Source organism: Propionispira arboris (genome assembly GCF_900109225.1).
Classification (GTDB): domain Bacteria; phylum Bacillota; class Negativicutes; order Selenomonadales; family Selenomonadaceae; genus Propionispira; species Propionispira arboris.
Genome location: NZ_FNZK01000017.1, coordinates 1 through 115,343, shown reverse-complemented (window position 1 = coordinate 115,343; position 115,343 = coordinate 1). Strand labels below are relative to the sequence as shown.

General features: G+C 38.4%; 120 protein-coding genes, 2 pseudogenes and 2 riboswitches (1 of these 124 running past the window's edge). Of the genes and pseudogenes, 111 read left to right on the top strand and 11 right to left on the bottom strand.

Annotated elements, in window-relative coordinates:
- The 31 genes and pseudogenes from BMY14_RS20645 to BMY14_RS15435 form a co-directional block, all read left to right on the top strand.
- Positions 1 to 32: part of a hypothetical protein coding region (locus tag BMY14_RS20645; RefSeq protein WP_218144915.1), annotated on the top strand (this coding region is incomplete at its 5' end). The annotated region extends 613 nt beyond the left edge of the window; the window shows 32 of its 645 annotated nt.
- A gap of 673 nt (positions 33 to 705) precedes the next feature.
- Positions 706 to 909 (top strand): annotated as a pseudogene (locus tag BMY14_RS15580) (methyl-accepting chemotaxis protein); the annotation flags it as partial.
- 214 nt (positions 910 to 1,123) lie between these two features.
- A complete protein-coding gene (locus BMY14_RS15575) occupies positions 1,124 to 2,071 on the top strand; it encodes a permease (RefSeq protein ID WP_091833782.1) in 948 nt (315 codons plus the stop codon).
- A 58-nt stretch (positions 2,072 to 2,129) separates the two neighbouring features.
- Entirely contained in the window at positions 2,130 to 2,453 is a 324-nt protein-coding gene (locus BMY14_RS15570) for an ArsR/SmtB family transcription factor (protein ID WP_245741442.1), read from the top strand.
- Positions 2,454 to 2,479: 26 nt separating this feature from the next.
- Complete coding sequence (locus tag BMY14_RS15565; RefSeq protein ID WP_091833776.1) at positions 2,480 to 2,710, top strand: thioredoxin family protein; 231 nt, start codon at positions 2,480 to 2,482, stop codon at positions 2,708 to 2,710.
- A 215-nt stretch (positions 2,711 to 2,925) separates the two neighbouring features.
- A complete protein-coding gene (locus BMY14_RS15560; RefSeq protein WP_091833770.1) occupies positions 2,926 to 3,663 on the top strand; it encodes an ABC transporter ATP-binding protein in 738 nt (245 codons plus the stop codon).
- Positions 3,660 to 4,577: a SufB/SufD family protein gene (locus BMY14_RS15555; RefSeq protein ID WP_091833767.1), complete on the top strand. Its 918-nt coding sequence runs from the start codon at positions 3,660 to 3,662 to the stop codon at positions 4,575 to 4,577. The genes BMY14_RS15560 and BMY14_RS15555 overlap by 4 nt, the downstream gene beginning before the upstream one ends.
- A gap of 149 nt (positions 4,578 to 4,726) precedes the next feature.
- Positions 4,727 to 4,927 (top strand): hypothetical protein, encoded by a 201-nt coding sequence (locus BMY14_RS15550; RefSeq protein WP_091833764.1) that lies wholly within the window; start codon positions 4,727 to 4,729, stop codon positions 4,925 to 4,927.
- An 86-nt stretch (positions 4,928 to 5,013) separates the two neighbouring features.
- A complete protein-coding gene (locus tag BMY14_RS15545) occupies positions 5,014 to 5,427 on the top strand; it encodes a DUF134 domain-containing protein (protein ID WP_091833761.1) in 414 nt (137 codons plus the stop codon).
- Positions 5,402 to 5,773 carry a NifB/NifX family molybdenum-iron cluster-binding protein gene (locus tag BMY14_RS15540; protein ID WP_091833758.1) on the top strand — a complete coding sequence of 124 codons (372 nt, stop codon included), beginning with the start codon at positions 5,402 to 5,404 and terminating at the stop codon, positions 5,771 to 5,773. The genes BMY14_RS15545 and BMY14_RS15540 overlap by 26 nt, the downstream gene beginning before the upstream one ends.
- Position 5,774: 1 nt before the next feature.
- A complete protein-coding gene (locus BMY14_RS15535) occupies positions 5,775 to 6,632 on the top strand; it encodes a nucleotide-binding protein (RefSeq protein ID WP_091833755.1) in 858 nt (285 codons plus the stop codon).
- Positions 6,610 to 7,467, top strand: coding sequence for an ATP-binding protein (locus BMY14_RS15530; protein WP_091833752.1), 858 nt, complete (start codon positions 6,610 to 6,612; stop codon positions 7,465 to 7,467). Before BMY14_RS15535 ends, BMY14_RS15530 begins: the two co-directional genes overlap by 23 nt.
- 15 nt (positions 7,468 to 7,482) lie before the next feature.
- Complete coding sequence (locus BMY14_RS15525; protein WP_091833750.1) at positions 7,483 to 8,307, top strand: MBL fold metallo-hydrolase; 825 nt, start codon at positions 7,483 to 7,485, stop codon at positions 8,305 to 8,307.
- Between the two features lie 19 nt (positions 8,308 to 8,326).
- Positions 8,327 to 9,169, top strand: coding sequence for an Mrp/NBP35 family ATP-binding protein (locus BMY14_RS15520; protein ID WP_091833747.1), 843 nt, complete (start codon positions 8,327 to 8,329; stop codon positions 9,167 to 9,169).
- A complete protein-coding gene (locus BMY14_RS20910) occupies positions 9,166 to 9,690 on the top strand; it encodes a NifB/NifX family molybdenum-iron cluster-binding protein (RefSeq protein WP_091833744.1) in 525 nt (174 codons plus the stop codon). Before BMY14_RS15520 ends, BMY14_RS20910 begins: the two co-directional genes overlap by 4 nt.
- A 171-nt stretch (positions 9,691 to 9,861) precedes the next feature.
- A complete protein-coding gene (locus tag BMY14_RS15510) occupies positions 9,862 to 10,158 on the top strand; it encodes a DUF134 domain-containing protein (protein ID WP_091833741.1) in 297 nt (98 codons plus the stop codon).
- A gap of 50 nt (positions 10,159 to 10,208) precedes the next feature.
- On the top strand, positions 10,209 to 11,099 hold the full coding sequence (locus BMY14_RS15505; protein WP_091833738.1) for a phenylacetate--CoA ligase family protein: 891 nt from the start codon (positions 10,209 to 10,211) through the stop codon (positions 11,097 to 11,099).
- 86 nt (positions 11,100 to 11,185) lie between these two features.
- Entirely contained in the window at positions 11,186 to 11,560 is a 375-nt protein-coding gene (locus BMY14_RS15500) for a C-GCAxxG-C-C family (seleno)protein (protein ID WP_091833736.1), read from the top strand.
- 146 nt (positions 11,561 to 11,706) lie between these two features.
- Positions 11,707 to 11,991 carry an ArsR/SmtB family transcription factor gene (locus BMY14_RS15495; protein ID WP_091833734.1) on the top strand — a complete coding sequence of 95 codons (285 nt, stop codon included), beginning with the start codon at positions 11,707 to 11,709 and terminating at the stop codon, positions 11,989 to 11,991.
- 52 nt (positions 11,992 to 12,043) lie between these two features.
- A complete protein-coding gene (locus BMY14_RS15490; RefSeq protein ID WP_091833731.1) occupies positions 12,044 to 14,500 on the top strand; it encodes a DsrE/DsrF/DrsH-like family protein in 2,457 nt (818 codons plus the stop codon).
- Positions 14,501 to 14,521: 21 nt separating this feature from the next.
- Positions 14,522 to 14,836 (top strand): thioredoxin, encoded by a 315-nt coding sequence (gene trxA / locus BMY14_RS15485; protein WP_091833728.1) that lies wholly within the window; start codon positions 14,522 to 14,524, stop codon positions 14,834 to 14,836.
- 21 nt (positions 14,837 to 14,857) lie between these two features.
- Positions 14,858 to 15,043 carry a 4Fe-4S binding protein gene (locus tag BMY14_RS15480; protein ID WP_091833725.1) on the top strand — a complete coding sequence of 62 codons (186 nt, stop codon included), beginning with the start codon at positions 14,858 to 14,860 and terminating at the stop codon, positions 15,041 to 15,043.
- A 260-nt stretch (positions 15,044 to 15,303) separates the two neighbouring features.
- On the top strand, positions 15,304 to 15,732 hold the full coding sequence (locus tag BMY14_RS15475) for a universal stress protein (RefSeq protein WP_091833723.1): 429 nt from the start codon (positions 15,304 to 15,306) through the stop codon (positions 15,730 to 15,732).
- 27 nt (positions 15,733 to 15,759) lie between these two features.
- Positions 15,760 to 16,701, top strand: a complete 942-nt coding sequence (locus BMY14_RS15470; RefSeq protein WP_091833720.1) for a malate dehydrogenase — start codon at positions 15,760 to 15,762, stop codon at positions 16,699 to 16,701.
- Between the two features lie 328 nt (positions 16,702 to 17,029).
- On the top strand, positions 17,030 to 18,265 hold the full coding sequence (locus tag BMY14_RS15465) for a chloride channel protein (RefSeq protein WP_091833717.1): 1,236 nt from the start codon (positions 17,030 to 17,032) through the stop codon (positions 18,263 to 18,265).
- Between the two features lie 114 nt (positions 18,266 to 18,379).
- Entirely contained in the window at positions 18,380 to 18,955 is a 576-nt protein-coding gene (locus BMY14_RS15460) for a TetR/AcrR family transcriptional regulator (protein WP_091833714.1), read from the top strand.
- 68 nt (positions 18,956 to 19,023) lie between these two features.
- Complete coding sequence (locus BMY14_RS15455; protein ID WP_245741440.1) at positions 19,024 to 19,503, top strand: TlpA family protein disulfide reductase; 480 nt, start codon at positions 19,024 to 19,026, stop codon at positions 19,501 to 19,503.
- 8 nt (positions 19,504 to 19,511) lie between these two features.
- Positions 19,512 to 20,210: a cytochrome c biogenesis CcdA family protein gene (locus BMY14_RS15450; protein WP_091833708.1), complete on the top strand. Its 699-nt coding sequence runs from the start codon at positions 19,512 to 19,514 to the stop codon at positions 20,208 to 20,210.
- A gap of 53 nt (positions 20,211 to 20,263) precedes the next feature.
- Positions 20,264 to 20,788 (top strand): TlpA family protein disulfide reductase, encoded by a 525-nt coding sequence (locus tag BMY14_RS15445; RefSeq protein ID WP_091833705.1) that lies wholly within the window; start codon positions 20,264 to 20,266, stop codon positions 20,786 to 20,788.
- A 139-nt stretch (positions 20,789 to 20,927) separates the two neighbouring features.
- Positions 20,928 to 21,284, top strand: a complete 357-nt coding sequence (locus tag BMY14_RS15440; protein WP_091833702.1) for a DsrE family protein — start codon at positions 20,928 to 20,930, stop codon at positions 21,282 to 21,284.
- A 231-nt stretch (positions 21,285 to 21,515) separates the two neighbouring features.
- Positions 21,516 to 22,706, top strand: a complete 1,191-nt coding sequence (locus tag BMY14_RS15435) for a glycoside hydrolase family 3 N-terminal domain-containing protein (RefSeq protein ID WP_091833699.1) — start codon at positions 21,516 to 21,518, stop codon at positions 22,704 to 22,706.
- 91 nt (positions 22,707 to 22,797) lie between these two features.
- On the opposite strand, the gene BMY14_RS15430 is transcribed toward BMY14_RS15435, so the two are convergent.
- Both BMY14_RS15430 and BMY14_RS15425 read right to left on the bottom strand, forming a co-directional pair.
- Entirely contained in the window at positions 22,798 to 23,205 is a 408-nt protein-coding gene (locus BMY14_RS15430; RefSeq protein WP_091833696.1) for a ferritin family protein, read from the bottom strand.
- Positions 23,206 to 23,243: 38 nt separating this feature from the next.
- Positions 23,244 to 23,594 carry a hypothetical protein gene (locus BMY14_RS15425; protein ID WP_091833693.1) on the bottom strand — a complete coding sequence of 117 codons (351 nt, stop codon included), beginning with the start codon at positions 23,592 to 23,594 and terminating at the stop codon, positions 23,244 to 23,246.
- A 183-nt stretch (positions 23,595 to 23,777) separates the two neighbouring features.
- Between BMY14_RS15425 and BMY14_RS15420 the strand changes: the two genes are divergently transcribed.
- The 12 genes from BMY14_RS15420 (at position 23,778) to BMY14_RS15365 (ending at position 40,185) form a co-directional block, all read left to right on the top strand.
- Positions 23,778 to 24,302 (top strand): hypothetical protein, encoded by a 525-nt coding sequence (locus tag BMY14_RS15420; RefSeq protein ID WP_091833690.1) that lies wholly within the window; start codon positions 23,778 to 23,780, stop codon positions 24,300 to 24,302.
- Between the two features lie 245 nt (positions 24,303 to 24,547).
- On the top strand, positions 24,548 to 24,994 hold the full coding sequence (locus BMY14_RS15415) for a MarR family winged helix-turn-helix transcriptional regulator (RefSeq protein WP_091833687.1): 447 nt from the start codon (positions 24,548 to 24,550) through the stop codon (positions 24,992 to 24,994).
- Between the two features lie 29 nt (positions 24,995 to 25,023).
- Positions 25,024 to 26,379 carry an MFS transporter gene (locus BMY14_RS15410; protein WP_091833684.1) on the top strand — a complete coding sequence of 452 codons (1,356 nt, stop codon included), beginning with the start codon at positions 25,024 to 25,026 and terminating at the stop codon, positions 26,377 to 26,379.
- A gap of 212 nt (positions 26,380 to 26,591) precedes the next feature.
- Positions 26,592 to 27,728 (top strand): NADH:flavin oxidoreductase, encoded by a 1,137-nt coding sequence (locus BMY14_RS15405; RefSeq protein ID WP_091833681.1) that lies wholly within the window; start codon positions 26,592 to 26,594, stop codon positions 27,726 to 27,728.
- 156 nt (positions 27,729 to 27,884) lie between these two features.
- Complete coding sequence (locus tag BMY14_RS15400) at positions 27,885 to 28,574, top strand: ABC transporter ATP-binding protein (protein ID WP_091833678.1); 690 nt, start codon at positions 27,885 to 27,887, stop codon at positions 28,572 to 28,574.
- Positions 28,571 to 29,320, top strand: a complete 750-nt coding sequence (locus BMY14_RS15395) for an ABC transporter permease (protein ID WP_091833675.1) — start codon at positions 28,571 to 28,573, stop codon at positions 29,318 to 29,320. The genes BMY14_RS15400 and BMY14_RS15395 overlap by 4 nt, the downstream gene beginning before the upstream one ends.
- Before the next feature lie 56 nt (positions 29,321 to 29,376).
- Positions 29,377 to 31,398, top strand: a complete 2,022-nt coding sequence (locus BMY14_RS15390; protein WP_091833672.1) for a methyl-accepting chemotaxis protein — start codon at positions 29,377 to 29,379, stop codon at positions 31,396 to 31,398.
- A gap of 322 nt (positions 31,399 to 31,720) precedes the next feature.
- Positions 31,721 to 33,184: a DASS family sodium-coupled anion symporter gene (locus tag BMY14_RS15385; RefSeq protein ID WP_091833669.1), complete on the top strand. Its 1,464-nt coding sequence runs from the start codon at positions 31,721 to 31,723 to the stop codon at positions 33,182 to 33,184.
- A 375-nt stretch (positions 33,185 to 33,559) separates the two neighbouring features.
- Positions 33,560 to 35,020 (top strand): tagaturonate reductase, encoded by a 1,461-nt coding sequence (locus BMY14_RS15380; RefSeq protein WP_091833666.1) that lies wholly within the window; start codon positions 33,560 to 33,562, stop codon positions 35,018 to 35,020.
- A 76-nt stretch (positions 35,021 to 35,096) separates the two neighbouring features.
- The gene (gene uxaC, locus BMY14_RS15375) at positions 35,097 to 36,500 is read left to right on the top strand and encodes a glucuronate isomerase (RefSeq protein WP_091833663.1); all 1,404 of its coding nucleotides are present in this window, start codon (positions 35,097 to 35,099) and stop codon (positions 36,498 to 36,500) included.
- Between the two features lie 247 nt (positions 36,501 to 36,747).
- Positions 36,748 to 38,193 carry a glycoside-pentoside-hexuronide (GPH):cation symporter gene (locus BMY14_RS15370; RefSeq protein ID WP_091833660.1) on the top strand — a complete coding sequence of 482 codons (1,446 nt, stop codon included), beginning with the start codon at positions 36,748 to 36,750 and terminating at the stop codon, positions 38,191 to 38,193.
- Between the two features lie 507 nt (positions 38,194 to 38,700).
- Positions 38,701 to 40,185, top strand: coding sequence for a flagellar assembly protein A (locus BMY14_RS15365; protein ID WP_091833657.1), 1,485 nt, complete (start codon positions 38,701 to 38,703; stop codon positions 40,183 to 40,185).
- Between the two features lie 65 nt (positions 40,186 to 40,250).
- On the opposite strand, the gene BMY14_RS15360 is transcribed toward BMY14_RS15365, so the two are convergent.
- Positions 40,251 to 40,898, bottom strand: coding sequence for a prepilin peptidase (locus tag BMY14_RS15360; protein ID WP_019553786.1), 648 nt, complete (start codon positions 40,896 to 40,898; stop codon positions 40,251 to 40,253).
- A gap of 537 nt (positions 40,899 to 41,435) precedes the next feature.
- Positions 41,436 to 41,520, top strand: a riboswitch (cyclic di-GMP riboswitch).
- A gap of 118 nt (positions 41,521 to 41,638) precedes the next feature.
- Here BMY14_RS15360 and cpaB point away from each other — a divergent pair.
- The 10 genes from cpaB (at position 41,639) to BMY14_RS15310 (ending at position 50,250) form a co-directional block, all read left to right on the top strand.
- Positions 41,639 to 42,598, top strand: a complete 960-nt coding sequence (gene cpaB, locus BMY14_RS15355) for a Flp pilus assembly protein CpaB (RefSeq protein ID WP_019553787.1) — start codon at positions 41,639 to 41,641, stop codon at positions 42,596 to 42,598.
- A 14-nt stretch (positions 42,599 to 42,612) separates the two neighbouring features.
- Positions 42,613 to 43,860, top strand: a complete 1,248-nt coding sequence (locus tag BMY14_RS15350; RefSeq protein ID WP_019553788.1) for a type II and III secretion system protein family protein — start codon at positions 42,613 to 42,615, stop codon at positions 43,858 to 43,860.
- A 2-nt stretch (positions 43,861 to 43,862) separates the two neighbouring features.
- Complete coding sequence (locus tag BMY14_RS15345; protein WP_019553789.1) at positions 43,863 to 44,717, top strand: CpaE/TadZ family protein; 855 nt, start codon at positions 43,863 to 43,865, stop codon at positions 44,715 to 44,717.
- Between the two features lie 23 nt (positions 44,718 to 44,740).
- Positions 44,741 to 45,862, top strand: coding sequence for a CpaE/TadZ family protein (locus BMY14_RS15340; RefSeq protein WP_019553790.1), 1,122 nt, complete (start codon positions 44,741 to 44,743; stop codon positions 45,860 to 45,862).
- A 2-nt stretch (positions 45,863 to 45,864) separates the two neighbouring features.
- Entirely contained in the window at positions 45,865 to 46,824 is a 960-nt protein-coding gene (locus BMY14_RS15335; protein WP_019553791.1) for a type II secretion system F family protein, read from the top strand.
- 48 nt (positions 46,825 to 46,872) lie between these two features.
- On the top strand, positions 46,873 to 47,076 hold the full coding sequence (locus tag BMY14_RS15330) for a hypothetical protein (RefSeq protein WP_019553792.1): 204 nt from the start codon (positions 46,873 to 46,875) through the stop codon (positions 47,074 to 47,076).
- A 70-nt stretch (positions 47,077 to 47,146) separates the two neighbouring features.
- A complete protein-coding gene (locus BMY14_RS15325; RefSeq protein WP_091833655.1) occupies positions 47,147 to 47,560 on the top strand; it encodes a TadE/TadG family type IV pilus assembly protein in 414 nt (137 codons plus the stop codon).
- 2 nt (positions 47,561 to 47,562) lie between these two features.
- Positions 47,563 to 48,954: a TadA family conjugal transfer-associated ATPase gene (locus tag BMY14_RS15320; RefSeq protein ID WP_091833650.1), complete on the top strand. Its 1,392-nt coding sequence runs from the start codon at positions 47,563 to 47,565 to the stop codon at positions 48,952 to 48,954.
- The gene (locus BMY14_RS15315; RefSeq protein ID WP_245741438.1) at positions 48,935 to 49,903 is read left to right on the top strand and encodes a type II secretion system F family protein; all 969 of its coding nucleotides are present in this window, start codon (positions 48,935 to 48,937) and stop codon (positions 49,901 to 49,903) included. The genes BMY14_RS15320 and BMY14_RS15315 overlap by 20 nt, the downstream gene beginning before the upstream one ends.
- Positions 49,900 to 50,250 carry a DUF192 domain-containing protein gene (locus tag BMY14_RS15310; RefSeq protein ID WP_091833644.1) on the top strand — a complete coding sequence of 117 codons (351 nt, stop codon included), beginning with the start codon at positions 49,900 to 49,902 and terminating at the stop codon, positions 50,248 to 50,250. Before BMY14_RS15315 ends, BMY14_RS15310 begins: the two co-directional genes overlap by 4 nt.
- A 32-nt stretch (positions 50,251 to 50,282) precedes the next feature.
- Here the strand turns inward: BMY14_RS15310 and BMY14_RS15305 are convergent, their stop codons facing one another.
- A complete protein-coding gene (locus BMY14_RS15305) occupies positions 50,283 to 51,512 on the bottom strand; it encodes a pilus assembly protein TadG-related protein (RefSeq protein ID WP_019553797.1) in 1,230 nt (409 codons plus the stop codon).
- Positions 51,513 to 51,881: 369 nt separating this feature from the next.
- Here BMY14_RS15305 and BMY14_RS15300 point away from each other — a divergent pair, with 369 nt between their 5' ends.
- From BMY14_RS15300 to BMY14_RS15265, 8 genes are all read left to right on the top strand, one after another.
- Positions 51,882 to 52,613, top strand: a complete 732-nt coding sequence (locus BMY14_RS15300) for an amino acid ABC transporter ATP-binding protein (protein ID WP_019553798.1) — start codon at positions 51,882 to 51,884, stop codon at positions 52,611 to 52,613.
- 27 nt (positions 52,614 to 52,640) lie between these two features.
- Positions 52,641 to 53,459 carry a transporter substrate-binding domain-containing protein gene (locus BMY14_RS15295; RefSeq protein WP_091833641.1) on the top strand — a complete coding sequence of 273 codons (819 nt, stop codon included), beginning with the start codon at positions 52,641 to 52,643 and terminating at the stop codon, positions 53,457 to 53,459.
- Positions 53,460 to 54,131, top strand: a complete 672-nt coding sequence (locus BMY14_RS15290; RefSeq protein ID WP_091833638.1) for an amino acid ABC transporter permease — start codon at positions 53,460 to 53,462, stop codon at positions 54,129 to 54,131. It begins immediately after the preceding gene.
- The gene (locus BMY14_RS15285) at positions 54,128 to 54,772 is read left to right on the top strand and encodes an amino acid ABC transporter permease (RefSeq protein WP_091833635.1); all 645 of its coding nucleotides are present in this window, start codon (positions 54,128 to 54,130) and stop codon (positions 54,770 to 54,772) included. The genes BMY14_RS15290 and BMY14_RS15285 overlap by 4 nt, the downstream gene beginning before the upstream one ends.
- Positions 54,773 to 55,075: 303 nt before the next feature.
- Positions 55,076 to 56,083 (top strand): glycoside hydrolase family 130 protein, encoded by a 1,008-nt coding sequence (locus tag BMY14_RS15280; RefSeq protein WP_019553802.1) that lies wholly within the window; start codon positions 55,076 to 55,078, stop codon positions 56,081 to 56,083.
- A gap of 55 nt (positions 56,084 to 56,138) precedes the next feature.
- The gene (locus BMY14_RS15275) at positions 56,139 to 57,398 is read left to right on the top strand and encodes a glycosyltransferase family 4 protein (RefSeq protein WP_091833632.1); all 1,260 of its coding nucleotides are present in this window, start codon (positions 56,139 to 56,141) and stop codon (positions 57,396 to 57,398) included.
- On the top strand, positions 57,395 to 58,474 hold the full coding sequence (locus BMY14_RS15270; protein WP_091833629.1) for a glycosyltransferase: 1,080 nt from the start codon (positions 57,395 to 57,397) through the stop codon (positions 58,472 to 58,474). Before BMY14_RS15275 ends, BMY14_RS15270 begins: the two co-directional genes overlap by 4 nt.
- A 41-nt stretch (positions 58,475 to 58,515) precedes the next feature.
- The gene (locus BMY14_RS15265; protein ID WP_091833626.1) at positions 58,516 to 59,523 is read left to right on the top strand and encodes a glycosyltransferase family 4 protein; all 1,008 of its coding nucleotides are present in this window, start codon (positions 58,516 to 58,518) and stop codon (positions 59,521 to 59,523) included.
- 172 nt (positions 59,524 to 59,695) lie between these two features.
- Here the strand turns inward: BMY14_RS15265 and BMY14_RS15260 are convergent, their stop codons facing one another.
- Together BMY14_RS15260 and BMY14_RS15255 are read right to left on the bottom strand one after the other, a co-directional pair.
- On the bottom strand, positions 59,696 to 60,958 hold the full coding sequence (locus BMY14_RS15260) for an aminotransferase class I/II-fold pyridoxal phosphate-dependent enzyme (RefSeq protein WP_091833623.1): 1,263 nt from the start codon (positions 60,956 to 60,958) through the stop codon (positions 59,696 to 59,698).
- 35 nt (positions 60,959 to 60,993) lie between these two features.
- Positions 60,994 to 61,320 carry a DMT family transporter gene (locus BMY14_RS15255; protein ID WP_091833620.1) on the bottom strand — a complete coding sequence of 109 codons (327 nt, stop codon included), beginning with the start codon at positions 61,318 to 61,320 and terminating at the stop codon, positions 60,994 to 60,996.
- Positions 61,321 to 61,556: 236 nt separating this feature from the next.
- Between BMY14_RS15255 and BMY14_RS20750 the strand changes: the two genes are divergently transcribed.
- Positions 61,557 to 62,267, top strand: a complete 711-nt coding sequence (locus BMY14_RS20750; protein ID WP_218144914.1) for an IS3 family transposase — start codon at positions 61,557 to 61,559, stop codon at positions 62,265 to 62,267.
- Here the strand turns inward: BMY14_RS20750 and BMY14_RS20745 are convergent.
- Entirely contained in the window at positions 62,238 to 62,642 is a 405-nt protein-coding gene (locus BMY14_RS20745) for a hypothetical protein (RefSeq protein ID WP_218144913.1), read from the bottom strand. The genes BMY14_RS20750 and BMY14_RS20745 overlap by 30 nt on opposite strands.
- Between BMY14_RS20745 and BMY14_RS21220 the strand changes: the two genes are divergently transcribed.
- The 20 genes from BMY14_RS21220 to BMY14_RS20640 all read left to right on the top strand — a co-directional run bounded on the left by BMY14_RS21220 (position 62,562) and on the right by BMY14_RS20640 (position 77,964).
- The gene (locus BMY14_RS21220; protein WP_218144916.1) at positions 62,562 to 62,771 is read left to right on the top strand and encodes a hypothetical protein; all 210 of its coding nucleotides are present in this window, start codon (positions 62,562 to 62,564) and stop codon (positions 62,769 to 62,771) included. The genes BMY14_RS20745 and BMY14_RS21220 overlap by 81 nt on opposite strands.
- 430 nt (positions 62,772 to 63,201) lie before the next feature.
- On the top strand, positions 63,202 to 63,639 hold the full coding sequence (locus tag BMY14_RS15245; protein WP_091833619.1) for a PaaI family thioesterase: 438 nt from the start codon (positions 63,202 to 63,204) through the stop codon (positions 63,637 to 63,639).
- 38 nt (positions 63,640 to 63,677) lie between these two features.
- The gene (locus tag BMY14_RS15240; protein ID WP_091833616.1) at positions 63,678 to 64,103 is read left to right on the top strand and encodes a HutP family protein; all 426 of its coding nucleotides are present in this window, start codon (positions 63,678 to 63,680) and stop codon (positions 64,101 to 64,103) included.
- 267 nt (positions 64,104 to 64,370) lie between these two features.
- The gene (locus BMY14_RS21065) at positions 64,371 to 64,505 is read left to right on the top strand and encodes a hypothetical protein (protein WP_281246457.1); all 135 of its coding nucleotides are present in this window, start codon (positions 64,371 to 64,373) and stop codon (positions 64,503 to 64,505) included.
- Between the two features lies 1 nt (position 64,506).
- Positions 64,507 to 65,715, top strand: coding sequence for a Na+-transporting malonate decarboxylase, carboxybiotin decarboxylase subunit (gene madB / locus BMY14_RS15235; RefSeq protein ID WP_091833613.1), 1,209 nt, complete (start codon positions 64,507 to 64,509; stop codon positions 65,713 to 65,715).
- 20 nt (positions 65,716 to 65,735) lie between these two features.
- Complete coding sequence (locus tag BMY14_RS15230) at positions 65,736 to 66,518, top strand: biotin--[acetyl-CoA-carboxylase] ligase (protein WP_091833611.1); 783 nt, start codon at positions 65,736 to 65,738, stop codon at positions 66,516 to 66,518.
- 188 nt (positions 66,519 to 66,706) lie between these two features.
- Positions 66,707 to 68,380: a malonate decarboxylase subunit alpha gene (gene mdcA, locus BMY14_RS15225; RefSeq protein ID WP_091833608.1), complete on the top strand. Its 1,674-nt coding sequence runs from the start codon at positions 66,707 to 66,709 to the stop codon at positions 68,378 to 68,380.
- A 25-nt stretch (positions 68,381 to 68,405) separates the two neighbouring features.
- Positions 68,406 to 68,735, top strand: a complete 330-nt coding sequence (mdcC, locus tag BMY14_RS15220) for a malonate decarboxylase acyl carrier protein (RefSeq protein ID WP_091833605.1) — start codon at positions 68,406 to 68,408, stop codon at positions 68,733 to 68,735.
- A complete protein-coding gene (locus tag BMY14_RS15215) occupies positions 68,735 to 69,694 on the top strand; it encodes a biotin-independent malonate decarboxylase subunit beta (RefSeq protein ID WP_091833602.1) in 960 nt (319 codons plus the stop codon). Before mdcC ends, BMY14_RS15215 begins: the two co-directional genes overlap by 1 nt.
- A gap of 15 nt (positions 69,695 to 69,709) precedes the next feature.
- Positions 69,710 to 70,600 carry a biotin-independent malonate decarboxylase subunit gamma gene (mdcE, locus tag BMY14_RS15210; protein ID WP_091833600.1) on the top strand — a complete coding sequence of 297 codons (891 nt, stop codon included), beginning with the start codon at positions 69,710 to 69,712 and terminating at the stop codon, positions 70,598 to 70,600.
- A 15-nt stretch (positions 70,601 to 70,615) separates the two neighbouring features.
- The gene (locus BMY14_RS15205) at positions 70,616 to 71,719 is read left to right on the top strand and encodes an AMP-binding protein (protein ID WP_091833597.1); all 1,104 of its coding nucleotides are present in this window, start codon (positions 70,616 to 70,618) and stop codon (positions 71,717 to 71,719) included.
- Complete coding sequence (mdcG, locus tag BMY14_RS15200; protein WP_091833594.1) at positions 71,701 to 72,393, top strand: malonate decarboxylase holo-[acyl-carrier-protein] synthase; 693 nt, start codon at positions 71,701 to 71,703, stop codon at positions 72,391 to 72,393. Before BMY14_RS15205 ends, mdcG begins: the two co-directional genes overlap by 19 nt.
- Before the next feature lie 18 nt (positions 72,394 to 72,411).
- Entirely contained in the window at positions 72,412 to 72,621 is a 210-nt protein-coding gene (locus BMY14_RS15195; RefSeq protein WP_091833592.1) for an acyl-CoA carboxylase biotin carboxyl carrier protein subunit, read from the top strand.
- 40 nt (positions 72,622 to 72,661) lie between these two features.
- Positions 72,662 to 72,871 carry an acyl-CoA carboxylase biotin carboxyl carrier protein subunit gene (locus tag BMY14_RS15190; protein ID WP_091833589.1) on the top strand — a complete coding sequence of 70 codons (210 nt, stop codon included), beginning with the start codon at positions 72,662 to 72,664 and terminating at the stop codon, positions 72,869 to 72,871.
- A gap of 156 nt (positions 72,872 to 73,027) precedes the next feature.
- Positions 73,028 to 73,387: a malonate transporter subunit MadL gene (madL, locus tag BMY14_RS15185; protein ID WP_091833587.1), complete on the top strand. Its 360-nt coding sequence runs from the start codon at positions 73,028 to 73,030 to the stop codon at positions 73,385 to 73,387.
- Positions 73,388 to 73,507: 120 nt separating this feature from the next.
- Positions 73,508 to 74,275: a malonate transporter subunit MadM gene (madM, locus tag BMY14_RS15180; RefSeq protein ID WP_091833585.1), complete on the top strand. Its 768-nt coding sequence runs from the start codon at positions 73,508 to 73,510 to the stop codon at positions 74,273 to 74,275.
- A gap of 69 nt (positions 74,276 to 74,344) precedes the next feature.
- Positions 74,345 to 75,217 (top strand): triphosphoribosyl-dephospho-CoA synthase, encoded by an 873-nt coding sequence (locus BMY14_RS15175; protein WP_091833582.1) that lies wholly within the window; start codon positions 74,345 to 74,347, stop codon positions 75,215 to 75,217.
- 114 nt (positions 75,218 to 75,331) lie between these two features.
- Complete coding sequence (locus BMY14_RS15170; protein ID WP_091833579.1) at positions 75,332 to 77,110, top strand: methyl-accepting chemotaxis protein; 1,779 nt, start codon at positions 75,332 to 75,334, stop codon at positions 77,108 to 77,110.
- A gap of 287 nt (positions 77,111 to 77,397) precedes the next feature.
- Positions 77,398 to 77,610 (top strand): transposase, encoded by a 213-nt coding sequence (locus BMY14_RS15165; RefSeq protein ID WP_091833577.1) that lies wholly within the window; start codon positions 77,398 to 77,400, stop codon positions 77,608 to 77,610.
- A 108-nt stretch (positions 77,611 to 77,718) separates the two neighbouring features.
- A complete protein-coding gene (locus tag BMY14_RS20640) occupies positions 77,719 to 77,964 on the top strand; it encodes a hypothetical protein (RefSeq protein WP_177177621.1) in 246 nt (81 codons plus the stop codon).
- Positions 77,965 to 78,130: 166 nt separating this feature from the next.
- Here the strand turns inward: BMY14_RS20640 and BMY14_RS15155 are convergent, their stop codons facing one another.
- Entirely contained in the window at positions 78,131 to 79,975 is a 1,845-nt protein-coding gene (locus BMY14_RS15155) for an APC family permease (RefSeq protein ID WP_091833573.1), read from the bottom strand.
- Between the two features lie 112 nt (positions 79,976 to 80,087).
- Positions 80,088 to 80,229: riboswitch (cyclic di-AMP (ydaO/yuaA leader) on the bottom strand.
- 204 nt (positions 80,230 to 80,433) lie between these two features.
- Between BMY14_RS15155 and BMY14_RS15150 the strand changes: the two genes are divergently transcribed.
- From BMY14_RS15150 to BMY14_RS15135, 4 genes are all read left to right on the top strand, one after another.
- A complete protein-coding gene (locus BMY14_RS15150; RefSeq protein ID WP_091833570.1) occupies positions 80,434 to 80,865 on the top strand; it encodes a MarR family winged helix-turn-helix transcriptional regulator in 432 nt (143 codons plus the stop codon).
- 80 nt (positions 80,866 to 80,945) lie between these two features.
- Complete coding sequence (locus BMY14_RS15145) at positions 80,946 to 81,512, top strand: hypothetical protein (protein WP_091833567.1); 567 nt, start codon at positions 80,946 to 80,948, stop codon at positions 81,510 to 81,512.
- 23 nt (positions 81,513 to 81,535) lie between these two features.
- Complete coding sequence (locus tag BMY14_RS15140) at positions 81,536 to 82,645, top strand: Acg family FMN-binding oxidoreductase (protein ID WP_091833564.1); 1,110 nt, start codon at positions 81,536 to 81,538, stop codon at positions 82,643 to 82,645.
- A gap of 287 nt (positions 82,646 to 82,932) precedes the next feature.
- Positions 82,933 to 84,819, top strand: a complete 1,887-nt coding sequence (locus tag BMY14_RS15135; protein ID WP_091833561.1) for a sensor domain-containing diguanylate cyclase — start codon at positions 82,933 to 82,935, stop codon at positions 84,817 to 84,819.
- Positions 84,820 to 85,077: 258 nt separating this feature from the next.
- Here the strand turns inward: BMY14_RS15135 and BMY14_RS15130 are convergent, their stop codons facing one another.
- Positions 85,078 to 85,311, bottom strand: a complete 234-nt coding sequence (locus tag BMY14_RS15130; protein ID WP_091833558.1) for a helix-turn-helix domain-containing protein — start codon at positions 85,309 to 85,311, stop codon at positions 85,078 to 85,080.
- 195 nt (positions 85,312 to 85,506) lie between these two features.
- Here BMY14_RS15130 and BMY14_RS15125 point away from each other — a divergent pair, with 195 nt between their 5' ends.
- Positions 85,507 to 87,222 carry a methyl-accepting chemotaxis protein gene (locus BMY14_RS15125; RefSeq protein WP_091833555.1) on the top strand — a complete coding sequence of 572 codons (1,716 nt, stop codon included), beginning with the start codon at positions 85,507 to 85,509 and terminating at the stop codon, positions 87,220 to 87,222.
- Positions 87,223 to 87,415: 193 nt separating this feature from the next.
- On the opposite strand, the gene BMY14_RS15120 is transcribed toward BMY14_RS15125, so the two are convergent.
- Positions 87,416 to 87,757 (bottom strand): helix-turn-helix domain-containing protein, encoded by a 342-nt coding sequence (locus BMY14_RS15120; protein ID WP_091833552.1) that lies wholly within the window; start codon positions 87,755 to 87,757, stop codon positions 87,416 to 87,418.
- 220 nt (positions 87,758 to 87,977) lie between these two features.
- Between BMY14_RS15120 and BMY14_RS15115 the strand changes: the two genes are divergently transcribed.
- Both BMY14_RS15115 and BMY14_RS15110 read left to right on the top strand, forming a co-directional pair.
- A complete protein-coding gene (locus tag BMY14_RS15115) occupies positions 87,978 to 89,027 on the top strand; it encodes a PocR ligand-binding domain-containing protein (RefSeq protein ID WP_091833549.1) in 1,050 nt (349 codons plus the stop codon).
- A gap of 22 nt (positions 89,028 to 89,049) precedes the next feature.
- On the top strand, positions 89,050 to 89,520 hold the full coding sequence (locus BMY14_RS15110) for a chemotaxis protein CheW (RefSeq protein WP_091833546.1): 471 nt from the start codon (positions 89,050 to 89,052) through the stop codon (positions 89,518 to 89,520).
- A 238-nt stretch (positions 89,521 to 89,758) separates the two neighbouring features.
- On the opposite strand, the gene BMY14_RS15105 is transcribed toward BMY14_RS15110, so the two are convergent.
- On the bottom strand, positions 89,759 to 91,132 hold the full coding sequence (locus BMY14_RS15105) for a deoxyribodipyrimidine photo-lyase (RefSeq protein ID WP_091833543.1): 1,374 nt from the start codon (positions 91,130 to 91,132) through the stop codon (positions 89,759 to 89,761).
- A gap of 860 nt (positions 91,133 to 91,992) precedes the next feature.
- Here BMY14_RS15105 and chvE point away from each other — a divergent pair.
- From chvE to BMY14_RS14990, 22 genes and pseudogenes are all read left to right on the top strand, one after another.
- Complete coding sequence (chvE, locus tag BMY14_RS15095; protein WP_091833537.1) at positions 91,993 to 93,096, top strand: multiple monosaccharide ABC transporter substrate-binding protein; 1,104 nt, start codon at positions 91,993 to 91,995, stop codon at positions 93,094 to 93,096.
- 87 nt (positions 93,097 to 93,183) lie between these two features.
- A complete protein-coding gene (mmsA, locus tag BMY14_RS15090; RefSeq protein ID WP_091833535.1) occupies positions 93,184 to 94,731 on the top strand; it encodes a multiple monosaccharide ABC transporter ATP-binding protein in 1,548 nt (515 codons plus the stop codon).
- Positions 94,732 to 94,735: 4 nt separating this feature from the next.
- Positions 94,736 to 95,923 (top strand): multiple monosaccharide ABC transporter permease, encoded by a 1,188-nt coding sequence (gene mmsB / locus BMY14_RS15085; RefSeq protein ID WP_218144912.1) that lies wholly within the window; start codon positions 94,736 to 94,738, stop codon positions 95,921 to 95,923.
- Positions 95,924 to 96,061: 138 nt separating this feature from the next.
- Entirely contained in the window at positions 96,062 to 96,301 is a 240-nt protein-coding gene (locus tag BMY14_RS15080; protein WP_091833532.1) for a hypothetical protein, read from the top strand.
- Between the two features lie 92 nt (positions 96,302 to 96,393).
- Positions 96,394 to 97,479, top strand: a complete 1,086-nt coding sequence (locus BMY14_RS15075) for a GntR family transcriptional regulator (RefSeq protein WP_091833529.1) — start codon at positions 96,394 to 96,396, stop codon at positions 97,477 to 97,479.
- Between the two features lie 134 nt (positions 97,480 to 97,613).
- Positions 97,614 to 99,071, top strand: a complete 1,458-nt coding sequence (locus BMY14_RS15070) for a DEAD/DEAH box helicase (RefSeq protein WP_091833526.1) — start codon at positions 97,614 to 97,616, stop codon at positions 99,069 to 99,071.
- A 49-nt stretch (positions 99,072 to 99,120) separates the two neighbouring features.
- Positions 99,121 to 100,275, top strand: a complete 1,155-nt coding sequence (locus BMY14_RS15065) for a polynucleotide adenylyltransferase (RefSeq protein WP_091833523.1) — start codon at positions 99,121 to 99,123, stop codon at positions 100,273 to 100,275.
- Positions 100,276 to 100,385: 110 nt separating this feature from the next.
- Positions 100,386 to 102,140: an ABC transporter ATP-binding protein gene (locus tag BMY14_RS15060; protein ID WP_091833520.1), complete on the top strand. Its 1,755-nt coding sequence runs from the start codon at positions 100,386 to 100,388 to the stop codon at positions 102,138 to 102,140.
- A gap of 311 nt (positions 102,141 to 102,451) precedes the next feature.
- Positions 102,452 to 102,710 (top strand): annotated as a pseudogene (gene tnpA, locus BMY14_RS20905) (IS200/IS605 family transposase); the annotation flags it as partial.
- A 574-nt stretch (positions 102,711 to 103,284) separates the two neighbouring features.
- Entirely contained in the window at positions 103,285 to 103,914 is a 630-nt protein-coding gene (locus tag BMY14_RS15050) for a hypothetical protein (protein ID WP_091833517.1), read from the top strand.
- Positions 103,914 to 105,491, top strand: coding sequence for a hypothetical protein (locus BMY14_RS15045; RefSeq protein WP_091833514.1), 1,578 nt, complete (start codon positions 103,914 to 103,916; stop codon positions 105,489 to 105,491). Before BMY14_RS15050 ends, BMY14_RS15045 begins: the two co-directional genes overlap by 1 nt.
- On the top strand, positions 105,488 to 106,084 hold the full coding sequence (locus BMY14_RS15040; RefSeq protein ID WP_091833511.1) for a hypothetical protein: 597 nt from the start codon (positions 105,488 to 105,490) through the stop codon (positions 106,082 to 106,084). The genes BMY14_RS15045 and BMY14_RS15040 overlap by 4 nt, the downstream gene beginning before the upstream one ends.
- Before the next feature lie 67 nt (positions 106,085 to 106,151).
- Positions 106,152 to 106,676 carry a hypothetical protein gene (locus BMY14_RS15035; RefSeq protein ID WP_091833509.1) on the top strand — a complete coding sequence of 175 codons (525 nt, stop codon included), beginning with the start codon at positions 106,152 to 106,154 and terminating at the stop codon, positions 106,674 to 106,676.
- A 91-nt stretch (positions 106,677 to 106,767) separates the two neighbouring features.
- The gene (locus tag BMY14_RS15030) at positions 106,768 to 107,844 is read left to right on the top strand and encodes a DUF4280 domain-containing protein (protein ID WP_091833506.1); all 1,077 of its coding nucleotides are present in this window, start codon (positions 106,768 to 106,770) and stop codon (positions 107,842 to 107,844) included.
- Positions 107,845 to 108,036: 192 nt separating this feature from the next.
- Positions 108,037 to 108,696, top strand: a complete 660-nt coding sequence (locus BMY14_RS15025; protein ID WP_091833503.1) for a hypothetical protein — start codon at positions 108,037 to 108,039, stop codon at positions 108,694 to 108,696.
- A gap of 96 nt (positions 108,697 to 108,792) precedes the next feature.
- Entirely contained in the window at positions 108,793 to 109,443 is a 651-nt protein-coding gene (locus BMY14_RS15020) for a hypothetical protein (RefSeq protein ID WP_091833500.1), read from the top strand.
- A gap of 95 nt (positions 109,444 to 109,538) precedes the next feature.
- Positions 109,539 to 110,198 (top strand): hypothetical protein, encoded by a 660-nt coding sequence (locus BMY14_RS15015; RefSeq protein ID WP_091833497.1) that lies wholly within the window; start codon positions 109,539 to 109,541, stop codon positions 110,196 to 110,198.
- Positions 110,199 to 110,202: 4 nt separating this feature from the next.
- On the top strand, positions 110,203 to 111,606 hold the full coding sequence (locus tag BMY14_RS15010) for a contractile injection system protein, VgrG/Pvc8 family (protein WP_091833494.1): 1,404 nt from the start codon (positions 110,203 to 110,205) through the stop codon (positions 111,604 to 111,606).
- A gap of 188 nt (positions 111,607 to 111,794) precedes the next feature.
- Positions 111,795 to 111,980, top strand: coding sequence for a hypothetical protein (locus tag BMY14_RS15005; protein ID WP_091833491.1), 186 nt, complete (start codon positions 111,795 to 111,797; stop codon positions 111,978 to 111,980).
- Between the two features lie 271 nt (positions 111,981 to 112,251).
- On the top strand, positions 112,252 to 113,937 hold the full coding sequence (locus BMY14_RS15000) for a hypothetical protein (RefSeq protein ID WP_091833490.1): 1,686 nt from the start codon (positions 112,252 to 112,254) through the stop codon (positions 113,935 to 113,937).
- Between the two features lie 5 nt (positions 113,938 to 113,942).
- The gene (locus BMY14_RS14995; protein WP_143063184.1) at positions 113,943 to 114,263 is read left to right on the top strand and encodes a hypothetical protein; all 321 of its coding nucleotides are present in this window, start codon (positions 113,943 to 113,945) and stop codon (positions 114,261 to 114,263) included.
- Positions 114,264 to 114,371: 108 nt separating this feature from the next.
- The gene (locus BMY14_RS14990) at positions 114,372 to 114,809 is read left to right on the top strand and encodes a hypothetical protein (RefSeq protein WP_091833486.1); all 438 of its coding nucleotides are present in this window, start codon (positions 114,372 to 114,374) and stop codon (positions 114,807 to 114,809) included.
- Positions 114,810 to 115,343 lie beyond the last annotated feature (534 nt).

Sequence of the window (115,343 nt, the reverse complement as noted above, 5' to 3'; positions counted from 1 at the left end):
AATTTTTAAAGCGGATACATGGAATTTCATAAAATTAGAAAGTTTATCGTAAAGATCAAATAGCTTTCGGGTTGTTTGGTCTTTTTTTGTTATCTGGAGTTTTTTGGATCGATACTAAAAATTGTTCGAATAAATGAAGCTTCTGACAAAAATCATTTAAGAAGGGGGAACTGGAATCAGTCGATTATAAACGGGTGCCAAGAGTATCATCTACCAGAATCGGAATTCATTGAGATTGGTGATAGCTTTCGGGTGAAGATTTTCCGGAAACTAGAAAGTGGCTAGAAAGTGGCCTGAAAAAATTTAGTGTCAGCGATGTAACGGCATTTTTGACGCTTACCGTCAAAATTAGAGTGAAAACTAAACTTGAGTAAGCACAAGTCTCTGCTAATTAGCAGGAGATCCACCTGTTAAGTGAAGTTTAGTATCCCCGATTTTTTGTTAATAAAAAAAAATTCAGGGGGAATATCGAAATAAAAAACTATGGACAATAATTTACCAGACAAAACAGAAAATTCTAATTATATGGAGCTGATTTATTTTTGGTGCAAATAGTGATGGTAATTGTCTATTTTGTTCATAAAAAAAATGGATGATCAAATGAATAAAAAATAGCGACAATATAAAGAAAGAGTGTGACTTATGGAACTTTTTGGTAAGTTAAATCAGATGAGAATGGGCGGGCGCAGCTCGCTTTTATCGTTTGAAATGGCTTCGGGGAGTCAGCAAATAGTCGTGTCGACCAAAGCTATTGATGATATTAGTAAGGCCACAGCAGCGCAGACTCAAACCGTATCGGCGGCTACTGAAGAACAATCGGCAACAATGGAAGAGATTGCTGCGTCTAGTCAGATGCTGGCTAAGCTGGCAGCAGAATTGACGATGGCGGTTCACAAATTCAAAATATAGTTATATCGTGTAAGAATGGATGGGCAGGGATATGCATTATATCGCCTGTCCATATTTTATCTTGTGCTTTTTGCTGTTATATATTATAATATGATAATAATATAATATATTAAAAAAGAGTACACGGTGTGGCATTTTAATATATTTGCTATAACAGTATATTTTGATGAGTGAAGTTCGATAAGAATAGTTTAAATTTACGGAGGTATTCATAATGTTACAAGAATTTGCGGACCTGTTAGTCTATGAATGGTTAGGTTTGCTCCCTGGCACTACGATGGGGGATGCGGTTAATTTTTTTGTCTATGACAGTATAAAAATATTTTTAATGTTGATTGTCATTATTTTTGGTGTATCCATCTTGCGATCCTATTTTCCGGCAGAACGTACGAAAAAGATATTGAGTCATAAAAGAGAATTTTATGGGAATATTATGGCGGCATTACTTGGGACAGTCACGCCATTTTGTTCTTGTTCGGCGGTGCCGGTATTTATTGGTTTTATTGAATCAGGAGTACCACTAGGTATTACGTTTTCTTTCTTAATTGCCTCGCCAATGGTTAACGAAGTGGCGGTTATTATGCTTTGGGGCTTGTTAGGCTGGAAGATCACAGCAATTTATATATCGTCGGGTCTTGTTATTGCCATTATTGGTGGGTATCTTATTGGCAAATTTAAATTGGAACATTTAGTGCAAGATTATGTCTATGAAATGAAAGTTGGCGATACGGAAATTATCGAACAATCTTTTGTGGAAAGGTTACAATATGCACGTTCTTATACAAAGGAAATAGTAAAGAAAATATGGATGTATGTCATAATTGCTATTGCCCTTGGCGGTTTTATACATGGTTATGCACCAGAGGATTTTTTAACACAGTATGCTGGCAAAGATAATATATGGGCTGTACCGATGGCTGTATTAATTGGTGTACCGCTTTATTCGAATGCAGCAGGTGTAATTCCAATTGTTACAGCGCTGATTCAAAAAGGTATGAGTTTGGGGACTGCATTAGCTTTTATGATGGCAGTGACAGCATTGAGCTTTCCGGAAATGATTATTCTCCGTAATGTTCTAAAACCAAAATTGATTGCAATTTTCATAGCAATTTTAACCATATCTATTATCTTTACAGGATATCTTTTTAATATTATAATTTAATTATATTATCAAATACAGGAAAATATTTGGTAGAAAGCAAAACATGGGGGATGATATTGTGGCAGAAGATATCGTGAACAAGCTGACGGCGGAACTATTTAAAACAATAGGGCATCCCGTACGTATAAAAATTTTGCATCTCTTACGGGGCGGAGAACGATGCGTGTGTGAAATGATTGAAGAAATTGATATCGAACAGTCAAATTTTTCACAGCATCTAGGGATTTTAAAAAAACAAGGTTTGTTAGATTCACGAAAAGAGGGACAGCGGGTAATTTATTGGATTGCCTATCCATCCGTTATGCAGTTGATTGATGCAGCGGAACAAACGCTGAGTGATCAAATTGCTCATAGTCAGGGTTTACTGAAGTTTTTAAAATAAAATTAATAATATTGGAGGAACGTCATATGAAAATTGAAATTTTAGGAATGGGATGTCAAAAATGTAAGGCACTCGATTTGGCTGCGAAACAGGCAGTTCAGGAACTAGGGCTTGAGGCTGATTTTGATAAAGTCGAAGATATTAAAAAAATCATGAAATATGGTGTAATGATTACCCCGGCATTGGTGATTGATGGTGTTGTTAAAGCTAGTGGCAAAGTGCTCAGCAAAGATGATATTAAGGCTATGTTGAAATAAAAGATATAGGACAAAGTACATCATTGCTATATATTTTGATGGAATCTATATAGAATAAGGGATTGGCAAAATCAATTTGCTGATCCCTTATTTATGATCCGTAATGGATGAGCAGGGATCTTCAAGAATTCTTATTTGAAAAATAATGAAATTCGAAGTATAGTAAAATAAGATTTTATATAAATTCGATAAAATTTTATTGGGGAGACAAAATAATGCTGGAATTAAAGAATATTTGTTTTGAGGTTTTGCAAGAAGGTAAAGTAAAGCAGATCTTATCTGGAATTAATTTAAAATTGCAGGATGAAAAATTCACTGTGATTACTGGTCCAAACGGAAGTGGAAAATCAACTTTAGCAAAGATTATTATTGGAATAGAAAAACCAACCAGTGGGGAAATTTTTTTTAATGGTATTAATATTACAAATTTTAGTATTACAGAACGCGCGCAGGCTGGAATGAGTTTTGCATTTCAACAACCTGTTCGATTTAAAGGGATCACAGTGCGGGATTTGATTCAACTGGCAGCCGGGCGTTGTTGTGATGAACAAAAATTGTGTTCTTATTTGCTGGAAGTAGGGTTATGTGCAAGGGATTATATGGAGCGGGAAGTGGATGCATCCCTATCGGGGGGAGAATTAAAACGTATAGAAATTGCCACGATTATTGCAAAGCAAAATACGAAACTAGCTGTATTTGATGAACCAGAAGCGGGTATAGATTTGTGGAGCTTTCATAAATTAATTCGTGTATTTGAAAAAATGCATAAAGCAAAAAAACGAGCAATTCTCATTATTTCACATCAGGAGCGTATCTTAAATATTGCGGATGAAATAATTCTGATTTCAAATGGGCAAGTAAAAAAAATAGGAACAAGAGATGAGATCTTGCCAGAAATGATGGACATTGTTGGCAATTGCAAATTTTATCAAAGTGAGGATGCTGTAGAATGAATAAAAATCAAGAACATCTATTGCGCCAGATTACAGATACGATAGAGCCGTCTTTAACTGCACATAATATTCGTGCGAATGGAAAAAGTATTAGTCGGTTATCAACGAAAAATATTAATATTATAGCTAAGAAAAATGGAACGGGACTCGATATTATTATTCAACCAAATACAAAAAATGAAATTGTTCATATTCCTGTTCTTATTGATGAATCGGGCATTGAAGAATGTGTTTATAATGATTTTTACATCGGTGAGTATGCAGATGTTCAAATTATTGCCGGTTGTGGAATCCATAATGATGGTACTCTGGCATCTAGGCACGATGGGATACATACCTTCCATGTGGGGAAAAATGCCAGAGTAAAATACATGGAGAAACATTATGGTGATGGTCAGGGCCATGGTAAACGTAATATGAATCCTAAAACTGTTATTGAAATTGAGAAAAATGGTTTTATGGAAATGGAAACCATTCAAATGCAGGGGATTGATTCCACGAAAAGAAGTACAACAGCAAAATTAGCAGAAAATGCGACGCTGATTGTGAAAGAAAAAATTCTGACACAAGGTGATCAAACCGCAGAAACTGATTTTGATGTTAATTTGTGTGGAGAAAATTGCAGTACGAATCTTATATCTCGTTCTGTTGCTAAAAATGCATCGCGACAAATCTTTCGTGCAAAAATGCAAGGCAATAATAAATGTTATGGACATACAGAATGTGATGCCATTCTGATGGATCAGGCTGATATTTCAGCTATTCCGGAAATTGCTGCCCATCATTTAGAGGCAAATTTAGTTCATGAAGCTGTTATTGGTAAAATTGCGGGAGAACAACTGATTAAATTGATGACATTAGGGCTTAGTGAAAAAGAAGCAGAAGAACAGATTATCCATGGATTTTTAAAATAAGAAATATAAAGAACACCGAGCATTCTAAGCTAAATAGAATGCTCGGTGTTTTTTAGCATGCAACTAGAATTGATATTGACATATGTCATAAACATGATACAATGAAGAAATAGATGACATATGTCATTAATTATATGGAGGTGTTGATTATGCCGAGAAAAGATGGAACAGGTCCAAATGGCTTGGGTGGTTGTGGTACAAGTAAAAATCAACCAGTAAGCGGATCGGATAAAGGATTAGGCAATGGCTGTGGGCTTAGGCATCAAGCCGGAAAAGCAGAATTTGGTAATGATTCAGGTCGTGGAATCGGTCGCCAAAATGGCAATGGTAAAAATGGTGGTTCCATATAGGGAACTTAACAGATATAAAATGTAAAAAGAGACTGGATTGTAATAGGGAAATTCGGATACACCAGTCTCTTGTGAGGTGAATAGGAATGGCAAGACCGAAAAAATGGAGAAAAGTGTGCTGTTTACCAGAGCGCAATCGGTTTGGACCACTGAACGGATCCAATAATCAAGAGTGTTTTGTTACGATGCGTATTGATGAATATGAAACGATACGATTGATTGATTTAGAAGGATTTACGCAAGAACAGTGTGCAGGGCAAATGCATATTGCACGGACAACGGTTCAGGGCATATATAATGATGCAAGGCAGAAGATTGCTGAATCCTTAGTAAATGGGAAAATTTTAAAAATAGAAGGCGGCGATTATCAGCTTTGTGAGGGGCTTGAAAAGACATGTGGCTGCGGTGGCTGTCATAAGCATAGGTATATGACAGAACTTATAGAAAAAAATACGACAAAGGAGAACATATCAAATGAAGTTAGCAATGCCGGTGAATGATAAATCAATAGAGGCAAGTATAAGTGATACATTTGGAAGAACAAGTTATTTTCTTATTTATGATACAGAAACGCAAGAAAGTGTTTTTGTTGATAATAGTGCAGCCAATAGTCAGGGCGGCGCGGGCATAAAAGCAGCACAGGTGGTTGTAGATTGCAAAGCAGAAGCTCTGTTAACACCACAATGTGGTGAAAATGCTGCAAAGGTACTGCAACCGAGTAATACTAAAATTTATAAAACACAGTATAATTCAGCCAAAGATAACATTGCAGCTTTTAATAAAGGTGAATTATCTTTGATAGAAGAAATTCACAGTGGATTTCATGCTGGTCATGGAGCAAAATAACATGAAGATAGCTGTGCTAAGCGGTAAAGGTGGAACTGGTAAAACACTGGTATCTGTAAATTTAGCAGCGGCAGTAAAAAATGCTATTTATATTGATTGTGATGTAGAAGAGCCAAATGGATATCTTTTTTTCAAACCGCATAAGATTGTCTCTGAACGAGTTATGGTTCAGATTCCAGTGGTAGATGAAAATAAATGTAGTGGCTGCCGTACTTGTATTGATTTTTGTAAATTTAATGCTTTGGCATATATCAATAATAAACTGGTGGTCTTTGATGAAATTTGTCACTCTTGTGGGGGCTGTATTCTATTTTGTCCAGAAAGCGCCTTGTTGGAGAAAACAAAAATGGTTGGGCAGGTTGAATATGGAACTTCAGAAGCTGTAACCGTTATTACGGGTCGATTAAATATTGGCGAAGCATCGGGGATTCCAATTATTAAAAAACTATTACATTATGCAAACAATGAAAATAAAATTACGTTTATAGATTCTCCACCTGGTAGTGCCTGTACTGTAATGGAAAGTATCAAAGATGTAGATTATTGTATATTGGTAGCTGAGCCAACGTTGTTTGGTGTGCATAATCTTAATATGGTTTATGACTTAGTGAAATTGTTTCATAAACCACATGGTGTTGTCCTCAACAAATGTGTGGACGAAGAAAATCCTGCCGAGCAATTTTGTAGAGAAAAAAACATCAAAATTTTAGGCGAGATTCCGTTTGACCATGAACTTGGAATGATGAATTCAAATGCTTTAATAGCCGTTAGAACGAGTGAAACGTATAAAAATTTATTCACATCCTTACTTCAAACCGTGATTGAGGAGGTACAAAATGAAACAATTGTTAATCCTTAGCGGCAAAGGTGGTACTGGAAAAACCACGTTGGCGGGAGCCTTTATTAAATTAGCACAGGTGAAAGTTTATGCGGACTGTGATGTAGATGCACCAAATCTGCATCTCGTGATGCAACAGTCGGTTGAACCGAAACGGACGGATTTTTATGGTTTGCCAAAAGCTGTGATTCAATCAGAGCAATGCAGTAACTGTGATTTATGCAGGAAGAATTGTCATTTTGATGCAATTAAGGTCAATCAGATATACAAAGTAGACACATATTCCTGCGAAGGTTGTGGTGTTTGCGAAGTTCTTTGTCCCGAAAAAGCTATTTCGCTAAAACCTGTAGTAGCTGGCAATTTAATGCTTTACACAAATGAGGCTATTTTTTCCACAGCACAACTGAAAATGGGTAATGGAACTTCGGGGCTGTTGGTTACTGAAGTGAAAAAACAGATACATACAATAAAGGATGTCGAATTTGCGATTATTGATGGATCACCTGGTATCGGATGCCCTGTTATAGCATCTCTTAGCGGGGTTGACCTGGTATTGATTGTTGCTGAACCATCGGTATCCGGTATTAGCGATATGGAGCGTATTATTAAAACAGCACAGCAATTCCAAATAAAAATTGCTGTATGTATTAATAAATATGATACGAATCTTGCCAATACAGAAAAAATAGAGTTGTTTTGTCAAGAACAGAATCTGCCATTTGTGGGAAGAATACCTTTTGATAAAGAGGCTGTAAAAGCTATCAATCATGCGCTGTCGATTGTTGATTTAGATTGTATTTCGGGACGAGCTGCCAGAAAAGTTTTCGCTGAAGTTAGAAAAAATTTATTTGAATGAAAGTTAGGTTATATCATGTTAATAAAAACTTTAGTAGAAAATACAGCAATAAATGAAGATTTTGAAAGTGTGCATGGACTCAGCTTGTATATTGAAACAAAAAAACATAAGATTTTATTTGATTTGGGACCAAATTCACTGTTTGTTGCAAATGCTGAAAAATTGGCGGTGGATCTTTCTACGGTGGATACGGTGATAATCTCACATGGTCATGCTGATCACGGTGGTGGACTTGCGCGATTTTTGCAACTGAATTTACAAGCGAAAATTTATGTGCAGCAAAGAGCTTTCGAAAAACATTATTCTCATAGATCCAATGGGGAAAATGTATCCATTAGTTTGGATCAGAAATTATTGCCAAATGATCGGTTTGTTTTTATAGAGGATCATTTTATTCTTGATGAAGAACTGGAATTGATTTCGAATGTCACAGCAAAGTGGCCGAAGCCATCTGTTAATAAAGATCTTTTAATGGTGTCGGGAACTGCATTACTACCGGATGATTTTGTTCATGAGCAAAGCCTAATCATAAAAGAAGCCGGAGTGTTTTTGCTAGTGGCTGGCTGTGCCCATGCCGGAATGATGAACATTCTGGAATCTGTTTATGCGTTGAAAAATATTTTTCCAACTTATGTTGTAGGAGGTTTTCACTTATATAGTTCTTCTAGAAATACGTGTGAAGATCTAGCGAAAATTAAGCAGCTTGGCCAATACTTGAAAAAAAGTGGTGCAAAATTTTATACTTGCCATTGTACCGGGATTGAACCATATGGCATTTTAAAAACAATTATGCAAGAAAAAATTGAATATTTAGCAACCGGAAGACAATTGACTTTATAAATATAGGGGAGATAAAAACATGAGTGATACTTGTAATCAAACTTGCAGCAGCTGTGGGGATACTTGTGAGGACAGAAAGACTGAGCGAACGGATTTTTTTGAAAAACCAAATGAATTGAGCAGCATCAAAAAAGTGATTGCTGTTGTGAGTGGTAAAGGCGGTGTAGGTAAATCGTTGGTGACATCCATGCTGGCTGTAACGATGAACCGTAAAGGGTATAATACGGCTATTTTAGATGCCGATGTAACGGGTCCATCCATTCCGAAAGCGTTTGGTGTACATAGAGAAAATAAAGGAAAGGAAATGAGTGCTTATCCACCTAAGAGTAGTACGGGGATTGATATTATGTCGGTTAATTTGCTCTTAGAACATGATACGGATCCAGTTATTTGGCGTGGGCCTATTATTTCTAATATGGTCAAGCAGTTTTGGCAGGATTTTGTATGGACCAATGTAGATTATATGTTCATTGATATGCCGCCTGGAACAGGGGATGTTCCACTTACGGTATTTCAGTCGATTAAGGTGGATGGAATCATTATTGTGACTTCTCCACAAGAATTAGTATCTATGATTGTAGCTAAAGCGGTTAAGATGGCGCAACGGATGAATGTTCCGATTCTTGGGCTTGTTGAAAATATGTCATATTTTAAGTGTCCCAGCTGCAATCAGGAACATAAAATATTTGGTGAGAGCCATATTGATCAGATTGCAACAAAATACAATATTGATGTTTTAGCCAGAATGCCAATTGATCCTAAACTCGCAAAAGTCTGTGATGATGGAGAAATTGAATTCTTTGAAGGCAGCTGGTTTGATCATATAGATGAAATATTAAAAAATATGGAGGAACGAAAATGAAAATTGCAGTAGCTAGTGAAAATGAAATGGTAACAGGGCATTTTGGACATTGTATTAATTTCAATATTTTTGAAGCAGAAAACAATCAGATTATTAAAAGTGAGTCAATTGACAATCCAGGACATAAACCTGGGTTTTTACCGGTTTTTTTAAGTGAACGTGGTGTAAATGTCATTATTTCTGGTGGTATGGGACAAGGCGCTATTGATATTTTTAATGCAAAAAATATCGAAGTTATTACAGGAGCAGCTGGTAATGCTAAAGCAGCGGCTAATAATTATTTACAAGGAAAGCTTGTTTCTACGGGGTCTGTTTGCCATGAGCATCAGCATCATGATGAATGCGGAGAACACACGAAAGTAAAAGTTGATGAAGAAAAATGCGTGGGTTGTGGACAGTGTATAGCTGTTTGTCCGGTTGAAGCAATTAGCCTTAATAATGGAGTTGCAACTGTAAGTGATGCTTGTGTAACTTGTGGAGCATGCGTTAATACTTGTCCAGTTGAAGCAATAGCACTATAAAAGCAAAGGATATTTAGAGCAGAATAGATTCTTATATTGCGTTAGCCATAAAAGTGGTTCTTTTATGGCTAATGTTTTATTACTGATAAAACATAGACGCACTTTATGAAAAAATTGTTACCCTTATGGTAAAAGCCAATTTTAAATATTGCAGGAAGGACTGAACGTTCTATGTCTAGATTACCTTGTTGCAGCCTTGTAGAGAGGGAACCAGTATGTCATAAGTTTATTCCTGAAATGGAGGAGGCAGAGAATGAAAGAAAAATTATTGTTTATGTGGAGGAATTGGAAGCTATACGCTTGAAAGATCTGTATAAGCTAGATCAATTAGCTTGTGCGAATAGAATGAAAATTTCAAGAGGAACGTTTCAACGGATTTTACAGTCGGGGCGACAAAAAATCGCTACAGCGTTGATACATGGGCAAACTATTTTTATTCAAGGAGAACATTATAGGTTGAAAGAATAAATATTTACATATTGGCATAAGACAAATAGTAAAGTGTAGAAAGGTTTTTTATGATTGAAAAAAATGAAGTTAAAAAAGATACACCTGAGATTTTATGGGAAAGTTGTTTGAAATGGGCTCAAGAAAAAGACAGTGATTTTCAGCAGCGTTGTCAAGAAGATCTTGTATCCAAAAATATTTCACTAAAACAGCTTTCTTTACTGCCGTTGCAAGCTTCGATAGAAAGTACATCACCTTTTTCTAGGTTGACGATGCCCTTAAGCGGCGTTAAGCGTTTGTTGGGAAAGACGCCCTATCTAGCGGAAGAAATTCAGCTTTGGAATAATACTAGTGAAATGTGGCTGCGATCCTGTGCTGTGACGCGGGCATCTGTCGTATTGATAGCAGATGGTTTTGAAGGCGAAGGACCCGCCTGGGGGGTGCTTGCGGGGGCAGAAAATTTGGGGAGTACAGTCATCACATTATCAGATAAACCTTGGAATATAGTTGATGAATATGGTATCACTGACTGTGCGCTGACTACAGGAATGTTGCAGAATTGGGTCGATTCTGGAGCGAACAGTGGTGTATGTAGTTCTTTTTTTTGCTTGAGCAATGAGTTGACAGATGATCAACGCAATAGATGGCAGGAAAAGCTAGGAGCGCCTATTTATCGGCAAATAGGTCTGCAGGGAGTACAATCTTCTGTAATTGCTTGGGAATGTTTGAAACAAGCGGGATATCATTGGCCCATAGATTTATTTTGGCCGGAAATTATAGATATACGAATGCGAACAATATTACCGCCAAGTGAGACCGGTGAACTTGTCTTGACAGCGTTACGGCGACGAAGTACAACAGGAATTCGCGTGCGTACAGGCTGGTATGGACACTTTACGGAGGACATATGTGGTTGCGATTCTCCTTTTCCAAGGTTTATTTTGGGGGAAATGAATCTTTAAAATAAGGTTTAGAACATATTTTGCGGTAGGTCGTGTATCAGTTTTTATTAATAAAAATAATTGTTAAAAGATCAGGAGCGTGTTATATGTCAAAGGCAGTAAATTATCATAAGCAAGGGTATAATTGTGCGGAGTCAATTCTTAAGTCCTTTAATGATGAAAATAGGTTAAGCATTCCAGTGTCGATAGGCACTCCTTTTGGTAGTGGCATGACGGTAGGGTCTACTTGTGGAGCTATTACAGGCGCGATGATAGCGGTGGGCGCAGTCAGTGGCAGAGAAACGGAGACGGTTCCCAATGCATCTCGGCCGTATGCGAATGAAATTATGAATAAGGTGAAAGAAAAATATGGTACATATGAGTGTCAAGAATTAAAAAAACAAGGCGTTTCTTGTAATGAAATCATTTGTTATATGGAACAGCAGCTTAAAGAACTTTTACCGGTACCGAAAAACGAATAATATCATGTAATTTTTTATAGAGTAAAGAACTTTAGCAAAATAACTGTTGATATTATATTTTAGAAAACAGTTATTTTTTTATTGACTTTTATATTTGTATATCGTAATATATAAATATAATGATTTTGTTAAGGAAGCGTGATGGTATGGATAATGATTTCAATAAATACAATGAGGCTGCTGAAATGTTGAAAATACTGGCTCACCCGGTTCGATTATGTATCGTGAAGGGTTTGCTGGAAAATGGAGGCTGCAATGTTTCGCATATGCAGGAGTGTTTAGGTGCGCCGCAGTCTACGATTTCACAACATTTACAAAAATTACGTAGTGCCGGTATTGTTACGGGTTCTCGTAATGGTTTAGAAATAAAATATACGGTAATTGATGAACGGGTAAAAGTATTATTGCCCATCTTGTTTAATAAGCGTTGAGTTCATGTAGTGAAGTATTTCAAACTAAAAAAATACTAGGAGGTTAATGTGTATGAAAAAGTATATTATAGTGGGTGGTGTAGCCGGTGGTGCTACGGCAGCAGCTCGTCTTAGAAGACTTGATGAAGCAGCTGAAATTATATTATTTGAACGCGGTGAATATGTATCTTTTGCAAATTGCGGTTTGCCATATTATATCGGCGATACAATTAAAGATCGTGATCGTTTGCTGGTACAGACACCGGAAAAGTTAAATGGACGCTTTAATATTGATGTTAGGGTACGAAGCGAAGTGACAAAAATTGATACAAATTCTAAGAAGGTGACCGTACAGTCGATTGATCGTGGTGTTTATGAAGAAACCTATGATTCGTTGATTCTGGCACCGGGAGCGCAGGCATTAAGACCGCCTATTCCGGGTATTGATAGTCCGAAAATTGTTAGTCTGCGAAATATTCCGGATGCCGATGAACTTAGACGTTTTGCCGATGATGGTTTGCACCGCGCTGTTGTAATTGGTGGTGGATTCATTGGAATTGAGATGGCAGAAAATTTACGTCAGCGTAATTTAGACGTTACAATCGTTGAAGCTGCACCACATATTTTAGCTCCGTTTGATACCGATATGGTAAAAACTGTGGAAAAAGAACTTTGGGAAAAAGGTATTAAAATAATTTTGGCCGATGGCGTCAAGAAATTTTCAGATAATGGAACCACGGTGGAGGTTAGCCTTAGCAGCGGCAAGGAAATTCAAGCCGATTTTGTCGTTTTAGCAATTGGCGTTCGTCCCGATACGCAGTTTTTGCAAAACAGTGGAATAAAACTTGGTGCTCGTGGGCATATTGTAGTGGATGAACATCTGCAAACAAGTGCGGCTGGTGTTTATGCTGTCGGTGACGCTGTTGAAATCGTCGACTTTGTGAGTGGCGGAAAAACAGCTGTACCTTTAGCCGGTCCGGCTAATAGGCAGGGCAGAATTGCAGCTGATAATATCGTTGGCATTTCGAGTCAATACAAAGGGGTACAGGGAACGTCGATCTTGAAAGTATTTGACCTTACTGCTGCATCTACCGGAAGCAATGAACGAATCTTGCAAAAACAACAGATTTTATATAAGTCGGTTCGGATCCATCCTGAATCGCACGCCGGTTATTATCCGGGTTCTAGGCAGATGACATTGAAGTTGTTGTTTGATGAGGATGGCCGTATTTTGGGGGCACAGGCTGTTGGATCTGAAGGAGTTGATAAGCGTATTGATGTGATTGCCACAGTTTTACGCTTAAACGGTACAATCTATGATCTAACAGAACTTGAACTAGCGTATGCGCCGCCTTTTTCTTCTGCTAAAGATCCGGTTAATATGGCAGGTTATGCCGCGGAAAATGTTTTACGGGGACTAACCGAGGTCATTAACTATGCTGATTTGCCCGACGCAATAGCAAAAGGTGCACGCCTGCTTGATGTGGGAACGGATTTGGAATATGAAAATGGGCATTTGACGGGTGCTGTGAGCTTTCCGCTAGATGAACTGCGTACTCGATTGATTGAATTTGATAAGACGGTACCAATGGTTGTTTACTGTAAAGTCGGTCTTCGTGGTTATATTGCCGAACGAATTTTAAAACAAAACGGATTTTCCGTTAAAAATCTGCTGGGTGGTTATACATCGGCTCGACAGCAAGAATTTACGGTAGATGAACTGATGCCGGAGCCGGAGACAGCAAATAAACAGGGAATGTTGGAAACAGAAACATCCGCTGTACTTGATTTTGATGAAGAAATGGATCTGGCCGGACTGTCTTGCCCGGGCCCATTGATGAAGTTAAAGCTGAAATTTGATACGTTAGAAGTAGGAAAAATTGTGAAGGCAATCGCTTCTGATGCTGGATTTTATAGTGATAGCAAAGCCTGGTGTGATCGTACCAATAATCTTTTGCTGAAGCGTGAACAGGACAAAGGTCAGGTGACTGTATGGATACAAAAAGGCGGTATTGAAACAGCAAAACCGCAGATGCCTGCCAACGATTTTCACTCGGTGAAAGATAATAAAACCATTGTTGTCTTCAGTGGCGATCTGGATAAGGCGATTGCGTCTTTTATCATTGCCAATGGAGCAGCTACCATGGATAAAAAAGTTACCATGTTTTTCACGTTTTGGGGACTGAACATCTTGCGCAAACCAGAAAATGTATATGTTGAAAAAGGCTTTGTTGATAAGATGTTTGGCTGGATGATGCCGCAGGGCAGCAAAAACTTGCAATTGTCGAAAATGAATATGTTCGGTTTGGGAACAAAAATGATGCGTCAAGTGATGCAAAATAAAAATATAGATTCTTTGGAAAGTCTCATAAAGAGTGCTCAAGATAATGGGATTGAAATGATTGCTTGTCAGATGTCCATGGATGTTATGGGAATTAAGAAGGAAGAACTTATCGATGGCGTGCAAATCGGTGGGGTTGGTTCTTATCTTAGTGCGGCAGAAGATGCTAATGTAAATTTGTTTATCTAATAAATTTTAGGAGTGAATAAAATGTCAGTTATTACGATTACAAAAGAAAATTTTACGCAGGAAGTACTGAATGCAGATACACCAGTTCTCTTAGATTTTTGGGCTCCCTGGTGTGGACCTTGTAAAATGGTTTCACCAATTATTGATGAAATTGCTGGAGAAAATATTGGTAAAGTTAAAGTAGGCAAGGTGAATATTGATGAACAGGCAGCACTGGCGGGACAGTTTGCAGTAATGAGCATTCCGACGCTGTTGGTATTTGAAAACGGAAAAATGCAGACAAAATCGGTTGGTGCTATACCAAAAGAACACATTTTGGCATTGTTGCGTAAATAGAAACCTTGAGGAGTGAAGAAAATGGCAATTGCATACGTAATTAAAGAAAATTGCCTGCAAAATCATGTATGTCCGGCGATGAAACATTGTCCAACACAGGCGATTATTCAAGCAGGATATCAAGCCCCGGAAATAATTGTAGAAAAATGTATTGCGTGTGGAAAATGCGTTCAAATATGCCCTAAGGGAGCATTGTCTATCAAGTAATGCTTGGAAATGTCTTCTTATAATATACGTTCAAAATCACAAAATATGTATTGCTATGTTTTTGAAATGTTAAACATGTCATCCTATTGTATTGTCGACGATATAGTAGGATGACGTTTTTATTTTAAAATGTATTTCTATATAATAATTTATCTGAAATAGGTAATTACTTATATATAAGATAAAATATAATGATTTTACTTATATATATTTAAGTTGTAAACTAAAGATGAAAGAAAAAAGTCAGAGGAGTGTTGATAATGAAAAATGAGTTTATTCAACGTATTCTGGTGCCCGTTGATGGATCAACGCATTCGACACAAGCTGTTATGATGGCTGTTAAAATGGCAAAACAATTTTCGGCAGAGATATATTTCATTCAAGTAAAAGATGTGCATACACCGGCGATTGATGCATACCTTGCGGAAGACATTTTACTTATACATGATCGAATTTCCCAATCCATTATTCAGTCGGCGCTGCAGAAAGTTCCTCAGAACATTCTAAGCTACAGCTGTGTTTTGGAAGGACAGCCAGGGAGAGTTATTTTGGATTATGCAAATGAAATAGCGGCCAATCTCATCATTATGGGTTCGCGTGGCTTAGGGACAATTAAGGCCGTGATCTTAGGTAGTGTAAGTCAAGAAGTGCTGGCTGAGTCGAAAATTCCAGTGATGATTTGTAAGTAGAAAATGAAGCAAAAGGAGAAGAAGAAAATGAAAATATCTGTTATTGGGGCAGGAAATGTAGGGGCAACCGCAGCGAATGTTATTGCTTGTAGAAATCTGGTAGATCAATTGGTTTTGTTGGATATCAAAGCTGGCATAGCGGAAGGAAAAGCCATGGATATGATGCAAACAGCACATCTTTTGGGAATTGACACCCATATTGAAGGTGTTACTGGAGATTATCCGCAGACAGCAAATTCAAATCTCATCATCATTACTTCAGGCATGGCTCGTAGACCTGGGATGAGCAGAGAAGAGCTGATTTCTATTAATGCGGGCATCGTCAAAGACGTTATGCAGCAGTGTCTCAAGCATTCACCGGATGCAATCTTTCTCATCATTTCTAATCCGGCAGACACTCTCACATACCTTGCTATTAAAGAAACTGGACTGCCACGACATCGTGTTATAGGTATGAGTGGACTTCTAGACAGCAGCCGCTTCGGTTATTTTCTGAGTAAGGCATTAAATTGCCCACCTCTGGATGTGGATGCTATGGTCATTGGCGTACATGGGGATTTTATGCTGCCCTTAACTCGTTTTGCCCACTATCGGGGAATTCCGGTTGAACAATTATTGAGTCCGGCAATCATTCAGAAAGCTGAATTGGATACAAAAGTCGGTGGTGGCACATTAACTCAGCTTTTGGGAACATCGGCGTGGTATGCACCTGGTGCAACCGCGGCTATGATGGCGGAAGCTATTCTGCGCGATAGTCAGAAAATGATTTCTTGTATTGTTCTAATGGAAGGGGAATATGAAGAAAATGATGTATGTGCGGCTGTTCCTGTTATTTTGGGTAAGAATGGCATGGAACGGGTCGTGGAGTTAAGGCTTAATTCTGAGGAAAAGAAACTTTTTGGGAAGAGTATTGAATCTGCAAGACGGACAAATAATGCCATGAAAGATGTTCTTCGGAAGACAATCTAAATTTATTTGTAATTTTTTTAGAAAAGTAGAAGTGTGAATGATTGCTCGATAAAAATAAGCTCCACAGCATTTTCTGTGAGGCTTATTTTTCATATACTTCTTTTTGATTTTGGTTGATTTTATAATATAAAAGCGATAGAATAAAGCACTAATTGAATACTCTTTAAGTCCAACTTTTTGTCAGCATCCCCTTTTTGGGTGCGAACAATATTTTTGATGGCTTAAACTTAACACAGAAAACTATCCGCTATGGATTTTTAGTTCGCTCAACTTAATTATGTAATGAGCCTATTTATTTTAGTCTTGTTTTAGAGGAGATTTATTTATTATGAAGTATTTACATATAAAAACGATAGCTCAGCTGATTATACTGGGAATAATAGCTGGTTTAACAGGAATTGTATTAATTGTCTTTATGCATATAATCCAACATTATGCTTTCGGTTATAGCGGCGCTGGTGAGATTTCTTTTCGTGAAATCGTTGAATATGTATCACCGTGGCGACGTTTGTTTGTACTAATGTGTTGTGGAATTGTAGCTGGCTTAGGGTGGACCGTTATTCATCGCTATGGTCAAACATTGGTATCCGTTGAAACAGCTGTAAATAAGCCGAATCATTCTATGCCTTTTATTACTACAATTTGTCATAGCTTACTGCAAATTTTAACGATAGCACTGGGTTCTCCTTTGGGCAGAGAAACAGCACCTAGAGAAATTAGTGCTGCTTTTGCGGCAAAGCTGATTGCCTTGTGGCATGTTGACGCACACCAGAGAAGACTCTTATTATCTTGTGCTGCTGGAGCTGGACTAGCTGCCGTATACAATATTCCTGTAGCTTCCGTTGTGTTTACCTTGGAAACATTAATACGCGATTGGAGTTTTCGCTCGATTAGTGCCGCTTTGTTAGCGTGTGGTACAGCTACCTGTGTTGTACGTTTAGGAATTGGTGACTCATTACAATATTCCCTGCCACAGGCGGATTTTAATGAAACATTTATTATTTGGGCAGCTATAGTTGGTCCTATCATTGCGATAAGTGTTATCCTTTTTGAAAAAAGTTTAAAAATTTTTCCGTCAGCTTATCAAAATAGTTCTAAAACAATATTTATTGCTCTTTTAGCTTTTACTGCTATTGGTTTTATGTCTATGTGGTATCCAGAAATTCTTGGAAATGGTAAGGCGGGAAATCAGTTGAGTTTTACGTACTCTATAAATTGGCAGTATGGAGTTGGTTTATTTGGTGCGAAATGGTTGGCTGTGCTTTTGGCTTTAATGGCGGGAGCTTATGGGGGACGCATTACTCCGTCGATGATGCTTGGTGGCATGCTGGGATTAATATTAGCAATATTATGGAATGAATTTTTCCCATTGGTTGCACCAGGAATGGCTGCTTTTGTAGGTGCAGCTACTTATCTGGGCTTAGCACAGAAAATGCCGCTTACAGCAGCTATACTATTATTGGAAATGTCGCGGTTTTCACCAGACTATTTATTCCCGATTTCTGTTTGTTTGGCCACGTCTTTGCCAATGTTCATGTATTTACAAGAAAAATATGAAATATGACCTTATCAAAAAGAAGCATGCAGACTTAAATTAAAAATATTGTGTTAGTGAATAGTATATGGTAAAATATTTTTGTACCAACCGGTAGGTAAAATGAAGGCGAGCGATAAACATATGCTAAATAAAAAATTACAAATTATAGAAATTTCAGCAAAACTTATTCATTCGAAAGGTTATGAAAAAACATCCATTCAAGATATTTTACAAGCTGCACAAATTGGAAAAGGTCAATTTTATTATTATTTCTCTTCGAAGCAAGACCTTGGTATAGAGGTTGTTGACTATTGTTTTGAAAAATGGAATCAACGAGTTATAAAAGGTATTTTGGAGTCGGAAGCTGATCCAAAGGCGAAAATTGAAAAAATGCTTGCATGTGCAATCGATGTTCATACGAAAAATGGTAGTAAGTGTGGTTGCTTTTTTGGAAATTTGGCGGTTGAACTTAGTGAACATAATGAGATTTTTCGAGAAAAAACAAATAAAGTATTTGAAAGCTGGATTCATCATTTGGAAATTGTATTGGACGAACTTATGCGACAAGAAAAGTTGCCGCTTTCATGTGATAGTCATGCTTTAGCGCAATCCATTGTAGCAATGCTTGAAGGTGGCATTATGTTAATGAAAAACCGACAGGATATTGCTGCCTTAATTACTGTTTCGAATGTAGTTAAAAAAATGGTGTGCATTTAAATACGGAAAGAGGGTAAGTAAAATTGCGTAAATATTGGATTACAGCTTTTTTTGTATTGGGGATTTTTATGATTGGGATCATAGGCTATAATTTTATGGCAAATCAGAATCAAACTACTGCGAAAGAAAAAGTGCAGGGTGTGAATACGGGAAATGTTATTCCTGAATTTACACTTACTGGATTAGATGGAAAAAAAGTCACGGTAGGAAAAGATAAAAAAGTTGCTGTAATAAATTTTTGGGCTACATGGTGTCCGCCATGCCGTGCGGAATTTCCTGAATTGGTAAGTTTTGCACAAAAAAATAAAGATACGGTTCAATTTTATTCTGTGAATTTGCAAGAGGATGAGCCGAAAATTTCAGCTTTCTTTAATATGGGAGGTTATTCTTTGCCTGTATTAATGGATGCAGATGGACAAGTCGCTAAATTGTTTCGAATCACAGCTATTCCGACAACGATTGTAGTGGATGCGGATGGGATTATTCGTTACCGGAAAAGCGGTGGGGTTACAGCAAACGAATTGGAAACGATTATAAAGAAATTGTAGGTGTTAAAATGGAAATTGGAAATGTGACGATTATGGCTGTGTTTTTAGGCGGATTTTTATCGTTTTTATCACCGTGTGTTTTACCATTATTACCAACGTTTTCTGCTATTTTAGCAGGTTCTGTTGTCGATGAAGCTGACAAACCACGGAACATATATATCAATACACTTTGTTTTTTGATAGGCTTTACCTTGATTTTTATTGCGATGGGAGCAACGGCTTCTTTTGTGGGGCAGTGGTTTTTTGATTATCAACCCGTACTCAAAAAAGTTGGCGCCGTTATGATCATTCTTATGGGTGTTTTTTTATCTGGTTTAATCAAATTCACCCCGATGCAAAGAGAATATCGTCCGTTTTTAAAGCAAACATTTCGCGGACCTTTTGGTTCTTTTTTATTGGGAATGGCTTTTACTATTGGCTGGACACCTTGTACGGGTCCTATATTGGCAACGATTTTGCTTTATGCAGGTGGAACAAATACAGTAGGGATGGGTTCTTTTTTACTTTTGGTTTATGCGATGGGTTTTTCGATTCCTTTTTTCTTATTGGCTGTCGTGTTGAGAAAATATATTTTTTGTATCCGCAATATATATGAATGGTTACCAAAAATACAAAAGGTAGCAGGCTATATGTTAATTTTTATCGGGATTTTTATTTGGATGGATTGGATAGAAAAAGGGTTAGGAATGTTCCTATCTATTTTTTGAAAAATGAAGTTGGGTTCTATGACTAGTCTATAAACTATTGAAAAGGGGCGTGTATGGTGAATAAAACAATTTTTATTATGAGTATATTGGTTTTTACTTTCTTATTTGGAACTGGATATAATGCTGAAACCGGGGCGTATTCGATATGTCAGGCTCAAGCAGAAACAGGTGTGTCAGTGGGCAAAGAAATGCCGACGTTTACGGCAAATAATCTTAACGGAGAAAATGTACAGGTTGGAGGCACAGGTGTGCCGTATGTATTGAATTTTTGGGCGACATGGTGTCCGCCTTGCAAAGCGGAGTTACCAGAACTCAATGAGTTTGCGAATGCACATACGGAGGATGTTCAGTTTTATGCAATCAATATTGAAGAATCAGAAAATACAATTACGGATTTTTTGCAAAACACTGGATATAGTTTGCCTATTTTGCTTGATGCAGATGGAAGCATATCTCAAGAATTTAGAGTTCGTGCAGTACCAACAACAATTGTTGTGGATTCGCAAGGTGTAATTCGTTATCGTAAAACGGGAGGCGTGACAAAAGAAGAATTAGAAAATGTACTTAGTACTTTATAAATAGAATTGCAGGTGCTGCTGCGGCGAGTGCTTTATAGAAAGTGTTTCTATAAAAATTAATAAAATGAAGCTTTGCCGCTGTTAATTAAACTTGAACGATATGGACACAGAAGCATGGCAGCAGAAATGAGGGGAGAAAATGGATTCATTTAAGGTCGTTTTTCATATTGACGAAATGCATAAATGGGAACTAACTTTAGGTAATGCAAAAAATTTTATCAAAGATATTGGTACCGCTGAGTATTATATAGAAATTGTTGCGAATGCAGAGGCTGTAAAAATTTTTGCCGATAGCAATGAGGAAGAGATCCATGAACTATTGCAAGAAATGGAACGTTTAGCACAGCGAGGAATAAAGATAATGGCTTGTAGGAATGCCATGCAAGCCAATGCTGTACAAGAAACAGATTTACCTAAATATGTTTCTGTAGTGTCGGCGGGGATTACTCGGCTGGTTACGTTGCAGGGGCAAGGATACTGCTATATAAAACCATAAAATAGATAGATTTTATAAGGATTACTCCAAACAGGTTTACAGTAAAGATCAGATAGCTTTCGAGCTATTTGGTCTTTTTGTATTACTTCAGCAACCGACAATTATTGAGTAAAGGAGAAAGCCACAAACGAGTAGAACGGTAACTATAATGCTTATGTAGATTAAAAAGTAGGATACATTGATTTTTCCGGTTCAAAACAACGAATCATTGTATCGGATAAGGTTGTATATATGGATAAGAAAAAAATGTGGCTGATTGGTGGAATGGGACTGGTGATTTTTGCCGTTGCTTTTGGGTATTTATTGGCAAATAATAATTGGGGGCATACATTGTTGATACGATATGGGTTGATTGATGAGAAAATTTCCAAGGTTCTGGAGGCTGCACCGCCTAGCCTCGATGATCAGGTTGAAGAAATTTTAGTGAATATGTCAGATTCACAGAAAATTGGGCAAATGATGATGGTTGGTATTAAGGAAAAAACAGTTGAGGATAATGTTAGTTATTTGCTCCAGGAATATCATATCGGTGGGATCATTTTATTTGATCGCAATATGGATACCGCTGCGCAGGTGCAGATGCTCACGGGAGATTTGCAAAAAAGAGCTAAACAAGCGGATTCCTTGCCGCTGTTTATTGCAATTGATGAAGAGGGTGGCAAGGTTGTGCGAATGAAACAACATTTGAGTGCAGCACCAGCGGCCGAAGAATTGGGGAAGACAGGAAATCCTCAATTGGCTGCAGATTATGCACATGTGACGGCAGGCGAACTTAAGGCCTTGGGGATTAATACTAATTTTGCGCCTGATGCGGATTTGGCATTGGCAAATGGTCGTTCTTATAGCTCGGATCCGGCACAAGTCATAAGTTTTGTTACAGCAGTCGGAAAAAGTTATCAGCGTGATCAACTGTTCTTTGCGCTAAAACATTTTCCGGGTATTGGTAAGTCAAAAGTGGATTCACATTTGGAATCATCCGAGATTATGGTAACACGTGATCAACTGGAAAAAGAAGATATGGCGCCGTTTCGTTCGATGATTCGTTCCTTGAACAATTCAGATTTCTTTGTTATGGTTTCTCATTTAAAATATCCAGCGCTGGATGCCGAAAATCCAGCGAGTTTGTCTCCAGCCATTATACAGGGCATATTGCGGACACAATTGGATTTTCAAGGTTTGATTATTACCGATGATCTGGAAATGGGTGCGGTAGCAAAACTGTATCCGTTTGATGAACTAGGCGTCAAAGCTGTTTCGGCGGGGGCGGATATTATTTTGGTTTGTCACGAATATGATCATGAGATTGCTGTGTATAATGGTATGCTGCAAGCTCTGCGCGAGGGACGAATTAGTATGCAGCGCGTGGATGAATCAGTTCGCCGCATACTGAAAGTGAAGTTGCTACACCTGCAATCGTTTTAAGGATTCGGGTAAGAACGTTCTATATAGCGAAAAAAATGAAACGACCTTAGAAAAATTGTTGAGATGATTTTTCTAAGGTCGTTTTATTTTTTTAGGCTTGCTTATAATCGGATAAGATTTTTTCTGAAATAGCAGCCTGATTTGTTTCGTCTTTTGCCGCGGCAGTGATTTCATCAGCAACTGTCTCTAAGCCCAGCGAACGAGTTTTTTCGGCCATTTTATGAATTTGTGCAGCCACATTTTGTTCGGCTTTTAAGGTCTGTGCTAATACTGTGAAAATATCCTGTGGTACGGCAGCGTTTAATACACTATATAAACCAGCATGACGGGCTTCATCATTGGCAATCTCGATTAAGGTTTCCGATAAATCGTTCAAACCTTGTTCTTTTGCTAAACGACTGAGTGCGTAATAGAGCATCACACCGTGGGCTTCGCCTTTCATATAAGATGTTACCTGTTCTTCTAATTCTGTTCCTTTGGTAAGGTTATATAAACTCATATGCTTTATCTCTTGTTAAATTTTATTTGTAGAAATGTTTAAGCTTGCTTTGTTTCGGCATCGTAATCAATCGTGATACCTACACCGAAATGAACAAAAAGTTCAGGATAACCAGCGAGTGGCAGCCAGTATGAAATCATTTTGTGACCGTTGTATTCACCTTTCACATACGTTGCCTTACCTGATTTTAAAGCCTGATTTGCTAAACAACCTCTATGTGCTTCAGGAGAACCTTGTTTCGCACAGTTTGTTCCGACTTCACGCATTCCTTGACCAGCTTCGTTCACTGCGAGAACCGTGCGGTTTTTATGGACAAGCGTAACCGGTTCGGGAAATTGACCCCACATTAAAGCAAAAGCTTCGATTATACTAGGATCTACTTTTATCATATACAGTGCTCCTTTTTATTTTATATTCTTTTATGAAGACGCGGCTTTCTGATTTTTATTGCATATTATTTTTGCTATAGTGAGTTTATAATTTTATTCTCCGTTAATTTTCAAAATATAGGTGTATGCTTTATTCATACTGGGCAAAAGAAAAGTCCAAAAATTTTAAGGAGATGTCTAGCGATGATGAAAAATTTAATTTCTGTAAAATGGGGTGTTGCCCTGGCCGTATTGACAATTTTATTGGGATTTGTTCTTGGCGCTGCGATGGGGGGCGCTGAATCACAAATCAAGGAAGCTTGGACGGCCGCGGCACAACCAGGATTGACAACAGTTTATCAGAATGATCCGCAGAAAATAACCATGATTGTAGAACGTTCTTGGAAGATGCTGCAACGAGCACATATGCATGCAGCAGCAATTGGTACAGCAGCATTGGTTTTGCTGGCAATTTTAGCACAGCTCAACATCGCGGACTTATCAAAAAAAGTTATTTCTTTATGTTTGGGTCTTGGCGGGTTAGGATATTCTTTTTCTTGGTTATATGTAGCTTTTCTGGCATCTTCAGTAGGTAATATTGCGCAGACGAAAGATGAGATCCATATTGTAGCCGCATTGTCGATTGCGATGCTGCTTTTTGGCACAGCTTCGGTTTTGGTACTTAGTACGAAAGCTTTATTTATGGCAGCGAAAAAAGATTCGTTGTAATAGCTATGCATTGGTTGCTTCTTCCGTAAGTCCACTTAACCCTATACCTCATTCCTGACGATTCCCATATAGAATATTTAATGCAACTTATATATTTCGTGTATTTTATATAGATGAAACGCTGCAATACATGGCGAGCCGTGTATTGCAGCGTTTCATTTTTATAAGTTTTCCTCTTGACACACATGCACCTCTGGATTAAAATTAGTTAGGTACCTAACTAATTTTAATCCAGAGGTGTTTTGATGTTAAAAAAACCATATGAACAAGAACTCGGGCATTATATTCAAAAAAGTGCTCATTTAATTACCTTGATTTCGAATGAACGACTTGAGGAAATCGGTTTAACTTTGTCACAAATGCGCCTGCTGCGTTGCTTATGGAATAGAAATGCATTGATGCAAAAACAGTTGCAGGAGGAACTATTGATCAAAGCCTCTTCGGTGAATGGGCTCGTTGAGCAATTGTTGAAAAAAAATTTAGTGCAACGACAAATTGATCCAGTGGATGCAAGAAAAGTTCAAATCTGTCTTACGGAACAAGGCAGAAGTTTGCAACCAAAGTGTGAAGCACTGTTTGCTGATTTTGAAAAAACAGTCAGTGCGAATTTGAATGTCGAGGAAAAAAGAGCTATGATGCAATATTTAGAGGGGATTTTTCAAAAGCTCTTACAAATTCGTAATAAAAACTAAAATATAATTTTTCGCAGGTGAAATAAAGAATGAAATCTAATACAAAATTAACCATAATACTTTGTTTATTTATTTTTTTCGCTGTTGTCAACAACACGATGTTTAATGTTGCAATGCCTTTTATCAAATCGATATATGATCTGACAGCGGGGCAGGTCAGCCTGGTCAGTGTGACGTATTTAGCTATTTTTTCCGTGGGGACGATTATTTATGGAAAACTCGCCGATTTTTTCCCGCTTCGTACATTGTATATTATTGGAGCCAGTTTATTGATTGGCGGCTCTTTTATCGGATATTTTGCCGATTCCTTTCTTTTTATATTAGTGGGTCGTATTGTTCAAGCGGCAGGTGGTGCTGCCATTCCTTCGTTAACGATGCTGGCTTTTCATACTTTTTATAGTGTGGAAAAAAGATCGGTTGGGATGACGCTGCTCGCATCGACCGCTTCTTTGGGTACGGGCGCAGGGCCTGTTTTAGGCGGTTTTATTACTTCTTTTATTGGCTATAAAGGTTTATTTTTAATTACGGCTTCAGTGATTTTTTTACTTCCCTTTTTATTCCAACTTATGCCGAAAGGACAATCTAAACCGCTTGAATTTGATTTTTTTGGTTGTTTCTTACTGATTTGCGGCATTTTTATGCTGGTAGTTGGTATTTCGATTAACCTGAATCTTTTTATTGGTGGAGTGTTATGCTTAGCTGGCTTTTTTTTCTATATTTCGCATGCGAGAATATCTTTTATTGATCTTTCTTTATTGAAAAACAAAATGTTTTGCAGCATGCTTTTAGTAGGATTATTCGCATTTCTTGTATCCATTGGCAATTTGTTCTTACTGCCCATGCTGCTCAAACAGGTAAATGGCATGACCGCTTTTGCAATTGGGCTATGCTTGCTTCCCGGGTCAATTTTATCTTTTATTTCCGGGAAATATGTAAAAAAGCTATACGATACTTGTGGGGCGATTTATACCCTTGCTGGTGTTTTGGGATTACTGCTGGCAGGGTTTTTGTGTACAGCTACGTTTGCAGGAGGGCCTTATCTTTTAATCATTGCTTTTTCTCTTTTTGCTTATATTGGGTTTGCGGCAGTACAGGTCGTTATGGGAAACTATATGTTTGAACTACTGCCTAAATCAGAAGTAAATGTGGGGATGGGACTGTATAATTTATGTGCTTTTGTCGGGGGGGCTTTGGGTCCGGCTTTAACGGGAAAGTTTTTAGATTTAAAATTTGCCCCTGTTTTAAATCCATGGAATCATTCTAGTATTTTTGTGGATAGTTTTATGCTGCTCGCTTTCATTGTAATCTTAATGAGTGCTTTTTTGTGGGCAGTAAATCGGCGCTATGATTTTCCGTCGAGGAAAGAGGGGAAAGTATTGCTATGAAGTTGGACTGTCTTCTTTTTGTTTACTCAATTCATTTATTTTACTTGCAAAAAGCTAAAAAGGGAACTATACTAAAAATAGTTAGATAATAATTATTATCAGTTGATTTCGGTTTTAATAAATGAAATTTAATACAATCTGGTATAAAGCTCATTCTGCATTGCTTTTTACGTGATGCAGGACATTAATTTTAATAAAAAGGATGGTTATTTATGATAAATCAGGAACTAGCAGTTGAAAAAAAAGATTTAAATATTTTATACGAACCCATTAAAATTGGTTCTCTTCACTTGAAAAATCGTATTGTTATGGCACCAATGACACGGGGTTTTTCGCCACATGGTGTTCCTGGTGCAAATGTTGTGGACTATTATAGACGCCGGGCGGAAAATGAAGTGGGTCTGATTATTACGGAAGGTACGCTGATCAATCACCCCGCAGCGGCAGAAGGTCGGCATCGACCAGTTATTCATGGAGAAAAACCTCTTGCTGGCTGGGCTAAGGTTGTAGCGGCTGTCCATAAGGCTGGTGGGAAAATCGTTCCGCAGATTTGGCATGTTGGTATGGCTCGACAGATCGGCGGCGACAATCCGCATCCGGAAGTGCTTCCAGTTGGTCCATCGGGGATCGATGTAGCGACCGGTAAAAAAGTTACGCAGCCACTTGGGATTGAAGAAATTGAGCAAATTATTCAATCTTATGGTGATGCTGCCGGACAGGCGCAAAAATTGGGATTTGATGGTGTTGAAATTCATGGGGCGCATGGCTATTTAATTGATCAATTCTTCTGGAGTAAAACAAATTTACGCCAGGATCGTTATGGCGGTGATGCGATTAAGCGGACACAGTTTGCGGTTGAAGTGATTGAAGCTTGCCGGCGTGCTGTCGGTCCTGACTTTCCGATTGTTTTTCGTTTTTCACAGTGGAAACTTGGCGATTATAAAGCAAAATTGGCAGATACACCAGAACGATTGGCTGCATTTTTAGATCCGCTGGTTAAAGCTGGTGTGGATATTTTTCATTGTTCGACACGTCGTTATTGGGAACCTGAGTTTGAAGGTTCGAATTTGAATTTGGCTGGTTGGACAAAAAAATTAACAGGAAAGCCAACGATTACGGTTGGTTCCGTTGGTCTTGATACGAATTTTATTGATTTTTTCACGAAAGGGCAAGGTGCTGCTGTATCTAGTGTAGCTCCTTTATTGGATCGGTTAGAAAAGAAAGAGTTTGATCTGGTAGCTGTTGGTAGAGCCTTGCTCGCTGATCCTGCCTGGGCAAAAAAAGTCCATGCTAATGAAGTTGACCAATTAGTTGCGTTTACACCGGATATCGAATCAGAACTTTTTTAAACAAATAAGCTATATAGTATAATGCATCTCTTTTATATGTAAAGGAGGTGCATTTTTTTAGTTTTTATCCTAAGTATGGGCTGCTATGCAGGGAAAAGGAGGATGAATGTTAAATAAACCAATATATACTGTATTAAAGAAGTTGAGGTGTGCCAGATGCTGTTGTTGGATGTGGTGGATTTAAAGCTTGAATTTAAGGGGATACCTGTTTTGATGGGACTTTCATTTCAAGTATATCAGAAAGATTGTATAGGTTTGTTAGGCAGTTCTGGTTCAGGAAAAACATCGTTGTTTCGTATTTTGAATCTATTGCAAAGTCCCAGCCAGGGCAAAGTTATGTATTTAGATAGGGATACTTTATCGTATTCGCCAACAGCACTTAGAAAGCGGATTGGCTATGTTATGCAAAAACCACATTTGTTTGAAGATACCGTAGCTGATAATTTGTTATATCCATACTTTTTGCTCAAAACGGAGCCGAATTATTTAGTGATACATCAATACTTGGAAAAAGTGAATTTAAGTGAAAGTATTTTACAAAAAAAACCAACAGAACTTTCGGGAGGGGAGCAGCAACGCATTGCGTTGATTCGTTCTTTGCTGATTCAGCCGCATATCCTGCTTTTAGATGAATTTACAGCGGCCCTTGATGAAGAAAATACCATTGCTGTGGAAAAAATGATTTTAGCAGAACAAGAAGAAAAGAATGTGACGGTCTTATTTATTTCGCATCAAGCGGTGCAAGCACAACGTTTAGCAAAGAAAATTTTACATTTAGAAAAAGGTAAAATTGCTTTTTATGGAACAAAAGAAGCCTATTTTACTAGTAAGGACGTGGATGTATGACAAATCTTTCTTTGGCTATGACGTTTGCCTTGGTTTTGTTGGCACTGTATTTGTCTTATAAAGATAAAATAGGTCTGGAAAAAGATATTATGATTGGCAGCGTAAGAGCGGTTTTGCAGTTAACGGTCATTGGTTTTATTTTAACGTATGTTTTTGATTTGAATAATATTTTTGTTACTACTTTGATTTTAGGGTTGATGGTCTATAATGCAGCTGTTGTCTCAGCGAAACGAGGCCGGGGGATCTATCATATACAACGAATTGCTTTTTTTGCGCTGCTGTTTGGTTTAGTTATTACGCTTGGGGCTTTATTGGCTTTTGGTGCTGTGGAGTATCAACCAAGTCAAGTGATTCCCATCAGCGGGATGGTTGTTGGTAACTCCATGATTGCTGCCAGCTTGGTTTTTAATAACCTGCGAGAAAATTTTTTGCGACGTCGTGAGGAAATTGAAATTAAACTTTGTTTGGGGGCCACGTCGAGGGAAGCAGCGACGAGTATTATTCGCCAAACAATTCGGTCGGCGATGCTGCCTAGTATTGATTCAATGAAAACCTTGGGAATTGTCCAGCTTCCAGGAATGATGACTGGCCTGATTTTAGCTGGTCTGCCACCAACCGATGCCATTAAATATCAAATTATGGTTGCTTTTATGTTGGTGGGAGCTGTTTCGGTATCTGTTTTTATTGCAGCTTATTGGGGTTCTAAAAGCTTTTTTACGGAGTTTGAACAACTGCGGCAGCCTTGATTACAAGACAGTTTGATATACGATGTTTTAGCAATTTTTTTTAGGAGTGATGGTAGATGAATAGTTTATTGAAAACAGGACTAAAACGGTCTTTTTTTACGATTTCAAGTATTAAGACAAAATTGGTTTTATTTACCGTGAGCTTAACTTTTGCAGCGGTTCTTGCAACGGTAATTCCGGCACTTTATCTGTTGAATCAGCATAATAAAGATTTGATGGATGATCAAGTGAAGCAGAGTATGCAGGGGTTGGTTACTAAAATTGATGAATATCAAAACAATGCTTTGAATTTTGGAGCACTTATTGCGATGCAGCCAGCTGTTGTGACTGCAATTAAAAATAAAGATGCAGATGCAGTACTGCAGACGGTAGGACCTATGCTGCAAAGGTCTAAACTAGATTTTGCTACAATCACGGATGAAACAGGAACGGTTATTGTGAGGACACATGAAGCAACGCGCGGTGATAATGTAGCTAAGCAGGCCAATGTTCAAAATGCGCTAAAGGGAAGTGCTTTTGCGGCGGTTGAATCGGGCAGCGTGGTGAAATTTTCGGCTCGGGCGGGTACACCCGTCAAGGATGAAACAGGAAAAGTAATTGGCGTTATTTCAGTAGGTTATTATATTAGCAATGATACGTTGGTTGATCAAGTGAAGACGATGTTCGGGACAGATGTGACTTTATTTTTAGGTGATACGCGTGTTGCTACGACGATTATGAAAGATGGGCAGCGTGTTTTGAATACAAAACTCAATGAGACAATTGCGGCAAAAGTAATTGGGGCAGGGCAGGAATATACAGGGCAAGCCGAAATCCTTGGCAATTTGTATACGACAAGTTATAAGCCGATTTTTGGCTTAGATAAAAAAGTAATAGGCGTTCTTTTTGTGGGGAAAAGTCTGGACGAAATTGCCAATACACAACACAAAGTAGGACTGACAGTGGGCGGGATTTCCGTGCTTGTTTTAATCATTATTTTGTTTTTTTCAACGCAGCTGGCCAAACGGATTACCATCCCGATTCGTGAATTGGTTATGGCTATGGAATATGTCGCGAAGGGCGATTTGAGCAAGGTCGTAGCAACGATGGCAACGGATGAAATCGGTTCTTTAGCAATTGGTTATAATAAAATGTTGGAGCATTTGAAAGTCTTGATTGATAATGTAAACAGTTCAGCACAGCACTTATCGGAGGCAGCAAGGTCGCTCACGGTTAGTGGGGAACAATCTTCACAAGCCGTGAGTGAAGTCGCGGACTCAATTCTGGAATTGACAAGCGGAGCTGAAAAACAGCGCGCGGCGATAGAAGATACCTCCAATGGAATTGGGCAGCTGGCACAAAAAATTGAGCAGGTGGCACATAATGCTGGCAATGCCGCAAAGTTGACAAATCAGGCAATTTCCCTTTCGCAAGCGGGCAGTAGTGCGGTGACAAGTGCGATTACACAAATGAATACAATAGAAACGGCCGTAATTCAGGCCTCTAATGTAGTCACAAAGTTAGGTGAACGATCTAAGGAGATCAGCGGAATCGTAGATGCGATTGCCGGAATTGCTGGGCAGACTAACTTGTTGGCTTTGAATGCGGCGATTGAAGCTGCTCGAGCTGGTGAACAGGGGCGCGGTTTTGCTGTGGTCGCGGAAGAGGTACGTAAACTTGCTGAACAATCGCAGGAATCGGCTCAAAATGTAGCGGATCTAATCAACGAAATTCAGCAGGATACCAATTTAGCAGTATTATCAATGTCGGAGGGGACGCGCGAGGTGAAAATGGGAACCGATGCGGTGGCCTCTGCGGGTAGTGCCTTTATGGATATAGCTGCTTCAGTTAAGGACGTGGCAAGCGAAGTAACGCAAATTTCCTCCGCTAGTCAGCAGATGACAACTAATAGTGAAAAGATGGTCCAGTCGGTTGAACGGATTAATCAAGTGAGTGCCGAAGCGGTCAAACAAACAAGAAATGTTTCCGGATCGGTTGAAAAACAATCAGAAGCTATGGCAGAAATTGCGGCCTCCAGTCAGGAATTAACAAATATGGCTGATCGGTTAACGAAGCATGTCGATCAATTTATTAGATAGTTAGAGAAAACGAAGCGATGTCCAATGGGATTTTAGGTTGGTATCGTTTCGTTTTTGTTTTAAGATAAAGATTTTTCATAAAAAACGGTTTAGGTATAATGAATAATTATTGACAATTATCATTTCGAGATATAATATATAGATATAGAAAGTATATAGTATATAGCATATTAAAAAGCTGTATTGTTCAAAGATGAACATAAAACCTGACACTGCATGTTTTTACATAAAAACTGTAAGGCGGTCTCCAGATTTTTTCTGGAGCTTTTTTTATTTGCTTTTACAAATATTATTGTATATTTATACAAATGGAGGGATTTATATGTCAGTATACAAACGGCATGGACTTATTTTTGGATTATTAATTTTAGCGGGAATTCTGTTGATACCGACACCCGATGGTCTATCCACTGCCGGCCATAGAATGCTTGGTATCCTGATTTTTTCAGTGGTGATTTGGATGACTGAAGCAGTATCATATCCAGTTAGTGCTGCGGTTATTATGAGCTTAATGGCTTTTTTATTAGGGACGGCGCCAAATGTGAATGAACCAGATAAAATATTAGGAACCAGTAAAGGTCTTGAACTGGCTTTGGCTGGATTCAGCAATTCCTCGCTAGCATTGGTCGGGGCAGCTTTATTTATTGCTGCGGCGATGATGAAGACGGGACTGGATAAAAGAATTGCATTGTTTGTTTTATCGAAAATTGGTGCAAAAACCAATCGAGTATTGGCGGGGGTCATTATCGTTGGTTTTATTTTGAGCTTTTTTGTGCCAAGTACTACGGCGCGTGTATCTTGTATGGTACCAATTGTCATGGGAATTATTGCCGCCTTTGGTGTCGATAAAAAAAGTCGGTTTGCCGGAGTCATGATGATAGCCATTGCGCAGGCTGATAGTATTTGGAATGTTGGAATCAAAACAGCAGCTGCGCAAAATATGATTGCTTTGGGCTTTATTGAAAAACAATTGGGTCAATATATAAGCTGGCTGGATTGGTTTGTTGCGGCGGCACCGTTTTCACTAATTATGTCAATTGCTCTTTATTATGTTTTATTGAAACTTATGCCGCCAGAAATGGATGAAATAGCCGGTGGTAAGGAAACCGTAGAAAAAGCTTTAAGAGAACTTGGACCCATGAAAAGCAGCGAAAAAAAGTTGATGATTATATCGATTATCTTACTGGGATTTTGGTCTACGGAAAAAATTCTGCATAATTTCGATACATCTTCGACAACGCTGGTAGCTATTACATTGATGATGCTGCCGGGATTTGGTATTATGAACTGGAAAGAAGCTCAGGCTCGTATTGGCTGGGGAACTTTGGTTTTGTTTGGTGTAGGAATCAGTTTGGGCTCGGCGATTTTGTCGACGAAGGCTGCCAGCTGGATTGCTAACGGTATCGTTTCGGTTTTTGGTTTATATGATATGTCCGCTTTTTATATTTTAGCAATTTTAGCGGCCTTTTTGATTATTATTCATCTAGGATTTGCCAGTGCGACTGCTTTGTCAGCAGCGATGATTCCGATTATTATTTCTATCCTGCAAGGTGCATCAAGCCATTCACCAATGAATGTTATTGGAATGACGATGATTCTACAATATGTTATTTGTTTTGGTTTTATACTGCCAGTCAATGCGCCACAAAATATGGTGGCGTTTGGGACTGAAACGTTTGAGGCAAAGGATTTTATAAAAACAGGGATTCCACTAACGATTATTGCATATCTGCTTATTTTAGTGTTAGGGGCAACGTATTGGAAATGGATAGGGTTAGTTTTATAATTTAGATTTATAGAATGAAATAGTGGATCAAAATTCTCATTTTAGCAAGGCTTTGTCGGGTATTTTTAGGGTACCTGACAAAACCTTTTTTTGATTAAAATTGCAATGTTGACGGAATTGCAAATATTTATAGAATTTATTTTTTTTATCTTGACATACATATTACTAATGATTAATATAGTAACTGTAAGTACTTACATAGCAGGATATCTATTTTACCTAAGAGTTTATGGATACACGTAAAATGTAGTGTTTTAATAGTACATTTAGCATTTTTGTCTTTTGTGAATAAACGAAATGTGATGTATTCTATAAAGCACTTACATTTCGGAACGATTTTAATAATGAGAATATTCCAAAGAAGGATGAAGTGATATGAAAACAATAAAAGAATTCTACAAAAAGCCGCAGAATCCGATCAAAGTAATTCAATTTGGCGAAGGCAATTTTATGCGAGGTTTTATTGATTATTTGATTGATGTTTCTAATGAAAAAGGTCTTTTCCAGGGTGATGTAGCTATTGTTAAGCCTCGTAAAGGTACTTTAGAGAAATTCAATGAACAAAAAAATGTTTATACGGTATCTTTGCGGGGATTGAAAGATGGCAAAGTATATGTTGAAAATCGTCTTGTTCACTGTATTCAAAAAGTAATCGGCTCCTATGAACAATATGATGAATTTATGGCTTTGGCTAAACTTGATTCACTTGAGTATGTTGTTTCCAATACTACGGAAGCGGGGATTGTATATGATGCAACTGATGTATTGGCTGCGACACCACCAACTTCGTATCCGGCAAAATTAACGAAGTTTTTATATGAAAGATTCCAAGCATTTCATGGTGATAAAGCGAAAGGCCTTATTTTACTGCCACTTGAACTCATTGAGGGTAATGGTCAGAAATTAAAAGAATGTATTTTGGGTTATAGTAAGCTTTGGCAGTTAGAAGAAGAATTCGCCCAGTGGATTTGCAGTGCTAATACATTTTGTGATACTTTAGTTGATCGGATTGTTACAGGCTATCCAAAAGATGAAGTGGATGAACTGCAGAAGAAATTTGGCTATCGAGATGATCTGCTTACGGCTGCCGAACCTTTTGGCCTGTGGGTGGTAGAACCAGAAAGAGATCTAGCGGCGCAGCTCCCTTGGAGTAGTGATACAATCTCAATCGTTCTGACCAAAGATTTAAAACCATATCGTGATACGAAGGTTCGCATCTTAAATGGAACACATACATCGATGGTTTTAGGTGCTTATTTGGCAGGACATGATTATGTTAGGCAATGTATGGAAGATGAAACGATGTATAAATTCATCTCCAAAACAGTTATGACCGAAATTGTACCAACGGTAGAATTATCGAAAGAAGAAGCGGTTCAGTTTGCCAATTCTGTTTTTGAACGTTTCCAAAATCCGTTTGTAAAACATGCGTTATTATCGATTGCGTTGAATTCTGTCTCCAAATGGAGAACGAGGATTTTACCGACATTCAAAGATCATTATCGTGCGCAGCATTCGGTGCCTAAATTCTTGACATTCTCTTTTGCGGCATTGATTGCCTTTTATCGTAGTGGTTCTTTTATAAATGGTGAACTGATTGGCAGCCGCGATGGCGAAGCTTATGTAATTCAGGATGATCCAAAAGTAATGGAATTCATTGGTACAAGACTCGATAAACCAGTTGCAGAGTTTACGGCTTTATTTGCGAAACAAACTGAATTCTGGGGTGAAGACTTAACGACATATGATGGTTTTGTGGATGAAGTCAGCAAAGATTTAACGGCCATCAAAACGTTAGGGATGAAGCAATTTATCGAACAGTTCGTGAGTGAGTAATACTATATTTATTTTGCTTTAAAAAAATAACAAACCGATTATGTGAATCGGTTTGTAAAAATTAGGGGGATTTATCGTGAAAACTTTTATGGATGAAGATTTTTTGTTATCAACACAAACAGCGAAGGTTTTATTTCATGAGTATGCGAAACAAATGCCAATTATTGATTATCACTGCCATATCAACCCGCAGCAAATTGCGGAGAACCATAAGTTCTCAAGTATTACGGAAGCTTGGCTCGGCGGCGATCATTACAAATGGCGGATGATCCGTGCTAATGGCGTAGCTGAAAAATACATTACGGGTACAGAATCTTCCGCTCGAGAAAAATTCCAAAAATTTGCAGAAGCTATGCCAAAAGCAATTGGCAATCCTTTGTATCATTGGACGCATCTTGAATTACAGCGTTATTTCCATTGCGATAAGCCTTTATCTGGGGATACAGCCGATGAAATTTGGGATTCATGCAATAAACAATTGGAAAAAGATGAACTTTCCGTATTAGGTATCATCAAACAATCCAATGTAAAAACAATTGGTACAACCGATGATCCAATCGATGATTTAAAATGGCATAAAAAGATCAAAGCAGAAGGTAAATGCAGTGCCAGTGTTATTCCTTCGTTTCGTCCGGACAAAGCTATGCGGATTGAAAAACCGGAATTTAGCGAATACATAAAAAAATTAGCTGAAGTCAGCGGTATTGAAATCAATTCAATGACAGCTTTGGAAGAAGCTCTTGCAAAACGAATTGCCTATTTTAATGAAGTTGGCGGTCGTGCGAGTGACCATGCCTTAGAATATGTTTTCTATCGTGAAGGTGATGCGAATCAAGTTTTGAAAAAAGCTTTAGCGGGTCAAGCTTTAACAACGGAGGACATTGAAATCTATAAAACAGCATTGCTTCTAGCTGTTGGTAAAGAATATAAAAAACATGACTGGGTTATGCAAATTCATTATAGTGCATTGCGCGATAATAATACGGCAGAGTTTATAAAACAAGGACCTGATACGGGATTTGATTGTATTGCGTCATATAATTGCGGTGAAGGTCTTGTTCATTTATTAGATGCTTTAAATAAAACAGGTAATTTACCAAAAGTGGTTTTATACTCTTTAAATCCAAATGATAATGCAATGCTTGGCTCCATTATTGGCAGTTTTCAGGGACCGGAAGTGGCAGGCAAAATTCAACATGGTTGTCCATGGTGGTTCAATGATACCAAAACAGGTATGCAGGAACAACTCATCAGTCTCGCCAATCTGTCTATTCTTGGTAACTTTATCGGTATGCTTACGGATTCTCGCAGCTTCTTGTCTTATGCAAGACATGAATATTTCAGAAGAATCTTATGCGATCTCATTGGCACTTGGGTAGAAAATGGTGAATATCCAAATGATATCAAAGCCTTAGGCAAGCTGGTTCAAGATATTTCTTATAATAATGCTCACAGATATTTTAACTTAGATAAAGCTTAAAATTATGGGGAGCATAGGTTTTGATTTGCTATAAATTCATATCAACCGAAACTATAGGAATCAACACCTGTGCTCATCCATCTTGTGTAAATTGTATAGAAGAAAAAGCGGGAGGATTTTGTCGTTTACATATGAATGCTGCTGTGAAAAGTCAGAAAGTTTAAATCTTTTCGTAAATAATATTTTTCATTAAATTGTTAGGTACTCTTTTTAAACGGGGAAAATATAAGGTGCAGGAGGAAGAAAAATGTCTGAAATAGTGGAAAAAATAATAGATAAATCTTCAGAGCCCCCTATTGATGGTCAGGGTCAAAATGATGCAGGAAATAAAAAATTATCTTGGAAAGAAAAAATATCATATGGTTTTGGGGATTGCGGCAATGGGTTCATGTTTGATTTGGGACAAGCTTATTTGACGAAATATTGGATTGATGTTTGTATGATACCAGCCGTTGCAGTTGCCGGCATTTTTGCCTTTACGAAAATTTTTGATGCATTTATGGATCCAATCGCGGGCTCATTGATTGATCGGCGTAAAAACATCGGTCCGCGGGGGAAATTTAGACCAGTCATGATGATTTCCAGTATTCTTCTTGGTATTTTAACTGTTATTACTTTTACCATGCCTGATTTCTTGTCCGGTGGAGAAAAAGTGTTTTTTGCTTATGGTGCTTATATGCTTTGGGGACTTGTTTATTCGTTTACGAATATTCCTTATGGATCGCTGGCCAGTGTAATGACAAGAGATGTAAATGAACGAAGTCAAATGGCGACGACCAGACAAGTTGGTTCGGTAGGCGCACAGCTTTTAACCGGAATTGGGTTTGTACCGATTCTACTCATGTTCAGTAATCCACATCAAGGTTTTTTGGTTGCATCAATTATTATGGCTATTATTGGGGTTCTTGGCTTTTATATCTGTTATCGCAACACTCGTGAACATGTAAAAGTAAACCGCAATACAACGGCTGAACAAAACGCCGGGTTTAAGGATTATGCGAAAACTATTTTTACCAATAGACCATTAATTTGTCTCATTTTAATGACATTATTCACAATTTCGGCAATGAATACAAATATGCAAATGATGATTTTTTTCTGTCAATATAATTTAGGGAATTTATCTTTACAGCCTATTATTAATGGAATCATGATGGGGTGTTCTGTTTTAGGTATTTTGTTAATGCCAAAACTAGTTCGGAGATTTGGCAAAAAGAAAACAGCGATTGGCGGGCTTCTTATTGGCTGTTTTGCCAATATACTAAATTTTATCATTCCAACAAATATCTATTCTTTTGTATTTTTGGTAACAATTGGTTACGCAGCTTTAGCTATACCAAATGGTGTAACGTGGGCCTTTGTGTCCGACGTAATTGATTATGGCGAATGGCATAATGGTATCAGAAAAGAAGGTATCACTTATGCAGCCTTCAACTTCTCTCGCAAAATTGCCCAGGCTTTAGCTGCAGTGGTAAGTTCGGGTATTCTCGCATTAACCGGTTACGTAGCGAATGCCGTACAAACGGAAGTTACTTTAACAGGAATTAAAGCTGCGATGACACTCTATCCAGGTGTCGCATTAGGTGTGGCAGCGATCATCCTTAGTATTTTATATAATTTATCAGATGATAATTATAAAAAAATTGCGCTGGATCTAGAAAATGGTGTTTGGGAAAAAGGAAAAATTGAATAAGATCAAAGCGTTTTGATTCTTAAGAAAACGAAAAAGACAAGGGCGGGTATCGTGAAATGAAAACGATAGCAGCCCTTGCTTTTTTGCTTGTTTTTCTATGGAGAAAAATACACGTTATTTTCGAAAAATTAAAAGTAGTTCGCATAATTATTTTTTGACAAAACTTTAATATTTATGATAAAATTAAATAAGACTATTACTTTGCTTTTTAGTGTATGCAAATTTAACAGAATATTTAAATTAAGTAGAATAATGAGTTTTAGAGTATTGTTTTACTAGCGTAGAAAAGCTGGTGAGTAGGGTCTGAATAGCATGTCAATAGAAGTTTCATAGATTTTACCACAAAATACCAGCATGCTTTATGGCCGGTATTTCTTTATATGATTATGGTTGAATTTGAACTTTAACTGACAACGTTCGTTCTAATAATAGGTATAGATTTAAATTTTCCTGATTAAAATGCTTTTTTAAAGTCAGTTAATTCGGAAATCTGAGGAGCGTCACAAAATGAAAGACAATGCAGAGCTTGTAACAGCAGGAGCAGGGACCGTTCTGCCGAATGACGATGGTTTTTATCAAATCACAATAAAGGATAAGGATATCTTTTTGCTTGTATTTTCGCCGAAAGAGCGTGGCAGGCCGGTTGATGCTGCAGCTATTAAAGAAGAGCTGAACACATATTCTATTGATAAAACCAATCATTTTCTTATTTCACAAGTTATAAATCAAGCAGCCGGAGTTCCGGTTAAGATAGCAGAACTTGTGGAAAAAAAAGAGGAGCTGGTCACACGACAGATTAAGATTCAAGTCACACGAGATCGTATGGTAGCTGTGCTGGAAAGTCAAGAGAATCAAGGAGATAATCCCCTGACATTAGAGGATGTTATTGGAAAATTAAAAGAAGCCGGTGTTTCCTTTGGTATTGATGGTGTGGCTGTGAAAAAGTTTTTGGCGGATCCGGAAATGAAAGTTGTTTGTGCAAGAGGTGTTGCACCGATACCAGGGGCCGATGCTTGTATTAAATATTATGTGGATTTTGCCAATAAAGGCCGCCCGGTTGAACTGGAAGATGGAACGGTCGATTTTAAAAATACCAGAATGTTTTTTGTTGCCACGGAAAATCAATTGTTAGCAGAAAAAATACCAGCGACGAAGAGTATCCCCGGTATGGATGTTTTTGGTAAGAAAGTTATTATCAAAGATGGAAAAGATTTGATTTTGCCGGTGGGGAAAAATGTTAATATTGTAAAAAACAATTTGATGATGGCTGGATTAGCCGGCGAAGTCGTATGGGAGAACAATAAACTGGCAATTCTTCCTGTGATGGAAATAAAGAGTGATGTGGATTTAAGTACGGGCAACATTGAATTCCCAGGAAGTATCATTATTCGTGGTTCCGTTCAAGAAGGCTTTTATGTAAAAGCTGAGGGTGATATTGATATCCGTGGTGGTATCTGTGGTGCTCAGGTTGAAGGTAAAAATATTAAGGTTGGTATGGGCGTTTTTGGTATGGAACACGGTTATGTGAAAGCGACTGAAACCATAAGTGCTAAATTTATTGAAAAAGCAAATGTATTTGCGGGTACTGATTTATATGTAATGGATGTTATTTTGCATAGTCTGGTGAATGCGGGTGAAAAAGTTATCGTTGCAGGGCAGCATGGTCGTATTATTGGTGGAACAATTACGGCTGGTGTCGAAATACAAGCAGCAATCTTTGGAACTCGATCAGAAGTTGGTACGGTATTAGAAGTTGGCAAAAAAATACAAGTATGTGCAACCCCCGATGATGTTAAGGAACACCAAAATAAAATAGAGGATGAGATGATAAATAACATCAAGGCTGACGGGAAAATTCGTGTCGATGACATAGCTTATGCTGGCGTAAAAATTATGATTGGCCGCCATCTGAAATCTCTAGCAGATTCTGTCAAACATGCCACTTTTTTTGTAGAAGAAGAGGATGATAAAATTTCAATCGGACCATATTAAACCATATAAAAAAGAGGAAGAATATCTTGTGCAGGCAGGAGATGTTCTTCCTCTTTTTTTTATCTTTAATGAAACATGGACAGTATGGCACCTAAAGCAAAATATGGACCGTAGGCAATCGTGTCATGTCTTTTTTTTAGATGACTAAGGAGTAGCAAGATGCTGATAAAACCACCGCTGATAAAACCAAAAAATAGTGTAAACAGTAGTTTATCAATACCGAGCCAAAATCCTAGAACAAATAGCAATTTAATATCGCCGCCGCCGATGGCTCCTCTGGTAAGAATAGCTAAGATCAACAAAAGCAGACCACCGCTGCATGCCGCTAGCAGACGATTAAGAAAGAGTTCTGGTAAAAAAAATGAAAAAAAGAGCCCACAAAAGAAAAAACAATACAGAACATTGTCTAAAATAATTTGCTGTTCCAGATCCATGATGCTGATAAAAATTAAAAAGGATACAAAGATCCATAAAATTAATAAATTAAATGGGTCAACGGCAAGCGGTGCTGTTAAGATATAAGCAGCAAAAAAGAGCAAACACAAGCATGCCTCACGTTTTGCTGTCGAATGAAATAATAGCGTTGGTTTTTCTAAAATAGCACTGATAGAAGCTAGTTGAGATTGAAATAGTTCTGAACATAGCTTGCTTAAAAGGATTGTTAGAATGAAAAGCATGAAAAAGGTACTGAAATAGGAAAATTGTTCAAGCATAGGAGCCCACCTTTCGTATGAATTTGTTTTTATATAGCATAGCATTTTTGGTTAGGATTCGTATACAAAAAAATAGCAGTGACTGATATTTTAGAATATATATAATGTATTAAAGAAATGACATCTAGTCTATTAGGCTGCCAGGAATGGGGTATAGGGCATCGTTTGCTTCCTCCGTAACGCCACTCAACCCTTTACCCCATTCCTGACGATTGCCTTATCGAATATTTAATGCAACTTATATAGAAGCATATATAAATTCTTCTAACGTTGATAAGGTGCTGCAATTCATAACAATCTTTGCTTATAGGACTAAGAGCCTGGTTTTGAAATAATAAATAGATTTTTATTTTTTAAGATCATAAAAGTATTATGGTAGCTGGACTTTTATTTTGGCAATTTGTTAAAGTGTCCCGATATTGTTAATTTTTTTTTAAATTTACCTGGAGAGGCTTGTTAATTTTAGTGGAATACGCTATTATAACTATAGAAATAAAAACCGATTTAGATTATCTTGTGAATGAATTTAAATCGTGAGTTCATATGGAGCAAACTTATTGAAAGATAAGGACGCAAAGCCCTGGGTCTAAAGATTTATATCTATGATTGCCTGGCTGCATTCGTAAACTTGTACAGTATTTTAGCTGTATACTTTTTCATGCTGCCGGGCATTTTTGCGTGTCTTTCAAATTTATTTTTTATACTATAGTTTATTTGTGATTGCGTTAGGAGGATTTATTTTGCATTTGCCTGAAATACCAAAGCGTTTGCTGGAAAAGCTAGAAATGATGGCTCCAAAGCAGCTTATCATATTGGCTTTTTGTGCAAGCTTTATTGTAGGTTTATTGATTTATACATATCTATCTGGTTTAGAGACCAAACAGGATACAGCAACTGAATCGTTTACGGATGTAATTGTAGCGGCTGTTGATATCCCCGAACGAACCGTGATTCGTGAAGAAATGTTAAAGACGGTTCATATGCCCAATGAGCTTGTTCAAACCGATGCAATAAAAGATATGTCGGCAGCTGCAGGAAAAGTTGCCAAACTTAAAATTTTGCAGGGGGATTCTATTACGGCAAATAAACTGTTTGGTGATGTAACGAAAGAGGGATTTATTGCTAGTATTCCTGCCGATAAACGAGCCATCTCCATTGCTATTACAGATATAACCGGAATTTCCGGTTTTGCTAAACCGGGTGAGTATGTCGATGTTATGGTAATTGATGATAAAAAACAAAAAAATACGGTTTCAGGCGAAATGATTCTGCAAAATATATTATTGCTGGCGATTAATAAAGATAGTGATACGGTTGACAGTAAAAAAGATGACAAAAAAGATCAAATGGCTACGGCAACAATGGCTGTTTCACCGGAAGATGCAATTCGTTTGGCTGTAGCACAAACGAAAGGTACAATTTATTTGGTACTTCGTCCATTTAAACCAAAGGATAGTTTTATATTGACAACCGAAGTCGTGACTCATCAATTTGATGAAGGAACAACGGCACCACTGATGAATCAAAATGCAGCTACAAATACTTCGCCACCATTTGATTCTCGAACTGCACGGGAAAATACTCCGGCTGCAGTTCCGATGCAAGGCGCACCTGTCCAGCAGGTACCACGTGAGCAACCGATAGTGGATAGTGTAACGGTAATTCGTGGCAATACAATGAGTTCAGTAGCAGTACGATAAGGAGAAAAAAATTGATGAGGATAATGACCAACACATATAAATGTCTGTTTGTGGCAATTTGTTTTGTGTTTTACACGGTTGGTACGGTTCAGGCGGAAGGGAATCTTACGATGGATGCCAATCAATCGTTGTATCTGAATGCTGGTGCGCCGATTGATCGTATTGCTGTGGCGAACCCAGAAATTGCGGATGTTACGGTATTGTCAAAAGAAGATATGCTGGTTGTAGCAAAAAAACCGGGAACGACAACACTTTACATATGGACGATGGATGGAATCAGGCAGGAATATACCGTTACGATCCAAGATCACGATACGCAAACCTCCTTAGTGATTGCCAAGATGATCGGGTATCCAAATATTCGTGTAGAAAAAATCAGCGATAAAGTTTTACTCAAGGGTTCTGTTCTCAATCAGTTGGAAAAAAACCGGGCGGAAAAAATCGCTGAAATGTATGGAGCAAAGGTAGTTGACTTATTGGAAATGACACATCCTTCGCAAATACGACTAGAGGCGAAAATTGTTGAAATTTCAACGGATAAAGTTAAGAAGCTTGGCATACAATATGCAAATGCATCTAGTATTGATACAACTACGGGGATTGTAACGATTGGCTCGACGGGGGTTTTTGGTTTTGGGCAAACTTTTTCGAATACCAGAGATACTTCTTCTTCAAAACTTGGTGGCTATGCTGATATCAACGCAACGCTGCAGGCATTGATTACCAATGGTGACGCCAAGATTCTTTCGCAGCCAAGTATGATTACGATGAGTGGCGAAAAGGCGAATATTCTTGTCGGCGGAGAAATCCCGATTCCAACTGGAAATTCAGATGGACAAGTAACTGTAGAGTGGCGTGAGTATGGAATTAAATTAAACATTGAGCCACAGGTGGATGCGGATAATCAGATTACGAGCAAAGTGCAGGCTGAAGTGAGTAGTCTGGATAGTTCCAATGCGGTTGCTGTGAGCAGTTCCATTTCAATACCCGCCTTGCTTTCTCGTAAAGCAGAAACAGTAATTCATCTTTCTTCTGGCAGCACAATGGTAATTGGCGGGCTTTTGAGTTCAAACGAAAGTAAACAAGTACTGAAGTTTCCGTTCTTAGGAGATTTACCCATTATAGGACAGTTCTTTCGCAGTACGACTACGAGTAAATCGCATAGGGAAATTATTATCTTAGTAACGCCAACACTGGTTGATGAAACGACGCCGACAAAAATGTCGGATGAAATAAAAAAAATGCTGGAAGATAAAAAATAGTAATGACTGAATCAAAAATAAAAAGTGGTGAACGAAAGATGGCAGAAGAAATTAAAAGCGGTACGATTATGACAGTATTCAGTACAGCCTCGGCTGTAGGCAAAACCTTGCTTAGTATCAATATGACGGCAGAACTAGCAAAAAGTGGATACAAAGTCTGTGTGGTGGATTTGGACTTGCAGTTTGGCGATATTTGCAACTATCTTAATATAGCACCGCAGAAAACGATTTATGATTTTCAAAAAAATGTAGAAAATGAGAGCAGCACATTAGGATGTCAGGATTATATTACGCAGTATGAATATCAAGGGATAAGTTTTTCTGTATTGGCTGCACCACTAAAATTAGAAGAGGCTTATAATATATCAACACAAGCTGTGAGCGCAATTTTGGCAGGCCTTAGGAGCGAATATGATTATATTGTTTTGGATACGACCGCAGCTTTTAGTGAATTAAATTTGGCGGCTATGGATCTTAGTACCATTATTACGTTTGTGGGGATTGTTGATTTTATTCCAACTATCAAAAATATGAAAGTTGGTTATGACACGATGCGGAGTATTGGCTATGAAAAAAATAAGATTCGTTTTGTTTTAAATCGGAACAATTCGAAAACCCATATTGAATTACAGGACGTTGAACAATTACTGGAAGAACATTTTTACCATGTCCTGCCAAATGATTTTTTTACCGCGATTGATTCACTGCATAAAGGAGTTCCTTTGGTGATTGACCGAGATGAGACTGCTTTAGGTCGAAGTCTACAAGATTTGATTGATAAATATACAAATCGTATGCGTGAAAGTGATACACCAAATGTACCGTTATCATCTTGGATGAAAAAATTGTTTAAATAGCAAGTTGAAAGGAGCGAAAACAGATGAAAGAATATCATGTTCTGCTCGTAGAGCCAAATAACATTATGCTGGAACGATTATCCAGTGTAGTGCGAAATACGAAAGGTTTTCAACTCGTTTCTCGCTCACGTGATCCGCGAGAGGCATTGGGGCAAGGCGGGGTTTTTATGCCAAATTTGATTTTGCTTGACATTGATACCGTTGATAGTGCGCAAACTGTACTGGAATTTGTACGTGCTTTTCCGCAGACCGGAATTTTGTGCTTGAGCAACCGTTGGAATGCACAGGTTGCCAGTGATGTGGTCAAAGCGGGTGCAAAAGGTTATTTAATTAAGCCTTTTACAACAGATGAGCTTACCTCTGCCGTCAATACTTTTGGGAACAGTGGTATGGGGGTAATGAGTGAAGTAATGACATTTTTCAGTCCGAAAGGGAAAAGCGGGAAGACGACATTGATTGCGAATCTAGCGATGGCCTTGGCGAAAAAAAGTGGACAAAACGTGGCGATTATTGATGCTGATTTGCAATTTGGGGATATGGCCGTATTTTTTAACTTGGATCCGCAAAGTACAATTGTCGAAACAACACGCGATATTAAGCTTTTATCACCGATTACACTAAATTCTTATTTTACGCCGATTACAGATAGCGTTCGTGTTCTATGTGGGACTAAACGTCCTGAATTTGCGGAGGATGTGAGTCCTAAAGCCTTTGCTGAGATGATTACGATGGCTCGCAGCTTATTTCGTTATATTTTGATTGACGTTCCGCCAGCTTTTAATCCAATTTCCGTGACCGCTGCCGAATCAGCAGATAAAGTTTATTTGGTTTCGATGGTTAGCGGTGGTTATGAAGTAAATCACATGCAGCGAGCGCTGGATATTTTTAAGGTGTGGCCTGATTATGAGAGCAAAGTGAGGACGATTTTTACGAGAGTTGAACCTTGCGAAAAACAAGAACAGGATAAATTAGAAAAGTCCTTGCAATATCCGATTTGTAGTATTTTACCAAATGAATATTTACTTGTTTCGGCGGCGGCCAATAATGGCCGGATGGCCGTCGATATTAAACCGGAGTCACCTCTGGCGCGAAGTATTGATCAATTGGCAGCCAAGATTTGTGGCAGACACTACCAGGTGAGTTAGCGATGGGTATTGTAGCTTTTCTCAGTGGTATGCTGGTATTTGTAATTCTTCTCATGTGTATTGCAGTTTTGTCACGAGAAAAAATAAAGCTGACACGTAAGGTTCGCAGTTATACCGGGCCTGTAACCATAGAACGGTCTATGAAAAAAAAGATAGATTACCTAGGAATGTGGATGAATTTTATTCGCTATGTTGGTCTTAGATTACAAATGCTGCCCAAATTGAAAAATTTTGATAGTAAAATGCAGCAGGCAGGGCTGTCCTTGTTAGGGTCTGAATTTTTAGCTGCCGTTTGTACGGTTTCCTTACTGTCAGGTGTCTTAGGTATGATGCTGACAATGCATCTGGAGTATGCGGCTTTTATTAGTATAGGTGTGGCAGCCGCTTGCTTTTGTTATTTAAATATCCTTATTTCGCACCGCAAACAAGCTTTCAGTAACCAATTGGGGGATGTTTTATCCATGATGTCGAATGCTATGCGCTCCGGGTTTAGTTTTATGCAGGCAATGGATTTGATTGCGAAAGAAATGAAACCACCCGTTTCGGTTGAATTTTCTAAGGCAATTGCAGAAATTCAGCTTGGGGCTGATACTGAAACAGCACTTTTGAATATTGGGAAACGGATCGAGAGTTCTGATATGGACCTTGTGATAACGGCGGTACTCATCCAACGCCAAGTTGGCGGGAATTTAGCACAAATTCTGGATACAATAGCCGCGACAATTAATGAACGTATCAAAATGAAGCGCGAAATTAAAACTTTAACGGCGCAGGGACGCTTGTCTAGCTGGGTGCTGGCAGCTTTGCCGGTTGCTGTTGCAGGCTTAGCATCTGTGATGAATCCGCAGTACCTCGATCCTTTTTTTGATGAACCCATTGGCCGTATCTGTTTAGCTGGTGCAATTATATCGGAACTGATAGGTTTTTGGGTTATTCGCAAAATTGTTGATATCGATGTTTAAAACCTACTGAACGGGTTTTTACATAAAAAAATAAAAAGGAGAATGTTTATGTTAACGTATTGGACTTATTTTAAGGCACGTTATTTAAGTGAAAAAGGTCAGGGCATGGTTGAATATGCGGTTGTTGTTGGGATCGTTGTTGCGATTGGTGTTGCAGTAGCTGCAAATAATAATGCGGCAATTGCTACAGCTATCCAAAATCTTTATACGAATGTATTTAATAGAGCAGCAGCTCGTATTACTGCTAACTAAATTGCCTTATAAAGCGGTCTCTTTTTTGAGAGATCGCTTTATAATATAAAAGGAAGGAGCGATGGATATCATGCTAAAACAAATCAAGAACGAACGTGGGCAGGCTATCATTGAATTTGCACTTATTTTACCATTTTTTATTTTTATGTTGTGTGCTTTCGCCTACTTAGCAATGTTTTTCCATGATTATCTCACTTTAACGGAGATGACTCGTGATATTGCCCGGCGGCAATCGGTTGGCATTTCACTTGATTCGATTAAAAAAGATTATAAGGGGCAAGTATTTTTAACGGATTTTTATGTTTTTGATCCAAACACTGGTATTCAAATCACAACAGTGCCGGAAGATAATACGAATACGAGTGCGGGATCGGCTGTTGAGGTTACTTTACAGGCTGCGTTACAAGCGCAGGAGGGAAGTTACTGGAAAAAGGTATTGCCAGCGACCATTTCTTCCTCATTGGTGATGCACAAGGAGGGGTGATTATGTTATTATTTGAACGATTAGGGAAAAAAAATGGTATGGAGGAACGTCAAGCAATTTTTGCGGGCAGAAAAGGCAGCTCCATGGAAGGACAATATCAAGATTTAAAACTCGAAATTCATCGGCGAATTGTTGATGAAATGAATATTGAGCAGCAACAGATTTTGACAAGTGGGCAGCGTGATCATCGTGAAATTGAAATCATTATTGCAGGATATTGTAAACGTGTTTTGGATGAGCATCCATTTGCTGTTCCCAGGGCTGATCAAACGGGTATTGTGGCGGATATTCTTGATGAAATGTTGGGATTGGGACCGATTGAACCATTGCTAAAAGATGAAACGGTTACAGAAATCATGATTAATGGTCCCAAACATGTATTTGTTGAACGTATGGGGAAATTGCATCTTACAAAAGTGCAATTTCATGATGATGGACATCTTATGAATATCATTGAACGAATTATTGCACCGCTCGGGCGTCGGATTGATGAAAGTTCGCCTTTAGTGGATGCAAGGCTGGAAGACGGGTCACGGGTCAATATCATCATTCCTCCTTTGTCGCTCATAGGTCCCTGCGTGACGATACGTAAATTCACCAAAGATCCACTGACTGTCGAAAATTTGATTGGTTTTGGTTCTTTGAGTGAGGATATGGCAGCTTTTTTAAGAGCTTGTATAGCAGCAAGACTCAATATTGTTGTTTCTGGCGGGACTGGTTCAGGCAAGACCACGACACTGAATGTCTTATCGTCTTTTATTCCAAGCGATGAACGTATTGTTACGATTGAAGATGCCGCAGAACTAAGGCTTATGCAGGAGCATGTAGTGACATTGGAAAGTCGACCTGCTAATATTGAAGGGTCCGGGTTGATTACAATTCGTGATTTGGTACGAAATGCTTTGCGTATGCGTCCTGATCGTATTGTTGTGGGTGAAGTGCGTTCTGGTGAAGCCTTAGATATGCTTCAGGCGATGAATACAGGTCATGATGGTTCGTTAACTACGGCACATGCCAATACGCCGCGTGATGTTTTGAGTCGCTTGGAAACGATGGTCTTAATGGCTGGAATGGACTTGCCCGTCAGGGCTATTCGCGAACAGATTTCTTCCGCAGTGGATCTCATTATTCAGCAGTCAAGAATTAGAGATGGCAGCCGGAAAATTACATATATTACAGAGGTTCAAAAGATGGAGGGGGATGTTATTATTCTCCAGGATTTATTCCGTTTTGTTCAAACTGGCATTGATGAAAAAAACAAAGTTTTGGGGGCTTTTGAATCAACCGGTATGCGCCCTAAATTTATGGAAAAGTTTGAGATGAATGGAATTCAGATGCCAAAAAATTTATTCGTTTCAGATCATACTGGAACGAATGAAACAGAGTGGAGGTAAAGCTATGGCTTTATCGATTGCCTTGCTGAGTGGCTTATTCTTGTTTTTCTTTTTTTACGCATTGGTGGTTACTAAAATTGCCCCGAAAACGCAGGTGAAAGAACGTGTGCAGCGCCTACGGCAAGCTTCGATTTTAGCAGAACAAGGGCTATTTGCATCGGAAAAAGCAGATAAACCATTACCTTTCAGTTTTGTTTGGGAGATGGTTCATCAAATGGAAGAAGTGATCATCCGCTTCGTACCGCAACGAGTTTACCAGATTGTCGCTGAACGAATTTTGCAAGCGGGGAAACAACATATTTGGAACGTGAATGATTGGGTTTGTTTGTTGCTGATAGCATCGCTGGTTTCAGTTCTCTTTATGTCGTTTTTTGCTTTTTCTGTAATGAATTTGTCTTTTTTACAAGGGGTTACATTGGTCTTTTCATCGGCTCTGATCGGAGGAGGACTGCCACTTGTTTTTTTTGATTCACTGATTGCAACGCGGCGTAAAAAGATCATAAGGCAGTTGCCAGAAGTGCTGGATTTGCTTTGTGTAAGTGTAGAAGCTGGATTGTCTTTTGATGGTGCAATGGCAAAGGTAGTGGAACGAATGCAAGGACCTTTGATTGAGGAGTGCCAAAAAATGTTGCGGGATATTCGTATGGGAATGACACGGCGAATGGCTCTAACGAATATGTCAGACCGATGTGGCAGACCAGAAGTATATCTTTTTACAGCGGCGGTTATTCAAGCTGATCGCTTAGGTGTTAGTATGGGGAAAACTTTACTCATTCAGTCGGAAAATATGCGTGAACGAAGAAGACAGACCGTCAAGGAACAGGCATTGAAGGCGCCTGTTAAGATATTACTGCCTCTGGCGATATTCATTTTTCCAGTATTATTTATGGTCGTTCTGTTACCAACCGTTTTTTCCATTCTGCATAATTTAACGGTGATGTCGAAATGAAAAAAATTTATAAAATCATGCCACAAAACTTTCACGATAAAGTAATGAATATTGTGGTTGCCGATACTTTTTGGCAGCGCTTCAAAGGACTTATCGGAACATCGTTTTTACCGGAAACAGAGGGGCTTCTGCTTTGCAAATGTAATAGTATTCATATGTTTGGCATGTTGTATGCACTGGATATTATTTATCTTGATAAAGATGGTGTGATTTTGAAAGTGGTAGAAAATATCAAACCGTTTCAAGTGAGCTGCTGTTGGAAGGCACAAGATACATTAGAAGTTAAAAGTGGGACGATCAAACAGATCGGCTGGAAGATTGGCGAAAAATTAAAATGGCAAAAATAAAGAGCGAAATCGCTATGATTTCGCTCTTTATTTTATTCGACCAGGCTTACGGCATTGCCGTTACTAGAACCGGAGGTGGAACCTTTGGAGTTTTTATAGGTTATATTACCATTGCCGAGGTTTAAATTTTGTGCGATAAGATAACCATCCAATGTTTCTGGTCCGCCGCCCTGAATTGTTATACTGCCCTTTGGTGCTAGCATATTAACATGAAGAAGGGGGTTGCTTTGTGGGCTATTATTAATTGTGATATTGCCATTCAATGAAATCAAGGTGATTGTTGCGGTCGGATCAAAGGTTACACTTGTAAAACTTAGGTTCATATCACTGGTGGTGACAATAACAAGATCATTCTTAACGATACCACTGTTGCCATAGGGGCCTGAAATAATATTTGTGTATGATAAGCTTCCGTTTACATAAAGTGGTGTGGTTGCGGCTAGGGCGTTGATTGCACTACCGCCAGCAGCACTTGCAATATTGTTGGAAGAAAATGTGTTGGCTGTATTGGTTAGAGAAGTAATTTTAGCCGCTATCACAGGATTATTTGCAGTAATATCAATTGTTGGAGTACCGTAGGTAAAGTCCGAAGTGAAGACTTGATTTGCTGGCTTATTTAGACCACCAATATTGTATTGTCGTGCGGAGATTGAAATGGGGGCATTGATTTGTATGCCCCCGCTGGGGAGGTTATCACTTCCATAGCCATTTTCACTGTTTCTATCAAATTGAAAAGTACCATTTACATGAATTGGTCCCTTAAAGACCTCATTACCCGAACCGTATTGGCCTAATAGATAAAAAGTTCCGGTTCCACCAGATATGATACTATGATCAAAAATACCTGGTGTGTTACCGGTAGAGGCCGCAATTGCATGAACCGTGAGTGTGAAGGGCGGAATGATATTCGTTCCTAGAATATCCTGAAAATATTTAAAGAATAATAACGGTGCATCTTTATTGATATCGACACGGATTTTTTTTGTTGTTCCATCGGTGAGAAATGTAATCTGGCCATCGGGAATGGTTTCACCATTTTTTTTGCCGTAATTTTGCGCCAAGGATTTTGCGGCAGACTCACTTGTTTGCAGTTGACTGGCTCCAGCTAATGCCGCGGCATCGGCAATGTTTTGCATATGGGAGCGCTGGACATAAAGAGCGCCAACATCGACAGCAATGGCACTGCTTAGTAGTAAAAATGGGATTGTAATAGCCATTAGAATGAAGACAGAACCTTTTTGTTTGAAACGAAGAAAATTCATGGAATAGTCTCCTTACATGTTGAGATTAAAATATAATAAATATAACAATTTATTATACAATGGAAGAGACGGCTGTTTCAAGGCTGGATAAGGATATTTAATAAAAATGGGGACGATTTTCTAGATGGTGGCACCACCGGTATATCGGAACAATGTACTCTGTATACATAACTGGATTTTATTGCAAAAATCACGTTAGATTGTTATGATATATTGTATCAACATGAGAAAAAAGTTAATTGCTTGCTTTGAATGTGTGGGTGCGAAAAATGGATACGTTTATTCAGCAAAGAAGCTGCCGAGACTCAGTTGAGAGTTTTGACGGCTTCTTTTTGTTTTTTTGCGGTATCGAAAGAAGAGGTGTAGACATTGATTAAATTAGAGAATATCCATAAGTATTTTGGTGAACTACATGTACTTCATGGTGTAAATTTGGAAGTAGCCGAAGGTGAGAAAGTAGTTATTATTGGACCAAGTGGTTCGGGGAAAAGTACGCTCATTCGTTGCATCAATCTTTTAGAAAAACCGGAAGAGGGCAGTGTGGTGGTCGATGAGGTTAATCTTCTTACGACACCGGCCGCGGTAGCGAAAGTACGACAATCTATGGGGATGGTGTTCCAACAGTTTAACTTATATCCGCATATGACCGTTTTAGAAAATTTGATTTTGGCACCGATCAAATTAAAGGGCATCAGCAAAGATGAAGCCATTGCTTCAGGGCTTCTTTATTTAGATCGTGTGGGACTTCAAGATAAGGCCAATGCTTATCCAGCGCAGCTTTCAGGCGGTCAGCAGCAGCGGGTTGCTATTGCGAGAGCTTTGAATATGAAACCGAAGATTATGTTGTTTGATGAACCAACTTCGGCGCTGGACCCGGAAATGATTCAGGAAGTTCTGGATGTTATGATTGCTTTGGCGGGTGAGGGAATAACGATGGTTGTCGTAACGCATGAAATGGGTTTTGCCCGTAAAGTAGCCGATCGTGTGATTTTTATGGCCGATGGTGAGATTATAGAACAAAATACACCAGAGGAATTTTTCACGAACCCTAAGCATAATCGTACCAGACAGTTTTTAAGCAGAATTGCTCATGCAGTATAATTTTAGCAAATGAAGGGTGGAATTATTATGAAAAAGATTATTACGTTAGTACTTAGTTTGATTATGGGACTTAGTTTGGTATTTGCTGCTGGTTGTGGCAGTGATCCGGCTCCAACAGCTTCTTCGGGAAGCGGGGATGCACCAGATATTAAAGCGGTAAAAGATCACGGCGTTTTGAAAATTGGTGTTAAAGTGGATGTACCAAAATTTGGGTTTAAAGATCCGAATACCGGCAAAGTAGACGGGATGGAAATTGACTTGGCGCGTGCTTTAGCTAAAAAAATCTTAGGTGACGAAAGTAAAATTGAAGTACAGCCGGTTACAGCTAAAACGCGTGGACCGCTTTTGGATAATGGCGAAGTTGATTTTGTAATCGCTACATTTACGATCACGGAAGAACGCAAACAAAGCTATAATTTTTCTGATCCATACTTTGAAGATGGTGTAGCTTTGATGGTGAAAAAAGATTCAGGCATTACAGATTTGGCTGGTTTGAATGGCAAAAAAATTGGGGTTGCGCAAAGTGCAACGAGCAAACAGGCTTTAATGGATGAAATCAAGAAACAAAATCTGAAAATTGATATCCTTGAATTTGGGACATATCCGGAAATAAAAACGGCGCTTGATTCTGGACGTATTGATTGTTTCTCAGTCGATGGTGCGATTCTTGCCGGTTATTTAGATGATACAACGGTCATCTTACCAGCTCGTTACAGCCCACAATTATATGGTGTTGCGGCTAAAAAAGGGAATGAAGGTTTAACAAAAGTTGCAAATGATACCATTGCAGATATGAAATCTTCAGGTGAATTGGATAAAATTTTGACAAAATGGGGCTTGAAATAAATGCCGGGTCCCTTTGCCCTATTTAAGTGGCAGGCAGTTTTACGAGATTGGCAGGTATTTGCTGAAGGATTTGGTATGACGATTCTCGTTTCTGTTTTGGCCTTGGTCTTGGCTTTAGTCCTGGGTATTTTATTTGGGATGATGGGTACGGCGCAGACAAAGCCGCTTCGTTATTTAAATCGGATTTATGTAGAATTTATCCAAAATACACCATTAGTTATTCAGATTTTCTTTCTATATAATGGCTTGCCTTATTTAGGTGTTATGCTGCCTGTATTTTGGGTAGGAATGCTGGGAATTGGTGTGTATCATGGAGCCTATGTTGCCGAAGTTGTGCGGGCGGGGATTTTATCAACACCCAAAGGACAGTTTGAAGCAGCATATGCGCAGGGCTTTTCGTATTGGGGGGCGATGCGGTATGTGATTTTGCCACAGGCAAAACGGATGGCATATCCACCGCTTACGAATCTTGCAGTTAATCTTATTAAAAACACTTCCGTTATGGCAATGGTTGCAGGTGGAGAACTTATGTACCATGCAGATTCCTGGGCCAGTTCCAATTTGTATTACGGTCCGGCTTATATTATTACGGGGATTTTATATATTGCACTTTGCTTGCCGCTGGCAACCTATGCAAAATATTTGGAACGTCGGTTGGAGGTGTCGGCATGAGTGAACTTTTTCAACCAGGTGTGTTATTGTTTTTAGGACAGGGATTGTTGACGACCATCTATATAGCGTCGGTTTCAATTGTACTCAGTTTGGTCTTTGGTATTTTGCTTGGGGTTTTACGATTTCAAGGAAAATGGCCGGGTTATATGGCGGCGACTTATATTGAAATCATCCGAAACACCCCGTTACTTTTGTTTATCTTGGCATTTCGTTTTATGACGCCTTTGCCACCGGTTCAGGCTGGTGTAGCAGCCATGACGGTGTTCACAACGGCGATTATTGCTGAAATTGTCCGTGGTGGTTTGAAATCAATTCATAAGGGACAGTGGGAAGCAGCGACGGCACAAGGGTTTAGTACGTGGTCTATTTTGCGGCATATTGTTTTGCCGCAGGCTTTGCGAAATGTAATTCCGCCGCTCGTTTCCCAGTGTACGACGGTCATCAAGGATACTTCGTTTGTTTGGGCGGTTGGGATTGAAGATCTAACTGGCAAAGGGATGATTATTATGGGACGTTATGGTACGACCGAACAAGTTTTTACGTTGTTTGGCATGATTGCCGCAACTTATTTTATTATGAATTATGCTATTTCGGTTTATGCACGGCGGGTGCAGCATAAAATGATTTGTAAAAGTTATTGACGGAAAAGGTGGGCTGTCTCAAATTTTGAGACAGCCCATTTTCGCTTTCTACAAATAACAGGGGACGCTTTTGTACGTGATAAAATTGACAGAATCAACTTTTTCTTGTATACTTAAGACAACACTATTAGCAGTCAACGACGGTGAGTGCTAATGCCATATTGTAGTTTGACCGCCTAGGGGTACTAGATTAAGTGTGCGCATGACTCGTTTACACATACGATCCAATATCTTGCAGGGCGGTTTTTTTATTCGAACATAGATAGCACCGTTAACAGTGAAATAGAAAAAGGAGTGCTTCTTATGAGAAAAGGGAAATTTACAACGAAATTAAAAAATGATGATAATACTTTTAAAGAACTTTTTCGCAGGCATGCGAATAATCCGATTTTAACAGCAGATAATTGGACTTATCCAGTGCATTCTGTATTTAATCCAGGGGCAACTATATTTGAAGGTAAAGTACTTTTGTTGGTACGGGTGGAAGATCGTCGAGGATTTTCACATTTAACAACGGCGATTAGTGACAATGGAATCGACCATTGGCAAATCGATAGTATACCGACTATGGAACCCGATATTTATGATCATCCGGAAGAACTATGGGGCATTGAAGATCCGCGTATTTCTCGTTTGGAGTCCTTAGGAAAATGGGCGATTACCTATACAGCTTTTTCACAAAGCGGTCCGCTGGTGTCTTTGGCATTAACCGAAGATTTTAAAACATTTTCTCGGCTGGGAGCGATTACGAGCGGGGAAGATAAAGATGCCGCACTTTTCCCGCGGCGCATTAATGATAAATGGGTCTTGATTCATCGACCAATTGTGGCAAGCTATGTAGCAGGTGCTCATATCTGGCTTTCTTATTCGGATGATCTTTCCCATTGGAGCGACCAGCAGGTTTTGATGCATGCACGCTCTGGCGGTTGGTGGGACAGTGGAAAAATTGGGCTATCAGCACCACCTTTAGAAACCCCTCAGGGGTGGCTGCTTTTGTATCATGGCGTACGACAAACTGGGTCGGGTTGTTTGTATCGACTCGGACTTGCTTTGCTTGATTTAGAAAACCCATTAAAAGTATTGCATCGCAGCGATGAGTGGATTTTTGGACCGGAAATGCCTTATGAAACACAAGGCGATGTTGCAAATGTAGTATTTTCTTGTGGCTGGGTGTTGGATGAAAAAACAGGGGTTATCAGAATCTATTATGGCGGTGCCGATACTTGTATTGCATTGGCTACAAGTACAATCGGCGAGTTGTTAGAATATATCTGCCGCTGTCCGGAACCGTCACATGGTGATTTTTATTAATAGACGGAAATTTTGGCGGTAAGAGAGCAAAAAGAGAAAGAAAGGATAAGAAAAAATGAAGACAAATATCGCTAAGCGCATTGCTTTTTTAAGTACGTATCCACCGAAAGAATGTGGATTGGCTACATTTACGGAAGATTTGGTAAATGCAATTGATGAAAATACAGAAACTTCTTCCGTGCAAACCTGCATTATGGCAATGACAAAAAATGAAGAATACACGGATTCACGTGTTGCATTTCATGTGAACCAGGAAGATCGTTCCAGTTATAAGGAGGCTGCTGCTTGGGCCAATACACATGTCGATTTGGTCATTATTGAACATGAATATGGTATTTTTGGCGGAACCGCAGGTGAATATGTTATTGATTTTGCGAAAGAATTGCAAATCCCTTTTATCGTTACGACGCATACAGTGTTACTTCGCCCGACGTCAAAACAGAGATCTGTTTTACGTGAACTTGGCAAACTGAGTACAAAAGTCGTGACGATGGCAGAAAGTTCAATTCCGGTGCTAAAGGGCAGCTATGATATTGCCGGACGTAAAATCATGTTTATACCACATGGTGTACCGAGTATGAAAATGGTATCACGTGAACAACTGAAGTCGTATTATCCGGCGCTCAAAAATAAACAAATTATTAGCAGCTTTGGTTTGATCAGTCCGGCAAAGGGGTTAGAATACGGAATTCAAGCCTTGGCAAAAGTAGTAAAACAATATGATGATGTTATTTATTTGATTTTGGGGAAGACACATCCTACCGTTAAAGAAAAAATGGGTGAAGCCTATCGGCAGAGCCTTATGGATTTGGCAGAAACATTAGGCGTGAGAGATCATGTCCAATTTGTTGATAAATATTTGACAAAAGAAGAGGTCATCACCTATTTACAATTATCCGATATGTATTTGACACCGTATTTGTCAGCTGAACAGGCTGTCAGTGGCACATTGGCCTATGCCATGGGTTACGGACGGGTTATTATATCGACACCTTATCGCTATGCACAAGAGATGCTGGGGGAAGGCCGCGGCCTCTTAGCTCGATTTAGAGATGAAGATTCACTCGCAGATTGTATACGAACGGTTCTTGGTAATCCTGAGCGAAAAGCGGACATGGAAATCAGGACCATGGCTGTAGGTCGGACGATGACCTGGGAAAATGTAGCGAGTCAATATGTGGAATTATGTCTAAAGACTATTGATGAAAATAGGAATTCTTTGACAAGTGATACCCAGATACCACTCGTTCCACTTGAAAAAAAAATGACATTTTCGTTTAATAAAACCAGTCAAGTGAAGGGGATGAAAGCATGAACACACTTGCCCTTGAAAGCCAGCTTGATAAAACACATATATTTCGCATGACAGATGATACGGGGATGTTTCAGCATGCGAAGTTTGGTGTGCCAGATCTATCCAAAGGTTATACGACAGATGATAATGCCCGAGCGCTCATTATGGCAGTCATGCTGTATGAAAAAGAACAGAAAAAGAGCTATTTGGCTTTAGTTTATCGTTATTTGGCATTTGTATTGTATTCACAAAATGAAACGGGACGCTTTCGTAACTTTATGACATACGATCGTAAGTTTATCGAAGCGGAGGGGTCTGAAGATTGTTTTGGTCGTTGCCTTTGGGCACTAGGATATACAATGGAATCAACGGCTATGCCAAAAGGGGTGCAAGATGTTTGCGCCAGAGCTGTTGCTGCTGCTTTGGATACAAAATTATTTGCTATCAAATCCATCAGAAGTCAGGCTTATGTATTGATTGGCTTAGGTTTTCTTAAGACGGAGGCGGCACATTTAAGAATTTGCGAAATTGCTACGCAGTTAGCAGATTCTTTTGACAAATGTACGAAAACGAGCGAATGGCAGTGGTTTGAAGATGAATTGACCTATGATAATACAGTTTTGCCATGGGCTATGTTTATTGCATATCGTGCGACGAAGGAACAGCGCTTTCTTGATATTGCCCGTAAAAGTTTGGCTTTTGTTGATACGGTTACGTTCCGTGATGGATTTTTCCGTCCTGTTGGCTGTGATGGCTGGTATAAAAAAGACAAAGAACCAGCTTTGTATGATCAGCAGCCAGTTGAAGCTTCAATGTCCACATTGGCACATTTGGTTGCCTTTGAAATTACAGAACAGCCGGATATGCTTGAATTTGCCCAAAAAAGTTTTGCCTGGTATTTAGGTGAAAATTCGTTGGGACAGAGTTTGATCGATCCGGAAACCGGAGGCTGTTTTGATGGCATTACCCCAACGGGAGTCAATCGAAATCAAGGTGCGGAAAGTATCGTTGGGTACACTATGGCAAAATTGGCTTTGTCAAAACACAATCTTACGACACCCACTTTTATGACGAATCAAAGTTGTTTTGAACGGTAAAAGACTTTGCAGCGGGTTAAAAACAGAAAGGAATTTTTATTTTGAAAATTGCAATGCTGGCACCAATCGCGTGGCGAACGCCACCGCGTCATTATGGTCCATGGGAGAGAATCGTTTCTTTGGTGACAGAAGGTCTGGTTAAAGAAGGACTGGATGTTACGCTTTTTGCCACGGGTGATTCACAAACAGCGGCTAAACTTGTAGGTGTTTGTCCGAGTCCATATGAAGAAGATCGAAGCATCGATGTTAAAGTTTGGGAATCGATGCATATATCAGAAGTGATGGAGCATGCGAATGAATTTGATCTGATTCACAATCATTATGATTTTTTGCCGTTGACATATAGTGCTTTAATCAAAACACCCATGGTGACAACAATTCATGGGTTTTCCTCAGAAAAAATTCTACCAGTTTATAAAAAATATAACAAAAGAACACAGTATGTATCGATTAGTGATGCGGATCGCAGTAATCAGCTTGACTACATCGGGACGGTTTATCATGGTATAGATATCGAACGGTTTACGATGCGTGAAAACCCGGGGGATTATTTAGTGTATTTTGGTAGAATTCATCCTGATAAAGGAACGAAAGAAGCCATTGAAGTGGCTCGTTCTGCTAAAATGAAGCTGGTGCTCGCGGGGATTATTCAGGATCAGGCCTACTATGATGAATGTGTAAAGCCATATCTGAATCATGATATTACGTATATTGGCTCGGTGGGGCCAGATGCCCGTGATCGCGTACTGGGACATGCATTGGCTCTTCTGCATCCAATTGGCTTCAATGAGCCGTTTGGACTGACTATAGTCGAAGCAATGGCTTGTGGCACACCAGTAATTGCTTTCAAGAAGGGTTCTATGCCGGAAATCATTACGGACGGCGTTGATGGATTTTTAGTGACGAATGCGGCTGAAATGATCGAACGGCTGCAAGACATTAAAAAAATTGACCGCTTGGCTTGCCGCAAAACGGTAGAGGAACGTTTTTCCCAAAAACGAATGGTGAAAGATTATATTGAAGTTTATAAAAAGATCTTGCTTTTATGATTTTAGTTAAACAGATAAAAAACAGCCAATAGAAAACACTTTTAAAAAGTGATCTAGCGGCTGTTTTTTTATCTGTATAAGTTGCATTAAATATTTTATACCAAATTCCTGGCAAAATAATAGTCTACATGCAATTTCTTTAATGCAACTTATATGTATTGTAATATTTTTTTTAAAATTGATATTTAAATTTTAAATGTTCTAATACGGATATCAACTTATCAATGTGTTCAGCCTTGTGATGGGCATTTAGCATGATGCGAATCAAGGCATGATCTGGTTTTACTGCCGGATAACGAAACATCGGTACAATTAAACCTGCCTGTAAAAACGCATCATATACGTGTACGGCTTTTTCATCATTACCAATGAGTACAGACGTAATATAGGATGGAACAGGGCTGAGCATGAAGTTCTTTTCTTCTAAACGCTGCCTTAAAGCCAAAGACCGTTTCAAATAATCATCCATAATTTCGGGCTGATTTTGGAGCTTTTTCATAATATAATGAATGGTGCTCGCTGTTGGCGGCTGTATAGCTGCCGTAAATAAAGAGGTACCGGAGAGAACTTCAAAAGCATGAATATATTCTTTTGGACCAGCAATGGCGCCGCCTTCTAAACCAATTGATTTAGAAAAGGAAACCATAACAAATGTAGCTCGCCGCATGGCGGCAAATTCTTCAGCGAATAAACGATTTTCCGGACCATAAATCAAAAACCCGTTTGCATCATCGACATAACTTAGGGCATTGTATTTTTCGCAGGTATCGAGTATTTGTCCAATCGGAGCAATGGACCCATCCGCTGAATACACGCTTTCAAAAACGACGACAATTTTTTCGTGCTTTTGTGATACTTTTGCTAAAACACGTTCTAAATCTTCGGCCTTATTATGACGAAAAGCAAAAAGCTGTTTACCAAATTCCAAATGGGAGGCTGCTTTCCACAAACTCCAGTGGCAGTCTCGATCTAAAATAAAAACAGTGTCGCTGTTATTGATATTACAGGTAGGACTGAAATTAAATTTACTTGTCATTGCATTGATAAAACCAACATTTGCCAGTAATCCGCTGGCAAATGAAATAGTACGTTCTTTGCCTGTAATATGGCTAAGTTCATTTTCCATAGTGAGATGAGCTTCACAGACACCTTGCGTCACACGTGAACCGCCGGTAGTTAGGCCGTAAGTACCGCAAGCAGCATGAAAATGGTTTAAAACATCTTTTTCCTGATGTAAATCTAGTATATTAATACTGGCAAAATTGATCATTTCTTTATCTTCATAGCAAATGGTTGGTCCGACTGGTTTTGTTGTTGTTAACAGCTCATGAAAAAATCCTTCATCCAGAGCGCTTTCAACAAACTCTTCGAAGCCCCAAAGTTCTTTTTCTGCTGTTTGTAATGAGTTTTTCATGGCAAGATCATATTTATTCATAGTAACTCTCCTAAAATATAGTATTGATTTTCCATTTATTTAATAGTAAAAAAATTAAATTTCAGACCGACTACGCCGAGCACAATTAAAATAATACAAAAAACTCGGCCAAATTCTTTCGGTTCACCTAAGTAAAACATACCGATAATGGCTGTCCCCACGGCACCAATACCAGTCCAGACGGCGTATGCTGTACCAATGGGAATGTTTTTTAACGACTCATCCAATAAAAAAATACTGCCGAGCATAGCAGCACCGGTTAGTACTGATGGCCAAAAGCAGGTGAAACCTTCTGTATATTTCAATGAAATTGCCCACACAATTTCTAAACAGCCGGCTATTAGTAAATAAATCCATTCCATTTTATACACTCCAATTTTTAAAGTTACTTGACGTATATTTTTATAATAGTATATGTCTTTATGCTGAAAACACAATGAAAGAGTAGGCTAATCTTTTCGTTATCAATATGTGACTTCATTTTTTGACTAACATAAAGTATACGAAACATAATGGTGCTATAAATCAAGACACTTTTAAGGACAGTTTTTAATGAATCTGATATACTTTAATCAACATAGAAAGAGGGTTCATTATCATGTCCCGACAAAGAAGAAATTTTAGTGCCAAATTCAAATCAGATCTTGTAATTGAGCTCCTGAACGGTGAAAAAGATCTAAATTCTTTAGCTTCTGAAAATAGTATCCAACCTAACTTGCTTCGTAACTGGAAGAAAGAATTTCTCGATAATGCTTCTATCGTATTTGACGACAAACGAGAAGATAATATGAAAGAAAAACTTTCCATAGAACGCAAGGAAAAAGCGGAATATGCAAAAAAGGTTGCCCAGTTAACCATGCAGGTTGATTGGTTGAAAAAAAATCTGAAGAAGTTTGCGGATCTGACTACGAGAGTAAATTTAGTCCAAAACCTTTTGACGACTAAGGAAATGACAGCTTCTACGGGCGCCGATTTACTGGATATCAACCGTACCAGTATTTATTATAAAACCGTGCCTGTATCAAAAGAGGAACTTTTTTGTAAAGCTATCATAGACAAACTCCATACAGATAATCCGGCCTGGGGTGCAAGACAAATGTCTGCACAATTAAAGCTGCGGGGATATTTAGTTGGCCGAAGAAAGGCTCGCCGCTACATGGTAGAGATGGGGATTGATTCAATTTATCCAAAGATAAATTTATCAAAGCGAATGCAAAAAGCTAAAGCCTGCCCGTATTTACTCCGTAACGCTGTCATTGATCGTCCGAATCAGGCATGGTCAATCGATAATAACATATATCCCGATTAAACATGGTTTTTTGTATCTGATGGCAGTAATTGACTGGTACAGTCGTTGTATTGTCGGATGGGAAGTTAATGATACGCTGGATACCAGAATGGCTATCAATGCCTTGAAAAAAGCATTGATAGTGCCATGCCTCTTATCCTTAATTCGGATCAAGGCTGCCAGTTTACCAGCTAGGAATATACCAATTTCATTCAGAAAAACAAGATCCGTCAGAATATGGATGGAAAAAGTCGTTGGGCTGATAACATTATGATTGAATGATGGTTTCGCAATTTCAAGTATGAAGAAGCTTATCTGACGCAATATAACAATATTAAAGAAGCTAGAACTGCCATAGTTAATTACATTCACACTTACAATTTCGACAGATGTCATTCAGCAATCAATTATCAAAAACGGCAGAATGCTACTATCCGGCAATGCTGTTGGATCATGTGGCTTGATGTATTATATATTAGGGATTCAACAGTTCGCTTGGATTCAATCAACATATCGGTTCATTAAGAAAAGTTGATCTTTATGTCTTGACAAGTGAGCCACTATACTGATTTTTCTTTACTGATAAATGAAAAGTATGAAGTCAAAATGAAATAATTTATTGGGCGTTTCCAGTTTAAAAAAATGTATAGAAAAATTATTTTATTGGCTTTATGCACAGTAAGCTGCTTTTTAAAATTCTTAGAGAAATAAAATAAGAAAAAGAGATAGACGATACTTGATGTCAGCTATCTGTTCATGAAAAAAATTTTTTCGTTAATGTGTTTTATAACAAATAAAGCATAACATAAAAGAGAAGCTTTTTTTATTAATTACCTAATTTTGTAATATATGTATTATAAATCTATAATATACCCATAAATTTACATACAAAGTTTGTTGTTTAAATTTATTTTTTGTGATACAATTCTTGCGTAATATATGAGGGGGGGTAAAATTGCTTTTAAATGATACGAAAATAGAACAGTTCCTCATTGAAAATTATAAACAAAATCCTTTTGTGAAGGTGTGTAATATTCAGCTGGAACATGTAACATGTGGCGATGCTATTTTAAGTATGGGGGTGGATGATACATATACGAACCTTTACGGAGCGGCGCATGGAGGGGTTTTGGCAACTTTGATGGACACGGCCATGGGGGTTGTAAGCGCCAGCGTAGGGAAACGCGTTGTTACCTTGAATTTAAATATAAATTATATCAACGGCATATATTTTTGTGATAAGGCTACGGCTTACGCAACGGTTATGCACAAAGGGATTTCTACTCTTGTTATTGAAGTTGTAATTAAAAATGCAAAGGCTGAGTTGGTGACAAGTGGAACGGGCACTTTATTTATTGTTGGTTCATTTGATGAAATCCCTGAATCTTGGTAAAGAGGCTGTTGTATTACAGCTATAGGGAGGCTTTTTTTATGGAACTTATCAGCAGGATGATTAACGGAGTTGGATCGGCCGCAATGCTTTTGTCGATGACACGTACAATTGCCGATGAACAGGAGATCAAAAACTATCTGCATGAGAGCGGGTATTTTTTTGCTGTTACGGAAGTTGGCGGGAATACTGGGCGTAGTGATTTTCTTGAAAAATTCATTAAATCAATTATTGGAGCAGTACTTAATAATAATGTGGTAAAGAAAGAGGCACATGAAGTACATGCTGTTCTTCATGCGGCAGTAGAGGCCAAAAAAGGCGTTATAATGGACACTTCTTCAAATATTTCGGTTAAGATTGCCGTGGTTCGTAAAGATCCGTGGGTAGCTGTCGCTATTTTTGGCGAATCAGCTTTTTACCATACTACTAACCATGAACGGGCAGGGTTAGGACTTATGCATATTTAAAAAAATTCTGAAATTTGTATATTGACTTTTTGTTTTACAGAGTATATTATGAATTATAGAGTGAATAACCCGAGGAAAGATATTCGGGTATGAGTGTGTAAGAACGTGATAGTTTTCGCAGGATTAAAAATTATATATGCAAAGAGAGATAGAGAGATAAAGATATTCTTTATCTCTCTTTTTTTGTCTTTTTAACGCTCCGGACGTTGCTAAAAGAATTGAATGGATAATTTTTTACAGTGAAATCAAAGAAAAAGGAGAATGTTTATGAATATTGTGATGTATGCAGGAATGACATATGGGTTGACTGCAATTATTTCATTAGTGGTTATAGCCCTTATTGTAGTTATGAATAAATTCCTAGGCGGAAATTCTCAAGAGAATAAGGAGGATATGAATTAAGATGAACTTTTTAATGCAACTGTTTCCAGGTATTGGGAGCTTCTTTGTCCAAGATCCAATAATTATTGGTGCGCGAATTGTTTTAATTATTTTGGGATTTGTTTTGGCTTATTATGGATATAAACGGACGTTGGAGCCGCTTATTATGGTTCCAATGGGCTTGGGTATGATTTGTATTAATACTGGTGTTTTGTTTTTAGCAAATGGGCAGACGGGTACGTTGTTTTTGAATCCGTTGATTGCCGATCCTACTAGTTTAATTAATATTATGCAGGTTAATTTTCTGCAGCCAATTTATAATTTTACGTTTAGTAACAGTTTGGTAGCATGTATGGTTTTTCTTGGTATTGGTGCGATGTGTGAAATTGGTTTTATTGTTTGCAATCCATGGACCAGTATTATTATTGCAATTTTTGCGGAAGCGGGTACATTTTTCACATTAATTATGGGTGTATGGTGTGGACTGACTCCGAATGAGGCAGTAGCCGTTGCTTCTATTGGGGGGGCTGATGGCCCAATGGTACTGTTCACTTCACTGATGGCAGCACCAGAACTTTTTGTTCCGATTTCTGTTATCGCATATTTGTATCTCAGTCTTACATATGCAGGGTATCCATGGCTTGTTAAATGGATGGTTCCTAAAAAATATCGTGGTATGGATATTCTGGTTGATATGCCGGAAGTTTCCAAAAAATCGAAGTTTATATTTATCGTTATTTCCTGTGGCGTACTTTGTTTGCTTCTGCCAATGGCTGCGCCACTTATTATGTCCTTTTTTCTTGGTATGGCAATCAAAGAGTCGGAAATTGTGCCTTATCAGGAACTTGTAGAAAATACGGTTTTGTATATGGCAACGTTGTTGCTGGGCCTGTTGTTAGGGTGTCTCTGTGAGGCAACGACGCTTTTGAATCCGAAAGTTTTTATTATTGTAATTTTAGGAATTCTGGCGCTGACTGTTTCCGGTGTTGTTGGTATTATCGGTGGCTGGGTCGTTTACTGGTGCAAGGGTGGTAAAAATTTCAACCCGGTAGTAGGAATAGCCGGTGTATCCTGTGTACCATCTACAGCTAAAATTGCTCAGCATGCAGTTGAAGATGAAAATCCGTTTGCTGTTGTGCTTCCAGTAGCAATGGGGGCTAATATAGGTGGCGTTATTGTATCAGCAGTTGCCTGTGGGGTTATGCTTTCTACACTTGGGTTTTTACAATAATAATTTAGAGGTTGATTTTTATGATAGATAAAAAAAAATATCTGTTGCATAAAATCGTGGGCAAGCCGTTGCTATATTTTGATTCTTTGGAGTCCACTAATATAACAGCGGCGCAAATGGCGCAAAAGGGTACGGGAGAAGGAACAATCATTCAGGCTGATTTTCAATTGGCCGGGCGTGGTCGGTTAGGGAGAAAATGGGATTCACCACCGGGTAAAGGATTGTGGTTTTCTCTGATTCTCAGACCAAGGATTGAACCACAGTTTGGTGCGCAGCTCACTCTTTTGACGGCGGTGTCTCTTGTGGAGACAATAGACATATTTGCGAATCTTCGCTGTTGTATTAAATGGCCGAATGATTTGCTTTTCGGTGAAAAAAAAATTGGTGGAATTTTATCGGAAATGACTCTGGATGAAATGGGAAATATTGATTATGTGATTGTAGGTATTGGCCTGAATGTAAATTTTACAAAAATAGATTTTGATAAGTCAGTAGCGGATACAGCTACTTCAATATATTTGCAAACAGGAAATTTATTCGATAGAAGTGAAGTTTTACTTGCCTTTCGAGAGATTTTTGAAAAGCATTATGAACTATGGCTGGCGCGAGGATTTGAATTTGTTAGAGAGAGATGGCTGGCTTATAATTGTACACTTGGTAAAAATGTTACAGTCAAAGATGATGGAAAAGTTATTTTTGAAGGTATTGCCGAATCTATTAAGTCTGATGGAAGTTTAATTGTAAAAGCGACTGATGGAACACGAAAAGAGTTTGATTTTGGTGAAATCAGCATACGCTTTTAAATAAGAATTTCTTCATGCATATTTGAGTCGGTTTTTAGTAAATATGATATGTAGCAGGTCTGATGAAAAATTTGATAGTGGTGATTTTGAGAGCGTATTAATATGCCATTATGGCATATTAATGCGCTTTTTTATCGGGCCTAAAATATATAAACTTAAATTTTGTAAAAGAGAAAGGAGAGACAAAAATGGAGCTTAAAAGTGTAAAACGCGAATGGAATACTTTGAAAAAAGATACTATGGCGCGTATGAAAGAAGCTGCTCCTTATGTCAAAAAAGGGAAAATTGTTGATGCCAATGATACGGTCGCTTTATTAGAGGCGGTTATCAAACCGGGAGATAAAGTGAATATTGAGGGGAACAATCAGAAGCAGGCAGACTTTTTGGCAAAGGCTTTGTGTCAGGTTGATAAGAAAAAAATTCATGATTTGCATATGGTTCAGTCGGTATTGACTTTACCGGAACACCTTGATGTTTTTGAAAAAGGAATTGCTAAGAAGCTTGATATGTCATTTTCTGGACCACAGGCTGGGCGTATTGCCGAGTTCTTACAGGAGGGCAAGTTGGAATTAGGAGCAATTCACACATATCTTGAATTGTATGGACGCTATTTTGTAGATTTGACACCGAAAGTCGCTCTGGTTGCGGCTACTATGGCAGATAAAGATGGTAATCTTTTCACTGGATTTAGTACAGAAGATACACCAGCAATTGTTGAAGCAACAAAATTCAGACAGGGGATTGTTATAGCTCAGGTCAATCAGATTGTTGATAAATTGCCGCGTGTTGATATTCCGGGTGATTGGGTCGATTATGTAATTCAGTCTCCTAAACCATTTTATATTGAACCATTGTTCACTAGAGATCCGGCGCTTATTACAGATGCTCAGGTCCTTAAAGGTATGATGGCGATTAAAGGAATTTATGCTGAGTATGGTGTGAAGCGGCTGAACCATGGAATTGGTTTTGATACAGCGGCAATTGAGCTTTTACTGCCGACTTATGGAGAATCACTGGGGCTTAAGGGAAAAATTTGTACGAATTTTATTTTAAATCCGCATCCGACTTTGATTCCGGCGATTGAATCCGGATGGGTTGAATCCGTGCATAGCTTTGGTGGTGAACTGGGCATGGAAGATTATGTTGCAGCTCGCAGTGATGTGTTTTTTGTTGGACCAGATGGATCAATGCGTTCGAATCGTGCTTTTTCACAGACTGCTGGTCATTATGCTATTGATATGTTTATTGGTGGTACACTGCAAATTGATCCATATGGTAATAGTAGTACAGCTACGGCAAATCGCGTGGCTGGCTTCGGTGGTGCTCCGAATATGGGTTGTGATGCCAAAGGCCGCCGTCATTCAACAGATGCTTGGCTTAAAGTTGGCGATGAATATGGTATGAAAAACGAAATGTATGGACCCGTACGCCGTGGTAAACGCCTTGTTGTACAGATTGCAGAAACCTTCCGTGGTAAACTCGAACCGGGCTTTGTCGAAGAGCTCGATGCTTGTGCACTAGCAAAAAATGCTCAGTTACCAATTGAACCAGTTATGATTTATGGTGATGATCTTACGCATATTATTACTGAAGAAGGTATCGCTTACCTGCATAAATGCGAAACAATGGAGCAAAGAACGGCTGCTATTCGTGGTATTGCAGGTTTTACAGAGGTCGGAATGAAAGCAGATCCTAAAGAAACCCAGCGTCTTAGAGATAAGGGGATTATTAAAACTCCAGTTGATTTGGGAATTGATATTAGAAAAGCAAATCGCTCTATGCTGGCTGCCAAAAATGTACATGATCTTGTTCACTGGTCGCATGGGCTTTATAACCCGCCGGCAAAGTTCAGAAATTGGTAAATTGGTAAATAAGGAGGAGATTTAAGTGGCTTTACAAACTTTAGAATTTGAGTTTCAGGATGCTGCCCCAAAGACGATTGAAAAAGAGTGGTCTCATTTGGGTGTTACCGGATCCGGTGATTTGGAAGTTCTTATGGAAAAAAAGGATCTGGCTGGAAAAGTAAAAGTGAAGGTTGTTACCCCGGTTATTGGGTTTGATACTGTATGGCAGAAGATGCTGCAAAAGTTTGTTTCGGATTGTCATGTAGGAAATGTCAGTATTGAGATTAATGATGATAATGCAACGCCAATCGTAGTTTATATGAGACTGCGCCAGGCACTTGCTGAGGCAAATGAAAAGGGAGCTGAAAAATAATGAAGAGTTGGAAAGAGTTATCTGGTGCCAGCTTTTTTAATGCAACTGCCCGTGAACGAGCTGTTGGCATGGTAGATGAAGACAGCTTTACCGAACTGTTGGGACCGCATGATCGTTTTACAAGTCCCCATCTTCCGGTTCTGGGAACGGCTGTTGAGTTTGATGATGGCATGGTAACTGGAGTTGGCCGCATTGGAAAACATCCGGTATTTGTTATCTCAATGGAAGGTAAGTTTATAGGTGGTTCTATTGGTGAAGTAAACGGCGGTAAAATGGTAGGGACAATCCGTTTGGCGGAAAAAGTTGCTGTCCGTATCAAGAAAAAACATCCGGATGAATATGAACAACGCCGGCCAATGGTAGTTATTTCATTTGAAACGGGTGGTGTACGTCTTCATGAAGCAAATGCTGGTCTTTTGGCTCATGCTGAAGTAATGGATGCTTTTCAGGATTGTCGTCGTAAGCTGCCGGTAGTCTGTGTTGTCGGTAGTAAAGTCGGCTGTTTTGGCGGCATGGGGTTTGTGGCTGCTGCTACGGATGTTATTATAATGAACGAGCAGGGGCGTATCGGTCTTACGGGTCCTGAAGTTATTGAGCAGGAAATGGGTAAGGAAGAGTTTGATGCTTCAGATAAAGCACTGGTTTATCGTACAACAGGTGCTAAACAAAAATATATTATGCAGGACTGTAACTATTTGGTCGAAGATACAATTGAAGCTTTTTATCTGGCTTTGGCTGAAGTTGCAGACAAAACATTAGATGAAATTGAAGGTATGCGACGTATCGGTTCGGTAAAACTGATTGAAGAGCAAATGGATATCGTTAAGCTTGTTGGTGATATGCAGCCTAAGGATGCAATGGATATGTGGAAATACTATGGCAATGCAAAGCCGGAAATTTTGCCAGAATTGTCAATACGGGAGTTTTTGCAAGTCGCTAAGCGTAGAGTTCGCGGATAAGAGGAGGATGAAAAAATGGATGAATTTGACAATACAATGATAGGCCGTGGTCGTGATGCAATCGGGATGATTATTGATCCGAAAACTTTTCAGGAAAATTCAGTAGGAGACTATTCTTTTGATCCGGAATATGGACCATGTGCAGCCGTTGGAACGGCTAAACTGCAAGGCCGTTGCATTACAGTTATCGCCAATGATGCACAGGCGTTTAATGATCGTTTCCCTGTTGTATTTGGTGGTATTATTGGCATGGAAGAAGCTTATAAAATGGCGATGACTGTTTATAAAAGCATGGAAGCCGATAAAGATAAGCCTATGGCAGAAAAAAGACCAATTGTTTTGATTGTTGATACTCCGGGTAACGGACCGGGAAAAATGGAAGAAATTGCCGGAATGAATAAGGCTACGGGCGGATATCAGCTGGCACTTGCAGAAGCTCGCAAAGCCGGACATCCGATTATTGCCTGTGTTATTGGTCGCGCAATTAGTGGTGCATTTTTGTGTCATGGATTACAGGCAGATCATATTTTGGCGCTGTCCAAAGATTATGGGACAATGATTCATGTTATGCCTATTACCAGTATTTCACGTATTACAAAAATGGATATTGAAAAGCTGGAGGCGCTGTCGACAAGTAATCCGGTTTTTGCCGCAGGCGTAGATTTCTTCTATAAGCTTGGTGGTGTAGAAGAAGTAATTAATACAGTAGATGATATGCGGGAAATTATTTCGAAACATATTAATGAAGTATATGCAATTAAGGCTGCCGGAAAATTTGATCGTCTTGGTCCTTGGGGCCGCGGTCTTCTTGGTGAAGAACGAGGCGGTCGTATTGTTCGTCTGAAAGCAATGGGGAAAATGGATGGTGAGTTTGAAACTGTAGCTGATCAGTATATTAATGCATAAAAAAAGGAGAGGCGTATGTCAGAACGATTCGATGAAATAAGCAAGCTGGTACGGGAGTTTGGTTCGACACCGGCATTTGAAGAAATGCCGCGTAGGACTTTAGTAGATAAAGGAATTCAGGGACCTACTTCTGCTCATGTTATTGAAGAAATACATACGCCGCTTAATCTGGCTTATGTAACATTTACTACAGGTACTACTGCTTTTCAAAATATTGTAGGCGTGACTTTTTCTGAACTACCTGAACGTATTAAGGCATCAAAAGCTGCTTTGCAGCATGCCGGAGTCCGAGCAGGTGATAAGGTGCTGGTAACATATCCACCTTTGGTAAATGTTTTTAGCGGTCAGGCTTTTAATGAATATGGTTTAAAGTGGTCCTTTTTGTACCGTTCCAGCCGGGATGCTTTTTTAGCAGCACTCTATGATGAAAAACCTGATGTAGTGGTTGGTGAGTCGTCTTTTTTACGAGCATCACTGGAAGATGCAAAAAATATGGGGATTGCAACAGAACTTCCTAAGCATATGATACTACTTGCAGCAGGAACCCCAATGGATCTTGATCTGCTGCCTGTGGCCGAAGAAGTGTTACAGGCAAAAGTACATGATTTATATGGGTGTCAGGAATTTGGCTGGATTTCTATAGATGGTATTCCTCTTAGAAATGATTTAAAACTGGCGTGTCCAGTGGAAGAAAAAGGTCAAAAATTTTTTGAACTGTTTGTGGGAGGAATGCCTACAGGAGATGCATTTCCTGTTTCAAAGAGTGGGCATATTTGCAATCGTAAAGGGAAAATTATTACATATCGCCGGGCACGTAAATTTATTGCTTCGACGGTTGTTGTAAAAGCTACAACGCTTTCAGCAAAGGAAACAATTCATCGGGTAGCAAAAAGTATTTTGCGGATTAAGGGTCGGGTAATTATTATTGATCCTCGGGTGGAAACGAATGCTGCAAGTACTGTTTTAGAGATTACTTCAGGACAGATGTTATCAGGGCAGGTAGAACGTATTACAATTCAAGGACCACAGCAAACAAAATTATTTGATGATCTTGTACAGGCGCAGATCGAATACCAACAAAATGGTAAGGCGGATCCTATATGGACGAAACAAAGTTAAAATTTATAAATAGACATGATTTTATTGTTATTTCGAATAAGGAACGGCAGAGAATTGGTAAACAATATTTGTCTGCATGTCCATTGAATCAAAGAGACTTTGGCAAAGAATTATTTTTTAATACTAAATATAGTATTCCGGGGATAGCCCGGCGTGAAGAGTCTTCGAAAGACAGAAGTTTGCTGCCGGTTGGGTTTGTTCCGTGTACAAAATATTGCGGGCAGCGGCTGCGCATTGCTGCTGCAGTTTATATGACAGAAGTAGAGGACGTTGTCTGCCCTGAAAAAATTTTACGTATGCCTTTTATACCACGAAACAAGTGTATGAGTGCATTAGCGGATATTAATGCGTGGGCAGCAGCACAGAGTTTGTCTTTGGGAGTTTTAGGATCTGCCGGATTAGAAATATTTACAGGTAGTCCTTATACGGATAAGGACTCAGATCTTGATTTGCTGATGAATGCTTGTTCTTTTTTTCATATAAAGAAAATTTATGATCAATTACAGGCTATTAGTCGTATATATGCGGTTTCGTTGGATTTAGAAATAAGTCTGCCCAATGGGTATGGTGTTAAAGCAGCAGAGCTGTTTATGGAGACAAGGACTGTATTGGGAAAAAGTCTGCAAGATGTTGTGCTATTAAAAAGAGAAGAAATCCTCTGCTTAATAAATTAAAAAGGAGAGAGTTTATTTATGGAAATCAAATCACGTGTACCAGGAAAAATTGTTCGTTTTGAAAAGCAGGTAGGAGATCAGGTAATAGTAAAAGATATTCTTATTATTATGGAAGCTATGAAGATGAGACAAGTTATTCCGAGTCCGGTTGCTGGTGTTGTTAAGGAATATAAGGTACAGCCGGGTGATCGTGTTTCAGCTGGTGCTGTTGTCGCTATCGTGGAATAAAATATATTATTGAAGTATAAAAAAAGGAGAGAGTTTATTTATGGAAATCAAATCACGTGTACCAGGGAAAATTGTTCGTTTTGAAAAGCAGGTAGGAGATCAGGTAGCCGTAAAAGATATTCTTATTATTATGGAAGCTATGAAGATGAGACAAGTTATTCCGAGTCCGGTTGCTGGTGTTGTCAAGGAATATAAGGTACAACCGGGTGACCGTGTTTCAGCTGGTGCTGTTGTCGCTATCGTAGAATAAGATTTTTCAAAGCAATAATAATAGCGGGTGGTGCCTGATAAAGTTGTTTTTACAGGGCTTCATCCGCAATATTGCTATTATGGGAATAAGCTTCGTTGTATCACACAAATTGAAGTTTATGCGATAATTAAAAATTGTACTAAGGCGGTGTTTTATATGGCAATTTATGGTGTGGCATTGTTGGCAGGTTGTATGTTTGCGGGAGTGTTTTTAGGTGATGTTTTAGGGGTACTTCTTAATGTTAAGGCAAATGTTGGCGGTGTTGGCTTCGCTATGTTCTTTTTGATTATTTTGGCTAATCGCGGAATTGACAAAGGCTGGTTAAATGAAAAATCGCAAAGTGGTATTTCGTTTTGGAGCGCAATGTATATCCCTATTGTCGTTGCTATGAGTTCGATTCAAGATGTTGTTGCTGCTTTGAGCAGTGGTCCACTGGCGATTCTTAGCGGGCTTCTTGGTACGGCAATTGCTTTTGCCTTTGTTCCGGTTCTTGTAAAAATGGGATCAAAAGGTTAAGGTGCAAATTATAAATAGATAGTTTGAAAAAATAAAGATAAAAGGATGAGTGATTTTGGAATATAAAGAATTTTTCTAAATATTCCTTTATTATTAGCCAGATACGAGGAGTTGAATTATATGGATTTAGCAGCTATGTTTTCGAAAATGTTTGTTTCCAATGGGCTTATTGGTGCTTTTATTGTTGTTGGGGTTGTAACGTTTATCGCTTACAAATTAGCAGGTATTACTAAAGGCCGGATTCATGGCTCGGCGGTAGCTATTTTTGCCGGATTAGTTCTCGCTTATATTGGAGGAAGTCTTACCGGTGGGCATAAGGGATTTGCAAGTATTCCTATGTTTGCGGGTGTTGGTTTTATGGGCGGAGGTATGCTACGTGATTTTGCCATTGTATCAACGGCTTTCGGAGCAGATCTTCGTGAAATTAAAAAGTGCGGCATTGCAGGTGTTTTGTCGCTATTTATAGGAATTATTACTTCGTTTGTTGTCGGTATTGCCTTTGCATATATGTGGGGTTATCATGATGTTGTCAGTATGGCTACAATTGGCGCAGGTGTTGTTACTTTTGTTGTAGGTCCGGTCACCGGAGCGGCATTAGGAGCATCTTCAGAAGTAGTAGCTATTTCAATTGCTGCGGGTGTTGTTAAGTCTGTAACAGTTATGATTGCAACGCCTTTAGTTGCAGATCTGCTTGGTTTGCGTAATCCGCAAGCTGCTATGATGTATGGTGGTCTTATGGGGACGACGTCAGGCACTGCAGCCGGTATGGCCGCGGTAGATCCAAAACTGGTTCCGTATGCTGCAATGACGGCAACATTTTATACTGGTATGGGCTGCTTATTGTGTCCATCAATTTTGTATTTGGCATTAAATGCCGTTATGGGGTAATCAATATATGGATTTTCAGGCAGGCAGGAGTAGTTTACTGCCTGCCTTTTAGAAGTTTATGGAGGACATATGAATTCGTTAATGCAGCTCAGTGAATATTTGTCACAAGCAATTTTGTTGGAAGTTTCGGCTTATCCAAAACCAGGGTTGGTTACACGTTGTGCGAATGGTTCGCATAAAGATATGAGTCTTATTACATTTATGATGAGTTCTGTTATTGTATCAAAAACGTTTTATCAGCTTTTTGACATTGGCCGTGATTTTGCGAAAGATGAAAAAGCCTTGTTTGAACAAGTGCGTATATGGGGACAAGGAGCTGAACAAAGGCTGTTGGCCAGTACTAAGGGTGTTAATACTCAGCGTGGAATTTTGTTTGCTGGTGGGATTTTGTCAGCAGCAGGTGGGTTTTTGGCAGATGCATCACCTGCGAAAGTATCGGTCCGAAAACTTTGCAATACTGTCAAAAAAATGACTGCGGGCTTGGTATACAAAGAACTGAAATGTTTGAATAAAAATAATAATTTAACAGCAGGAGAACAACTTTTTAAAAAATATAAAATTACGGGTATTCGTGGTGAGGTGGAACAAGGTTTTCCCAGTGTACGTCATTTAGGGCTTCCTGCTCTGTATGATGCTTTTTCACGGGGTGCTTGTATCAATGATGCATTGGTACAGGTGCTGCTTTCTCTTATGACAGTTGTTGAAGACTCTAATATAGTTTGGCGAACAAATTTTAAAGAACTGAAAAATGTACAAGAAAAAGCACAAGAAATTCTTCTAAAAGGAGGTGTATTTTCTGAGGCCGGGTGCAGAGAATTAAAAGTTTTAGATGAATATTGTATACAAAAACGTATTAGTCCGGGAGGTACGGCAGATTTACTTTCTATAACAGTAGCGCTGTTTCTTTTTGAAAATGGCACTTTCCCAGTTATGATTATATAGAGACGATAAGGACAATAGGGATGGTTTTCAGGGTAAAATATAATAGTATTGGTAAATTTTGCTGGAATTCGTTTTTGTTAAAAAAACTGGCAAAATATTTTAGGAGGAATCGATATGCTGCATTCTATGAAAGCACGATTTATTTGTATAATTCTTGGTGTAACGGTTATGACAACGATTATATTGAGTGGCTTTTTTGTATATAACATGATACAGGAAAATCAACGTCAATTAGCTGACTATAAGGAAGAGCTTTATGCTACTGTCGAACGCGAATTAAAAATTGAAACCGAGTCAGCAATTAGCCTGATTAAAGGGGTTTATAAAAAGCAGCAGACCGGCTTACTTACTGCAGAACAGGCAAAAAAAGAAGCAGCGGATCTAGTGCGTGAAATGCGGTATGATGATACTGCCGGCTATTTTTTTGTTGATACTTATGACGGAACCAGTGTAGTTTTGCTTGGTAATAAAATTGAAGGACAGTCCCGTATTAATTCGGTCACACCAGATGGAAAGCTTTTTGTGAAAGAATTGTTGCAGAATGGGCGTAAGGAAACTGGTGGGTATACGGATGTCATGTTCCCAAAGCCGAACCAGACAGAAGTACTGCCAAAGCGTATATATAGTGCAGCTTTTGAACCATATCAATGGGTAGTAAGTACGGGGATATATATTGATGATATTAACACAAAAATGGCAGTTAAACAGGCCAAAGCAGATCAGATGCTGAAAAAAAGCTTATTACAGGTTTTCGTGGCATTGGTTGTTTTGTTAGGATTTTTTACGGCGTTTGCTATATATATAGGAAAGAAAACTGCAGCACCGATTAAGTTTGTCACAGATAAAATGGAGTTACTGTCAACAGGAGATTTTAGTATTTCTGTGAATACAGATCTGACGCATAGACAAGATGAAATCGGCACGATGAGTCGTGCATTGCAAAAGCTTCGAACAAATATTCGAGATCTGATGAAGCAGATTTCGGAATCGGCGGAATATGTTGCAGCTTCTTCCGAAGAACTGACTTCCAGCGCAGAAGAGTCTTCGGCAGTCAGTGGGCAGGTGGCAAATTCCATTGTAAATGTTGCTGGTTCATGTAATGAGCAGTTTAAGTCGGTTGAGCAAGCCAATAATCGAACACAAGAGCTTTCAGGTCGTATGCAGCAGTTTAAGTGCACGATTGATGAGTCCGGTAGTAAAATTCGTTTGACAAGTGATGCGGCCAGTCGTGGCAGTACGGATATAGTAGCAGCAGTACAACAAATGAAAATGATTGAATCCTCTGTGGGCGCATCTGCTGAAGTTATAGCCGGTCTGGGAGAGGAATCAAAGAAGATCGGTACGATTGTTGATACGATTGGTAATATTGCCTCACAAACAAATTTGCTGGCTTTAAATGCGGCGATTGAAGCGGCTCGTGCCGGTGAGCATGGTCGTGGTTTTTCAGTTGTAGCGGAAGAGGTTCGTAAGCTGGCGGAACAATCGCAGGAAGCTGCCGGTGAAATTGCTAAACTGATAGGTAATATTCAACAAGAAGCGCAAAATGCAGTAAACGCAATGCAAAAAGGGCAGGAACAGGTGCAAGGCGGGACAAAGGCGGTCAGTAATGCAGGAAAAACTTTTAATGATATTGTGGAAATGGTAACAAAGGTTGCTGCGGAGTCAGGAACTATGGGGAAAATAATTATAGAGCTTTCGCAAGGAACGGAAGAAATTATGTCTGCAGTTAGTAAAATAGACGAAATGAGTAAAAAAGTTTCTTCAGAAGCGGGAACTGTTTCTGCTTCGACAGAGGAACAATCTGCATCTATGCATGAAATTGCAGATTCAAGTCGGGAACTAGCCGAAATGGCGCAAAATTTGCAGAATGCTGTTAAGCATTTTAAAATATAAATGTTTTAAATTTGTGAGGCTGTCGCACGTTACAAAAACCCCTGGTAGCTTTTTTTTGCAAAAAAAGAACTCTAAGGTTTTTAATCGTCTGAGAGTACGTGTAAAATTAAAGTATGAAAAAAACCAAAACTTACACAAACAGATTATACGACTTCTGGGAGTTCTTATCAATTGCATCTTCCACTAAATATTGAATTTCAGATTTCAAAGGATGACCCAGCCAGCCTGCTTCGTTACTTTGTTGAAGGGATGGATTTATCAGAGCTTTACCATACATATTATCGGCGATGCCACGGCAGATGTTTGAAATCCTTATCTATGCTTACAGGAACTGTATTCGCAGTTCCTGCAAAATAGAGCAGACCTGTAGACGAGACATCAATTTCATGTTTCTTCTTGAAGGTAAGCATGCACCAGATTATGCGACCGTCGCCAGATTCCGTTCCATTCATCTATCCTCTTGTGTAAAAGAAATTTTTGCTCAGATGGACAGTCGCTGAGCCAATTTGAGCGAGGCTTCCCTCGAGAATATCTTCATCGATGGAACAAAGATTGAGGTCTCCGCAAACAAATATAAATTCGTTTGGAAAAAATTTGTAACAAAGAATATGCAAAAGCTTATGAATAAGATTCCTGTTTTTATCGAGCAGGTTGAAGGGAATTTTAGTATCCATGTGATGTATGAGAAAGGAATTAAGATGTATCACTTGAGGCGTTTTCTTGGACGAGGAAAAATAAGTGCATTAGTAGAAAGCATGTTGATGGCAATAGCGCATAATATAGGAAAGCTTCATCATAAAATACAGTCAGGCAGATCAGGACAGTATCTATTCCCTGTAAATAACGCAGCCTAAAAGAAAAGACGTACGAAAAACCCAGTAAAAGATGGGATGTTTTCGTGCGTCTTTTTTTATTCTCCAATATTTGGGATAACTTCAAGTAGTTTTTGTAATCAAAAAAGAGAGCTGGCACAGAAGTGAAAAACCACTTCATGCGACAGCCCTCTTTTTATGTGAAATTTTATTTTTTTAGATGAAATGGTATCGTTGAGACAATAACATTTTTCTTTAAAATGAGCAGTGTTCGTAAAATCAAACCAGTTTGATTATGCAAAAGTCGATGCCACCATTTTCTCGTTTCAAATTCTGGAATCAAAATGGTTATATAGTCATTCGGACCTTTTTCGTTGGAGAGTTCTTCAATAAAATCAATCAGCGGCTGCACAACGAGGCGGTATGGTGAATAAATTGTGACCAATTTAATACCTGGATTCCAGCAATTCCATTTTTCTTGTACCTTTTTACCAATTTCTTCATTGGTAGCAATATGAACAGCCATGACATCATCGCCGATGGATTTTGCATATTTTAAGGTTTCCGCGATTACACTGGTTGGACTAGAAATTGGAACGATGACGATATTTTGTCCGCCTTGTATTTCTGTTGTAAAAGCAGGGTTCATATCTTCGATTGGCAGATGGAGTTGTTCAGCCATATTATTATAATGACCTTTGATTTTTTTGAAAATAAAAATCATCACTGGGATAAAAATGAGAACCATCCAGGCTCCATGGGTGAATTTACTGATGCCGATAATTAAGACAACAATACCGGTTACGATAGCACCAACGGTATTGATTGAGGCACGCAGCATCCAATATGATCCTTTGACGCGGCGCCAATGGATAATCATCCCTGTTTGGGCAATGGTAAAAGATAAAAAGACACCAATCGCGTATAGAGAAATCAAATGATCCGTATTTCCCTGGTAAATGAAAATCAAAACACCAGCAGCGATACTTAATAAGACAATCCCGTTCGAAAAACTAAGCCGTTCACCTCGTTCACCAAGATAACGCGGCATATAGCCATCACGGGCTAAGATAGACAACAGCGGCGGGAGTCCATTGAAGGATGTGTTCGCGGCTAAATAAAGCACTAACATTGTAGTGATTTGGATATAATAATAAAACCAGCTGCGACCGAAGGTTAATTCTGCTATTTTTGATAAAGAAGTAGCATCGGACAGTGGTAAAATATGAAAATGCATGATTAAAAACGAAATACCAATGAACATAAAGCCAAGCAGGCCCGACATACAAAATGTTGTTTTGGTTGCATTTTTAACTGCAGGTTCTTTAAACATAGGAACACCGTTTGAAATAGCTTCGACACCTGTCATGGAGCTACAGCCGTTGGCGAAAGCTCTCGATAATAATAAGACCATACTCCAGTCAAAATTGCGTTCGAGTGATTCAGTTGGAATAATTGGTGCTTGTTGTGTAACAGCTTGGTAAATACCAGTTGCAATCAAAGCTAAAATACCAAAAATAAAAGCGTAGGTTGGAAAAACGAAAGCAGATGAAGATTCGCGTATACCTCGTAAATTAACGAGCATGAGAACTAAAAATAAGATCAGTAAATCAATGCTTACTTCATATTGCAATAAATCAGGAAACGCTGAAATGATGGCGGCTGTGCCTGCTGAAACACTAACTGCTACCGTGAGTGTATAATCGGCAAATAGGGCAGCTGCAGCCGTTAATGCTGGGAATTCACCCAGATTTTCAATGGCTACTGCATAAGAACCGCCGCCGCCAGGATTCGCTTTACCTACTTGAACATAAGAAATCGTTACAATTGCTAATAATAGTAAAATTGCTATCGCAACATGGCTTAAGTAGCCGTATGCTAAAAGCCCTGGAACAGCTAGGATGATCATAATTTGCTCTGGTCCATAAGCGACCGAAGAGAGCGCATCCGAAGAAAAAATAGCTAGGGCCTTCCAATTTGAAAGTTTTTCATTTGAAATTTCTTGATTGTGCAACGGCCTGCCGATTAATAATCGCCTAAGCAAACGCATCATAGTTTGTGTCAACCTCCAGTTAATATATAAAAATATATTTATAAAAAAACGCATAGCATTTTGGATTGTCAATCTGATAAAAAATGCACAAAAAAAAGACCATGGGTGGTCTTGTAACCCTAATTTTGGCCGACGAAGTTAGCTGACGGGTAGGATGATAAGAGAAAAACATCCTTTCTATTCCTTGAATAGAATTAACCCCAAAAGTTTTGGTTCCTCCGCTTCTTACAATAAGAACTAAGCCATTAATTTTTTTGTATGAATCACATTATACACCTTCACTAGTATAAATAAAAGATAAATTTTTATTGTAAAATTTTATCTTTTATTTATTGTAAATGAAGTGTAAAAAATTTACATTCCAACAACGATTTTATTCGATCTTTTTTGCTTGACAAATTTTTCAATAACTATATAATTAGTTATATGAAACTAATTACTGAAAGAGGAATTTGAATATGGCAACGGAAGATCTTATCGTCAAGGCGATTAACATTTTATCTGATGAAATGCGTTTATGTATGAGGAAACATAAAGAGCAAGTACCAGATGGCAAGGAATTATTTAACTTGTCCATAACACAGCTGCATTACCTTCATGCTATAAAAAAGTGCATAACCCCGACGATTACTGAACTTGCTGAAATATTTGGTGTACAAAAATCAACGGTAACGGTTGCTGTGAATAAACTTCTGCAGCGTGGCTTTTTGGAAAAAACTGCATCACAAAGTGATTTACGCGTTGTCCATGTTAGTTTATCAGAAAAAGGCAAACGTTTGATTGAAATTGAAGATCAGGGATATTATCAGTTTGCCGGTCAAGTTATACAAAGTTTGACCGAGGTTGAAAAAACACAATTTGTTAAATTGCTGCACAAAATAACACAGTAACAATACTGCCCGCATCCAGCGGGTTTTATATATATCGATGGTTAGTTTTATAAAACTAAATTAATGAAATGAGGATTTTTATGAAGCATATAAAAGCTTTTATTTTTGCAGCAGTTGTGTTGCTGCTTTTTGTTACGGCAAATCCAGTAGTGCTCGCAGGGTCTGCGGTCACATCCCCCAATATTGAACAACAGGTTTTGCTCGTGATCGGTGATTTGTCACAAGAAAATTATGGTACGGAGCTCACAGATCTGGTTTATAAGCAGCTGCAAGGTCAAATACCGGGGCTGGTTCTTGCTGAATCAGTGGATACAGCAAATTTAGAGCAAGCCGATCTACAAACACTGGCAGTGCAAAAAAATGTTAAGCAAATTTTATTTGTAGAAATTTTGCCAACAAAATCTGATTTTAAAGATATTATATGCTACAAACAACTTCGCTCTCAAGCAACCTTGAAAATCCGTTTATATGATCGGGATAATCAAAAATATCTCATGCGAGAGATTGTGACTGGTACAGATCAAAATACAACATGGATACCATATACCGGAGTTGGTAAAAAAGTAACTGTTCAGAAAGCCGTTCAAAATGCGTCTGTCATCGTTGGTGACAAAGTCAATCAACTACGTTCAGCCCCTAAAGAATGACTTTTTTTATGGAGGAATGAAGCATGAATCGGCGAAGTTTTCTTATTCGGAGTGGATTGATGTTACTCACAGCAGGCGGTGGAACAATGCTGTTTCGTTCATTAAATGAGCTAAAAACCCTGGGACGTCAGGGGCTGACTCAAGGTGTGGAAGGACTTGATGCGGATCATGCCGCTATTTTATACTTTGCAGCCTTAGCACCGAGTGGTCATAATGCGCAGCCTTGGACGGTGAAAATTCTAACAGAAAACCATTGGATTTTGGGAACAGCAGAGTCGAGATGGCTGCCTGTGATTGATCCCGGTAATCGAGAAATGCTGATTTCACTGGGCGCTTTTTTAGAGAATCTTATTTTAGCTGCACAGCAGTACGGATATGCGGTAAAATCACAACTTGTACCAGAGAACTCTAAGAACCAGGCGGTCATTGATATTACGTTTTGCAAAGGGACCATACCTTACACCACGGATTGCAGCCGTATTGAAATGCGTCGTACGCTGCGCAATAACATGCTGCCAACATTGTTGTCACCGGAAGACATCGATCTTTTGGTCGGTGAACAGAAAGAGACTTGGTTTTATTTTTCCCAGCAATCCGCGGAGGGGCAGTATTTAGCTGCAATGACAGTAGAGGCTAACAAAACACAGACTTATAAAGAAGCTGCACAGATCGAACTGGCACAATGGATTCGCTGGTCAAATCGTGATGTTATGAAATTTCGCAATGGACTAACTGCTGAAACGATGGAAATTGAGGGGGTTTCCAGGTGGTATGTGAAAAATTTTTATACGGATAAATCTGTGCTTGGACATGATTTTCGGCAAGCGACGATTGAAAAAATAAAAGAACAAACCGCTGCCGGAGGTGGTTGGCTTTTAATTACAAGTGCGACATCAAGACAAGGGCTTATTAATGTCGGACGTAAACTAGAACGAATCTGGCTTACCTTGCGGGAGCATAAGATTGCGATTCATCCGATGAATCAGCTAATTGAGGAAGAGACTTTTAAGCAAGTCGCAGCTGAGAAATTGGGAATGAAACATGAATTGCAGCTTTTATTGCGGGTCGGATATACGGCTGCGTATCCGATGCCGGTAAGCCCTCGTATGGCAAGGGAGACAATCCTTTTATGATCCTATTTATCGATGATGTTGGATTCTTAAAGAGTCTGGCATTATTTTTTTGTTTAAAATTAGGATAAAGGAAATTTTCTATTGATGGAGAAATTACAATTTAAGAATAATTTCTTATTATATCAGGTTGTATAAATCAAACATGAAAGACAATTCATAATAATATGACATATTTGGATAAGTTTTGGTAGAATGCTAACAATTGAAGTGAGTATTTCATGTAAATAAAAATTTTAAGGCATAATCTGTATTATTTATAGAAGTGCCTTTTTTAGTGGGTTTTTAAAATGAAATTTATTAAGGAAGGAAAAAGTGAGAATATGACGCGTTTACGGCAATTTGATGTGGATAGTTATCGGATTTTAGCTGAACTTAGTGAAGCGGTTATGTTTGAGTGGGAAATCCATCCAGATTGTTTTTTTGCTGCAGCGAATTGGAAACTTAACTTTGGACATGAACCGATTATGGAAAATTTTAGCCAAAACATAGAAAAAATCTTTTTTATGCATCCTGATGATAAGGATGTATTGCTTGAATATGTAAATAAAATAAAAAACGGCCCCAATAACTTGTCATTTACACAAAATTATCTAAAATTTGAAATGCGGCTCAAAAATAAAGACCAAGAGTATATTTGGTTTAGGCTGCGTTTGATTTTACGGTATATTGATGATGTACACCCTGATCGGCTGTTAGGCATGATGACAAATATTGATGAGGAGAAAAAAGAATTTGAGCTGCTGCGTTATCAGGCGCAAAAAGATTTATTGACGGGACTTTATAATAAAATGACAACCAACACGCTGATTACTGAATATCTTGAAAATAGTTGTCTGCCGGATAAAAAACAGGCATTATTTATTATTGATATTGATGGTTTCAAAGAAGTAAATGATCATTTTGGCCATTTGTTTGGGGATGCGGTGATTGCTGACTTGGCGCAGCGTATTGAAAAAACATTTCGTGAGACGGATATTGTGGGACGAATTGGCGGCGATGAGTTTATCGTCTTGATTAAGAATATCAGTAAACTGGAACTTATCGAGCAAAAAGCGCAGGAGCTGTTGAAATATTTAAAGCGGACGTACTCCAGTAATGGAGAGACTTATGCGGTTTCAGCGAGTATTGGCATTGCCCTTTGTCCGGATCATGGTACTTTCTTTACAGATTTATTCAATAAAGCAGACCATGCCCTTTATTATGTAAAAGAACATGGGAAAAATAATTATGCATTATATCATCAAAAACTACCAGAGGCGGCATATAACAATGCAAGAATAGATACACAGAAAGTGGATAGTACAAAACGCCGTAAAAAAAGTTTTCATGAGAATGTTATTGAATATGTTTTTAAAATTCTCTATCACACGAAAGATGCAAATGTGGCTATTAATTTAATCTTGGAGGTGATTGGTGAAAAGTATGATATTAGTCGAATGTTTATTCTCGAACGAACGGCAGTGGGCGGATATGTGAATACGTTTGAATGGTGCAATTATGATGTTGAATCCAGACAAGCGGAGCAACAAGATATTCCGAAGGAAGCAGCTGAAAAATTTAAGCCATATTTTGATGAAAACGGAATTTTTAGCTGTGTAAATATTGCAATGCTGCCAAACGAACTGCGACAATATTTTGCAGGTACCCCCGTGCGAGCTTTGCTCGAATGCCAAATGATAGAAGGCGGTGTTGCGGCTGGATTTATTGGTTTTGAATACAATGAATATGCCCGAATGTGGAAAAGCGATGAAATTGAATCGCTTTCTTTTACAGCAGAAATTTTAAGTACTTTTTTGCTTAAAAAAAGAGCAATGGATAAATTACAGGTTGTACACTTACAAACTCTGGAAATTTTGGATAATATTGATTCCTTTGTGTATGTTATCGATAAAAAATCTCACGAAACACTGTTTTTAAATAAAAAAGCAATTGAATTTTTTGGCGCAAATAAAATTGGTGGGCGCTGTTACGAGTTTATTAGCTGCGAAGATGGACCCTGCGATTATTGTCCAATGCTTTTTCTAACCGATTCGCTGGATCATGTTGCACAGGAAGTTTATTTGCCAAAACGAAACTTGTGGTTCAAGGCTGCCGTTTCAAGGATACAATGGACGGAAGGTCGTGATGTTTGTTTACTGCATTGCCATGATATTACAGCATATAAAACAAAATAAGTTTTTTAGTATAGAAGGTGGTGGTATATCAGCTATTGATGCAAATAGAAATGCAGCTGTTGCGGCCTGGGGGATTCTGTATTTTTGATATTTTTACGATGGATTTTGTTTAGACTTTAGTGGATTCGTTTGTCCTTATCGCAAGAAAAAGGACAGCTATCCGGATTCTTTGAGCCGGTTAACTCTCCTTTTTCTTATGTAACTATTTTACGATAACGTCTATTCTAGCGTATACTTTTTTTACTAACGAGTAGTACTTTACTTATTACTTATGAAAAAACTGGCAATATCCATTTCTAAGCCATCAGCAATTGCGAATAAAACGTCCAATGAATAGGCTTTTGTGGAGTTAGGTGCTTCGATTTTACTTAAGTAGCTTTTGCTGATACCAATTTTAGCGGCGAAGGCTTCTTGTGAAAATCCTTTGAGGTTTCGATAATAAATTATTTTTTTGGCAATTTGACGATAACGATCGTCATAACTAGTTCGCATCATTACATTCCTCCCTTCAGATAAAATTATAGATAGCTTCAATTTAAGGTGTGTGGCACTTATTGTGAAATAAAAAATTTTAACAATATTGCACTTATGGTGAATTGGGGATATAATTGATGTAAAATGGTCGGATAATGCGCAATTGAATCAAGTAAGATTTTAAATAATATATTAGGAGAAAGGGTGAGGTATATGAGCTTTTTAGATAATATTAAAGTAAGTTTAAAAATCGGAATTTTAGTGATTATTGCGCTTGTTATTGTAGGTGTTGTCGGTGGTGTTGGATATGTCTATTTGCAAAAAGCAAATACAAATCTGACGGTTTTATATGAGGACCGCTTAGTGCCGGTGAAATTAATTAATGGAATTCGTACCGATATTGCCAAGGCCAATACAGCTCTCCTGGAATTAATGATTACGGAAGATGATTCGAAAAATAAGGAGTTAAAGAAAGCCATTGATGATATTGCTGGTAATACTAATACTGTGTATGGTCAATTGGACAAAATGAAAATGGATGCGAAAGGACAGGAGTTGTTTGCCAATATCAAAACAGCAACAGCTAACTTTCGTAATGTACGGAGCAAAGTGCTTGATTTAGCACTGCAAAATAAAAATGCGGAAGCCTATGCCTTATATGAAAAAGATGTGTACCCGGCTTCTATTGCTTTCGCAAAAAGTTTAGATGATTTTGCGGATTATTATTCGAATTTGTCGGAGCAGATGAAAGTGGACAGTGAAAATAGTGCCAGTGAGGCAAATCGAATTTCATGGGGAATTCTTTTTCTGGCTTTTCTTTTACTTGGGTTTAGTGGATTTTATATCAGTAAAGTTATTACAAAACCACTGGGGTTCATGGTCTCAGTTTGTAAAGAATTTGAAAATGGTGATTTTCGCGATAAACCTAGAAAGCTGGTGCGCAGCGATGAAGTTGGCCAGCTGGCCGATGCCTTAGCCAGTATGCGGGATAGCCTTCGCCGCTTAATGAAAAATGTCAATGTTTCCGCTGAACAGCTAGCGGCCTCTTCTGAAGAATTAACAGCCAGTGCGGAACAGTCGGCACAGGCTTCAACTCAGGTTGCTGTTTCTATTACAGACGTGGCTAATGTTGCAGTAGAACAAATGAAAGCAACCGATGATACTTCAGGGGTCGTAGAACAGATATCTGCGGGTATCGAAGAAATATCGGCTGGAGCGAATGAGGTTACACATCAAGTGTTGCAAACCGAAGAACAGGCGAAAAAAGGAACGATTGCAGTCGGCAAAGCGGTAAAGCAAATGAAATCGATCGAAAATACGGTTATTTCATCGGCACAGGTCGTTAGCAAACTAGGTGAACGGTCCAAGGAAATTGGTCAGATTGTCGATACGATTTCTGGAATTGCCGGACAGACCAATTTGCTGGCACTGAATGCTGCCATTGAAGCAGCTCGAGCTGGGGAACAAGGCCGTGGGTTTGCCGTTGTTGCCGAAGAAGTGCGTAAGCTTGCGGAACAGTCACAAGAAGCGGCAAAACAAATTGCAGAACTCATCGGACAAATCCAAGGTGAAACAGAAAATGCGGTGCAGGCAATGAATACTGGAACCCATGAAGTGAAAATCGGTGCAGAAGTTGTTACAGAATCTGGACAAGCTTTCGAAGATATTGCCAAACGAGTGAATCAGGTGACCGGAAAAGTACAGGGAATTTCAACAGCAATTGAACACATGGCGACTAGCAGCCAACAGATTGTGGTATCCGTTCAAAAAATTGATGGCTTTAGTAAACATGTTGTTGGTGAAACGGAATCGGTATCAGCCGCTACCGAACAGCAATCCGCCTCGATGGAAGAAATTGCCTCGGCTAGTCAGGCGTTAGCGCAGCTTGCCGTTGGTCTTCAAACAGAAGTTAAAAAGTTTAGAATTTGATTTTTTGATTTAGAGATACAATCCAATATTTTTAATAAGTGAAACGGAGAACCCCAGGTCACGAATTGTTTATGAAAACGATTCGTGACCTTTTTTTGTGCAAAAGTAGGAAGGAAGCACTCACTGCGTATTGTGCGTGCTTCCTTCAGCTTTTGGTCAAGTGGTTGCAACTTAACATAAAAGAACCCACTCTTTAAGTATCGAGCATATCGTCGTCGGATATTAATATTTCGATAGCTTTTCGTTTTTTAGGAGATAGTTTATTTAGTTTTTTTAATAAATTCCAATCCTCAGTCGATATCGAGATAAGAGCCGGCGGAATTTTGTATGGAATAGGTTGTTGTCCACAAATCAACCAATCTGTTGTTACAACATATAAATCCGCTAATACTTTCAAGGTATAAGGATCTGGAGAGCTAACATTGTTTTCATAATTAGATAATGTTTTGTTGTTGATGCCTGTGCGTTCTTTTACTTGTATTTGTGATAGCTTGGAAACTTCTCTTACTTGGCGTAGGCGATCTCCTAGTTTCAATTAGTTTCACCTCCATGTAGTCTATGATACAAAAAAAATAATATAAAAAGAGTCTAATCCAAGAATAATAGAATTGCTATTGACTTCCAATAAAATAGGAATTACACTAAAAAGAGACTTGACACCTGTTGACTTAAAAAAATATAGCATATGATTTTCAGGACTTAATAATTCATATGCTTTAAAATAAAAAACATTGTATTTATAAGGAGAGATTGAAATGAGTAAGTATCAAGAAAAAGCTGGGCATGAGGTAGACTTAGATAAAATTACATTGACTGATGTAATTGATCTTGGATTTCTGCAACAATTTCAAGATGATTTTGCCAAAGGCGTGGGGGTAGCAAGTGTAACCGTTGATGCAGATGGTAAGCCTGTTACAAATCCTAGTAGTTATACACGGTTTTGTATGGATTTTGTCCATTCGACGGATTGTGGTGACAAGCGCTGTGCGGAATCTCATCATAAAGGTGGAGATGAAGCTGCTCGCACTGGTAAACCTGTTGTTTATGAATGCCATGCTGGTGTAATAGATTTTGCGGCTCCAATTATGCTTGAGGGACGTCATATTGGAACAATTCTAGGCGGGCAGGTTTTGGCAGAAGAACCAATTGAGGATAAATATCGGAAAGTTGCGAAAGAAATAGGTGTTGCTGAAGAAGGTTTTATTGAAGCGGTTAAAGATGTGCGGATCTTGTCGAGGGAACGGATTGAAGCTGCAGCCAATGTACTTTTTATTGTAGCCAATAATATGTCTCGCGAAGCTTATCAGAAAATGAAATTGCAGACGGCATCTGAAACACTGAGTGATGGGATCGGACAAATATCGGCAACCATGCAGGAACTCGCAGCATCGGCATCTACGGTAAGCCATACACAAACGAATTTAAACAACGAAATTAAAAATGTAAACACAGTTACTGGAAAAATAGATGAAGTGATGGATTTTATAAAAGATATTGCGGATGAAACCAGGCTTTTAGGTTTAAATGCAGCGATCGAAGCTGCTAGAGCCGGTGAAGCAGGCCTGGGCTTTGGGGTCGTGGCTCAGGAAATCAGAAAATTATCGGATGATTCGAAACAAACGGTGGGTCGAATCAAAGAACTTACGACCATTATTAAAGAGTCGGTAGAGAAAACAGTGGTTATGGGGAATGCTACAACGGAAACCATTGAACAGCAAGCCGCAGCGATTGAAGAAGTTACAGCCAGTGTTGAGGAAATCAACAGTTTAACGGATGAACTCACGGTGCTGTCCACAGAAAAATAAAAAAGTAAAGGAGGGAGCCATATTGGCTAGTATACAATTAGTTGTATTTGCTGTAGATGATCAAGAATATGGTATTGATGTTTTGGCAGTAAACGGAATTTTACGCGCAAAGAAATTTAAAATTCAATTATTGCCGGGTATGCCAAAAACGATTGAAGGCATTATAAATTTACGTGGACAAATTAAGTATTTATATAATTTGCGCAATAAATTTCATTTACCAGATGAAGCGATGTCAGATGAAAGCAAATTTATCATGTTGAATATTTATGATTCGATTGCTGGATGGATTGTGGATGAAGTTACAGACATTGTGAAGATGGATGATGAAAATTTAGAAATGCCACCGAATTGTGTGAACGGTTTTGCGAATCATTATATTAAGAGTATTGGCAAAATTGACGAACGTCTGATTATTATATTGGATCCGGAAAAGGTTTTAGGACAAGAAGATTTGACAGATATTCCACTTCCTGATAAATTAGTCGTTTAAACGATGGCACGGCAGCACTTATCTACATACGAATGGGGTGACGTTTTGTCGGAAGTTTCTTGCGGCTGATCGCCAGCGCGAATCTTTTGTCTAACTTATACTTGAATAGTTTCTATAAAAAAACATAAAAATAACTTCCCTTCAATTGGGAAGTTATTTTTTTATCAAACAAATAAATTCTGGGGATATTCTCAATACAGATCTTCCTTTATGAGTCTTATTTTTTTGAATGAGGGTTTTAAAACATGGTGGGCTGATCAAACGGTGGATACGTATCTATATATGTTTGGATGGGAAATTTACGTTTCATGCCGTTGAAATTCATATAGCGGATTTTACCGAATACGTTTCGCTCTGACCAAGCACGATCGTGAAGACCGCCCATGCTCCAGGCGATGCCCGCATAACCATTAGGATCACGACCATCGAGGTGGTATTTATCATTGAGATATATTGCTGTAGACATCGCATCGGCTGGTGTTCGTGACCATTCGAGAATCTTTTTTGCCCAATACATGCGTACATAACCATGCATTTTCCCAGTTTCTGTCATTTGACGCTGGGCGGCATTCCATAGTGGGTCATGGGTAAATGCCTGCTCGAGGGTTTCGGCATTATATAGATACTCACGGGAATCGTCGAGATGCTCTTGCAGGGTTTTTTGTGCCCAGGCTGGAAATGCTGCTGCGTTGTCATAATTTGTTTGATAGAAACAAAAATTATCGGCTAATTCTCGCCGAATGATAAGTTCTTCGAGGAAGCTTTCGGTGGCAGAGGAAGTCGAGTGCATTTCCTTAATGTGCAAGGCAATTTTTTGAGCAGAGATTTGCCCGAAATGCAAATAGGGGGAAAGATTCGACTGCATGTTTTTTGTGGGATCGTTGCTTTGTTTGTCATAATATTGAAGCTTTTCTTGGATGAAGTTAAGGGCAGTATTTTTGCCAGCCTTGCTCCCGGGCTTTAGCCAGGTGATTTCAGAAACAGTTGTATCAACCTTTAACTGCGCTAAAAGGTCCGTAACCGGAGGCAGGGGCCGGATGAAAAAGTTTGAAGCTGGATGAACTGATATTTCGGGGACTGGTAATAAAAATTCGGACAGTAAACGCTGTATTTTAGGGCGGATCGTATAGGCGGCATATTCAAGTTTTGTTGAAGCTGTCCAACAGGGGACGATATTGTGAGCATCAACTTCATAACAAGGAATTTTGATTTTTTGCAAAAGTTCTTTTTTCCATAGTGCTTTTATTTTTAGAGGATCAAAATCGATGATTAAAGTACTGGCGGAATTTGTCTGTAACCATGTCGCAATGACTTTTGCCGGTGAACCGATCAGTAAATAAAAAGGAATGTTTTTTTTAGTTAAATTTTGAGCAGTTTCTGTTAACCCTCGCAGCATAAAGCCGTATTGTCGCAGTGTTGCACCAATAAAATCCGGTGCTAACGCAAATAAAACAACCAATGGCTGGTTTTGCTTTCTTGCTGTTTGCTGGGCATAATAGAGTGCCCAGTTATCTTCGACACGTTGGTCACGGCTCATCCAGTACACGACAGGACCGTTTTGTGCTGAATTTTTTATAGTCTGTATAATGCGGATGCGGCGTTGATCGATCATGTTGTTCCCTCCGGTTATAAATTTTATTGCACGTGACGGGTATTCATATCACGGGTGTTGATCATGATATACCGTTTTATAAAACCAGAAAGCATTGAACAGCAAAACGAATTCCCTATTGTCTGCATATAGCTTGCATATCAATTATAAGAGAAATCGATTCCCGGTTCAATTGAAATCTTAGATGGATAAGAATTATTGTACCATGATTCACAAATCCCTGCTTTTTTTCTTGGATAGGTGAGGCCGAAGCCATTTTCTTATCTTGTTGTATGATAACTTTAGATCGTTGCTGCACGAATTTTAAGAACAAAAGGAGTCCGCTTAACAATCATTTCATGGTCATTTCCAAGGTCGATATTCAATTGATATTTTTGTGAAAAAGTAAGGGTAATTGTTCATAGTATGGTACTTTAGCAGGAGCTTGGTTTATATAAAAAAGCAAGACATTAAAATAATAAAAATTTTTAAAAAATAGATTGAATTTTAAATCTATTCAGTATATACTGAATTCATAAGTTATATGATAAATTAAACGAATCGATTCAAGTTGTAAGATAAATGTTTTGGACGGGATTACATTTCATGATTTCAATAGATAATTATTAGAATATTTACATATTTCAAAGAACGCAAAACAATGGAATCGAGTTTTATTTTTTATGATGCAGATTTATGGTTAAAAAAATAGCGTTTGTTTTGGCACGTGGTCAATAATTTGAAGCAGTTTTTATTATATAGAGCAAAATAAATAATCAAAATAAAACAATAGAGGGGGAATAGTCAGCCACAGAGGTTTGATCTATTTATCAGCTTATATATAATATTGGCTAAATGAAGAAATAGGAGGGTACACTTTCATGAAAAAAATGTTAGCTCTTGTATTATCTTGTATTATGGTATTAGCAATTGCTGGCTGCGGCGGTGGCGATAACGCCCCGGCATCAAGCAGCAGCAGCAGTTCGGCTCAAACCGGTGGTAAGAAAATCGGGGTAGCCATGCCTACACAGTCTTCTCAGCGATGGATCGCAGATGGTAAAAACATGAAAGAAAAATTGGAAAAACTAGGTTATACAGTGGATTTGCAATATGCAGAAGATGATGTACAAGCCCAAGTTTCTCAAATTGAAAACATGATAACGAATGGTGCAAACTGTTTGGTTATTGCTTCGATTGATTCGAATGCATTGGTTAATGTATTAGAACAAGCCAAAGCGAATAACATTCCCGTCATTGCCTATGATCGTTTATTAATGGATACAGATAGCGTTTCTTATTATGCAACATTTGATAATAAAGGCGTAGGTGTAGCTATTGGTAAATATATTGAAGACAAAATGGGCTTAAAAGAAGGCAAAGGTCCTTATAACATTGAATTTTTTGCTGGTTCGCCAGATGATAACAATGCACATTTCTTAAATACTGGTGTATTTGAAGTGCTGCAGCCTTATTTGACAAGTGGACAACTCGTATGCGTATCAGGTCAAACTAGTTTTGATGCGATTTGTACATTACGCTGGTCACAAGAAACGGCTCAAAAACGTATGGAAGATATTTTGTCCGGTTACTACAGTACGGGGAAAAATCTTGATATTGTAGTAAGTCCATTTGATGGAATTAGTTATGGGGTTTCAGCAGCTTTAGAAGGTGCTGGCTATAAAGTTGGTCAAAAATGGCCGATGATCACCGGCCAGGATGCTGAACTTATGGCTTCCAAAAATATCTTATCTGGCAAACAATCTATGACAATCTTTAAAGATACTCGTATACTTGCTGATAAATGCGTGAAAATGGTGCAGGCTGTGCTCGAAGGCGGACAACCTGAAATCAATGATACAACTTCGTATAATAACAATAAGAAAATTGTTCCATCCTATTTGTGCAGTCCGGTACCTGTTGATAAAGCAAATCTGCAAAAAGAATTGATTGATTCAGGCTACTATAAAAAAGCTGAACTTGAATAGTAATGTAGAGTTTTAGATGGCTGTCGGCTGGAGGGAGCGTATCCCTTTTCAGCCGGCTCCTACTATCGGGGGAGTTGAACAAAATTTATGGCTGAAATCATACTGGAAATGCGGCATATAACGAAAGACTTTTCGGGTGTTAAGGCTCTGGATGATGTCAATCTAAAAATCAAAAAAGGAGAGATTCATGCATTATGCGGCGAAAATGGTGCGGGAAAATCGACTTTGATGAATGTTCTTTCGGGAGTATATCCTTATGGAACATATACGGGAGACATTATTTATAAAGGTGAAAAGTGTGAATTCAATACAATCCGCAGTAGCGAAAAAAAAGGCATTGTTATTATTCATCAGGAGTTAGCACTCATACCAGCTCTTTCTGTTGCCGAAAATGTATTTTTGGGTAATGAAAACACAACTATTAAAGGTGTTATTGACTGGGATGAAACCGATCGCAAAGCCCGTGATGTTTTAAGTACAATCGGTATGGGGAGCGAAGATTTAAGCCAGCAAGTGCAGAATTTAGGTGTTGGCAAGCAGCAATTGATTGAAATTGCCAAAGCCTTGACAAAAAAAGTCGAACTTTTGATTCTTGATGAACCGACGGCCGCACTGAATGATGAGGAAAGTAATATCTTACTAGAGCTTATGCTGAATTTAAAAAAACAGGGTATTACCTGTATTATGATTTCACATAAATTAAATGAAGTCAGCCGGGTCGCTGATTCGATTACGGTTATTCGTGATGGGCATACGATTGAAACAATCGAAAAAACAGATAAAGCAATCGAAGAGGACCGAATTATCAAAGGCATGGTAGGTCGTGAACTTACAAATCGTTATCCAGACCGCAATAGTAAAATCGGTGAAGTAGTTTTTGAAGTGAAAAATTGGATGGCCTATAGTCCATTGGATTCAAAACGCAAAGTGATCAATGATGTGTCCTTGCATGTTCGTCGTGGTGAAGTGGTTGGTTTTGCAGGTTTGATGGGAGCTGGACGGACGGAACTCGCAATGAGTTTGTTTGGCAAAGCTTATGGCAAAAATATTTCCGGAACCATGATCAAAAATGGTGAAGAACTTCATTTGAAAAGTATCAAGGATGCAATCAATCATAAAATTGCGTATGTATCAGAAGATCGTAAAAAATACGGGTTGGTATTGATTAACGATTTGAAATGGAATATGTCACTGTCAAGTTTGGCATCCAGATTTTCAAAACATACCGTGATTGATTCTAATAATGAAATTCATGTAACCGAAGAGTATCGGAAAAAAATCAATATAAAAGCAAATTCGATTGAACAAATTGTAGGTTCATTGTCAGGTGGAAATCAACAAAAAGTGGTTCTGGCAAAATGGATGTTATCGGAACCAGATGTATTGCTTTTAGATGAACCGACACGTGGAATTGATGTTGGGGCGAAGTATGAAATTTATACGGTAATTAACTCGCTGGCAGATGCGGGTAAAGCAGTTATTGTAATTTCTTCCGAAATGCCGGAGCTATTAGGCATTTGTGATCGTATCTACGTCATTAATGAAGGCGAAATTGCTGGTGAATTGCACAAAAATGAATTTTCACAGGAACGTATCATGAAGATTATTATGAATCACATCGGAAGGGAGAAATAATACAATGAGCAATGAAACTACAATGAATCAAAAAAAACTAGCCATGGCGAATCTCAAACAATATGGTATGATGATTGCCTTATTCGTTATTTATGTAATCTTTCTTATTTTATCTGATGGCAAAAATGCAGCACCAATGAATATTAATAATTTGGTTATGCAAAACAGTTATGTTGTTATTCTTTCCATCGGGATGCTATTATGTTGTTTGACAGCAAATGTTGATTTGGCCGTTGGTTCGATTGTCGCTTTTTGTGGGGCGGCGGCAGCTATTATGGTGTTGGATTATCATATTGCTGTTCCAGTTACCTTCGCAATTGTATTGCTTATCGGTATTTTAGTAGGAATGTGGCAGGGTTTCTTCATAGCTGTGCTTAAAGTCCCGCCATTCATTGTTACGCTGGCTAATATGCTGGTTTTCCGCGGACTAACTATGGTTATTTTAAATGGACAGACGAAAGGTCCGCTGCCTCAAGATTTTACTCAGGTTGGTGCGGGATATCTGCCACAGATCTTTATGCAGGTCGGTGGTACTAAAATAGAAATTTTAGCATTAATAGGTGGCCTCCTGGCTTCCGTAGTGCTTGTTTTATTAGAAATTCGGTCAAGACGCAACAAGTTGAAACATAATTTCGTTGTAGCGCCAATGTGGCAGGTTGTTGCTAAATTGGTGGTTATTATTGGTGTATTGAATTTTATTACAGCTAAGCTTGCTCTTTATATGGGATTACCACTCGTTTTACTTATTATGCTGGCATTGATCATTATTTATTCTTTTATCACCAACGATACTGTGGCAGGACGTCAGGTATATGCCGTTGGCGGTAATGTGAATGCAGCCAGATTGTCAGGAATCAATACAGATAAGGTTATGTTTTGGGTTTATACCAATATGGGACTGTTAGCAGCTTTAGCTGGTATTGTCTTGGCGGCACGTAATGCATCAGCGACGCCAAAGGCTGGTGATACCTTTGAACTTGATGCAATTGCGGCCTGCTATATCGGCGGTGCGGCTGTACAAGGTGGCAGTGGGACGATTACAGGTGCTGTTATTGGTGCTTTGGTAATGGGGATTTTGAACAATGGGATGTCTTTGATTGGTTGGTCGGTTGATATCCAGCGTGTTGTTAAAGGCCTTGTGCTCTTAGCTGCTGTTACGTTCGACTTATATAATAAACGTAAAAGTGCTTAACATTTAAAGATATGTTTCTTTTATGAAAATTAAAATCTGCCTTTTATAACTGCGATAGTTAATAAAAAGGCAGATTTTTTTCTAAAATAGGAAAAATAATTCAGTGTTTTAACTGGAAAAGATTGGGACGATAATTATATGAAGTTTGAATATTTAGCGTTAGTTGGTGCAGCACTGCTTTTGAATAATGTGATTAGTGACATACCCAATGGTTTCAGTTGGCTTATGGCAGGTGATATTTTTATTGCACTAGCAATTTTTTGTGCTTATATTGATTTTTTCATTAAACAATTAAAAAAATACAGAGGGTATTTGCTTAAATTTGCGGGTGTATTTGCAATTATTGGCGTTATTTCTTATATAAAACATTTTGTTTGACAGCAAGCTAGTTTCGGAAAATGAAAACTTTTTTTAATGAGGAGCCGAAGGCAATGCTTTGAAAATAGTGGAACGAAAGGAATTTTGCTTTCATGAATAATAAAAAAGTGCCGAAATATCTAGAAATTGTCAATTGGATCAAATTGCAGATTGCTCAAGGCACGTTAGAAACAGGGGCACGCTTACAGTCAGAAAAAGAACTCGGCGCATATTTTTCTCTCAGTCGTCAGACGGTTCGACAGGCGACGAGTATTCTGGAAAATGAAGGCGTTTTAGAACGCCGCCAGGGGAGTGGTACTTATATTGCGTTAAGCAGAACACCAGTCAGGACTAGTATGAAAAATATTGGTATTATTACAACTTATTTAGATGATTATTTGTTTCCGGGTATTATTAAAGGAATTGATGGTGTTTTGACACAGCAAGGGTATTCTATCCAATTGTCGATTACGTATAATAAAATAGAAAATGAAATGAAAATATTAAACGTATTTATGGAAAACGGCATTGATGGTCTTATCATTGAACCGACAAAAAGTGCGCTGCCGTTGCTTAATCTGGATTTATATAAACAGATTCATAAAAAAGGTATTTCTTGTATTTTTATTAATTCATATTATGAGGAGTTGGCTTTTCCTTTTGTAATGATGGATGATTATGCCTGTGGCAGATCAGCTGCTGAGTATTTGCTCAGTAAAAATCATAAGAGATTTGCCGGAGTTTTTAAATTTGATGATCGGCAAGGGCATTTGCGTTATGCAGGTTGCACGAGTGCTTTAAAGAAAAGAGGCATTTTGCTGCATGAAGAAAATCTTATCTGGTTTACAACAGAGGATTTAGAATTTTTTTGTACCAAAACATTTGAGCAGCTTCTTTTGCAGCGAGTGGCAGGATGCAGTGCGGTTGTTTGTTATAATGATAAAATTGCAATTTATGTAATTGAAGTTTTACGTAAGTATAAATATAAAGTCCCTGAAGATATCTCCATTATCAGTTTTGATAATTCGGATTTAGCTACCAGAAATCCTGTCGGACTCACAACATTTTCGCATCCCAAGCAGGATCTGGGAAAAATGGCGGCAATTAATTTATTAAAATTAATGCATATGGAAAAAATCAATACGGCAGTTAAATTTGCGCCGCAGCTTGTGGAGCGAGAGTCAATTCGTTGTCTGTGATGGGGTATGAAATGGGCAAAAAAAACCAATAAAATATTCTCCTGATATAATCTTTGTCACTATGGTATGATATAGATAGAGTGAGACGAACAGAAACTAAAAGCAAGAGCGTCGGGAAAATGAGGATTATAAAAATGGATGATCAGGAATTAAGCAAGCAATATGGGCTTAGTCAAGAAATAAAAAAAGCATTGCATGACTTGGGGTATGATACGCTTACAGAAGTTCAACAGGCGGTGATACCCTTAGTTTTTGCGCAAAAAGATAGTATTGTTCAGTCACAGACCGGGAGTGGTAAAACGGCTGCCTTTGCGATTCCAATTTGTGAAAAGCTTGTAATTGAACAAAAAAAACCCCAAGTACTGGTTTTGACACCAACCAGAGAATTGGCAGTTCAATTAAAACAGGAAATTTCCAATATCGGCAGATTTAAACGAATACGTTGTGCCGCCGTTTTTGGTCGCCAGCGGATGGAGACGCAGCGCCGTGAACTTCAGCAAAGGGTGCATATTGTGGTTGGTACACCGGGGCGAATGCTGGACCATATTGAACGGGGCAATATCGCTTTGGATGAAATACAGTATTTAATTATTGATGAAGCCGATAAAATGCTCAATATGGGATTTATCGAACAGGTAGATGCGGTTATTAAGGGGCTGCCCGAAAATCGATTAACTTTACTGTTTTCAGCGACGATGCCGGATAAAATTCAACGGATTTGCGAAAAACACATGAAAGATCCGGTTAAAATTGAAATAGAATCGAAGCAGCTTGCTTTTGATGCAATTCATCAGGTTTATTATGAAATTGAAGCAGGAAATAAATTTGGATTGTTGACAAAAATATTATATCTGGAACGACCGGAAAGCTGTATTGTATTTTGTAATCTCCGTGATACGGTGGATCTCTTAGCGGATAAGCTGAAACAGAAGGGATTTTTATGTGGTACTTTACATGGCGGGATGGAGCAAATTGACCGTCTCGATTCGATTCGTGATTTTAAACGCGGCAGGTTTCAATTCCTAGTGGCAACCGATGTTGCCGCGCGCGGGCTGCATATTGATGATATCTCTTTGGTAATCAATTATGACATGCCTGCTGACGAAGAAAGTTATGTTCATCGCATTGGCCGAACAGGACGAGCCGGTCATTTGGGGGCGGCTGTTACATTGGTGACTTATCATGAATATAAAGCGCTGCAGGCGATTGAAAAATATATAGATCATACGATACCGCGAGTGGAACCGCCGGATTATGAAACAGTAGAAGCGGGAAAACAAATTTTTGCCAAAAGGGCACAAAAAGCTCCGGTTTTAAAAGCGGATATCAGTGAAAAATTAAATAAGCAGATTACACGGCTTCGCATTAATGCTGGGAAAAAAAGCAAAATGCGTCCGGGCGATATTTTAGGGGCGATTACTGCAATTGAGGGTGTTAGTGCTGAAAATATCGGCATTATTACGATACAAGATACTTGTTCTTATGTTGAAATATTGGGCGATAAAGGAGCACTTGTCATGCAGGCGTTACTGAAAAGTAAAATTAAAGGAAAAATTCATACGATTAAAGAAGTAGGTTTTTTTTGTAAATAAGAAAAATATATATTGGGGATTTTAAAGAAAGCTGGGGGACAAAGAACAAATGAGTACAAATGGATTAACAGAGCAAACTTTTGCTGAAATGATTGCGGAAAATGGTGGCCGCCTGTTTCGGACGGGGGCTTGTGTTCGTGACAGCTTGCTGGGGATTCGCACAAAGCAAATTGATTTTACCGTGGTTGGAATGGTCAAGAAAAACTTTAAATTGCTGTTTCCACAGGCAAAAGAAAGCGGAACGCCGTTTCCTGTTTTTTACGTAATGGTTGATGGTATCCGTAGTGAAGTCGCATTTGCCAGAACGGAGCAGAAAGCAGACGATGGACAGATTCGCATATCAGCGAAACCTAAAATCGGAATTGAAGTCGACTTACTGCGCCGTGACACCACGATTAATGCGATGGCTAAAGACAGTCTGACCGGCGAAATTATTGATCCATATCAGGGACAAATGGCTATAGGGGCGAAGGTACTTAAAGCGACAAGTTCGGCTTTTACCAATGATCCGTTGAATGCCTTGCGTTTGGCAAGACAAACTGCTCAATTTGGGTTTACAATTGAAACAGACACGCTGGAACTGGCAAGAACGGTTCAAAAAGATCTAATGCAGGTATCACCCAATGAAATGCTGCCAGAACTTGTGATGACACTGTCTGAAGCGAAAGAGCCAAGTCGATTTTTTGCGGTGCTGAAAGATTTGTCCCTATTATCTGTTGCTTTTGCAGAACTTGCTGCACTACCAATGGATAAATTTTCTGCGAGTATGCTGGGGCTGGATGCAGTTGCTAATCTTTCACAGAATTCAAAAGTTCGTTTTGCTGCACTAGGTTTTGCTTTGCCTAAAGAAGGCTTTTCTGCGTGGTCAGAGCGGATGAGTTTGCCAGCAGACTGGGTTGAGGCAGCGAGTACGTTCAGTGAAGGCATTCGTATTCTCGTGCAGAGACGACCCGCTGATTTTGTTGATATGATTTTAAAGCTGCGGCGCGGTGCGTTAGATGTAACAGAATTTGATTTGATTACGCAGGCCGTTGCTTTTAATATTCCACAATTACAAGAATTTAAGGATAATATGGCTCTGCCCAAAGGTGAAGTTGTGCCGACTGAATTAAAAGGAACGGAAATTCGGGCTTGGGTCAAAATGAAACAGGTTGAGGCGGTAGCGAAAAAAATGCAGTGTCTTCTTGAAAAGAAAGTGGAATAAGAACTATGATCATGATAGACTAATATGGATGGTTTTATTCAACATTTTTCGCAGATCCAGCTAAAGGATCTCTGTGAAACCATATAAGTTTATAAATGGCGGAGGATTTTATGTCTATTTTTAAAACATTTATTCAATATTATAAACCATATCAACGTTTATTTTATTGTGATCTATTTTGTGCGTTTGTAGTATCCGTTATTGATTTGGCGTTTCCACAGTTGCTGTATTTTCTTACGCATGGAATCTTTACCCCTACAACGAGTGGAATCTGGCATATTATAAGCTGGGTTGGTATCGGGATGCTTGTAATGTACAGTATTCGTTATGTGTGTCAGTATTATATTACAACGTGGGGACATATTATGGGGGCGCGTATGGAAAGTGATATGCGTCAGGATTTGTTCAACCATTATCAGCGGCTGTCTTTTTCGTATTATGATAGAAATAACACGGGCGAGATGATGTCCAAATTGGTATCGGATTTATTTGATATTTCGGAACTGGCGCATCATGGTCCGGAAAACATTTTTATTTCTACTGTAAAAATATTAGGATCTTTTTTGCTGTTGCTGTTTCTTAATGTACAAATGACATTGATTTTATTTGTCATTACAGTATGTATGGTCGCCTTCAGTATTCATAAAAACAGGAAAATGAAAGCAGTTTTTATGGATAATCGGAAAAAAATTGCGGGTGTCAATTCAAGTGTACAAGATAGTTTGTCTGGGATTCGGGTTGTGAAATCATTTGCCAATGAAGAATTAGAACGAGCAAAATTTAGTGGCAGTAATTTACAATTTTTGGATTCTAAAGAAAATAGTTACAAAGTGATGGGGAGTTTTGTCGCGGGAAATGCTTTTTTTCAAGGTTTATTATATACGGCAATTTTAGTCAGCGGTGGTTTTTTTATTGCGAATGGCAGCCTGCAAGTTACTGATTTAGCAGTATATGCCTTGTATATCGGCATTTTCTTGAACCCAATAGATGTATTGATTAATTTTACTGAACAACTGCAAAAAGGCTATTCTGGTTTTAAAAGATTTATGGAAGTGGTTAAGACAACCCCGGAAATTGTTGACAAAGAAAATGCGGTTTCGCTTCATGATGTTACAGGGCATATAGAATATAAGGATGTTTCGTTTCACTACGATGAAAATGCTGGCATATTGCAGAATGTGAATGTCTTGATTCCCGCAGGAAAAACAATTGCATTGGTAGGACCATCCGGTGGCGGAAAAACAACCTTATGTTCACTTTTGCCAAGATTTTATGATGTTTCAGCAGGGGCTGTTTTGATTGATGGCAAAGATATACGCGATGTTACGTTGAAATCGCTGCGCGATGCCATTGGTATTGTTCAACAGGATGTATATATGTTTGCTGGTAATATTCGTGATAATATCGCTTATGGAAAACCGGAGGCGACACAGGCAGAAATTATTGCCGCAGCAAAAAATGCGAATATCCATGATTTTATTATGTCGTTGGAAGATGGGTATGAAAGTTATGTTGGGGAACGTGGTACAAGACTTTCTGGTGGCCAGAAACAACGCATTTCAATTGCCCGTGTTTTTTTGAAAAATCCGAAAATCCTTATATTGGATGAAGCTACATCGGCTTTGGACAATGAAAGTGAACGATATATTCAAGCTTCTTTGGAACGTCTTTCCAAAGATCGTACGACGATTGTAGTGGCGCATCGCCTCAGTACAATTCGCAATGCTGACGAAATTCTGGTGATGAATCATAAAGGAATTCAAGAATCAGGTTCACATGATTCTTTGCTGGCACGCGGCGGGTTATATGCAAAATATTATAAAATGCAATTCGAGGGACTTGATGAATTAAAGGAAGACTCATAATTCACGTAAAAACCGGTTATTATAAAATGTAACATTTTATAATAACCGGTTTTTTTGGCAAATTTGTCCTTATACAGAACTTTGCAGAGGATATACTGAATCAGTCAGGTGACGGTCCTGTTTTCCGCGGAGATAGCGACAAGCTTATATGGAAGTGGATATTATAATATTAATGAAAATCTTAATCCCCCAGCTATGCTGGGGAGAACAGAGTAAGCAGAAGCGTTACTGCGGGTGAATTGAAAAAACCTCCTGTGTTAGTATGATAATGGTGTCGCAAGCTAATATCATAAAACATAGGAGGATCCCGAATGGACAGCTCAAGCTTAGCACATACAAAATGGAAATGCCAGTATCACAGTATTTATACCGAAGTACAGACGGAAAGTTTTGTACGGGAAAATAAAGGTGGATGTACGAGAAATATTAATAAGGCTCTGCAAATATAAAAATGTGAAAATAATTGAAGGTGCAGTATGTGCAGATCATGTACATTTATGCGTAAGTATTCCGCCGAAATTGAGTGTAGCAGAATTTATGAGATACTTGAAAGGGAAAAGTGCAATAATGACTTGAGTGAAATAAAAAAAGTTTGGAAATTAAAGGAAAATCAAAGGAAGGGATATTATGATAATAAATATAAAATTATAATATCTTTTTTGTGTGTTTTATAACCGACGGATTGCAGTAAATATATAGTTGTTACAATATCCAAGTCTTTTTGCCTATGTAAATTAAAAGGAAATAAGTGTATACTGATTTTTTATAGATAGTATGAATCAACATTATTAAAATGTATTGATTCATAAGATTCAGAAGCTTGCTTCTTATTTAAAAAGCGAAGCTTTCTTGCTTGGTAAGACTAGAATAAAGATTCATTTATAACGTTTGTAGTAAACTGTTTTGTAATAAAATGTACAACAATAGATACGAAAAGATGTGATAAAGATTTGAAACGGTTAACCAAGAGGCACGGAAATTACGAATTCATAAAGAATGATATAGGGTGATTTTTCATAAGGCGATTAAACTGATTTGATAGTTAGTTTGTCGTCTTTTTTTCGTGTCATAAAAAGTTAGTATACATATTTTGTAAGAAATACAAAAATTTTGCTAAGCAGATGCAAAGGAGCGCGAAAAGGTTATGACTGAATATGCAGATGAACAAATCCGTCGTGTAATTAATCAGGTGGAAAAACAGGAGCAAATCCAAAGTCAAAATATCTATGAGGGTGTAACAATCAATAATCAATACTATGAATTTGAAGAGCGCATTTTTTTTGATGATCAGCTAAAAATCTATATCCCTACTGTATTTGAAGATATGCCAGCAGAGTTTGCCCGGCTGAAATATCCATCAGAAGATCGACCTAAAGTTATCCAAACCGATAGTACAGGCGGTATCAACATTACCTTAAGCTGCATTCCGAATGGTATTACGGATGAAAACATTCCCGAAGTAAAAGATGGAGTAAAAGCCCTTCTTATAAAGTTAAATCCTTCCTATCTATTTATTGAAGAGGGAACTGAAACTGTTGAAGAAAAAACAGTTGGTTTTATAGAATTCAAAAGCCCCACGCTTGGTCAACCATTGTACCAGCTCAGATTCTTTCGAGAAATGGACGGTAATGTACTTATGGGGATTTTCAGCTGCAGGTTTGATGATTATGCTGCATGGCGTCCATTAGCACATCAAATAATGAAGTCGGTGCGCGTGATTCCTAAACCGATACTAGGAGACGAGAACAAAACTTTGCCAGGAGGAGGTATATAATGGAAAACTATGAACAGCAAGCAGTGGAAGCCTTGGCGAGTGCCGGTAAAGCTATCAGCTGGCACAGTGTACACTTTTCTCCCTATGAATTTAAAGATATCCTGACTTTGAAAATCACTCAAGAAATTAACGAACATGCCAAGCTATATATCAATGGTACGCTGCCAGATATCGTAACCGAACAAAAACAGGACTATGTACAGACTACTACTGAAAATACACCAGTAACATTGAAATATATTGACGGCAAAGGAACTGAAAAAATTCTGTTTAAAGGATTCGTAACAAATATAAGTCAAAGGACTGTGGCTGGATTAAGACACCTCGATATTGAAGCTAGTAGCTTTAGCTATCAGTTAGATGTAATAAAACATAATCGTTCCTTTCAACGAGAAGGCGAGCCATATAGCTATATTTTTGAAAGGGTGAATTCTCTAGCACGTGAATATGTGCCGAATTTGAAAGACGACGTGGTTACTACTGAAGACAACTTGGATGAAGCAAGCACTGAATGTCTGGTCATACAGTATCAAGAAAGTGATTGGGAATTTTTAAAGCGGCTGGCATCCCATTTTAACCTCGGCTTGACGCCAGATATCACTTTCGATAGTCCAAAAGTCTATTTTGGTCTGCCACCGCAGCCACGGCAAGAAGATGATCAAGACCAAAACGGTAATACTGGTGAGGAAAATAGCAATCAAAAGCAAGAATCTACAGGGCCAGAGCTAAATGTGTCAGACTATAAAATTCATCGGAATATGAAAGCTTACGCAGTAGCCAGCAAGAATAACCGAAAAAACAGTGGTGTAGCGTTTAGTGAAAATGACTTTACCTACTGTGAAGCCAAATCATTGGATCTTCTACAGCTCGGGCAAATGGTAACTTTTTTAGGATTGACCTGGTACATAAGATCCATACAGACTGTCATGGAAAAAGGTGCTGTAAACAACACCTATATTCTTACAACAAAGCAAGGCTTAATGCAAGATGATCTATATAATACCAAACTGGCGGGAATATCTCTGCATGGCGTAGTAAAAGAAGTATCCAAAGACCAAGTAAAAGTGCATATCACCGAAATTGACGAAGAATGGGATGATGGCGGAACCTGGTTTTTCCCCTATACCACGGTCTATTCCTCGCCAGATGGCAGCGGTTGGTACTGTATGCCTGAGATTGGCGACAATGTAAGAGTATACTTCCCCGGCAATAAAGAAGAACAGGCTGTGGCCGCAAGTTCGGTTAATCTTACTCCTTCGAAGCGTGGTAAGCGGGACGATCCTGACACTAAAATTCTTAGTACCGTATACGGAAAACAAGTGATTCTCAATCCTGGCGGCATCGAAATTATTGCCAATGATAATTTACTCATGACGTTGACAGACGATGGTGGTGTAACCATCAAAAGTGATAAAAAGATTACGCTAGAAGCTGAAGAAGATATTGAAATAACTAGCAAGACCAGTAAAATAGCAATAAGTGGTATGGAAGAAATTAGTATACAACAAGGTGCTGGTGAAATTAACCTTAAAGGAGATATCAATCTCAGAGGGGCAAAGGTTAACGTACAGAAATGATCCATGAAAAACTAATACAAGAGTTTATAAAAGCCCAAACAGAAGGCTGGGCAGAAGAAGATTTTCCGGCAATAGAACAAGTCCTTTTTGCGAACAAGAAAAGTATATTGAACGATTTATCAACTGCTATCAAGCAAGTTTGTTGTCAAGCCAGTATACAACAAGCTGCAGGAATAAAAGGACCAGCTGCAGGGATCTGTATTTCTTTTTTACGTACGAATATCATGGATGATATTTGGGAATACCGAGTGGATTTGTATGATGAAAAATTTTTCCTTGATCCGACGGAATGCTGTGCTGTCTATAAAATGGATTTTGTCTGGCAATATCTAAGAAAACGTTTGGAGCGCTTGGCTGTTGCAGCCAAGACAGGCATGTATGCCCATAAGGTTCGCCCGGTACATTTAAAAAAAGTAAAACTAAACATGGCTGAGGAATATCATATAATTGCCACGACGATTACTCAAGTAGCGATTGGTGAGGCAATTAAAATACCAGAATATGATGCACTGCAGAAAATGGACAACTTAAAAATTACGATGGGAGAATATTGGGGTTCAAATATACTTATCTATGAAGAAACTAAAAATTGAAACAGATGATACCAATACATTTGAATAAAATTCTCCCCCAAATATGATTAAAGAAGAGGATACTAGAATGGAATATTTTCGTTTGAGGCAAGATGGGGACTATGTAAATGCTCCTGTTATTCCTGATGTAATCAAACAGATCCAACGACGGTATGTTACGCCAGAAGATGCTGATAAAATTGATGATATTACTGTATTTAATCTGGCAAATCATGATGATATTGATTTCATTGATCTGCTTAATCGGCAGCTTTTTCTTCTATCAAATTTATTAAAAGATACTGTCAAACTTTATGTGCCTAAGCTACTTTGCAAAAAAGTACTATTGATAAGCTCGGCAAAACAAATGCAGATGCTTTATTACTTACCAATTTTTCAGGCGGTGGACTGTATGTCAGACAAAAGCAGTATGACACCGGACAAAAGTGTGGTCAAAGAATTGGTGTTAAAAGCAACAGCAATACCGAATAAAGCAATATTTAAAGTCAAGCACAGTTATGAAACAATTATCATCGCGCGTCTTGATGCCGCGGAAAGTATTATGCGGAGAGACTTTCGGGGAATTAAAATGGAACGGGTTGAGCTGGAATAAAAAATGTAGTGCAAGGTGACTTATAAATTGAGATTTTAAGCACATGGATATTATTTTTATACTTTGAGTTACAAATAGGAGTGGTGTCAAAATGGGCAAGAACTATATTGTCGAAGGGGCAACCGTGCGGTGTAATATGGGAGAAAAACCTACACGACTTCAATTGCCAAAGGATCACGGGATGTATTTTATGGGCAAGCCCTTATTAAATGAACAAGATTGTGTTGCTGGCGTTAACGTGCTGCCTTTTGGCCATTGCAAGCGCATAGGTACCTGTAAGCCGTTATTGTCTTTCAAATGGGAAGAAACACAAAGTGATACCAAAATTGACGAGCATCCTGGGCTGATTATGGATTCCCTTTTAGGGTGTTATTGTGGTGGGTGTATTACTATAAAAGATGATGGGCAAAACATTATTTCTGCTGCAAGTGCAAATATAAATTGGGATGAGATTTTTGCTGCTAATAATGGTGCTGCCATGGTGCTTGATAATAATTCGGCGTACGTACCTAATTTCAGTCCTAATGATAATTCGCTTTTGGCAATGTCGAACAGAACATTCTGGAAAAGTGATAGTGGAGATTTCCAAGCGGCTAATACTATCCCCACAGTAGAAACTGGAATTGGATTGTTTGGAGATGCAAAAGTAGCACGTACAAAGCGGACTGCGCAGGAAGAACTTTTTGGTAAGAGCAGAGAAGAGAATGAGTGGGCTAAACGTTCCAGAAAAGTGCGAGTGAGAGAAATGGAAAACCGTATGAACGGAGTAAAAGGGTTTGAATATGCTGGTAAACTTGGCAAATTGACAAATGCGTCAGCTTATATCATTACTCCTATGGCAGATATTTATAGTAATTGGCATGATCCAAATTCAAAAATTTTATCCACTAAGTGTGCTGCAGACGTTGGAACAGATATGGCAATAGCGTGGGGGTCTATTGAAATAAGTACATTTATCGGTGGAGCTATTGGAGGACCCGTAGGGGCGGTAGTTGGATTTGGCATAGGACTTATTATTAATGAAGGCCTTGATGGACTAGTCATTGATGACAAAACACCACGAGCCTATTTACAAGGCGGAACAAAAACTGTAATAGAGAATATGGAAAAAATATGGGATGGACCTTCATTGCCTAATGATGTTTATGAAAAAACCATTATTAAATAATCAGAGGTGCGTTAATGGAATAAATTAGCTGTTTTAGGAATTGGGACGCTTCATGGGTCAAATATTAAAGGTAAAAATTACGAGTATATTTAAAGGGTGGGGAGAAATCTATAATTGAGAGTATGAAAAAATACTTATCTCCCTAGATATAGTGCGATTTTATAAAATAAGGTCTTATAGATGGGAGACTATATGGATAAGGATAAAATAAATAGTGTGCTTCAATATTTGGATATAGCTACTGAGGGGGAAAAAATCAATAAAATCGCTCTTCCGCTATTAGCACTCGAAGCAATATGCTGCGCTGTTTTTGCTGAGAGGATAAGTTTTTTTACTACGTTTTCATTTTCGGTGGTTGTGTTTATGATTATGCTTATGTGGGGATTGAACATAAATAGAAATAGTAAGTCGTTATTTCTGTATCTTGGGGTAGGTGGCGGACTATGGTCGTTATGTTTGATACTAATAGCAGTAGGTAGTAGTAAGTTAGATTTATTTTACGGTTGTGTATTATTTATAATAATGATGTTAATTAATATATCAACGGTTATATGTCTTGTAAAAATCAATGCAAGGAAGATTTTAAACGTAACGGGTAGTTGTGGAGATAAAAAATATCCAGACTCTTTTTATAAAGTAGTTGGTGTGATAGGCATGTTACTTGGCAGTATTATAGTAAAAATTCTAAGTCCGCAGGCAAATAATGTTGTACTGGTTCTGTGCGGAGTTTTTACGAGTTATGGGTGCTTGTATATGGCTATCCGATGTTTTTACAAACACATCATCAGAAAAAAATACAATCTTGATGAATTGCTAAAACAGCAAAAGTTACAACCAGCCAGAAAGCGGTGAAGCAATGTCAGCAATTAGTTATGACAAAATAAAAGTAATCAAAATACAGTTCGTTTAGAAACGATGAGATATTGCCTATTGCAATTGGAGCATGAAATGGAAAAAGATGAAATAAAATGGGTGTGTCAATATTTAAATATTCCTACAGAAGAAAAAAAAATAAGTATAACCTATTTTCCGTTATTGGTATTGGAAGGAATTGCTTGTGTACTGAATTACAAGAATATAGGTTTTGATATTTCAATTTCTTGTGCATTTATTATTTTTTTAAGTATGTTTATTTGGGGAGAATATATAAGAGTAAACAGTAAGTTTTTATTCTTGTATCTTGGCGTAGAATTTAGTTTATGGTCTTTATGTTGTATGTTAGCAGTATGGGGAATTAGTGGGATTGGTTTGTGGCAAGGGTTAATCGTGTTTACTACATTTTTGTTGTTTAGTATATTAGCGAATATCTATCTTGTAAAAAGGAATGAAGGGAACATAATAAACGGGAACAGTAATTGTGCTGCGGATTTACCAAAATCTATTTATGGAGCCTGTGGCCTGTTTGGCCTGTTAACTGGTTCGATTGTATTAAAATTTCTTAATCCAGACGGAAAAAATTTATTGGGAGAAATGTCTTTTGGTATAGCGTTTTATCTTATTCAATATGTTGCAATCAGAACCTTTTACAAACATATCATTAGAATGCGATATAAGATTGATGAAGTTTTAAATCAGCAAAAGCAAAAGAAAAAACGGTGAAATAATGTCAGTAATTAGTTATGACAAAATAAAAGTAATCAAAATACAGTTCGTTTAGAAACGATGAGATCTTCCTATTGAAATTGGAGAATAAAATGGAAAAAGATGAAGATAAGCTTGTAGATAAATTTTTGAATATTACCACCGCCCAAAAATGGATAACTGGAATGTATCCTATGTTGGCTTTTCTGGAAGTGTTTGTCTGTTTAACTTATATTAGTATAAATTTAGCGATTTCAGTTCCCTGCGCAGTGGTTATTTTTTTTAGCATAGTCATTTGGGGAGAGATAATAAAAGAAAATAATAAGTTTTTGTTCCTATATTATGGGATGGAAAATAGTTTACTGTCTTTGTGTTGCATGTTGATAGTATTGGCAATTAGTCACCTTGATTTTTTCTATGGTATTATAGCTTTTATTGCAATGCTGTTGCCGAGCATACCCTGCAATATTTATTTTGCAAAAAGACAGGCACGAAAAATGTTAAGTGGACAAGACAGCATGGATGATATGAAGCTAAAGCCTTTTGTTAAAATTGCTTGTTCACTTGGTGTATTAATTGGAATCATTGAAATGAGAATTTTAAGTGCTGATGGTAAAACTTTAGTGGGAGTAGTGTGTTTCGGCATAATGTTTTATATGTTTCAGGGGTTTGCAATCAGTGAGTTTCATAAAGAGATTATCAGAAGAAGGTATAACATCAATATCAATAATTTGCTAAAGCAACAGAGTATAAAGCCAGCCAGAAAGCGGTGAAGCAATGTCAGCAATTAGTTATGACAAAATAAAAGTAATCAGTCCTTGGGACATTCAGTCAATTTATGAACTAAAAATCACGAATAAATTAAATGAACACGGGGAACTACAGCTTACGGCACTTATCAGCGAAGCATCAGGGAAAAGTGCAGGTCTGCAGGAAACGATAACCGATCAAATTCAAGTAATTATTATTGATGAAACAAATACCAAGGCGATCTTTAAGGGGCGGTTAAAGGACGTTGATATCAGCGTGACGACAGGTGTGTATACCCTACAGGCGTCAGCACTTTCCGAAAGCTCTATAATGGATGAGGAGAAAAAAAGCCGGTCCTTTCAGAATACCAGTCTGAACTATTCTGATATAGTAGAAAAAGTTACGCAGGACTATTCTGGTAAAAGTTTTCAACTCACCGCAGATAAAGTAGTGATTGATGGTCCGATTATTCAATATCAAGAAACGGACTGGCAGTTTATAAAACGTATGGCATCTTTAATGGAAACCGTTATTGTAGCCGATGGCGAGGTACAGGATCAAATTTTTTCGTTTGGTTATCCAAAAGGAAAAAATAAAACATTGCCTAAGGATATTGCTTATAAATCAGGAAAAAACATAAAAGCATTCTATGAAGACGCTGGATATAATTCCCATCTTATTTCTAACGAATATACGTATTATGAAGTAGAAAGTCACGATGAGTTGAATATTGGTGATCAAGTTACCTTTCTGGAGTATGAAATGTATGTGGGAGCTGTAACGATTGAGCTAATACAGGGCTTATTAGTATATCGTGCCACACTGGTGCGCAAAATGACACTTAGACAAAATCCAATCTACAATAGCAATATACAAGGAATCAGTTTAGAAGGAATAATTTTGGACTTGCAAAATCAGTCTGTTAAATTACAGCTGAATATTGATCAAGAACAAGATGAAGCCACTGCATATTGGTATCCTTTTGTACCACTGACTACAGATATGATGTATCTAATGCCGCAAATTGGCACAAATGCAAGTCTCTACATACCAGGACTTAAAGAGCAAAATGCAATAATTACCGGCTGTGTAAGAAGTAATGGGGCAAGCTGTGAAGATACCAGTGACTCCAATAATCGATTTATGGGTACGGAATATGGTCAGGAACTAAAAATCACTCCTGGCGGCATATATCTCACAGCAGGCCGTGACAATCTGATACTTACGTTTGATGATGAAACGGGCATCAATATATCTAGCCATAAGGGCATCGTGATGGAAGCAAAAGAAGAAATTATGATTAAGTCAGGGAAAAAAGTAGCTTTAAATGCTCCTAGCCAAGTGCTGATGAATACACCTACTAGTTTCGTGTCTATGGAGAATGAGATGTACTTTTGTGCGCCTAACGTACATGTGAACCGTAATGGATGATGCAGTGTATTAAGTCAATTGGTTGTAGGTGCAATTTCGCTTAAACGCGTGTGGATGTGTTAGGGGCGTAGTTCGCATAAGAGTTTTATTTAAAAATATTAATAATGAAAAAGTATTTCTAAAACAGAAATTATTTTCTACTGCATTGCTGTTTTTGCAATGAATCTAATATACTAGGGAGTTTATATATGGGTGAAACAATTTATTATATTGTTGAGATTCTAATATTTTCAAGCATGGCGGCATTGGCGCTTTTTAAACCGAAATTTGTAGCTGAAAATATTTTAAAGTCGGATTCCAACATACTGCGCATATTTATGGTAATAGTAGCGCTGCTTAATGTTGCCAGATGCTTTTATGAACTTTTTAAATAAATGAACAAAAAAGTCAAGATGAGGTCTTGGCTTTTTTTATGGAAAACTGCAAGAAACAACCGAAGACCAGATAAGGGTCTATACCGATGATGGTGAAACTAAAAGCTGGCTATTTAAAGGACGGCTTAAAAACGTAAAGGTCAGCGTTAGAACGGGACTTTATACGATAACAGCCTATTTCCTCTCCGAAACCTCCGTTTTTGACAGTGAACAAAAAAACCGCTCTTTTCAAGATACTAGTCTTACATATAATGATATAGCCGCTAAAATCATGGAGGACTATCCAGACAAAAGCTTTGAACTGACAGCCGATCCAGTAAATATTGACGGTCCACTTATTCAATACCAAGAAACCGACTGGCAGTTTATCAAACGGTTAGCCTCCTATCAGGAAACGGTCATCGTACCGGACGTCACCATGGACAATCAAATCTTTGCCTATGGCTATCCAAAAGTTTATGGAGAAAAGACACTGCCGGACGATATTGCCTACAGCAGTGGTAAAGACATTAAAGCCTATTATACCGATTACGACTATAATCCCAACCTTATTGAAAATGAATATACCTACTTCGAAGTCGAAAGCTATGATGAACTCACCTTTGGCGATAAAGTTACCTTTCATAACTACGAAATGTATGTTGGTGAAGTGACGATTGAACTAAAAAAAGGGCTATTGGTTTATAATGCAACACTAGTAAGACAGCCAACAATTCGGCAAAATCCAATTTATAACGAAAAAATACAGGGCAATAGCATAGAAGGCACCGTACTAGCGGTACAAAACCAAGAAATAAAACTGCATCTAAATATTGACCAAGAACAAGATGAAGATACTGCTTACTGGTATCCCTTTGTACCGCCAACTACAGACATGCTGTACCTTATGCCACAAATCGGTACAAATGTGAGTCTCTACATACCAGGACTCAAAGAACAAAACGCCATCATTACTGGCTGTGTACGAACCAATGGTGCAGAATGTGAACAGACCAGTGATCCGAGTACCCGTTATCTGGCAACGGAATACGGACAAGAAATGAAACTCGCGCCAGGTGGTATCTACTTTACCGCAGGACGCAATGACCTTGTACTCACTTTCGATGACGAAGAAGGCGTGACTATATCCAGTCACAAAGGAATCTTGCTCGAAGCGGAAAAAGAAATTATTATCGATTCCAAGACAAAAGTAACATTTAGCTCTCCGAATCAAATAAAAATGATTACACCAACGGGTGGGTTTTCGATAGAAAATGAAATACATTTTAATAATATGAAAACCATTGTTGATTGTGCGGATGAATCTGAGCTGCCGCTTGTTGAACAACCATTAATGCAGGAAGAAAAACAGTCATATGTTTTAAATAAGCCAGGAACAGCAGAAGAGCCGGGGATAGACTGGGGAAGCATTGTGTCATCTGCAAAAGGTGCTATAGCAATTATACAATGGAAAGAAGTAATTGGGGGTGCTGCACAATTTGGAGGAGGTTTTTTTCAGAGGGAAGTGGGCGTATTGATGGGACAAACTGGTACCCTCGGAGGCCTGATCTCAAGCGGGCTTGATTCAGTTCCATGTTGGGGCCTTGTCGGTTTGGGAGCAGGTGTATATGTCGATGGTGTGAATAGCATGTATGCAGGAGGGACACGGATGTATTATGGATTATTGGGCAAGACAGATGGGGAGAAAAATATATTGAAAGAAAAAGAGGGAGAATCAATTTATAATACTACACAACTGGTTATAGGTGCATATTCAATTAATCATGTGGTAAGCGCGGGTCTTAGTAAAATTCCTTATGGTGCAAATGGTATCGCCAAAATTGGGTGTTATCTTGATGAGGTAACTGCGAGCGGGAAATCACTGGTCTCTCATGACTTAGATTTGATTAACTTAGAAGAGACCTTTAGGGGCATACTGCCTAAGCAAGACGGCCCTGCAGTTGAGGAGAAAGGTTGACCAAGATGTTAGAACGATTAAAAACTGTATTTCTAAAACGATGGAAACGTTTCTTATTTTTTTATTTTATTGCATGTATTATGACAATGTATGAAACGGGTATTTCTAATATATACTATCTAATGCCAGTTAAGATCTTGCTGGCTTGGGGACTGACATGTGATAACGGGCATTTTGGGGGACCGTCCTTTTATCGTAATTTAATCATAAATTTTATTATAGGAATTATCTTGATGGTACTAGCGATGGTACTAGTACCGTTGGTATGTTTTATTTTAGGTATAGATTCTGCTCTATTTGTGGGTAGTGTGTTTCCTTCTAAATAAAAAACGATGCTGAAAAAGCAGAGCTTTATCAGGAGGAGACGAACTGCAATATGATAAAGAACAAGGACAAAAAGATAATAAGTAGCTAAACGAACGGGAGAAATTAAAATGAGTATTATGGAAAGTGTTGCTGTGGCACTTCATTACCCCAGTATACAATTATTTTATAAAGACATATACGATATAACATGGTATGGTGGACTTTTCATACTTTTCGGATTGATGTATTTACGGTATAAAAAAATGATAAGTTTTATTACCTTAAAATGTTTAGGAATGATGACAGTAATAGTTACTATAATTGGTGCAGATTTATATGTTGGCTGGGGCTGGATAGATTTATTTTTCATATTCATGGTGTATATATCCCTTGAAGCGTTTGAAGGTGAAATGCAGAAAGAAGAGGAAAACCGACAAAATAATTCTCAAGTATTAGATGGCGAGCATAAAAAGGAAAAAAGAAAATTATCCCGAACCGCCAAAGCGTCATTTAGTGTATTTATCATAGCGTCAGTGATAAAGGTAATACTAAGTTATTTGAGCTAGTGTGAAAGAAACACTTTGTATTGAGGAAACAAAATACGGAAGTGTATACTCAGTATATGAATAACTGCTATGCTTACTTACAGATTAAAAGACAAAGTTCACGCAGGTACTATCTCCTAAAAGCACAAAAAAACATGATTTTCACAATAAAAAAATCATGTTTTAGCCTATTTTTACTTGCAATCGTTACGAAGTGTAATATAATTAGAGATAGGTGGAAATTAAAAAAGTCGCCGTGTCCCAAGAGTGTTGAAGCACTCTTAGGCACGAGCAGGTGTACTGGCACCTACACGTAACAGCTAGCTGTCTACGACGACAATTTATTATACCGTGCTTTTCCTTGGGTGACAAGGGAGATGGTTTGTTCGGTATGCTGGAATTGAAGTTTTGACAGGAGCTTAGCGTCTGCATGCAATTAAGATATAGCAAAGCGCATGTGTAGGTTGAATAAACCCGCGCATGCGCTTTTTTGATTTCCCCTGAAACAAACTGTAGGGTGGGTTCCTTTATTGGATTACAATAGAGAAACCCCTT

What these genes read in the sequence shown, in the direction of transcription:
- BMY14_RS15575 (WP_091833782.1), top strand. Translation starts at nt 1,124, where the DNA reads ATGTTACAAGAATTTGCGGACCTGTTAGTCTATGAATGGTTAGGTTTG.
- BMY14_RS15565 (WP_091833776.1), top strand. Translation starts at nt 2,480, where the DNA reads ATGAAAATTGAAATTTTAGGAATGGGATGTCAAAAATGTAAGGCACTC.
- BMY14_RS15560 (WP_091833770.1), top strand. Translation starts at nt 2,926, where the DNA reads ATGCTGGAATTAAAGAATATTTGTTTTGAGGTTTTGCAAGAAGGTAAA.
- BMY14_RS15555 (WP_091833767.1), top strand. Translation starts at nt 3,660, where the DNA reads ATGAATAAAAATCAAGAACATCTATTGCGCCAGATTACAGATACGATA.
- BMY14_RS15550 (WP_091833764.1), top strand. Translation starts at nt 4,727, where the DNA reads ATGCCGAGAAAAGATGGAACAGGTCCAAATGGCTTGGGTGGTTGTGGT.
- BMY14_RS15545 (WP_091833761.1), top strand. Translation starts at nt 5,014, where the DNA reads ATGGCAAGACCGAAAAAATGGAGAAAAGTGTGCTGTTTACCAGAGCGC.
- BMY14_RS15540 (WP_091833758.1), top strand. Translation starts at nt 5,402, where the DNA reads ATGAAGTTAGCAATGCCGGTGAATGATAAATCAATAGAGGCAAGTATA.
- BMY14_RS15535 (WP_091833755.1), top strand. Translation starts at nt 5,775, where the DNA reads ATGAAGATAGCTGTGCTAAGCGGTAAAGGTGGAACTGGTAAAACACTG.
- BMY14_RS15530 (WP_091833752.1), top strand. Translation starts at nt 6,610, where the DNA reads ATGAAACAATTGTTAATCCTTAGCGGCAAAGGTGGTACTGGAAAAACC.
- BMY14_RS15525 (WP_091833750.1), top strand. Translation starts at nt 7,483, where the DNA reads ATGTTAATAAAAACTTTAGTAGAAAATACAGCAATAAATGAAGATTTT.
- BMY14_RS15520 (WP_091833747.1), top strand. Translation starts at nt 8,327, where the DNA reads ATGAGTGATACTTGTAATCAAACTTGCAGCAGCTGTGGGGATACTTGT.
- BMY14_RS20910 (WP_091833744.1), top strand. Translation starts at nt 9,166, where the DNA reads ATGAAAATTGCAGTAGCTAGTGAAAATGAAATGGTAACAGGGCATTTT.
- BMY14_RS15510 (WP_091833741.1), top strand. Translation starts at nt 9,862, where the DNA reads ATGTCTAGATTACCTTGTTGCAGCCTTGTAGAGAGGGAACCAGTATGT.
- BMY14_RS15505 (WP_091833738.1), top strand. Translation starts at nt 10,209, where the DNA reads ATGATTGAAAAAAATGAAGTTAAAAAAGATACACCTGAGATTTTATGG.
- BMY14_RS15500 (WP_091833736.1), top strand. Translation starts at nt 11,186, where the DNA reads ATGTCAAAGGCAGTAAATTATCATAAGCAAGGGTATAATTGTGCGGAG.
- BMY14_RS15495 (WP_091833734.1), top strand. Translation starts at nt 11,707, where the DNA reads ATGGATAATGATTTCAATAAATACAATGAGGCTGCTGAAATGTTGAAA.
- BMY14_RS15490 (WP_091833731.1), top strand. Translation starts at nt 12,044, where the DNA reads ATGAAAAAGTATATTATAGTGGGTGGTGTAGCCGGTGGTGCTACGGCA.
- trxA (WP_091833728.1), top strand. Translation starts at nt 14,522, where the DNA reads ATGTCAGTTATTACGATTACAAAAGAAAATTTTACGCAGGAAGTACTG.
- BMY14_RS15480 (WP_091833725.1), top strand. Translation starts at nt 14,858, where the DNA reads ATGGCAATTGCATACGTAATTAAAGAAAATTGCCTGCAAAATCATGTA.
- BMY14_RS15475 (WP_091833723.1), top strand. Translation starts at nt 15,304, where the DNA reads ATGAAAAATGAGTTTATTCAACGTATTCTGGTGCCCGTTGATGGATCA.
- BMY14_RS15470 (WP_091833720.1), top strand. Translation starts at nt 15,760, where the DNA reads ATGAAAATATCTGTTATTGGGGCAGGAAATGTAGGGGCAACCGCAGCG.
- BMY14_RS15465 (WP_091833717.1), top strand. Translation starts at nt 17,030, where the DNA reads ATGAAGTATTTACATATAAAAACGATAGCTCAGCTGATTATACTGGGA.
- BMY14_RS15460 (WP_091833714.1), top strand. Translation starts at nt 18,380, where the DNA reads ATGCTAAATAAAAAATTACAAATTATAGAAATTTCAGCAAAACTTATT.
- BMY14_RS15455 (WP_245741440.1), top strand. Translation starts at nt 19,024, where the DNA reads ATGATTGGGATCATAGGCTATAATTTTATGGCAAATCAGAATCAAACT.
- BMY14_RS15450 (WP_091833708.1), top strand. Translation starts at nt 19,512, where the DNA reads ATGGAAATTGGAAATGTGACGATTATGGCTGTGTTTTTAGGCGGATTT.
- BMY14_RS15445 (WP_091833705.1), top strand. Translation starts at nt 20,264, where the DNA reads ATGGTGAATAAAACAATTTTTATTATGAGTATATTGGTTTTTACTTTC.
- BMY14_RS15440 (WP_091833702.1), top strand. Translation starts at nt 20,928, where the DNA reads ATGGATTCATTTAAGGTCGTTTTTCATATTGACGAAATGCATAAATGG.
- BMY14_RS15435 (WP_091833699.1), top strand. Translation starts at nt 21,516, where the DNA reads ATGGATAAGAAAAAAATGTGGCTGATTGGTGGAATGGGACTGGTGATT.
- BMY14_RS15430 (WP_091833696.1), bottom strand. Translation starts at nt 23,205, where the DNA reads ATGAGTTTATATAACCTTACCAAAGGAACAGAATTAGAAGAACAGGTA.
- BMY14_RS15425 (WP_091833693.1), bottom strand. Translation starts at nt 23,594, where the DNA reads ATGATAAAAGTAGATCCTAGTATAATCGAAGCTTTTGCTTTAATGTGG.
- BMY14_RS15420 (WP_091833690.1), top strand. Translation starts at nt 23,778, where the DNA reads ATGATGAAAAATTTAATTTCTGTAAAATGGGGTGTTGCCCTGGCCGTA.
- BMY14_RS15415 (WP_091833687.1), top strand. Translation starts at nt 24,548, where the DNA reads ATGTTAAAAAAACCATATGAACAAGAACTCGGGCATTATATTCAAAAA.
- BMY14_RS15410 (WP_091833684.1), top strand. Translation starts at nt 25,024, where the DNA reads ATGAAATCTAATACAAAATTAACCATAATACTTTGTTTATTTATTTTT.
- BMY14_RS15405 (WP_091833681.1), top strand. Translation starts at nt 26,592, where the DNA reads ATGATAAATCAGGAACTAGCAGTTGAAAAAAAAGATTTAAATATTTTA.
- BMY14_RS15400 (WP_091833678.1), top strand. Translation starts at nt 27,885, where the DNA reads ATGCTGTTGTTGGATGTGGTGGATTTAAAGCTTGAATTTAAGGGGATA.
- BMY14_RS15395 (WP_091833675.1), top strand. Translation starts at nt 28,571, where the DNA reads ATGACAAATCTTTCTTTGGCTATGACGTTTGCCTTGGTTTTGTTGGCA.
- BMY14_RS15390 (WP_091833672.1), top strand. Translation starts at nt 29,377, where the DNA reads ATGAATAGTTTATTGAAAACAGGACTAAAACGGTCTTTTTTTACGATT.
- BMY14_RS15385 (WP_091833669.1), top strand. Translation starts at nt 31,721, where the DNA reads ATGTCAGTATACAAACGGCATGGACTTATTTTTGGATTATTAATTTTA.
- BMY14_RS15380 (WP_091833666.1), top strand. Translation starts at nt 33,560, where the DNA reads ATGAAAACAATAAAAGAATTCTACAAAAAGCCGCAGAATCCGATCAAA.
- BMY14_RS15370 (WP_091833660.1), top strand. Translation starts at nt 36,748, where the DNA reads ATGTCTGAAATAGTGGAAAAAATAATAGATAAATCTTCAGAGCCCCCT.
- BMY14_RS15365 (WP_091833657.1), top strand. Translation starts at nt 38,701, where the DNA reads ATGAAAGACAATGCAGAGCTTGTAACAGCAGGAGCAGGGACCGTTCTG.
- BMY14_RS15360 (WP_019553786.1), bottom strand. Translation starts at nt 40,898, where the DNA reads ATGCTTGAACAATTTTCCTATTTCAGTACCTTTTTCATGCTTTTCATT.
- BMY14_RS15350 (WP_019553788.1), top strand. Translation starts at nt 42,613, where the DNA reads ATGAGGATAATGACCAACACATATAAATGTCTGTTTGTGGCAATTTGT.
- BMY14_RS15345 (WP_019553789.1), top strand. Translation starts at nt 43,863, where the DNA reads ATGACTGAATCAAAAATAAAAAGTGGTGAACGAAAGATGGCAGAAGAA.
- BMY14_RS15340 (WP_019553790.1), top strand. Translation starts at nt 44,741, where the DNA reads ATGAAAGAATATCATGTTCTGCTCGTAGAGCCAAATAACATTATGCTG.
- BMY14_RS15335 (WP_019553791.1), top strand. Translation starts at nt 45,865, where the DNA reads ATGGGTATTGTAGCTTTTCTCAGTGGTATGCTGGTATTTGTAATTCTT.
- BMY14_RS15330 (WP_019553792.1), top strand. Translation starts at nt 46,873, where the DNA reads ATGTTAACGTATTGGACTTATTTTAAGGCACGTTATTTAAGTGAAAAA.
- BMY14_RS15325 (WP_091833655.1), top strand. Translation starts at nt 47,147, where the DNA reads ATGCTAAAACAAATCAAGAACGAACGTGGGCAGGCTATCATTGAATTT.
- BMY14_RS15320 (WP_091833650.1), top strand. Translation starts at nt 47,563, where the DNA reads ATGTTATTATTTGAACGATTAGGGAAAAAAAATGGTATGGAGGAACGT.
- BMY14_RS15315 (WP_245741438.1), top strand. Translation starts at nt 48,935, where the DNA reads ATGAAACAGAGTGGAGGTAAAGCTATGGCTTTATCGATTGCCTTGCTG.
- BMY14_RS15310 (WP_091833644.1), top strand. Translation starts at nt 49,900, where the DNA reads ATGAAAAAAATTTATAAAATCATGCCACAAAACTTTCACGATAAAGTA.
- BMY14_RS15305 (WP_019553797.1), bottom strand. Translation starts at nt 51,512, where the DNA reads ATGAATTTTCTTCGTTTCAAACAAAAAGGTTCTGTCTTCATTCTAATG.
- BMY14_RS15295 (WP_091833641.1), top strand. Translation starts at nt 52,641, where the DNA reads ATGAAAAAGATTATTACGTTAGTACTTAGTTTGATTATGGGACTTAGT.
- BMY14_RS15290 (WP_091833638.1), top strand. Translation starts at nt 53,460, where the DNA reads ATGCCGGGTCCCTTTGCCCTATTTAAGTGGCAGGCAGTTTTACGAGAT.
- BMY14_RS15285 (WP_091833635.1), top strand. Translation starts at nt 54,128, where the DNA reads ATGAGTGAACTTTTTCAACCAGGTGTGTTATTGTTTTTAGGACAGGGA.
- BMY14_RS15280 (WP_019553802.1), top strand. Translation starts at nt 55,076, where the DNA reads ATGAGAAAAGGGAAATTTACAACGAAATTAAAAAATGATGATAATACT.
- BMY14_RS15275 (WP_091833632.1), top strand. Translation starts at nt 56,139, where the DNA reads ATGAAGACAAATATCGCTAAGCGCATTGCTTTTTTAAGTACGTATCCA.
- BMY14_RS15270 (WP_091833629.1), top strand. Translation starts at nt 57,395, where the DNA reads ATGAACACACTTGCCCTTGAAAGCCAGCTTGATAAAACACATATATTT.
- BMY14_RS15260 (WP_091833623.1), bottom strand. Translation starts at nt 60,958, where the DNA reads ATGAATAAATATGATCTTGCCATGAAAAACTCATTACAAACAGCAGAA.
- BMY14_RS15255 (WP_091833620.1), bottom strand. Translation starts at nt 61,320, where the DNA reads ATGGAATGGATTTATTTACTAATAGCCGGCTGTTTAGAAATTGTGTGG.
- BMY14_RS20750 (WP_218144914.1), top strand. Translation starts at nt 61,557, where the DNA reads ATGTCCCGACAAAGAAGAAATTTTAGTGCCAAATTCAAATCAGATCTT.
- BMY14_RS20745 (WP_218144913.1), bottom strand. Translation starts at nt 62,642, where the DNA reads ATGACATCTGTCGAAATTGTAAGTGTGAATGTAATTAACTATGGCAGT.
- BMY14_RS15240 (WP_091833616.1), top strand. Translation starts at nt 63,678, where the DNA reads ATGGAACTTATCAGCAGGATGATTAACGGAGTTGGATCGGCCGCAATG.
- BMY14_RS21065 (WP_281246457.1), top strand. Translation starts at nt 64,371, where the DNA reads ATGAATATTGTGATGTATGCAGGAATGACATATGGGTTGACTGCAATT.
- madB (WP_091833613.1), top strand. Translation starts at nt 64,507, where the DNA reads ATGAACTTTTTAATGCAACTGTTTCCAGGTATTGGGAGCTTCTTTGTC.
- BMY14_RS15230 (WP_091833611.1), top strand. Translation starts at nt 65,736, where the DNA reads ATGATAGATAAAAAAAAATATCTGTTGCATAAAATCGTGGGCAAGCCG.
- mdcA (WP_091833608.1), top strand. Translation starts at nt 66,707, where the DNA reads ATGGAGCTTAAAAGTGTAAAACGCGAATGGAATACTTTGAAAAAAGAT.
- BMY14_RS15215 (WP_091833602.1), top strand. Translation starts at nt 68,735, where the DNA reads ATGAAGAGTTGGAAAGAGTTATCTGGTGCCAGCTTTTTTAATGCAACT.
- mdcE (WP_091833600.1), top strand. Translation starts at nt 69,710, where the DNA reads ATGGATGAATTTGACAATACAATGATAGGCCGTGGTCGTGATGCAATC.
- BMY14_RS15205 (WP_091833597.1), top strand. Translation starts at nt 70,616, where the DNA reads ATGTCAGAACGATTCGATGAAATAAGCAAGCTGGTACGGGAGTTTGGT.
- mdcG (WP_091833594.1), top strand. Translation starts at nt 71,701, where the DNA reads ATGGACGAAACAAAGTTAAAATTTATAAATAGACATGATTTTATTGTT.
- BMY14_RS15195 (WP_091833592.1), top strand. Translation starts at nt 72,412, where the DNA reads ATGGAAATCAAATCACGTGTACCAGGAAAAATTGTTCGTTTTGAAAAG.
- BMY14_RS15190 (WP_091833589.1), top strand. Translation starts at nt 72,662, where the DNA reads ATGGAAATCAAATCACGTGTACCAGGGAAAATTGTTCGTTTTGAAAAG.
- madL (WP_091833587.1), top strand. Translation starts at nt 73,028, where the DNA reads ATGGCAATTTATGGTGTGGCATTGTTGGCAGGTTGTATGTTTGCGGGA.
- madM (WP_091833585.1), top strand. Translation starts at nt 73,508, where the DNA reads ATGGATTTAGCAGCTATGTTTTCGAAAATGTTTGTTTCCAATGGGCTT.
- BMY14_RS15175 (WP_091833582.1), top strand. Translation starts at nt 74,345, where the DNA reads ATGAATTCGTTAATGCAGCTCAGTGAATATTTGTCACAAGCAATTTTG.
- BMY14_RS15170 (WP_091833579.1), top strand. Translation starts at nt 75,332, where the DNA reads ATGCTGCATTCTATGAAAGCACGATTTATTTGTATAATTCTTGGTGTA.
- BMY14_RS15165 (WP_091833577.1), top strand. Translation starts at nt 77,398, where the DNA reads ATGCCACGGCAGATGTTTGAAATCCTTATCTATGCTTACAGGAACTGT.
- BMY14_RS20640 (WP_177177621.1), top strand. Translation starts at nt 77,719, where the DNA reads ATGCAAAAGCTTATGAATAAGATTCCTGTTTTTATCGAGCAGGTTGAA.
- BMY14_RS15155 (WP_091833573.1), bottom strand. Translation starts at nt 79,975, where the DNA reads ATGATGCGTTTGCTTAGGCGATTATTAATCGGCAGGCCGTTGCACAAT.
- BMY14_RS15150 (WP_091833570.1), top strand. Translation starts at nt 80,434, where the DNA reads ATGGCAACGGAAGATCTTATCGTCAAGGCGATTAACATTTTATCTGAT.
- BMY14_RS15145 (WP_091833567.1), top strand. Translation starts at nt 80,946, where the DNA reads ATGAAGCATATAAAAGCTTTTATTTTTGCAGCAGTTGTGTTGCTGCTT.
- BMY14_RS15140 (WP_091833564.1), top strand. Translation starts at nt 81,536, where the DNA reads ATGAATCGGCGAAGTTTTCTTATTCGGAGTGGATTGATGTTACTCACA.
- BMY14_RS15135 (WP_091833561.1), top strand. Translation starts at nt 82,933, where the DNA reads ATGAAATTTATTAAGGAAGGAAAAAGTGAGAATATGACGCGTTTACGG.
- BMY14_RS15130 (WP_091833558.1), bottom strand. Translation starts at nt 85,311, where the DNA reads ATGCGAACTAGTTATGACGATCGTTATCGTCAAATTGCCAAAAAAATA.
- BMY14_RS15125 (WP_091833555.1), top strand. Translation starts at nt 85,507, where the DNA reads ATGAGCTTTTTAGATAATATTAAAGTAAGTTTAAAAATCGGAATTTTA.
- BMY14_RS15115 (WP_091833549.1), top strand. Translation starts at nt 87,978, where the DNA reads ATGAGTAAGTATCAAGAAAAAGCTGGGCATGAGGTAGACTTAGATAAA.
- BMY14_RS15105 (WP_091833543.1), bottom strand. Translation starts at nt 91,132, where the DNA reads ATGATCGATCAACGCCGCATCCGCATTATACAGACTATAAAAAATTCA.
- chvE (WP_091833537.1), top strand. Translation starts at nt 91,993, where the DNA reads ATGAAAAAAATGTTAGCTCTTGTATTATCTTGTATTATGGTATTAGCA.
- mmsA (WP_091833535.1), top strand. Translation starts at nt 93,184, where the DNA reads ATGGCTGAAATCATACTGGAAATGCGGCATATAACGAAAGACTTTTCG.
- mmsB (WP_218144912.1), top strand. Translation starts at nt 94,736, where the DNA reads ATGAGCAATGAAACTACAATGAATCAAAAAAAACTAGCCATGGCGAAT.
- BMY14_RS15080 (WP_091833532.1), top strand. Translation starts at nt 96,062, where the DNA reads ATGAAGTTTGAATATTTAGCGTTAGTTGGTGCAGCACTGCTTTTGAAT.
- BMY14_RS15075 (WP_091833529.1), top strand. Translation starts at nt 96,394, where the DNA reads ATGAATAATAAAAAAGTGCCGAAATATCTAGAAATTGTCAATTGGATC.
- BMY14_RS15070 (WP_091833526.1), top strand. Translation starts at nt 97,614, where the DNA reads ATGGATGATCAGGAATTAAGCAAGCAATATGGGCTTAGTCAAGAAATA.
- BMY14_RS15065 (WP_091833523.1), top strand. Translation starts at nt 99,121, where the DNA reads ATGAGTACAAATGGATTAACAGAGCAAACTTTTGCTGAAATGATTGCG.
- BMY14_RS15060 (WP_091833520.1), top strand. Translation starts at nt 100,386, where the DNA reads ATGTCTATTTTTAAAACATTTATTCAATATTATAAACCATATCAACGT.
- BMY14_RS15050 (WP_091833517.1), top strand. Translation starts at nt 103,285, where the DNA reads ATGACTGAATATGCAGATGAACAAATCCGTCGTGTAATTAATCAGGTG.
- BMY14_RS15045 (WP_091833514.1), top strand. Translation starts at nt 103,914, where the DNA reads ATGGAAAACTATGAACAGCAAGCAGTGGAAGCCTTGGCGAGTGCCGGT.
- BMY14_RS15040 (WP_091833511.1), top strand. Translation starts at nt 105,488, where the DNA reads ATGATCCATGAAAAACTAATACAAGAGTTTATAAAAGCCCAAACAGAA.
- BMY14_RS15035 (WP_091833509.1), top strand. Translation starts at nt 106,152, where the DNA reads ATGGAATATTTTCGTTTGAGGCAAGATGGGGACTATGTAAATGCTCCT.
- BMY14_RS15030 (WP_091833506.1), top strand. Translation starts at nt 106,768, where the DNA reads ATGGGCAAGAACTATATTGTCGAAGGGGCAACCGTGCGGTGTAATATG.
- BMY14_RS15025 (WP_091833503.1), top strand. Translation starts at nt 108,037, where the DNA reads ATGGATAAGGATAAAATAAATAGTGTGCTTCAATATTTGGATATAGCT.
- BMY14_RS15020 (WP_091833500.1), top strand. Translation starts at nt 108,793, where the DNA reads ATGGAAAAAGATGAAATAAAATGGGTGTGTCAATATTTAAATATTCCT.
- BMY14_RS15015 (WP_091833497.1), top strand. Translation starts at nt 109,539, where the DNA reads ATGGAAAAAGATGAAGATAAGCTTGTAGATAAATTTTTGAATATTACC.
- BMY14_RS15010 (WP_091833494.1), top strand. Translation starts at nt 110,203, where the DNA reads ATGTCAGCAATTAGTTATGACAAAATAAAAGTAATCAGTCCTTGGGAC.
- BMY14_RS15005 (WP_091833491.1), top strand. Translation starts at nt 111,795, where the DNA reads ATGGGTGAAACAATTTATTATATTGTTGAGATTCTAATATTTTCAAGC.
- BMY14_RS15000 (WP_091833490.1), top strand. Translation starts at nt 112,252, where the DNA reads ATGGAGGACTATCCAGACAAAAGCTTTGAACTGACAGCCGATCCAGTA.
- BMY14_RS14995 (WP_143063184.1), top strand. Translation starts at nt 113,943, where the DNA reads ATGTTAGAACGATTAAAAACTGTATTTCTAAAACGATGGAAACGTTTC.
- BMY14_RS14990 (WP_091833486.1), top strand. Translation starts at nt 114,372, where the DNA reads ATGAGTATTATGGAAAGTGTTGCTGTGGCACTTCATTACCCCAGTATA.